Source organism: Allobosea sp. FW305-C-101, from assembly GCF_058783685.1.
This window is the reverse complement of sequence record NZ_JBYSYT010000004.1, coordinates 163,713-277,521: the sequence shown is the minus strand read 5'-3', so window position 1 is coordinate 277,521 and position 113,809 is coordinate 163,713. Positions and strand designations below refer to the sequence as shown.

The 113,809-nt window shown below is 67.7% G+C and carries 98 protein-coding genes and 1 tRNA gene (2 of these 99 only partly in view); 47 read left to right on the top strand and 52 right to left on the bottom strand.

The window, feature by feature from the left end:
* Positions 1-233 carry the 3' end of a copper chaperone PCu(A)C gene (locus tag AC3WMA_RS18825; protein ID WP_492286877.1) on the top strand. The gene continues 247 nt to the left of window position 1, outside the view, so the window shows 233 of its 480 coding nt (coding positions 248-480); the start codon falls outside the window, past its left edge; its stop codon occupies positions 231-233.
* Between the two features lie 102 nt (positions 234-335).
* Here the strand turns inward: AC3WMA_RS18825 and AC3WMA_RS18820 are convergent, their stop codons facing one another.
* Positions 336-1,265 (bottom strand): dihydrodipicolinate synthase family protein, encoded by a 930-nt coding sequence (locus AC3WMA_RS18820; RefSeq protein WP_492286876.1) that lies wholly within the window; start codon positions 1,263-1,265, stop codon positions 336-338.
* Positions 1,266-1,432: 167 nt separating this feature from the next.
* Positions 1,433-2,119 (bottom strand): fumarylacetoacetate hydrolase family protein, encoded by a 687-nt coding sequence (locus AC3WMA_RS18815; protein WP_492286875.1) that lies wholly within the window; start codon positions 2,117-2,119, stop codon positions 1,433-1,435.
* A 215-nt stretch (positions 2,120-2,334) separates the two neighbouring features.
* Here AC3WMA_RS18815 and AC3WMA_RS18810 point away from each other — a divergent pair, with 215 nt between their 5' ends.
* Entirely contained in the window at positions 2,335-2,544 is a 210-nt protein-coding gene (locus AC3WMA_RS18810) for a cold-shock protein (RefSeq protein ID WP_492286874.1), read from the top strand.
* A 141-nt stretch (positions 2,545-2,685) separates the two neighbouring features.
* Here AC3WMA_RS18810 and AC3WMA_RS18805 read toward each other — a convergent pair whose 3' ends face one another.
* Together AC3WMA_RS18805 and AC3WMA_RS18800 are read right to left on the bottom strand one after the other, a co-directional pair.
* The gene (locus AC3WMA_RS18805; protein ID WP_492286873.1) at positions 2,686-3,924 is read right to left on the bottom strand and encodes a multidrug effflux MFS transporter; all 1,239 of its coding nucleotides are present in this window, start codon (positions 3,922-3,924) and stop codon (positions 2,686-2,688) included.
* A 163-nt stretch (positions 3,925-4,087) separates the two neighbouring features.
* On the bottom strand, positions 4,088-4,723 hold the full coding sequence (locus tag AC3WMA_RS18800) for a glutathione S-transferase family protein (protein ID WP_492286872.1): 636 nt from the start codon (positions 4,721-4,723) through the stop codon (positions 4,088-4,090).
* 128 nt (positions 4,724-4,851) lie between these two features.
* Here AC3WMA_RS18800 and AC3WMA_RS18795 point away from each other — a divergent pair, with 128 nt between their 5' ends.
* A complete protein-coding gene (locus AC3WMA_RS18795; RefSeq protein WP_492286871.1) occupies positions 4,852-5,601 on the top strand; it encodes a hypothetical protein in 750 nt (249 codons plus the stop codon).
* A 10-nt stretch (positions 5,602-5,611) separates the two neighbouring features.
* Here AC3WMA_RS18795 and AC3WMA_RS18790 read toward each other — a convergent pair whose 3' ends face one another.
* From AC3WMA_RS18790 to AC3WMA_RS18780, 3 genes are all read right to left on the bottom strand, one after another.
* Entirely contained in the window at positions 5,612-6,586 is a 975-nt protein-coding gene (locus AC3WMA_RS18790; protein ID WP_492286870.1) for a lysylphosphatidylglycerol synthase domain-containing protein, read from the bottom strand.
* A 163-nt stretch (positions 6,587-6,749) separates the two neighbouring features.
* Positions 6,750-7,316: a hypothetical protein gene (locus AC3WMA_RS18785; RefSeq protein ID WP_492286869.1), complete on the bottom strand. Its 567-nt coding sequence runs from the start codon at positions 7,314-7,316 to the stop codon at positions 6,750-6,752.
* Positions 7,317-7,360: 44 nt separating this feature from the next.
* Complete coding sequence (locus AC3WMA_RS18780) at positions 7,361-9,079, bottom strand: ABC transporter ATP-binding protein/permease (protein ID WP_492286868.1); 1,719 nt, start codon at positions 9,077-9,079, stop codon at positions 7,361-7,363.
* A gap of 240 nt (positions 9,080-9,319) precedes the next feature.
* Between AC3WMA_RS18780 and AC3WMA_RS18775 the strand changes: the two genes are divergently transcribed.
* Positions 9,320-9,622, top strand: coding sequence for a plasmid stabilization protein (locus AC3WMA_RS18775; RefSeq protein ID WP_492286867.1), 303 nt, complete (start codon positions 9,320-9,322; stop codon positions 9,620-9,622).
* Between the two features lie 36 nt (positions 9,623-9,658).
* Here AC3WMA_RS18775 and AC3WMA_RS18770 read toward each other — a convergent pair whose 3' ends face one another.
* Both AC3WMA_RS18770 and AC3WMA_RS18765 read right to left on the bottom strand, forming a co-directional pair.
* Positions 9,659-11,944, bottom strand: coding sequence for an NADP-dependent malic enzyme (locus AC3WMA_RS18770; protein ID WP_492286866.1), 2,286 nt, complete (start codon positions 11,942-11,944; stop codon positions 9,659-9,661).
* A gap of 121 nt (positions 11,945-12,065) precedes the next feature.
* Entirely contained in the window at positions 12,066-13,898 is a 1,833-nt protein-coding gene (locus AC3WMA_RS18765) for a methyl-accepting chemotaxis protein (RefSeq protein WP_492286865.1), read from the bottom strand.
* Between the two features lie 104 nt (positions 13,899-14,002).
* Between AC3WMA_RS18765 and mutS the strand changes: the two genes are divergently transcribed.
* A complete protein-coding gene (gene mutS / locus AC3WMA_RS18760) occupies positions 14,003-16,729 on the top strand; it encodes a DNA mismatch repair protein MutS (protein WP_492286864.1) in 2,727 nt (908 codons plus the stop codon).
* Between the two features lies 1 nt (position 16,730).
* On the opposite strand, the gene AC3WMA_RS18755 is transcribed toward mutS, so the two are convergent.
* The 3 genes from AC3WMA_RS18755 to AC3WMA_RS18745 form a co-directional block, all read right to left on the bottom strand.
* A complete protein-coding gene (locus AC3WMA_RS18755) occupies positions 16,731-17,588 on the bottom strand; it encodes a C40 family peptidase (RefSeq protein WP_492286863.1) in 858 nt (285 codons plus the stop codon).
* Positions 17,589-17,735: 147 nt separating this feature from the next.
* On the bottom strand, positions 17,736-18,089 hold the full coding sequence (locus AC3WMA_RS18750) for a MarR family winged helix-turn-helix transcriptional regulator (protein WP_293808478.1): 354 nt from the start codon (positions 18,087-18,089) through the stop codon (positions 17,736-17,738).
* Between the two features lie 80 nt (positions 18,090-18,169).
* The gene (locus AC3WMA_RS18745) at positions 18,170-19,552 is read right to left on the bottom strand and encodes a leucyl aminopeptidase family protein (RefSeq protein WP_492286862.1); all 1,383 of its coding nucleotides are present in this window, start codon (positions 19,550-19,552) and stop codon (positions 18,170-18,172) included.
* A gap of 130 nt (positions 19,553-19,682) precedes the next feature.
* On the opposite strand from AC3WMA_RS18745, the gene AC3WMA_RS18740 reads away from it, so the two are divergent.
* Positions 19,683-20,579, top strand: a complete 897-nt coding sequence (locus AC3WMA_RS18740) for a tetratricopeptide repeat protein (RefSeq protein WP_492286861.1) — start codon at positions 19,683-19,685, stop codon at positions 20,577-20,579.
* A gap of 149 nt (positions 20,580-20,728) precedes the next feature.
* On the opposite strand, the gene AC3WMA_RS18735 is transcribed toward AC3WMA_RS18740, so the two are convergent.
* The 9 genes from AC3WMA_RS18735 to AC3WMA_RS18695 all read right to left on the bottom strand — a co-directional run bounded on the left by AC3WMA_RS18735 (position 20,729) and on the right by AC3WMA_RS18695 (position 29,447).
* Entirely contained in the window at positions 20,729-21,706 is a 978-nt protein-coding gene (locus AC3WMA_RS18735) for a type II secretion system F family protein (RefSeq protein ID WP_492286860.1), read from the bottom strand.
* Positions 21,707-21,713: 7 nt separating this feature from the next.
* Entirely contained in the window at positions 21,714-22,691 is a 978-nt protein-coding gene (locus AC3WMA_RS18730; protein WP_492286859.1) for a type II secretion system F family protein, read from the bottom strand.
* 27 nt (positions 22,692-22,718) lie between these two features.
* The gene (locus AC3WMA_RS18725) at positions 22,719-24,167 is read right to left on the bottom strand and encodes a TadA family conjugal transfer-associated ATPase (RefSeq protein WP_492286858.1); all 1,449 of its coding nucleotides are present in this window, start codon (positions 24,165-24,167) and stop codon (positions 22,719-22,721) included.
* An 80-nt stretch (positions 24,168-24,247) separates the two neighbouring features.
* Positions 24,248-25,513: a CpaE/TadZ family protein gene (locus tag AC3WMA_RS18720; RefSeq protein ID WP_492286857.1), complete on the bottom strand. Its 1,266-nt coding sequence runs from the start codon at positions 25,511-25,513 to the stop codon at positions 24,248-24,250.
* On the bottom strand, positions 25,513-26,259 hold the full coding sequence (locus AC3WMA_RS18715; RefSeq protein ID WP_492286856.1) for a CpaD family pilus assembly protein: 747 nt from the start codon (positions 26,257-26,259) through the stop codon (positions 25,513-25,515). Before AC3WMA_RS18715 ends, AC3WMA_RS18720 begins: the two co-directional genes overlap by 1 nt.
* Before the next feature lie 34 nt (positions 26,260-26,293).
* Complete coding sequence (locus tag AC3WMA_RS18710) at positions 26,294-27,739, bottom strand: type II and III secretion system protein family protein (RefSeq protein ID WP_492286855.1); 1,446 nt, start codon at positions 27,737-27,739, stop codon at positions 26,294-26,296.
* A complete protein-coding gene (gene cpaB / locus AC3WMA_RS18705; RefSeq protein ID WP_492286854.1) occupies positions 27,736-28,515 on the bottom strand; it encodes a Flp pilus assembly protein CpaB in 780 nt (259 codons plus the stop codon). The genes AC3WMA_RS18710 and cpaB overlap by 4 nt, the downstream gene beginning before the upstream one ends.
* Before the next feature lie 122 nt (positions 28,516-28,637).
* Positions 28,638-29,150 (bottom strand): A24 family peptidase, encoded by a 513-nt coding sequence (locus AC3WMA_RS18700; protein ID WP_492286853.1) that lies wholly within the window; start codon positions 29,148-29,150, stop codon positions 28,638-28,640.
* Between the two features lie 132 nt (positions 29,151-29,282).
* Positions 29,283-29,447 (bottom strand): Flp family type IVb pilin, encoded by a 165-nt coding sequence (locus AC3WMA_RS18695; RefSeq protein ID WP_492286852.1) that lies wholly within the window; start codon positions 29,445-29,447, stop codon positions 29,283-29,285.
* A 414-nt stretch (positions 29,448-29,861) separates the two neighbouring features.
* Here AC3WMA_RS18695 and AC3WMA_RS18690 point away from each other — a divergent pair, with 414 nt between their 5' ends.
* From AC3WMA_RS18690 to AC3WMA_RS18680, 3 genes are all read left to right on the top strand, one after another.
* A complete protein-coding gene (locus tag AC3WMA_RS18690) occupies positions 29,862-30,362 on the top strand; it encodes a pilus assembly protein N-terminal domain-containing protein (protein ID WP_492286851.1) in 501 nt (166 codons plus the stop codon).
* 286 nt (positions 30,363-30,648) lie between these two features.
* On the top strand, positions 30,649-31,146 hold the full coding sequence (locus AC3WMA_RS18685) for a TadE/TadG family type IV pilus assembly protein (protein ID WP_492286850.1): 498 nt from the start codon (positions 30,649-30,651) through the stop codon (positions 31,144-31,146).
* Positions 31,147-31,169: 23 nt separating this feature from the next.
* Positions 31,170-31,763, top strand: a complete 594-nt coding sequence (locus AC3WMA_RS18680) for a TadE/TadG family type IV pilus assembly protein (RefSeq protein ID WP_492286849.1) — start codon at positions 31,170-31,172, stop codon at positions 31,761-31,763.
* Between the two features lie 141 nt (positions 31,764-31,904).
* Here the strand turns inward: AC3WMA_RS18680 and AC3WMA_RS18675 are convergent, their stop codons facing one another.
* The 3 genes from AC3WMA_RS18675 to AC3WMA_RS18665 all read right to left on the bottom strand — a co-directional run bounded on the left by AC3WMA_RS18675 (position 31,905) and on the right by AC3WMA_RS18665 (position 34,378).
* Entirely contained in the window at positions 31,905-32,432 is a 528-nt protein-coding gene (locus AC3WMA_RS18675) for a retropepsin-like aspartic protease family protein (protein WP_492286848.1), read from the bottom strand.
* 132 nt (positions 32,433-32,564) lie between these two features.
* The gene (locus AC3WMA_RS18670; protein ID WP_492286847.1) at positions 32,565-33,485 is read right to left on the bottom strand and encodes a ribokinase; all 921 of its coding nucleotides are present in this window, start codon (positions 33,483-33,485) and stop codon (positions 32,565-32,567) included.
* Positions 33,482-34,378: a 2-dehydro-3-deoxygalactonokinase gene (locus AC3WMA_RS18665; protein ID WP_492286846.1), complete on the bottom strand. Its 897-nt coding sequence runs from the start codon at positions 34,376-34,378 to the stop codon at positions 33,482-33,484. Before AC3WMA_RS18665 ends, AC3WMA_RS18670 begins: the two co-directional genes overlap by 4 nt.
* A gap of 139 nt (positions 34,379-34,517) precedes the next feature.
* Between AC3WMA_RS18665 and AC3WMA_RS18660 the strand changes: the two genes are divergently transcribed.
* A complete protein-coding gene (locus AC3WMA_RS18660) occupies positions 34,518-35,402 on the top strand; it encodes an aldose epimerase family protein (RefSeq protein ID WP_492286845.1) in 885 nt (294 codons plus the stop codon).
* Between the two features lie 3 nt (positions 35,403-35,405).
* On the opposite strand, the gene AC3WMA_RS18655 is transcribed toward AC3WMA_RS18660, so the two are convergent.
* The 6 genes from AC3WMA_RS18655 to trpA all read right to left on the bottom strand — a co-directional run bounded on the left by AC3WMA_RS18655 (position 35,406) and on the right by trpA (position 40,731).
* On the bottom strand, positions 35,406-36,071 hold the full coding sequence (locus AC3WMA_RS18655) for a L,D-transpeptidase (protein WP_492286844.1): 666 nt from the start codon (positions 36,069-36,071) through the stop codon (positions 35,406-35,408).
* Positions 36,072-36,203: 132 nt separating this feature from the next.
* Complete coding sequence (locus AC3WMA_RS18650) at positions 36,204-37,046, bottom strand: aldo/keto reductase (RefSeq protein WP_492286843.1); 843 nt, start codon at positions 37,044-37,046, stop codon at positions 36,204-36,206.
* Between the two features lie 14 nt (positions 37,047-37,060).
* Complete coding sequence (locus AC3WMA_RS18645; RefSeq protein WP_492286842.1) at positions 37,061-37,483, bottom strand: hypothetical protein; 423 nt, start codon at positions 37,481-37,483, stop codon at positions 37,061-37,063.
* Between the two features lie 35 nt (positions 37,484-37,518).
* The gene (locus AC3WMA_RS18640) at positions 37,519-38,841 is read right to left on the bottom strand and encodes a bifunctional folylpolyglutamate synthase/dihydrofolate synthase (RefSeq protein WP_492286841.1); all 1,323 of its coding nucleotides are present in this window, start codon (positions 38,839-38,841) and stop codon (positions 37,519-37,521) included.
* 38 nt (positions 38,842-38,879) lie between these two features.
* Complete coding sequence (gene accD / locus AC3WMA_RS18635; RefSeq protein WP_492286840.1) at positions 38,880-39,779, bottom strand: acetyl-CoA carboxylase, carboxyltransferase subunit beta; 900 nt, start codon at positions 39,777-39,779, stop codon at positions 38,880-38,882.
* Between the two features lie 106 nt (positions 39,780-39,885).
* On the bottom strand, positions 39,886-40,731 hold the full coding sequence (gene trpA / locus AC3WMA_RS18630; RefSeq protein ID WP_492286839.1) for a tryptophan synthase subunit alpha: 846 nt from the start codon (positions 40,729-40,731) through the stop codon (positions 39,886-39,888).
* Positions 40,732-40,809: 78 nt separating this feature from the next.
* Between trpA and hrpB the strand changes: the two genes are divergently transcribed.
* Complete coding sequence (gene hrpB, locus AC3WMA_RS18625) at positions 40,810-43,314, top strand: ATP-dependent helicase HrpB (RefSeq protein WP_492286838.1); 2,505 nt, start codon at positions 40,810-40,812, stop codon at positions 43,312-43,314.
* 130 nt (positions 43,315-43,444) lie between these two features.
* Here the strand turns inward: hrpB and AC3WMA_RS18620 are convergent, their stop codons facing one another.
* The 3 genes from AC3WMA_RS18620 to aroA form a co-directional block, all read right to left on the bottom strand.
* Positions 43,445-44,245: a DUF1194 domain-containing protein gene (locus AC3WMA_RS18620; RefSeq protein ID WP_492286837.1), complete on the bottom strand. Its 801-nt coding sequence runs from the start codon at positions 44,243-44,245 to the stop codon at positions 43,445-43,447.
* A 115-nt stretch (positions 44,246-44,360) separates the two neighbouring features.
* Positions 44,361-45,011 carry a (d)CMP kinase gene (gene cmk / locus AC3WMA_RS18615; RefSeq protein WP_492286836.1) on the bottom strand — a complete coding sequence of 217 codons (651 nt, stop codon included), beginning with the start codon at positions 45,009-45,011 and terminating at the stop codon, positions 44,361-44,363.
* On the bottom strand, positions 45,008-46,351 hold the full coding sequence (aroA, locus tag AC3WMA_RS18610) for a 3-phosphoshikimate 1-carboxyvinyltransferase (RefSeq protein ID WP_492286835.1): 1,344 nt from the start codon (positions 46,349-46,351) through the stop codon (positions 45,008-45,010). The genes cmk and aroA overlap by 4 nt, the downstream gene beginning before the upstream one ends.
* Positions 46,352-46,565: 214 nt before the next feature.
* On the opposite strand from aroA, the gene AC3WMA_RS18605 reads away from it, so the two are divergent.
* The 4 genes from AC3WMA_RS18605 to AC3WMA_RS18590 all read left to right on the top strand — a co-directional run bounded on the left by AC3WMA_RS18605 (position 46,566) and on the right by AC3WMA_RS18590 (position 48,894).
* The gene (locus tag AC3WMA_RS18605) at positions 46,566-46,964 is read left to right on the top strand and encodes a TIGR02300 family protein (RefSeq protein WP_492286834.1); all 399 of its coding nucleotides are present in this window, start codon (positions 46,566-46,568) and stop codon (positions 46,962-46,964) included.
* A 165-nt stretch (positions 46,965-47,129) separates the two neighbouring features.
* Positions 47,130-47,205: transfer RNA gene (locus tag AC3WMA_RS18600), tRNA-Ala, on the top strand.
* A 308-nt stretch (positions 47,206-47,513) separates the two neighbouring features.
* On the top strand, positions 47,514-47,795 hold the full coding sequence (locus tag AC3WMA_RS18595) for a hypothetical protein (protein ID WP_492286833.1): 282 nt from the start codon (positions 47,514-47,516) through the stop codon (positions 47,793-47,795).
* 97 nt (positions 47,796-47,892) lie between these two features.
* Positions 47,893-48,894, top strand: coding sequence for a pyridoxal-phosphate dependent enzyme (locus AC3WMA_RS18590; protein ID WP_492286832.1), 1,002 nt, complete (start codon positions 47,893-47,895; stop codon positions 48,892-48,894).
* Positions 48,895-48,907: 13 nt separating this feature from the next.
* Here the strand turns inward: AC3WMA_RS18590 and AC3WMA_RS18585 are convergent, their stop codons facing one another.
* From AC3WMA_RS18585 to AC3WMA_RS18565, 5 genes are all read right to left on the bottom strand, one after another.
* Positions 48,908-50,053, bottom strand: a complete 1,146-nt coding sequence (locus AC3WMA_RS18585; RefSeq protein WP_492286831.1) for a Gfo/Idh/MocA family protein — start codon at positions 50,051-50,053, stop codon at positions 48,908-48,910.
* 150 nt (positions 50,054-50,203) lie between these two features.
* On the bottom strand, positions 50,204-51,184 hold the full coding sequence (gene rocF / locus AC3WMA_RS18580; protein WP_492286830.1) for an arginase: 981 nt from the start codon (positions 51,182-51,184) through the stop codon (positions 50,204-50,206).
* 89 nt (positions 51,185-51,273) lie between these two features.
* On the bottom strand, positions 51,274-52,656 hold the full coding sequence (locus AC3WMA_RS18575) for an aldehyde dehydrogenase family protein (protein WP_492286829.1): 1,383 nt from the start codon (positions 52,654-52,656) through the stop codon (positions 51,274-51,276).
* Positions 52,657-52,825: 169 nt separating this feature from the next.
* On the bottom strand, positions 52,826-54,481 hold the full coding sequence (locus AC3WMA_RS18570; RefSeq protein WP_492286828.1) for an acetolactate synthase large subunit: 1,656 nt from the start codon (positions 54,479-54,481) through the stop codon (positions 52,826-52,828).
* A gap of 143 nt (positions 54,482-54,624) precedes the next feature.
* Complete coding sequence (locus tag AC3WMA_RS18565) at positions 54,625-55,413, bottom strand: class II glutamine amidotransferase (protein WP_492286827.1); 789 nt, start codon at positions 55,411-55,413, stop codon at positions 54,625-54,627.
* Positions 55,414-55,699: 286 nt separating this feature from the next.
* Here AC3WMA_RS18565 and AC3WMA_RS18560 point away from each other — a divergent pair, with 286 nt between their 5' ends.
* The 3 genes from AC3WMA_RS18560 to AC3WMA_RS18550 all read left to right on the top strand — a co-directional run bounded on the left by AC3WMA_RS18560 (position 55,700) and on the right by AC3WMA_RS18550 (position 59,565).
* Positions 55,700-56,299 carry a TRAP transporter small permease subunit gene (locus tag AC3WMA_RS18560; protein WP_492286826.1) on the top strand — a complete coding sequence of 200 codons (600 nt, stop codon included), beginning with the start codon at positions 55,700-55,702 and terminating at the stop codon, positions 56,297-56,299.
* Positions 56,300-56,457: 158 nt separating this feature from the next.
* Positions 56,458-58,131 (top strand): TRAP transporter large permease, encoded by a 1,674-nt coding sequence (locus AC3WMA_RS18555; protein WP_492287101.1) that lies wholly within the window; start codon positions 56,458-56,460, stop codon positions 58,129-58,131.
* 30 nt (positions 58,132-58,161) lie between these two features.
* Positions 58,162-59,565: a sodium:proton antiporter gene (locus tag AC3WMA_RS18550; protein WP_492287100.1), complete on the top strand. Its 1,404-nt coding sequence runs from the start codon at positions 58,162-58,164 to the stop codon at positions 59,563-59,565.
* A 152-nt stretch (positions 59,566-59,717) separates the two neighbouring features.
* Here the strand turns inward: AC3WMA_RS18550 and AC3WMA_RS18545 are convergent, their stop codons facing one another.
* From AC3WMA_RS18545 to AC3WMA_RS18535, 3 genes are all read right to left on the bottom strand, one after another.
* Positions 59,718-60,728 (bottom strand): Lnb N-terminal periplasmic domain-containing protein, encoded by a 1,011-nt coding sequence (locus tag AC3WMA_RS18545; protein ID WP_492286825.1) that lies wholly within the window; start codon positions 60,726-60,728, stop codon positions 59,718-59,720.
* A gap of 36 nt (positions 60,729-60,764) precedes the next feature.
* Positions 60,765-62,375, bottom strand: coding sequence for a phosphoenolpyruvate carboxykinase (locus AC3WMA_RS18540; RefSeq protein ID WP_492286824.1), 1,611 nt, complete (start codon positions 62,373-62,375; stop codon positions 60,765-60,767).
* Between the two features lie 288 nt (positions 62,376-62,663).
* On the bottom strand, positions 62,664-63,425 hold the full coding sequence (locus AC3WMA_RS18535) for a HugZ family pyridoxamine 5'-phosphate oxidase (protein ID WP_492286823.1): 762 nt from the start codon (positions 63,423-63,425) through the stop codon (positions 62,664-62,666).
* 141 nt (positions 63,426-63,566) lie between these two features.
* Here AC3WMA_RS18535 and AC3WMA_RS18530 point away from each other — a divergent pair, with 141 nt between their 5' ends.
* The 14 genes from AC3WMA_RS18530 (at position 63,567) to trxA (ending at position 81,993) form a co-directional block, all read left to right on the top strand.
* A complete protein-coding gene (locus tag AC3WMA_RS18530; RefSeq protein ID WP_492286822.1) occupies positions 63,567-64,268 on the top strand; it encodes a response regulator in 702 nt (233 codons plus the stop codon).
* A 67-nt stretch (positions 64,269-64,335) separates the two neighbouring features.
* The gene (locus tag AC3WMA_RS18525) at positions 64,336-66,135 is read left to right on the top strand and encodes a stimulus-sensing domain-containing protein (protein ID WP_492286821.1); all 1,800 of its coding nucleotides are present in this window, start codon (positions 64,336-64,338) and stop codon (positions 66,133-66,135) included.
* Positions 66,125-66,610, top strand: coding sequence for an HPr kinase/phosphorylase (locus AC3WMA_RS18520; RefSeq protein ID WP_492286820.1), 486 nt, complete (start codon positions 66,125-66,127; stop codon positions 66,608-66,610). Before AC3WMA_RS18525 ends, AC3WMA_RS18520 begins: the two co-directional genes overlap by 11 nt.
* Positions 66,611-66,718: 108 nt before the next feature.
* Complete coding sequence (locus tag AC3WMA_RS18515) at positions 66,719-67,120, top strand: PTS sugar transporter subunit IIA (protein ID WP_492286819.1); 402 nt, start codon at positions 66,719-66,721, stop codon at positions 67,118-67,120.
* 21 nt (positions 67,121-67,141) lie between these two features.
* Positions 67,142-67,456 (top strand): HPr family phosphocarrier protein, encoded by a 315-nt coding sequence (locus AC3WMA_RS18510; protein WP_492286818.1) that lies wholly within the window; start codon positions 67,142-67,144, stop codon positions 67,454-67,456.
* Positions 67,457-67,462: 6 nt separating this feature from the next.
* Positions 67,463-67,594 carry a hypothetical protein gene (locus AC3WMA_RS18505; RefSeq protein ID WP_492286817.1) on the top strand — a complete coding sequence of 44 codons (132 nt, stop codon included), beginning with the start codon at positions 67,463-67,465 and terminating at the stop codon, positions 67,592-67,594.
* A gap of 106 nt (positions 67,595-67,700) precedes the next feature.
* Positions 67,701-69,107 carry an adenosylhomocysteinase gene (gene ahcY / locus AC3WMA_RS18500; protein ID WP_492286816.1) on the top strand — a complete coding sequence of 469 codons (1,407 nt, stop codon included), beginning with the start codon at positions 67,701-67,703 and terminating at the stop codon, positions 69,105-69,107.
* A 398-nt stretch (positions 69,108-69,505) separates the two neighbouring features.
* The gene (locus tag AC3WMA_RS18495) at positions 69,506-71,986 is read left to right on the top strand and encodes a sensor histidine kinase (RefSeq protein WP_492286815.1); all 2,481 of its coding nucleotides are present in this window, start codon (positions 69,506-69,508) and stop codon (positions 71,984-71,986) included.
* Entirely contained in the window at positions 71,983-73,539 is a 1,557-nt protein-coding gene (gene tsaE, locus AC3WMA_RS18490; RefSeq protein ID WP_492286814.1) for a tRNA (adenosine(37)-N6)-threonylcarbamoyltransferase complex ATPase subunit type 1 TsaE, read from the top strand. Before AC3WMA_RS18495 ends, tsaE begins: the two co-directional genes overlap by 4 nt.
* Positions 73,540-73,567: 28 nt before the next feature.
* Complete coding sequence (locus tag AC3WMA_RS18485; RefSeq protein WP_492286813.1) at positions 73,568-74,308, top strand: nucleotidyltransferase family protein; 741 nt, start codon at positions 73,568-73,570, stop codon at positions 74,306-74,308.
* Positions 74,301-77,408 carry a double-strand break repair protein AddB gene (gene addB / locus AC3WMA_RS18480; protein ID WP_492286812.1) on the top strand — a complete coding sequence of 1,036 codons (3,108 nt, stop codon included), beginning with the start codon at positions 74,301-74,303 and terminating at the stop codon, positions 77,406-77,408. The genes AC3WMA_RS18485 and addB overlap by 8 nt, the downstream gene beginning before the upstream one ends.
* On the top strand, positions 77,405-80,899 hold the full coding sequence (gene addA / locus AC3WMA_RS18475) for a double-strand break repair helicase AddA (RefSeq protein WP_492286811.1): 3,495 nt from the start codon (positions 77,405-77,407) through the stop codon (positions 80,897-80,899). Before addB ends, addA begins: the two co-directional genes overlap by 4 nt.
* Positions 80,896-81,555, top strand: a complete 660-nt coding sequence (locus AC3WMA_RS18470; protein ID WP_492286810.1) for a DUF1345 domain-containing protein — start codon at positions 80,896-80,898, stop codon at positions 81,553-81,555. The genes addA and AC3WMA_RS18470 overlap by 4 nt, the downstream gene beginning before the upstream one ends.
* A gap of 117 nt (positions 81,556-81,672) precedes the next feature.
* Positions 81,673-81,993, top strand: coding sequence for a thioredoxin (trxA, locus tag AC3WMA_RS18465; RefSeq protein WP_291656956.1), 321 nt, complete (start codon positions 81,673-81,675; stop codon positions 81,991-81,993).
* A 77-nt stretch (positions 81,994-82,070) separates the two neighbouring features.
* On the opposite strand, the gene AC3WMA_RS18460 is transcribed toward trxA, so the two are convergent.
* A complete protein-coding gene (locus tag AC3WMA_RS18460) occupies positions 82,071-82,457 on the bottom strand; it encodes a DoxX family protein (RefSeq protein ID WP_492286809.1) in 387 nt (128 codons plus the stop codon).
* 258 nt (positions 82,458-82,715) lie between these two features.
* Between AC3WMA_RS18460 and AC3WMA_RS18455 the strand changes: the two genes are divergently transcribed.
* Positions 82,716-84,875, top strand: a complete 2,160-nt coding sequence (locus AC3WMA_RS18455; RefSeq protein ID WP_492286808.1) for a transglycosylase domain-containing protein — start codon at positions 82,716-82,718, stop codon at positions 84,873-84,875.
* 4 nt (positions 84,876-84,879) lie between these two features.
* On the opposite strand, the gene AC3WMA_RS18450 is transcribed toward AC3WMA_RS18455, so the two are convergent.
* From AC3WMA_RS18450 to AC3WMA_RS18440, 3 genes are all read right to left on the bottom strand, one after another.
* Complete coding sequence (locus AC3WMA_RS18450; protein WP_492286807.1) at positions 84,880-86,076, bottom strand: multidrug effflux MFS transporter; 1,197 nt, start codon at positions 86,074-86,076, stop codon at positions 84,880-84,882.
* 62 nt (positions 86,077-86,138) lie between these two features.
* A complete protein-coding gene (locus AC3WMA_RS18445) occupies positions 86,139-86,807 on the bottom strand; it encodes a glutathione S-transferase family protein (protein ID WP_492286806.1) in 669 nt (222 codons plus the stop codon).
* Positions 86,804-87,988: a diaminopropionate ammonia-lyase gene (locus AC3WMA_RS18440; protein ID WP_492286805.1), complete on the bottom strand. Its 1,185-nt coding sequence runs from the start codon at positions 87,986-87,988 to the stop codon at positions 86,804-86,806. Before AC3WMA_RS18440 ends, AC3WMA_RS18445 begins: the two co-directional genes overlap by 4 nt.
* 104 nt (positions 87,989-88,092) lie before the next feature.
* Between AC3WMA_RS18440 and AC3WMA_RS18435 the strand changes: the two genes are divergently transcribed.
* Both AC3WMA_RS18435 and AC3WMA_RS18430 read left to right on the top strand, forming a co-directional pair.
* Positions 88,093-88,572, top strand: a complete 480-nt coding sequence (locus AC3WMA_RS18435; protein ID WP_492286804.1) for an Lrp/AsnC family transcriptional regulator — start codon at positions 88,093-88,095, stop codon at positions 88,570-88,572.
* Between the two features lie 107 nt (positions 88,573-88,679).
* Entirely contained in the window at positions 88,680-90,479 is a 1,800-nt protein-coding gene (locus tag AC3WMA_RS18430; RefSeq protein WP_492286803.1) for a chloride channel protein, read from the top strand.
* A 9-nt stretch (positions 90,480-90,488) separates the two neighbouring features.
* Here the strand turns inward: AC3WMA_RS18430 and AC3WMA_RS18425 are convergent, their stop codons facing one another.
* Complete coding sequence (locus tag AC3WMA_RS18425; protein WP_492286802.1) at positions 90,489-90,998, bottom strand: haloacid dehalogenase; 510 nt, start codon at positions 90,996-90,998, stop codon at positions 90,489-90,491.
* Between the two features lie 129 nt (positions 90,999-91,127).
* On the opposite strand from AC3WMA_RS18425, the gene AC3WMA_RS18420 reads away from it, so the two are divergent.
* From AC3WMA_RS18420 to AC3WMA_RS18400, 5 genes are all read left to right on the top strand, one after another.
* Entirely contained in the window at positions 91,128-92,243 is a 1,116-nt protein-coding gene (locus AC3WMA_RS18420) for an ABC transporter ATP-binding protein (RefSeq protein ID WP_492286801.1), read from the top strand.
* 15 nt (positions 92,244-92,258) lie between these two features.
* Positions 92,259-93,389 (top strand): ABC transporter substrate-binding protein, encoded by a 1,131-nt coding sequence (locus tag AC3WMA_RS18415; RefSeq protein ID WP_492286800.1) that lies wholly within the window; start codon positions 92,259-92,261, stop codon positions 93,387-93,389.
* A 149-nt stretch (positions 93,390-93,538) separates the two neighbouring features.
* A complete protein-coding gene (locus AC3WMA_RS18410) occupies positions 93,539-94,369 on the top strand; it encodes an ABC transporter permease (protein WP_492287099.1) in 831 nt (276 codons plus the stop codon).
* Positions 94,366-95,181 (top strand): ABC transporter permease, encoded by an 816-nt coding sequence (locus AC3WMA_RS18405; RefSeq protein ID WP_492286799.1) that lies wholly within the window; start codon positions 94,366-94,368, stop codon positions 95,179-95,181. Before AC3WMA_RS18410 ends, AC3WMA_RS18405 begins: the two co-directional genes overlap by 4 nt.
* Before the next feature lie 70 nt (positions 95,182-95,251).
* Positions 95,252-96,304: an aldo/keto reductase gene (locus AC3WMA_RS18400; RefSeq protein WP_492286798.1), complete on the top strand. Its 1,053-nt coding sequence runs from the start codon at positions 95,252-95,254 to the stop codon at positions 96,302-96,304.
* A gap of 3 nt (positions 96,305-96,307) precedes the next feature.
* Here AC3WMA_RS18400 and AC3WMA_RS18395 read toward each other — a convergent pair whose 3' ends face one another.
* The 6 genes from AC3WMA_RS18395 to AC3WMA_RS18370 all read right to left on the bottom strand — a co-directional run bounded on the left by AC3WMA_RS18395 (position 96,308) and on the right by AC3WMA_RS18370 (position 104,127).
* On the bottom strand, positions 96,308-97,582 hold the full coding sequence (locus AC3WMA_RS18395; RefSeq protein ID WP_492286797.1) for a M20/M25/M40 family metallo-hydrolase: 1,275 nt from the start codon (positions 97,580-97,582) through the stop codon (positions 96,308-96,310).
* Positions 97,583-97,626: 44 nt separating this feature from the next.
* Positions 97,627-98,559: an acetamidase/formamidase family protein gene (locus AC3WMA_RS18390; RefSeq protein ID WP_492286796.1), complete on the bottom strand. Its 933-nt coding sequence runs from the start codon at positions 98,557-98,559 to the stop codon at positions 97,627-97,629.
* A gap of 158 nt (positions 98,560-98,717) precedes the next feature.
* Complete coding sequence (locus AC3WMA_RS18385) at positions 98,718-100,268, bottom strand: ankyrin repeat domain-containing protein (protein WP_492286795.1); 1,551 nt, start codon at positions 100,266-100,268, stop codon at positions 98,718-98,720.
* Between the two features lie 192 nt (positions 100,269-100,460).
* The gene (locus AC3WMA_RS18380; RefSeq protein WP_492286794.1) at positions 100,461-102,215 is read right to left on the bottom strand and encodes an ABC transporter ATP-binding protein; all 1,755 of its coding nucleotides are present in this window, start codon (positions 102,213-102,215) and stop codon (positions 100,461-100,463) included.
* Positions 102,216-102,237: 22 nt separating this feature from the next.
* Positions 102,238-103,038, bottom strand: coding sequence for an ATP-binding cassette domain-containing protein (locus tag AC3WMA_RS18375; RefSeq protein ID WP_492287098.1), 801 nt, complete (start codon positions 103,036-103,038; stop codon positions 102,238-102,240).
* Between the two features lie 189 nt (positions 103,039-103,227).
* On the bottom strand, positions 103,228-104,127 hold the full coding sequence (locus tag AC3WMA_RS18370) for a helix-turn-helix transcriptional regulator (protein WP_492286793.1): 900 nt from the start codon (positions 104,125-104,127) through the stop codon (positions 103,228-103,230).
* A 228-nt stretch (positions 104,128-104,355) separates the two neighbouring features.
* On the opposite strand from AC3WMA_RS18370, the gene AC3WMA_RS18365 reads away from it, so the two are divergent.
* The 7 genes from AC3WMA_RS18365 to AC3WMA_RS18335 form a co-directional block, all read left to right on the top strand.
* Positions 104,356-106,572, top strand: coding sequence for a TonB-dependent siderophore receptor (locus AC3WMA_RS18365; protein WP_492286792.1), 2,217 nt, complete (start codon positions 104,356-104,358; stop codon positions 106,570-106,572).
* Between the two features lie 69 nt (positions 106,573-106,641).
* Complete coding sequence (locus AC3WMA_RS18360; RefSeq protein ID WP_492286791.1) at positions 106,642-107,532, top strand: ABC transporter substrate-binding protein; 891 nt, start codon at positions 106,642-106,644, stop codon at positions 107,530-107,532.
* A 13-nt stretch (positions 107,533-107,545) separates the two neighbouring features.
* Positions 107,546-109,522 carry a Fe(3+)-hydroxamate ABC transporter permease FhuB gene (gene fhuB, locus AC3WMA_RS18355; RefSeq protein ID WP_492287097.1) on the top strand — a complete coding sequence of 659 codons (1,977 nt, stop codon included), beginning with the start codon at positions 107,546-107,548 and terminating at the stop codon, positions 109,520-109,522.
* Positions 109,515-110,591 (top strand): DUF2218 domain-containing protein, encoded by a 1,077-nt coding sequence (locus AC3WMA_RS18350; protein ID WP_492286790.1) that lies wholly within the window; start codon positions 109,515-109,517, stop codon positions 110,589-110,591. Before fhuB ends, AC3WMA_RS18350 begins: the two co-directional genes overlap by 8 nt.
* 139 nt (positions 110,592-110,730) lie before the next feature.
* Entirely contained in the window at positions 110,731-111,240 is a 510-nt protein-coding gene (locus AC3WMA_RS18345) for an RNA polymerase sigma factor (RefSeq protein WP_492286789.1), read from the top strand.
* A 96-nt stretch (positions 111,241-111,336) separates the two neighbouring features.
* Positions 111,337-112,296, top strand: coding sequence for a FecR family protein (locus AC3WMA_RS18340; protein WP_492286788.1), 960 nt, complete (start codon positions 111,337-111,339; stop codon positions 112,294-112,296).
* 200 nt (positions 112,297-112,496) lie between these two features.
* A protein-coding gene (locus AC3WMA_RS18335) for a TonB-dependent receptor (RefSeq protein ID WP_492286787.1) crosses the window boundary here: on the top strand, positions 112,497-113,809 show its 5' portion. The gene runs 862 nt beyond the window's last position; 1,313 of the gene's 2,175 nt are visible here — the first part of the coding sequence; the start codon lies at positions 112,497-112,499; the stop codon falls past the right edge of the window.

Below are 113,809 nucleotides of genomic sequence, written 5' to 3'. Positions count from 1 at the left end.
GCATCATGACGATGCGCCCGCTCGACAAGGGCGTGGAGGTGCCGGCCGGCGCCAAGGTCGAGTTCAAGCCCGGCGGCTACCACATCATGTTCATGGAGCTGAAGCAGCCGCTGAAGCAGGGCGATTCGATGAAGGGCACGCTGACCTTCGAGAAGGCCGGGACCGTCGATGTCGAATTCAAGGTCGACTCGATCGCCGCTAAGGGCAGCACAGGCGAGCACAAGGGGCACTGAGCCCGGATGTTCAAGCGTCATGCTCGGGCTTGACCCGAGCATCTCTGGCTGGAGTTTCTCGGGTCGCCGCTGCGCGGCGCCCGAGAATGACGCGCTGATCGCTCAGATCTTCGCGCGCGCATCGTGCTTTGCGATGCGCGCCAGCAGGTAGTCGACCTCGGCCTTCGCGGCGGTGCTGAGGACGGATCCCGGCTTGCGCTGGGCGTCGTGGCTGAGGATGCCGCGCTTCATCATCGTGTACTTGCGCACGGCGAGGCCGACGCCCTGCTGCTGCTCGTAGCGCATCAGCGGCAGATGCGCGTCGAAGATGTCATGGGCCTCGTCGCGCTTTCCGGCCTTCTGCAGGCGGACGACGTCGATCAGCAGCTCCGGGAAGGCATAGCCGGTATTGGCGCCGTCGGCGCCGCGCTCCATCTCGAAATCGAGGAAGAGACCGCCATTGCCGGTCACGATCGAGATCGGGCGCAGCGAGCCTTCCGTCTGGAACTTGCGCAGCGTCGAGATCTTCTCAAGGCCCGGCCAGTCCTCGTGCTTCAGCATCACGCAGGACGGGTTGTCCATGACGATCTTGCGGATCACCGCCGGCGTCATCACGACCGAGAGCGTCAGCGGATAATCCTGGATGACGAAGGGGATGTCGCTGCCGATCGCCTCGACGGCCTGCGCGTAATAGCCGGTGATCTGGTCGTCGGTGCGCAACGAGGGCGGCGGGGCGATCATCACGCCGCCGGCACCGAGATCCATGACCTGCCGGGCGAGCGAGCGCATCGCGGCGAAGCCGGGCGCGGAGACGCCGACGATGATCGGCTTCCCACCCATCCGGGCGACGCAGCGCTTGACCAGCTCGACCGCTTCCTCGGGCTCCAGCTTGGGCGCCTCGCCCATGATGCCGAGAACGGTGACGCCGTCCGAGCCGATGTCGTGGTAGAACTGGAACAGCCGGTCGGCCGAGGCCCAGTCGATGCTGCCATCCGGATTGAACGGGGTCGGCGCGATCGGGAAGACGCCGGAAGCGTCGGGGGTCAAGCGCATGATGCGGTCCTTCAAGATGGCTGAAGATTGCGGTCCCACTCAGCCCTCATCCTGAGGAGCCGCGTCAGCGGCGTCTCGAAGGATACTCCAGATGGTTCCAGAGCCTCCTGGACCATCCTTCGAGACGCAAGCTCCGCTTGCTCCTCAGGATGAGGGCTGAGAAGGCTTCAGGCGATGCGGGTGCGGACGGTGCCGACCCCGGCGATGACGCCTTCGAGCACGTCGCCCTTGTTCACCGCGGCGACGCCTTCCGGCGTGCCGGTGAAGATCAGGTCGCCCGGCTTCAGTTCGACGAGGCCGGAGAGATAGGCGATCGTCTCCTCGACATTCCAGATCTGCTTGGCGAGGTCGGAGGTCTGGCGCACGACGCCGTTGACGGTGAGCTCGATCTTGCCGGCGCTGGGATGGCCGGCATGGCTCGCCGGCACGATCTCGCCGATCGGCCCGGAGAGGTCGAAGCCCTTGGCCATGTCCCAGGGGCGTCCGGCCTTCTTGGCGGCCGCCTGCAGGTCGCGGCGGGTCATGTCGAGCCCGGCGGCATAGCCGTAGACATGGGCCAGCGCCTCGGCTTCAGGGATGTCCTTGCCGCCGGTGCCGATGGCGACGACGAGCTCCATCTCGTGGTGGAGGTCGCTGGTCTTGGTCGGATAGGGCATGTCGGCGCCGTTGATCAGCAGCGCGTCGGCCGGCTTGGTGAAGAAGAACGGGTCCTCGCGGTCCGGGTCATGGCCCATCTCGCGGGCATGTTCGGCATAGTTGCGGCCGACGCAGAAGATCCGCCTGACCGGGAAGGAGCCGCCGCCTGCGACCGGAACGGCCGTCACGGCCGGCGGGTCGATCACATAATTGCTCATTCTGCTGCTCCCTCGATCTAGCCTTGCGCCGTTCATGGGCGAGCGGCGCCCGGACCGCAAGCGGCTTGCGTCGGCGGCGGGCCTGCGCGGGAGGCATTGCGGCACGCATTTCGCAGGCGCGGCACGGGTTGTGCGGCGCGTCGTTGCAAGTGAGACGATTTGCTCCTTACACTACCCCGCCGGGGGAACCGGCGAGCCTATGGAAGGAATGGAATGTGAGTACGGGAACCGTGAAATGGTTCAATGAGACCAAGGGTTACGGCTTCATCACCCCGGATGGCGGCGGCAGCGACGTCTTCGTCCATGTCAGCGCGGTGACGCGGGCTGGCCTGCGCGGCCTGAACGAGGGGCAGAAGGTCAGCTACGATCTCGAGCCGGATCGCAAGACCGGCAAGAACTCGGCGGTGAACCTGCAGACGACCTGAGCGTTTTCATGCGTTCTACGGGAAGGCGATGGCGGCGCCTGTCCCGAGCCTAGGGCGGATCGCGTTCGGTCCAGGTCGGACCGAAGCGGATTCCAGGCATTCCCGTCGCAGCAGGCGGCGGTGCGAAGATGAAGTGCCCCTTCAGGCCCGGCCCGGCGCCGGGTGGAACAGTCGGCCCCTCTCCACGATCAGCACGACGACGAGCGCCGCGATGCCGCAGAGCGCGAAGCCCAGCGTCAGCGGCACGACCGTGCCGTTGAAATGCTGGCCGATATAGAAGCCGAGCAGCGCGCCGATCACCGTGGTCACGAAGCCCTGCACCGAGGAGGCCGTACCGGCGACATGGCCGAGCGGCTCCATCGCCATCGCCCCGAAATTCGGGCCAATCAGCCCGAAGCAGAACATCGCCCCGCCCTGCAGGATCGCGAAGCTCCAGAGTGATTCATGACCGGCCAGCGCCACCAATGCGTGGAGGCTTGTCAGCGCGATATAGCCGAGCAGCGCGCCATGCGAGACGCGGCGCATGCCGAGCCGCCCGACGATGCGCGAGTTCAGCAGCGAGGACGCCGCCATGAACATCGCGATCAGCGCGAAGATCGTGGTGAACAGCTCCGGCGCATGGAAGACGTCGACGAAGACCTGCTGCGCCGAGTTGATGAAGCCGAACAGGCCGCCGAGCACGAAGGCCATGGCCAGCATGTAGCCGACGCCGATGCGGCTGGTCAGCGTCGTCCGGAAGGAAGCCAGTACGCTTGCCGGCTCGATCGGCTTGCGATCCTCGGGATGCTGGGTCTCGGGCAGCTTCAACAGGACCCAGATCATCACGATGGCGCCGAAACCGGTCAGCACGCCGAAAATCCAGCGCCAGGGCGCGACCCAGAGGATCGCCTGACCGATCGAGGGCGCCAGGATCGGCACGGCCAGGAAGACGATCATGGCGAGCGACATGACACGCGCCATCTCGCGGCCGGCATAGCAGTCGCGCACGATCGAAACGACGAGCACGCGGGTGGCGGCGGCACCGATGCCCTGCACCACGCGCGCCGCCATCATCGCCTCGAAGGAGCCTGCGAAGGCCGCGGCGATGCTGGCGATGACATAGATCGTCAAGCCCACGAGCAGGACCGGACGCCGGCCATAGCGATCCGAGATCGTGCCGTAGAAGATCTGCGAGACCCCGAAGCCGAGCAGATAGGCGGTGATGATCCATTGCCGCTGGTTGGCCTCGGCGATGCCGAGTGACTCGGCCATCTGCGGCAGGGCCGGCAGCATCGAATCGATGGCGAGCGCATTCGTCGCCATCAGCGCGGCGGTGAGGCCCACGAAGGGGTAGAAGCCCATGCCGTGGCGCGGCCGGACTGGAGCGGACATGTCGTTCATGGCGATCGCGAAACTGGCTGGCGAGACCCGGCGGCTGCGGTCATGCGGCAGCGGCGGGCAAGATTCTGCCTGTAGGATTAGCCCTGCCGGTTGCGCGCGGCAACCGGTCCAGCCGGCCATGGGCCATGCGCCGGGCGCGTTTCCCGGCGCTTCGGGCGCGCTCCTAGCCCTGCTTCTGCATCGCGGCCATCAGGGCGTCGTCGATCTCGACGGCGCGCTTAGCCGCCGGTCGTGCGGAGATGCGGGCGCCATAGGCCTCGAAGGCCGGCCGCTTCTCGATCGTGCCGAACTGCATCCCCCACAGGACCTGTGAGCCGACATAGACATCCGCCGCGCTGAAACGGTCGCCGGTCAGGTAGTCGCTGCGGGTCACCGCGTATTCGAGCGTGTCCATCGCATCGGCATAGGTGCCGTAGCCGATGGAGCGCGCCCGATCAGGCGGCACTTCCAGGCCGAAGGCCTTGCTGGCGACGGCAGCCTCGATCGGTCCGGCCGCGAAGAACAGCCAGCGGTAATACGGACCGCGCAGCCGGCTGCCCGGCTCGGGCGCGAGCCCGGCTTGCGGGAAGGCATCGGCCATATAGGCGCAGATCGCGGCGCATTCGGTGACGACCGTGTCGCCATGGACCAGCGCCGGCACCTTGCCCATCGGGTTGATCGCCTTGTAGGCGGCGCTCTTCATCGGCTCGCCGAAGCCGATGATCTCGGCGCGGTAGGGCTGGCCGATCTCCTCCATCATCCAGCGCGCGATGCGACCGCGCGACATCGGGTTTGTATAGAGCACGAGTTCATCTGCCATCGTCTTTTGCCTCCTTGATCGGCCGAGGGTGTCTCTACCCTGCTGCATCGGCGTGACGGTGTCAGGAGCCTGCTTGCCTGACGCGCGCGGCCCAAGCTGCTATCGTCGCCGCGAAACAGGACGAGGATATGGACGAATCACGCATGGCGCGCAGCGTATCCGTCAATGACGGACGGATGGCGATCGAGGGCCTGTCGACCTGTTACGTGCAGGGCGCTGCCCGGCGCTTCCGGCTCTCGGCCTCGGGATTGCGCTTCGTCGGCGGCTTCGAGAGTCGCGATGGCCGGCTGGAGGAGAGCCGGCGCTTCCTCGCCGAGGCGACCGTGGTCGATGGCGGCTTGCGCCGTGCGGGCTTCGAGGGCGATGCCGGCACGGTCGGTTTGACCTTGCGCCCGCTGTCGCAGGCTGGCGACCAGCCGCGCCTCCTCCTGATGCTCGGCTACCGCGACGAGAATGGCGAGGCGCTGCCTTTCGCCGAGGCCTTTCTGGCGCCGGCCGTGTTCGAGGCATTGAAGGCGGACCTGCTTTCCGGCCTGGCGCAGGAGCTTTCGCTCGGTGCCACGACCAGTCTCTGGATTCGCGAGGAGGACCGCGCGCGCCCGCATGGCGAGCCGCTCGACTGGTATCTCGGCCTTGATGCCGATGGACGCTCGACCCAGCCCGCGCGCGGATTCATCGAGACCATCGAATGGCGGCCTCGGCCGCTTCAGGTCGCCGTCGCGGCTGACCGGGAACCTGAGCCCGTGCCTCAGGCTGTCCATCAGGCCGAAGAGGATTGGGAGGACAGCACTGCCGATGAATTGCGTCGGATCAACTGGAGCTTCCGCCTGCTCCTGCTCATGCTGGCCTTCATGCTGATCGTCGTCGCGATGAAGTAGGGGCCGGCCCTTAAGTCTCGTGGCGGCGGATGCGGCGGATCATCTCGTTCAGCGCCAGCAGCACCAGCGCCAGGATGAAGGGCAGGATGTAGTAGACCACCCGGAAGATCAGGAGCGCGCCCAGCACCTGCTCGTAGGGAAAGCGGTTGAGCGCGACCAGCATCGTCGCCTCGAACACGCCGAGCCCGCCGGGCGCATGGCTCGCGATGCCGATCAGGCAGGCGAAGATATAGGCGGCAAGGAAGGTCGGGTATTCCAGGCCGTAGCCGCCGGGCAGCAGCACGAAGAGCACAGCCGCGGCCGCGCAGACCTCGCAGGCGCCGAGCGCCATCTGGCCGAGCGTGGTGCCGAGGCCGGGCAGATGCAGGTTCCAGCCACGCACGCGGATCGTGCGCTCGTCCGTCGCGATCCAGGCGAGATAGCCGAGGATGCCGATGCCGACGAGCCCGCCGACGACCTGGACGATGAGCGGTGAGGTCCGCGCCAGCACCGCGACCGCCTCAGAAGCATAGAACAGGCTGGCGCAGAGGATGGCGCCGAGCCCGAGCCAGAAGGTGATGCCGGCGATCACGGTCAGGCTCGCGACCTCGGAGGCGCGGACCCCCTTCGGCGAATAGATCCAGTAGCGCACCGTGCCGCCGGTCACGATCGGGAAGCCGAGCGTGAACGAGACGGAATAGCTGGTGAAGGAGCCGAGCGCCGTGGTGCGATAGGGGATCGACAGGCCGAGCCGGCGCAATGCCAGCGCGTCGTAGCCGGTCAGCAGCAGGTAGCTCAGCGCGGTGAAGGCGACGGCGAGGCCGAGCTGGCGCAGGCTCGCATTCTCGAAGGCCCCGGCGAGCTGGCCAGGCTCCATCCCGCTGATGATGTGCCAGAGCACGACCAGCGAGGCACCGAAGATGACGACGCTCGCCAGCGGGCCGAGCCACCACCAGCGGCTGCGCTTGCGCGGGAGGATTCCGGGCTCATGCGGGCCGAAGGACATGCGCTCTCGGGGTTGCGCGCCGCTGCGGGATGCGGCGGCGCGGTGGCGGGCAGGGCTCGGGCGAGCCCCGTCCGACAGATAGCGCCTCGGCGGCAATTCACAAGCCGCTGCGGCGAATGGGCCGCATGAGGGAGCCCGGTTTCGGGCAAGGCTGGAGCGGGGCTCAGGCCGTCTTGCGGAAGATGCGCAGCGTCTTGAAGCCCTCGACCTCCTCGACCGGCATCGCCTTCATCCAGTCCGGGATCAGCCGCTCTGCCACGTCATAGGCATAGGAGCCCCTGTAGAACAGGATATAGCCGCCCTTGTCGGTCTGCGCGGTGAAGAGATCCATCACCTCACGGTCGGTCAAGGCGCCATAGGCGTCGTTGGCCTCGCCGCGGAACTCGCCGCTGTGGAACAGCGTCACGATGTCGAAGCGCGGCAGCAGGCGGGCATTGCTGGTGTAGATGTCGCCGAAATAGGCGCTGTAGGTCTTGGTGACGTTCGGGTTGTCGGTCGCGAGCTTGATGAAGGACTCGTATTCCTGCGGCGAGGCGGTGATGCCGAGAACCGTGTTGTCGAGATGCGGCTCGGCGCAGCGCAGGCCGACATAGTGGTGCCCGCCGGTGCCGAAATGGTAGATGCGCTTGCCGCTGAGCTTCTCCTGCTCCAGCCATTCGACGAAATGCACGTCGCAGGGGCATTGCTCGATCTCGAGGCCCCAGAACGCATCCCAGATATTCATCTTCACGGTGTTTCTCCTCTCTGAAGGTCGTTTTCTGGTGGCGAAGCCGCTCAGCGGGCTTCGCTGGTCGCGGTGATGCGGGGCTCGGCGAAGCCCTCGCGCTCGACGATTTCGGCGACGCCCCTGATCCGGCGCAGCACGATCCGATGGCTGGCGCTTTCCGCCAGGCCCGCGCTTTGCCCGAAGGCGATGATGATTGCGCGGGGCAGGGCGGCGCGCAGCTCGGTCAGGATCTCCAGCGCCGCGTCGGTCTCCAGCGCGCTGGTCGCCTCGTCGAGCAGGACGATTGCGGGATCGGCCAGCTCGGTCCGCGCGAGTGCGAGCCGCTGCCGCTCGGCCCGGGTCAGGCTCTTGTTCCAGTCGTCCTCGCCATCGAGCCGCGAGGTCAGGGTCGACAGCCCGTAGCGGCGCAAGGTCGCGGCGACTTCCGGCGCCGGGCGCGGTCGGTCGCCCTGGAGGAGATGGCGCAAACCGATTCCCGGCAATTGCAGGTGCTGCGGCACGATCGCGACGCGCGCCCCACGCGGCAGCACGATCGTGCCGTCGCCCTGCTGCCAGAGCCCGGCGATGGCCTGCATCAGCGCGTTCTTGGCGAAGCCGGCATCGCCGGTGACATGGAGTACGGCTCCCGCAGGCAGCACGAAGCCGATACCGGCGGCGAGCGCGTGGCCTGCGCCGTCATGCAGCGTCACCGCCTCCAGCCGCAGGCTGTCATGCGGGCCGTCCTCGACGGTGAGGCCCTGTGCCGGCGGCTCCTGCTCGACCTCTTCCAGCGCATCGGCGAGCTCGTTGACGCGCCTCGCGGCGGCGAGCCATTCGGCGATGCGCATGAAATTGTCGAACAGCCAGTTGCAGGCGTTCTGCACCGCGACGAAGGCGGCGGCGACCTGCACGACGCCGCCCAGCGTCATCTCCCCGGCGAGGTATTTCGGGGCTGCCAGCAGCAGCGGCACGACCGGCACCAGCGCGCTGCTGCCATTGGTGATCCAGGTCAGGCGCGCCCGCTGCGTGATCACGGAAAGCCAGCGCAGCACCAGCACGCCATGGCTCTGCGCCACGGCATGGCGCTCGCCGGCCTCGGTGCGGGCGAGTGCGATCGCCTCGCCATGGTCGCGGATGCGCATCAGCGCGAAGCGCAGGCCAGCCTCGCTCTCCGTGCGCAGGGCGATGAGCCCGGCGAGGCGCCGTCCGACGGCCGTCACCAGCAGGGTGACGATCACGGCATAGAGGATCGCGGCGAGCACGAGATAGGCGGGAATGGTGATCTCGCTCTCGCCCCAGCTCAGGCTCAGGCTGCCGCCGATCTCCCAGAGGATCTCGATGAACATCACGATGGTGATGACGGAGGAGAGCAGGCCCATCGCGAAATCGACGATCGGCTCGGTCGCCCAGCGGACATCGTCGGCGATCCGGTATTCGGGGTTGGCCGGCTCCTTGCCGGAGAGGCTCAGGCGAAAGAAGCGCCGATCGCCGACCCAGCCATCGACCAGCTTGGCGGTGAGCCAGCGCCGCCAGTGAACCTGGAAGGTCTCGCGCGATTTCAGGATGAGGACGCCGAGCCCGGCGACCACCAGCACGATCACCGGGAATACGGCCATGGCGACGAGGGCGCTGTGCCCGTCCTTGCGCTCCAGCGCGTCGAAGAACCAGCCGTTCCAGCGGTTCACCGTGACATTGGCGAAGACGGTGAGGATCACGCCGGCCGCCAGCAGCAGCGTCCAGAGCCAGGCGCAGCGCGCGGTCTCGCCGCGCCAGAAATCACGGGTCAAACGCGCGAATCGTAGCGCAACCTGGCGATCTCCAGGCACGTCCGATTTCGCGCCTGTCGTCTCGTCGGGCGTCAGCACGGTTGCGATTAGTCCCCCAGGGCCGGTTTTCCGGTCTCCTCTGGCTCGAACCTGATCGGGCGAAAATGAACTCGACATGAACGGAGCGGCCGCGCGGCCCGCTCCGGAACAGCGCTGAGGCGCTTCGCGTTCCCCGCTCAGGTCCGTGCAGGGAGGTTCGCCATGCCGCGTGGAGACAAATCCGCCTATACCGACAAGCAGAAGCGCAAGGCCGAGCATATCGAGGAGAGCTACGAGGAGCGGGGCGTTCCGCATGAGGAGGCGCAAGCGCGCGCCTGGGCAACCGTGAACAAGGATAGCGGTGGCGGCAACAAGTCCGGCTCCGGCCGGGGCAAGCCGGACACGAACGTTTCGGCAAGGCGCGGTGGCAAGCTCGGCGGCGAGGCTTCGGCCGCGCGCCCGAAGGCCGAGCGCTCGGCTTCGGCGAAGAAGGCGGCCGCAACGCGGAAGAAGAACGCGTCCTGAGCCGGACGATCCGCCCGGCTCAGGCGCGGCCGGCGGCTAGCCGCCGATATTGAAGGCGGCGAGCGCAGCCATGTTGACGATATCGGAATCCTTCGCGCCGAGCGGCACGATCTGGATCGGCTTGTCGAGGCCGACGATCAGCGGGCCGATCACGGTCGCGCCGCCGAGTTCCTGCAGCAGCTTGGTCGAGATCGAGGCCGAGTGGAAGGCCGGCATGATCAGCACGTTCGCCGGCCCGGAGAGGCGGCAGAACGGATACTGGCTCATCACCTCGCGATTGAGCGCGACATCGGCCGCCATCTCGCCGTCATACTCGAAATCGACCCGCTGGGCGTCGAGCAGCGCCACCGCCTCGCGCACCTTTTCGGAACGCTCGCCGGCCGGATGCCCGAAGGTCGAGAAGGCCAGCATGGCGACCTTGGGTTCGTAGCCGAGCCTGCGGCCGACGCCGGCGGCCTCGATCGCGATCTCCGAGAGCTGCCGCGCCGTCGGCATCTCGGTGATCGCGGTATCCGCCACCAGCACCGTGCGGTCGCGCGAGATCACGATCGAGACGCCGATCACGCGATGTCCCGGCTTCTCGTCGATGACGCGGCGGACCTCTTCCAGAGCGATCGAGTAATTGCGGGTGACGCCGGTCACCATCGCGTCGGCATCGCCGAGCGCCACCATCGCCGCGGCGAAATGGTTGCGGTCCTGGTTGATCAGGCGCTGGCAGTCGCGGAACAGATAGCCCTGCCTTTGCAGCCGCTCGTAGAGATACTGCGCATAGGCGCTGTTGCGGTGGGAGAGGCGGGCGTTCTGGATCGAGATGCCCTTGGCTTCGAGATCGACGCCGAGGAAGGTCGCGGCCTCCGAAATGCGGTCCTCGCGGCCGACGAGGATGGCCTGACCGAGCCCCTGCGCCACGAAGGAAGCGGCGGCGCGGATGACCTGCTCCTCCTCGCCCTCGGCGAAGACGACGCGCTTGGGATAGCGCCGGACGCGCTCGAAGATGCGGTTGAGCGTTCCCGCGATCGGGTCGCGCCGGGCCGAGAGCTGCGCCTTGTAGGCGGCCGTGTCGACGATCGGCTTGCCGGCGACGCCGGTATCCATCGCGGCCTTGGCGACCGCCATCGGCACGACATGGATCAGGCGCGGGTCGAACGGCACCGGGATGATGTAGTCCTTGCCGTAGCGCGGCCGCGAACCCTGATAGGCGGCGGCGACCTCGTCCGGCACGTCCTCGCGCGCCAGCATCGCCAGCGACTCGGCCGCGGCGATCTTCATCTCCATGTTGATCGTGGTGGCGCGCACGTCGAGCGCGCCGCGGAAGATGAAGGGGAAGCCCAGCACGTTGTTGACCTGGTTCGGATAGTCCGAACGGCCGGTCGCCATGATCGCGTCGTCGCGGATGGCGTGGACCTCCTCCGGCGTGATCTCCGGATCGGGATTGGCCATCGCGAAGATGATCGGGTTCGGCGCCATCGAGGCGACCATCTCCGGCGTCACCGCGCCCTTCTGCGACAGGCCGAAGAAGGCGTCGGCCCCGTCCAGCGCCTGGGCCAGCGTGCGCCGGTCGGTGACCGCCGCATGGGCCGATTTCCACTGGTTCATGCCCTCGGTGCGGCCCTGGTAGATCACGCCCTTGGTGTCGCAGAGGATGACGTTGTCGGGCTTGAAGCCCATCGCCTTCAGAAGCTCGATGCAGGCGATGGCCGCCGCGCCCGCGCCATTGATGACGAGCTTGGTCGACTTGATGTCGCGCCCGGTCAGGTCGAGTGCGTTGACCAGGCCGGCGGCGGCGATGATCGCGGTGCCATGCTGGTCGTCATGGAAGACGGGGATGTCCATCAATTCGCGCAGACGCTGCTCGATGATGAAGCATTCCGGCGCCTTGATGTCCTCGAGATTGATGCCGCCGAAGGACGGGCCGAGATAGCGCACGGCCTCGATGAACTTGTCCGGGTCTTCGGTATCGACTTCGAGATCGATCGAGTCGACATCGGCGAAGCGCTTGAACAGGACCGATTTGCCTTCCATCACCGGCTTCGAGGCGAGCGCGCCGAGATTGCCGAGGCCGAGGATGGCGGTGCCGTTGGTGATCACGGCGACGAGGTTCGAGCGCGTCGTATAGTCATAAGCGCGCGACGGGTCCTCCGCGATCGCCAGCACCGGCACGGCGACACCGGGCGAATAGGCGAGCGAGAGATCGCGCTGCGTTGCCATCGGCTTGGTCGGGACGATCTCCAGCTTGCCGGGCCGTCCCTGCGAATGGAACAGCAAGGCTTCCTGGTCGGTGAAGGTCGGGCGGGCTCTCTTGGTCGTCGGACGGTCGTTCATCGAAGCGTCTTTTCTTGTGCGTTTCCTCGAGGGGTACCGACCATACGGCGGCGGCGCCTGAGATCACAAGCGGCGAGTGCTTCACAGAACTCTTGACGGAGCGGAGCGGTGTCGCGGGCGGTCAGGCCCGCGAGGCGCTGCGCACGCTGCGCACGAAATCCGCGACATAGCGGTCGAGTGCCTCGGCCTGCTCGTCGACCTTGCGGGCGGCGTCCGCGACCTGGATCGCGGCATCGCCGGTGACGCGCGCCTCCGCGCCGACGGCCCCGACATTGACGGTGACGGCATCAGCGCTCAGCGCCACCGCCTGCGCGTCGGCGGCGATGGTCGAGGCGATGCCGGCCTGGCGGCTGACGACATCGGCGATGGCGCCCGAGGTCTGCTCGATCGTCGTCATCGTGCCCTCGATATGGGCCACGGCCTCGAAGGCGGTCGCGGCGGCGCCGCGGATGTCGGCGAGCGTCTCCGCGATGTCGCGGGTCGCCTTCTGCGTCTGTTCGGCCAGCGTCTTGACCTCGCCCGCCACCACGGCGAAGCCGCGGCCGGCCGCTCCGGCGCGGGCCGCCTCGATCGTCGCGTTGAGGGCGAGCAGGTTGGTGCGGGCCGCGATCTCCTCGATGAAGTCGAGCACGGCGCGGACCTTGTCGGCCGCCTCCGTCAGCCCGGCGACGTCGCTGCGCGTGCTGCGGATATAGCTGGCGGCGGCGCGCACCGTATCGTCGGCATGGCTGGTCTGACGGGTGAGTTCGCGGATCGAGGCCTCGATCTCCTCGGCGGCGACGGCGACGCTGCTGATCCGGCGCGAGGCGCTGCCGGCCTCCTGTGTTACGCTTTCGGCGCGCAGCGTCGTCTTGTTGGCGTTCTCGACCATCTGGCCGGCCGCGGTATGCATGCCGTGCAGCGAGGCGCCGACATCGCCGAGCGCCTTGCCGACGGTGCGTTCGAGATCGCTCGCGAGTGCGTCGAGCGTCGTCTTGCGCAATGTCTCGATCTCGGCGCGGCGGGTTTCCAGCGTCTTCTCGGCGGTGATGTCGAGCAGGATGCCGTCCCAGACCATCGTTCCGTCGCGCAGGCGCCGCTTGGTCGATTCGCTGCGAAGCCAGACGATGCCGCCATCGGCGCCGTGATAGCGTCCCTCGAAGCGCCAGAGCGTCTCGGTTTCCTGCTGGTCGCGCCGCTGCCGCTCGAAACGCTCCCGGTCTTCCGGCAGGAGCTTGCCGAGCCAGGCCTCGGGATCGCGCTCGACCTCTTCCTTGGTGATCCCCAGCAGCTTGTCGATGGCGAAGGAGGCGAACTGGTAGGTCATCGTGCCGTTCGGCTGCACGAGCCGCTGGTAGAGCGTGCCCGGCGCGCGGTCGATCAGCGTGCGCAGCCGGTAGGCCGTCTCCCGCCTTTCGGTGTCGTTGATCACGATGATGCCGGTCAGGAAGATGCCGATCGTCCCGACCAGGATCATCACCGGCACCGCCTCGCGCAGGAAGCGTTCACCGGCCGCGCCGGGGATGAATCCGGCTGAGGCTAAAAGGATGGCTGCGTCGATGGCGCTGAGCGCGGCGAGGTCGCCGAGGCCGAACGGACGCCGGCGCCGCGCCAGCCACAGCGCATAGGCGAGGCCGATCACGGCGCGCGCGAGGATGCCGGTGATGCCGGTCACCATGCCGACGCCGCCGCTGAGATAGCGCATCACGACCAGCGGCGCGGCGGTCAGCACGGAGGCGATCGGGCCGCCGACGGGCCCGGCGAGGATCGCGAAGCTGTTGCGGGAATCGACGACGAGGCCGGGCATGATCTCGAAGGGATTGCCCATGCTGACCAGGGCGCCGGCTGCGAACAGGATGCCGACGATCAGCTGGCGCAGCCAGGCCCGGTTACCGATCCGGGGGGTTGCGACGGTCAGCAGCAATCCCGCCAGCAGCAGGAAGAACAGGCTCTCGGCGAGGTTGATCAGCAGCAATGTGGAGATCCTGGCCCGAATCGGCTGCTGAACAGTGCTTTGAATTGTTGAAAGCCGTCCTAACGGATGGCCTTGGCCGGACATTTTGCTAGCGTGCCGGCGCAATGCGCCAGAGCTCCTCCTCCGAATCCGCCCGCCCCGCGCCTCCGGCCGCCGCCGCGCCTGAGCGCGTCACGCCGATGATGGCGCAGTACGTCGAGATCAAGGCCGCCAATCCGGACTGCCTGCTGTTCTACCGGATGGGCGATTTCTACGAATTGTTCTTCCGGGATGCCGAGATCGCCTCGCGCACGCTCGGCATCGTTCTGACCAAGCGCGGCAAGCACCAGGGCGACGACATCCCGATGTGCGGCGTGCCGGTCGAGCGTGCCGATGACTATCTCCAGCGCCTGATCGCCGCCGGCCATCGCGTCGCCGTCTGCGAGCAGACCGAGGACCCGGCCGAGGCCAAGAAGCGCGGCAACAAGTCGGTGGTGAAGCGCGATGTCGTGCGCCTCGTCACGCCCGGAACCATCACCGAGGAGCGCCTGCTCGAACCCGGCCGCGCCAGCCTGTTCGTCGCGGTGGCGCGTCGCAAGACCGGCGAATCTGCCTCGCTCTACGGCATCGCGGCGATCGACATCTCGACAGGCCGCTTCACCGTGATGGAGACGCCGCAGGAGCGGCTCGGAATCGAGTTCTCGCGGCTGGAGCCGCGCGAGATCGTCTGCCCGGATGCGATCCATGACGATCCCGAGCTCAAGGAATTCTGGCGCGAGATCACGATTCCCGTGACGCCGTTGGCCCGTGACGGGCTCGACGCGGCCTCGGCCGAGCGGCGCCTGAAGGAATTCTTCGGCGTCGCCACGCTCGATGCCTTCGGCGCCTTCACGCGCGCCGAGATCGCTGCGGCCGGCGCCGCGCTCGCCTATGTCGAGCGCACCCAGCTCGGTGCCCGTCCGCCGCTCTCGGCCCCGGTGCGCGATGCCGGCTCGGCGACGATGCTGATCGACGCCGCGACCCGCGCCAATCTGGAGCTGACCCGTACCCTCGGCGGCGAGCGGCAGGGCAGCCTGCTCGCCACGATCGACCGCACGGTGACGCCGGGCGGCGCGCGCCTGCTGGCCGAGCGCCTTGCCGGCCCGCTGACTGATCCTGCCGCCATCGCTGCCCGCCATGACGCGGTCGAGCTGCTCGTCACGGATGCAGGCTTGCGCGAGGACCTGCGCCTGGCCCTGGAGAAGGTGCCGGATGTCGCCCGTGCCTTGGCGCGTCTCTCGCTCGACCGTGGCGGCCCGCGCGACCTCGCGGCGCTCGGCGCCGGGCTCGATGCCGCCCGCGCGATCGCGGCCTTGCTGGTCCGGCGCGGTGAACTGCCGGTCGAGCTTTCCCGCGCCATGCGGGCTCTCGGCGAGAGCGATCCCGATCTGCCGGTGCGCCTCAACGCGACGCTGGCCGATGAATTGCCACTCAACCGTCGCGACGGCCGCTTCGTGCGCGAAGGCTTCGATCCGGCGCTCGACGAGTTGCGCCTGCTCCAGATCGACTCGCGCAAGGTCATCGCCCAATTGCAGGCGCGCTATGCGGCCGAGACCGGCTGCCGCACGTTGCGCATCAAGCACAACGCGATGCTCGGCTATTTCGTCGAGGTGCCCCAGGCAGCCGGCGAGGAATTCCTGCGCGATCCCTGGCGCGCGACCTTCGTGCATCGCCAGACCATGTCGGATGCGATGCGCTTCTCCTCGGTCGAGCTCGGCGAGCTCGAAGCCAAGATCGCCTCCGCCGCCGACCGGGCGCTGAAGCTCGAATTCGCCATCTTCGCCGCGCTCAGCGAAGCCGTGCTGGCCCAGGCCGAGCCGATCAAGGCCGCCGCTCTGGCATTGGCCGAACTCGATGTCGCAGCGGCACTGGCCGATCTCGCTGGCCGCGAGGGCTGGAGCCGCCCGCAGGTCGATGACGGCGTCGCCTTCACCATCGAGCGCGGCCGCCACCCCGTGGTCGAGGCCGCCCTGAAGCGCGACGGCAAGCCCTTCGTCGCCAACGACACCGAACTGTCGCCACCGGGCACGGAGGCCAAGGGCGGGCGCATCTGCCTGATCACCGGCCCGAACATGGCGGGTAAATCGACCTTCCTGCGCCAGAACGCGCTGATCGCGGTGCTCGCCCAGATGGGCTCCTTCGTGCCGGCGACCGTTGCGCATATCGGCATCGTCGACCGATTGTTCTCGCGCGTCGGCGCGGCTGACGATCTCGCGCGCGGCCGTTCGACCTTCATGGTCGAGATGGTCGAGACGGCGGCGATCCTGAACCAGGCCGGCCCGCGCGCGCTCGTCATCCTCGACGAGATCGGCCGTGGCACCGCGACCTTCGACGGCCTCTCGATCGCCTGGGCGGCGATCGAGCATCTCCACGAGATCAATCGCTGCCGCAGCCTGTTCGCGACCCACTATCACGAGCTGACGGCGCTCGGAGACCGGCTCGACCGCGTCGCCAACGCGACCGTGCGCGTCACCGAATGGAAGGGCGAGGTCGTCTTCCTGCACGAGGTCGTGCCGGGCGCGGCTGACCGCTCCTACGGCATCCAGGTCGCCAAGCTCGCAGGCCTGCCGCCAGCCGTGGTCGAGCGCGCCCGCGCCATCCTCGGCGAACTCGAGAAGACCGAGCGCGAGAAGCCCGTCGCCTCACTGGTCGACGACCTCCCGCTCTTCGCCGTGCCGCAGCGCAAGCCTACGCCGGTCGTTGCCGAGGGCGAGCCGGACGGTTTGCGCGAGGCACTCGCCGGGATCGACCCGGACGAGATGACCCCGCGCGAGGCGTTGGAAGCGCTCTATCGCCTGAAAGGGATTGGCTAGGCTAGCCCAGCCGCTTGATGCTGGTGATCTCGCCGAAGCTCTTGGCGCGGATGCGGTCGCGCGCCTCGCGCAGCGGCTCGCGATAGACGCTCATCACATGCCCGCTGGCATGAAGCAGCGTGTCGGGATCGGTCAGGATGCCGACATGCCCCTTCCAGAAGACGAGATCGCCGCGCTGGAGTCCCGACAGATCCTCGCGCAACGCGACCGGCCGGCCGAGCGTCGCTTCCATCATGTCGGAATCGCGCGGCGCGGCGATGCCGGCGGCGGCGAGGGAAAGCTGCGTCAGCCCCGAGCAGTCGAGCCCGAGGCTGGTCTTGCCGCCCCAGAGATAGGGCACGCCGACGAAACGCTCGGCCACCCCGACGAAATCCGCCTCATGCCGGTCGATTGGCGCAAGATGGGCGGCGAAGACATGGCCGCCATCGCTTAGAACCGCGAAATCGCCCTTGCTCTCGACGACGGCGACGTTGGCACCGAGCGACAGCGCAGTGAGCGGCGGCAGTTTGATCGAGGGACCGGGATAGACGAAGGTCCGCAAGCCCGCGACGCGGTGCGTCGGCGCCGGTTGGTCCGGCCGCAAGGCATCGTCGGGGATGTAGCCGACATAGCCGTCGCGAGCGAGCTGCGCCCAAGCCCAGCCCTCCTCGCGCTCATAGACCTGCACCAGCTCGCCGGCCAGCGCCTCGGTATCGAGCGCGGCGTCCGGGCGTGGCTCGCGCCGCACGGGAGCGGAAGCCGCGACGATGCGCATCGGCTGCGGGTCGACGAAGCGGGCGGCCTCGACTTGGCCTGCCAGCGTGCGCGCAGCGAGGTCGGGGCGGAAGGCATGGATGCGGCGGTCGAGAATCGCGGTCATGGCGGCAATCTAGAGCGCTGCCCCTCCTCAGGGAACCACGTCATTCTCGGGCGGAGCGCAGCGGAGACCCGAGAATTTCAGGACGAGAAGGAACTGGTTTCCGAGATGCTCAGGGCTCAAGCCCGGGCATGACGAGGAGCAAAGGCGTCAGCTGCCGCCAATCTCCTTGGCATGCTCCGTCACGAGATCGGCCAACCGCTCGACGGCCAGCGCCCCCGCGACGGTGCGCTGGATCACGACATTGCGGCGATCGGCCTCGTCGCGCTTGCGGGTCAGCAGGCCGAGCTTGCCGAGCGTGTCGAGCGCGCGCGTGATCACCGGCTTGGTCACGCCGAGCTGCCTGGCGAGGCCCCGCACCGTATGCGGCGGCAATTCGAGATAGACGGTTAGCAGAATCGCGGTCTGGCGCGCCGAGAGATCGGCGTCATGGTCCCGCACCAGATCGAGATGCACCTGCCGCCACAGCTTGAGCGCCTGCGAAGGCTTGATCTCCAGGGGCATAAAGGCACGGATCCCGATCGTTACGGACCCGTATCATTATCGCGGTGGCGGCGGCGCGCAATCGGCTTCGCCGAACAGCCTTAACCGCGCGGGTAGAGCTGCTTGACGAGGGCGTGGATCAGCCGCGCTCCCTGGCATTCGCCGCCTTCCGGCCGCCCCGGCTTGGCGGAGGGGTTCCAGGCGTAGATGTCGAAATGCACGTAGGATTTCGTCTTCTCGACGAAGCGGTTGAGGAACAGCGCCGCCGTGACCGAGCCGGCCATGCCGCCGCCGGAGACGTGGTTGACGTCGGCGATCTTGGAATCGAGCAGGCCGTCATAGGGCGGCCAGAGCGGCAGCCGCCAGACCGGGTCGTTCATGGCCATGCCGAGCCGGGCGATCTCGGACGCAAGGTCCTCGTCATGCGTGTAGAATGGCGGCAGATCCGGGCCGAGCGCGGTGCGAGCCGCACCGGTCAGTGTCGCGAAATCGACGAGCAGCTCCGGCGCCTCTTCGTCCGCCAGCGTCAGCGCATCGGCGAGGATCAGGCGGCCTTCCGCATCGGTATTGCCGATCTCGACCGAGAGGCCCTTGCGGCTCGCCAGCACGTCGCCGGGCCGGAAGGCGTTGCCCGAAACGGAATTCTCGACGGCCGGGACCAGCAGGCGCAAACGCACCGGCAGCTTCGCCAGCATGATCATCCGCGCTGCGGCGATCGCGGCAGCTGCCCCGCCCATGTCCTTCTTCATCAGCAGCATCGAGGCGTCGGGCTTGAGATTGAGCCCGCCGGTGTCGAAGGCGACGCCCTTGCCGACCAGCGTGACCCTGGGATGGGCGGGGTCGCCCCAGACGAGGTCGATCAGCCGCGGTGCGCGCGTCGAGGCGCGGCCGACCGCATGGATCATCGGGAAGTTGCGGGCGATCAGGTCGTCGCCGACGATGCTGGTGACGGTCGCGCCGCATTCGGTGGCGAGCCCGCGGATCGCCGCTTCGATCTCGCCCGGCCCGAGTTCATTGGCCGGCGTGTTGACGAGGTCGCGCGCCAGCATGGCGGATTCGGCGATCTGGCTGATCTCCTCGCCGTCGACGCCGCCGGGGATGACCAGCCGGGCGCGTGCCGGGCTCGGCTTGCGGTAGCGATCGAAGCGATAGCCCTGCAGAAGCCAGCTCAGCGCCGCCAGCGTGGGATCGCCGAACTCGCCCGACAAGGCGTAATCGCCGGCGGGCAGCAGCGCGGCGAGGCGTCCGGCCGCGAAGGGATCAGGCCGGCGCGCGGCGGCGTCGATGCCGAGCAGGACCGCCGCCAGCGCCCCTTGCGCGTCGGGCAGCAGGCAATGCTGGCCGGCGCGGGCCGCGAAACCCTGCGCAAGGGCGAAACTGCGATTGGCCGGGGATAGCCGGTCCTGAAGCGCGGGCCAGGTGCCGGCCGAGACGACGTGAACGGGAATGGCTGCGGCGGAGGAGGAGGTCAGGAGGCTGTGCACGGAGCGATGTTTCGGTTTCGGGCAGGAGCGTCAGGGAGGCGATTAAGAATGCATTAGGGTTAACGCTTTATCACCGGATCGACCAGTCGAACCCATCCAGACGACCCGTTTTCGGGAGGCGATCCGGCCCATGTCTTCAGCCCGGCCCCATTCTTCCGCTCGCGAATCCCTGCGGGGTTCCCGCCCCGCGCTCGGTCTGGCCGTTTGCCTAGCTGCGCTCGTTCTCGCGGGCTGCCAGGGCCGTGGCGGCCCCGGCGACATCACCGGTTCGATCGGCCGCAGCAGCCAGGCGAGCCAGCCGCGAACCTCGTCGGACTGGCAGGCCGACCGTGAAAACTGGGCGAAGCGCTACGACGCCAATCCCAAGGACCGCGACGCCGCCTTCTACTACGCGCGGGCCCTGCGCAGCCTCGACCAGAATGCCCAGGCCCTGGCCGTGCTGCAGAATGCGGTCCTGATCCATCAGGACGACCGCGAGCTTCTTGGCGCCTATGGCCGTTCGCTTGCCGATAATGGCCGGCTGCGCGAGGCGGACGAGGTCCTGTCGCGGGCGCATTCGCCCGAGCGGCCGGACTGGCGGATATTGTCGGCCCAGGGCACCGTCGCCGACCAGATGGGTGAGCATGCCCGTGCCCAGCAGATTTACCAGACGGCGCTGAAGCTCGCCCCGAACGAGCCGACGATCATGTCGAATTACGGGTTGTCGCTCGCCCTGTCGCGCAACCTGCCCGAGGCCGAGCGCGTGCTCGCCGAGGCTGCTGCCTCGGACCGGGCGGATGCCCGCGTCCGTCAGAATCTCGTCTTCGTCCTTGGCCTGCAAGGCCGCTTCGGCGAAGCCGAGACGCTGGCCCGTCGCGACCAGAGCCCCGCCGAGGCGGCGGCGACGATCGCCTATCTCAAGCGCAGCGTCAGCCAGCAGAACAGCTGGGAATTGCTGAAGGGCGGCAAGGGCCGGGCTCCGTCGCAGGCCAGGCCGCCAGTGGCGAACGGAGCGGCCAGCGCGCCTGCCGCCGCGCCGCCGGTCTGAGACGAGGGGCGCTCCCCCGATCCGCGCTTTCGCGCCGGCAACCGGACACAATCAAAGAAGGCCGGAGCTTTGGGGCTCCGGCCTTTCTGCTTTATTCGATGGGTTGCGCCTTTGCGGCTCTCAAGTCGAGCGGCCGCCCATTGGGGGCCTCACTCCCATTTGAAGACCTGTACCAGGGCCGGCGTCAGGATGATCACGAACAGCACCGGCAGGAAGAACAGGATCATCGGCACGGTGAGCTTCGGCGGCAGGGAGGCGGCCTTCATCTCGGCGGCCGACATGCGCTGGTCGCGGCTTTCCTGAGCGAGCGTGCGAAGTGCCGTGCCGAGCGGCGTGCCGTAGCGCTCGGCCTGGATCAGCGCCGTCGAGACCGACTTCACGCTCTCGAGGCCGGTGCGGATCGCAAGGTTCTCATAGGCGATGCGGCGGTCGCTCAGATAGGAGAGCTCGGCCGTGCACAGCGCGAACTCCTCCGCCAGCGGCACCGACTGATTGCCGATCTCGCCCGCGACCTTGCGGAATCCATTTTCGATGGACATGCCGGATTCGACGCAGATCAGCAGGAGGTCGAGCGCATCCGGAAAGGCCAGCCGCATCGACGCCTGCCGCTTGGTGATCTGGTTCGACAGGAAGATCTCGGGTGCCTTGATGCCGAGATAGGCGCCTGCGATGCCGATGGCGATCTTGATCGTGAAGCTCTGGCCGAAATCATTGATCACGAAGAGGTAGAAAAGCACGAACAGGAACAGGCCGACGGGGGCTGCGAGGCGGAAGAACAGGAAGGCGATCTCCGCCTGCGGGCCGCGATGGCCGGCCATCGCGAGCTGCTTCTTGGCGCTCTCGGTGCCGAGCCAGTCGCCCAGCTTGAACCGCTCCACGACGCGTCGCATGTAAGCTTTGGGCTCCTGGCGCAGCGAGACCTTCTCGTTTTGCCGGTTGAGCCGCTCGCGCTCGCGGGCACGGATCTTGTCGCGCTCCGTCGCGACGTTCTTCATGCGTTTCTGGAGATTGTTGCCCTCGGTCAGCGGAATCGCGATCGTGATCACGGTGGCCGCCGCCGCGATGGCGGCCAGCAGCGCCAGCATGAACTGCGGGTTGGTGACGCTGTTGACGATCTGGGAAATCATTGCCGCCTCAGATGTCGAAATTGATCATCTTGCGCATGACCAGGATGCCCATCAGCATCCAGATCGCGCTCGCGACCAGCGCGAATTTGCCGGCCTGGGTCAGCCACAGGATCTCGATATATTTCGGTGTGGTGACCCAGACGAGCACGCCCACGGTCGGGGGCAGCGCGCCGATGATCGCCGCGGAGGTCTTGGCTTCCGTCGAGACGGCCCGGATCTTGTCGCGCATCTTGCGCCGTTCGCGCAGCACCCGCGAGAGGTTGCCGAGCGTCTCGGAAAGATTGCCGCCGGTCTTCTGCTGGATGGCGATGACGATACCGAAGAAATTGGCCTCGGCGCAGGGCATGCGCTCATAGAGCTTGGTGGCGGCCTCCGCCAGCGGCAGACCCAGCGCCTGCGCTTCGATCATCAGCCGGAACTCGGTCTTCACCGGCTCCTGCGCCTCGCTGGCGATGATGCGAAGGCAATCATTGACGGGCAGGCCGGCCTTGATGCCGCGCACGACCACGTCGAGCGCGTTCGGGAACTCGACGCCGAACGACTTCAGCCGCCGGTCCTTGCAACGCTTCAGGAACCAGGCAGGCATGCCGAAGCCGCCGATGAAGAGGCCGCCCAGTGCCAGGATCCAGCTGCCGCTCACGATCCAGAGCGCAAGCCCCATGATGATCGCGATTGTCGCGCTGATCACGTAGTATTTCTTGGCTGTCCAGGACAGGCCCGCCTGGGCGATGCGCTGCTCGAGCGAGACCTTGTTGCGCGCGTTCTCGCGGTTCTCGATCTCCTTGAGGCTCTGTGCGATCTGGCCACGCTTGTTGCGCGCCTGCGCTTCCCGGTCGATGCCGCGGATCGCGCTCGGGCCGGCGAATTCCTTGCGGCGCTTCTCGGCGCGCTTCTCGCCGCTGAGCGTCGGGTAGAGCAGGGCGTAGACCGCGCCGCCGACGGCGAGCATGGCCAGGAGCGCGATTGCGAGCGTGCTCGTGCTCATGACTGGAACCCCGGTGAGACCCTGCGCTCAGATGGCATTGCTGACACCCGCCTCCTCGAGCTGGTCGAGGGCGGCCGCCAGGCGCTGCTCCTCGCCGAAATAGCGCGCGCGCTCCCAGAGGCGCGGGCGCCCGACACCGGTGGAGCGGTGGCGGCCGATCAGCTTGCCGGCAGCGTCCTCGCCGACGATGTCGTAGAGCATCAGGTCCTGGGTCGTGATCACCTCGCCTTCCATGCCCATCACCTCCGTGATGTGGGTGATCCGGCGCGAGCCGTCGCGCAGGCGCTGGGCCTGGATGATGACGTCGACCGAGGAGCACAGCATCTCGCGCAGGGTCTTCGAGGGCAGCGAGAAGCCGCCCATCGTGATCATCGATTCGACACGGCTCAGGCATTCGCGCGGCGAGTTGGCGTGCAGCGTGCCCATCGAGCCGTCATGGCCGGTGTTCATCGCCTGGAGCAGGTCGAAGGCTTCCGGTCCGCGCACCTCGCCGACGATGATGCGTTCGGGGCGCATGCGCAGGCAGTTCTTGACGAGGTCGCGCATCGTCACCGCGCCCGTGCCCTCGAGATTGGGCGGGCGGGTTTCGAGGCGCACCACATGGGGCTGCTGAAGCTGGAGCTCGGCGGCGTCCTCGCAGGTGATGACGCGCTCGTCATGGTCGATATAGTTGGTCAGGCAGTTCAATAGCGTCGTCTTGCCCGAGCCCGTGCCGCCCGAGATGACGATGTTGCAGCGGACGCGGCCGATGATCTTCAGGAGTTCGGCGCCCGGCGGCGAGATCGCCCCGAACTTGACGAGCTGGTCGAGCGTCAGCTTGTCCTTCTTGAACTTGCGGATGGTCAGCGCCGGGCCGTCGATCGCCAGCGGCGGGGCGATGACATTGACGCGCGAGCCGTCGGCGAGGCGCGCGTCGCAGATCGGCGAGCTCTCGTCGACGCGGCGACCGACCTGGCTGACGATGCGCTGGCAGATGTTCATCAGCTGCGCGTTGTCGCGGAAGCGGATGTTGGTGAGCTGGATCTTGCCGGCGGTTTCGATGAAGGTCCGGCCGGCGCCGTTGACCATGATGTCGGCGATGTCGTCGCGGGCCAGCAGCGGTTCGAGCGGCCCGTAGCCGAGCACGTCGTTGCAGATGTCGTCGAGCAGTTCCTCCTGCTCGGCGATCGAGAGGACGACGTTCTTCAGCGAGATGATCTCGTTGATGATGTCGCGGATTTCCTCGCGCGCCGATTCCGAGTCGAGCTTCGCGAGCTGCGACAGATCGATGGCCTCGATCAGCGCCCCGAAGATCATGCTCTTCATCTGGTAGTAGTCTTCGGAGCGTGGCGCCGTCTCGGCGACCTGCGCGACCTTGCGCTCCTCCACGGCGGCAGGCGCAGCTTCGGGCTTGCGCGGCGCGGCCGGTGCGGCCGCGGGCATCCTTGCGTTCAGGTTGGGCGCGGTACCTGCGCCTGCGGATCGCTTGCCGAACATCTCAACACTCTCCCGCCCGCTCCGGGCCGGTCTCCCGCCTGGCGTCCGGGCGTATCCCCGTCATCGTTCGTCTCCGCCGGTCACGAGGCCTTGCGGCGCTTCAGCTTCGCGACGAACGGTTCGAGCAGGCTGCGCCGGCTCCGCTTGGCTTCGCCGCGCCCGGTCAGGGCACTGGCGATCTGGGTAAAGGCTTCGGTCGCCTTGCTGCCGGCCTGCACCTCGGCGATCATCTGGCCGTTATTGGCGGCCGTTCCGAAGAGCTGGGCGTCGAAGGGAACCGTGCTGAGCACATCGATGCCGAGCGCCTTGGAGAACTCGGCGGCGCTGATCTCGGGCCGCTTGGGCACGCCGACGCGGTTGAGGACGAGCCGCGCGACCCCGTCATTCGGCCGGGTCGCGCGCGACAGGTCGACCATGTTCTTGGCGTTGCGCAGCGAGGCGAGCTCCGGCTCGGCCACGATGACGATCTCGTCGGCGCCGAGCACCGTCCGCTTCACCCAGGCATTCCACTGGTGCGGCACGTCGAGGATGATGCAGGGCACGCTGGCGCGCAGCAATTCGAGGAGCTGTTCGAGCGCGTCCTCGTCGAGATCGACCGTCCGGTCGAGGATCGCGGGGGCGGCGAGCAGCGCGAGATTGTCGCTGCAGCGCGACAGGAGCCTGTCCAGCAGGTTGGAATCGAGGCGCTCCGGCGCGAACACCGCTTCCGCGATGCCTTGCGGCGGGTCCTGGTTGAAGTTGAGGCCGGCCGTGCCGAAGGCGATGTCGAGGTCGACGATCACGGTCGAGGCGTCGAGATTGCGCGCGATCGCCCAGGAGACGTTATGCGCGACCGTCGAGGCGCCGACGCCGCCCTTGGCGCCCATGACCGCGATCACGCGGCCGAGGTTGCGGGCTTCCGGGGTGATATAGAGCTCCGAAAGCGTGCGCAGGACGTCGAGAGGCTCCAGCGGCGCGATGAGATATTCGCTGACGCCGCGGCGGATCAGGTCGCGATAGAGTTGGACATCGTTGACATGGCCGATCACGACGACCTTGGTGCCGGCGTCGCAGCTTTCGGACAGGGCTTCGAGATGCGCCACGAGCGTCGCCGGGTCGGCCACCGCCTCGAGCACGATGATGTTCGGCGTCGGCGCCGCGCGGAAGGCTTCGACGGCGGCCGCGGGGCCGCCCATCTGGATGCGCGCATGGGCCTTGTCCATGCGCCTGTCGGCCACGGCCGCCTGCATGGTCGCGGCGACGGCCGGGGTTTCGCAGAAGGCCTGCAGCGTGATGCGCGGCAGCGGCGCGATGGTCTCGTCGCTCGGCAGCTCGCTGGTCTGGCTCTCGTGGGGATCGGCCTGCATCAGTTGCTGCCCCCGACGGTAGCGTTGATCTGCGGAGTCGCCTGCCGGTACTGGGTCGAGGGATCGCGACCCTCGCGGATCTTGGAGATGGCGCCCATGCGCTTGACCAGGTCGGGACGGCCTTCCTCGCGCGACCGGACGAGGTCGATCGGATCGGCCACCTGCGCCGCCAGTGTCGCCTGCGAGGCACAGCCGAGGTTCCAGTAGGGGGCGTTCGAGGACGAGTACCGGAAGTCGGAGCTGCCAAGATCGGTCGGCCACTGCCCGCAGTTATGCGGGACGCTCGCCTGGAGCGAGGCGAAGGTCAGGCGGATCGGCGAGGCGAGCCCCGGGTCCTGGATCGGGTAGCTGCGCACGCTGAGGATGCCGGGCGAGACGCCGCCGCGCGACAGAGCCGTCCGGATGCCGTGCAGCGTGTCCTGGGTGGCGTGATCGCGGCGGGCTCCGGTCGGGACCTCCGCGACGAGGCCGCCCTTGCCGGAACGGCGGAACTCGCGGGCGAAGTTCGCGACATCCTCCGCCTGCCGGGCGTCGAGCGTGCCGCCGCTGCGCCCGACGAAGACGTCGAGCGAGCGTGGCGCGTCGCGGAGCACGATCGGGTGCCGCTCGCGGATGTCGTCCGGCCCGAAGGCGAGCGTGTCGGATTCGGCCGTGCGCTTGGCGCAGCCGCCGAGGATGGCGCCGAGTGCCAGCACGGCAACGATCAGACGCGGTCCTGTCGAGTCGATCCGGGAGGAAACCGTCATGGTCGGGCCATCCATCATCGTTGTCATCGGGCGCTCAGTCGGCGATGAAGCCGACGCGACCCTTGTAGGCCTGGGGAACCGGGCCGCCGCCGCTGCCATAGATCTTGTTGAGCCGCCCGAGCAGGATCGCCTGGGAATCGTGCGCCTCGACGAAGCCGTCATCCGGCCTCTGGATCTGGTTCGGCTGCATCGGCTTGGCGATGTAGGGCGTGACCATGATCATCAGCTCGGTCTCCTCGCGCTGGTAGTCGCGCGAGCGGAACAGCGTGCCGATGATCGGCAGGTTCATCAGCCCGGGCAGGCCGTTGATCGATTGCTTCGAGACGCGCTGGATCAGGCCGGCCGTGGCCAGAGTGCCGCCCGAGGGCAGTTCGACCGTGGTATCGGACTTGCGGACGCGGAAGGCCGGCGTGTTGAGCGCCTCCTCGTTGGCGCCGCTCATGCGCAGCTGGTTCTCGAAGTCGAGCTCGGTGACCTCGGTGGCGATGCGCATGCTGATCTTGGTGTCGGACATCACGATCGGCGTGAAGTTGAGGGCGACGCCGATCGGCTTGTACTCGATCTGGACCTGGCAGGTGCGGCGGTTGAAGATGTCGTAGGAGCAGTTCTGGCCCTTCGGAACCGGCACCTCGCCGCCCGCGGTGAATTTCGCGCTCTCGCCGGAGATCGCGGTGACCGTGGGCTCGGCCAGGACGCGCGCCATGCCGGCGCGCTCGAGCGCCCGCAGCGTGAAGTTCTGGGTGTTGCCGAGGCCGGCGCCGATCGCGGTGGCGGAGAGCTGCTGCGGCTGGAGGGGGAAGGGATTCTCGATCGACGGCGTTATCGAGAACTTGCCGAGCTTCCATTCGCCGGTCGAGTTGATGCCGAGCTGCTTGATCGCCTTCCGCGAGATCTCCGACACCGTGACCTTCACCATCACCTGGTCGCGGTCGCGCAGCGTCAGCGAGTTGATCACCGTCCCGGTCCGCCACGAGGAGGCGCCACCGACGAAGGCCTTGGCGATGTCGACCGCCTGGGTCGCTTCCGAGGCGTTCGGCACCACTCCGACGAGCAGGATCGAATCGCCCGCCGGCTTGATGTCGATCTGCGAGTTCGGCAGGGCCGTGCGCAGCGTCTGCCTGAGCACGTTGAGGTCGCGTCCGACATTGATGTCGAGCGCGGTGATCTGCTGACCGTCGCCGTCCATCACGAACATCGAGGTCGAGCCGTCGGCGATGCCGATGATGAAGAGCTTGCGCGCCGTCCGGACCACCGCGTTGGCGACCTTCGGATTGGCGACGAAAACCTCCTTGGCGTCGCGCGGCAGCTCGACGATGAGCGAGCGGCCGATCGAGAGGTCGAGCCGGCGCGAGATCGCATATTCGCTCGATCCGACATTGAGAACCGGGGCCGGGCCGCTTCCGGTAGTCTGGGCGCCGGCGCCGCCGGCGGCCAGGACGAGCGCGAGGGTGGTCGCGATGCGGAGAGAGGATCTGATCATGGCTTCACGCTCTTCGAGGTGACACCGTAGCGCACGAGCGTCATGGAGTTTTCGGCCTGGGTCGGCGGCGTTGTTTCGCCGGCATCCTTGAGGCTGCGCAGGGCCAGCGAGAGGGAGCCCGTCTTCTGGGCCTGGGCCAGGCTCTCGACCTGTCCGGGATCGACTTCAAGCGTGGCGGTCTCGCCGACCACGACCTTCTCGCCATTGCGCTCCTGGACGTTCTGGCCGATGGCGAGCACGCGGATGTTGCGCAGGATCACTTCGCTGGCATAGCTCTCGCCGCTGCTGCCTGACGCTTCGCTGCGGATCGTGGAGACCACGTCGACGCGGTCGTTCGGAAGGATGAAGCCGCCGGCGGTGTTGGCGCCGCGGCTGTCGGTGCTGATCGCGACGGCGCGCTTGCCGGAGGGAAGAACGGCTGAAAGGAAGCCGGTTCCGTCGGTCTTGATCAGCTTTTCGCGGCGGATCGGCTCGGCGCCGAGGGTGGCGTAGCGCGCAACCTGGCCGATGATCTCTTTCTCCGCCTCGGGCGCTTCGTCCTTGCGGATGATGCCGTTGGGCACGCTGGCCAGGGGCCAGTCGAGCCAGCGCAGGTCATTGGCCGTCACCGTGTTGCCGACGGGGATATCGGTTGCTGCCACCAGGACCGGCACCGTCGGAGCGGCCTCGATCTTCGCGACGGGGTCAGGCTCCTTGGAAGGGCGCTGTGCCAGCAGCGCCGCGCCTAGCCCTGCCACGAGCGCGACCACGAGAATGATGATGCGTGCGGGACTCATGGACGAACGATCCTCGGCCAAGCGTGATTGGCTCTCGTTCCGGATCGTCGTTCGGAAACGTCAACTTATGGTTAATCGGTCGTATATTTTTTTAGGACGCTGACGTTCCGGCCGGTGGCCCGTCAGACTCCGATCCCGGCATGCCAGATCGCGGTCTCCGGCAGGATGAGGAGCGCGGCGAAGGCGAGCGCGATACCGTAGGGCACGCCCTCGTTGGCGGCATGCAGGCGGCGCAGCCAGGACCACTTCTCCATGCGCGCCGGCAGCGGGCGCGAGCGCAGCATCAAAATGAGCATGGTCAGGAGACCGCCGAAGAGGCCGGAGATCATCAGATAAGGCATGAGCTGGTCAAAGCCGAACCAGAGCGCCGTCGCAGCAGCAAGCTTGGCATCGCCGCCGCCGATCCAGCCCGCGGCGAACAGGCCGAACGCGATAACGAGGACGAGACCGCCGGCCGCGAGATGCCAGCCGATCTCGGACAGGCTCAGGCCGAGCAGGGCGGCGCAGAGCGCGAAGGATCCGACCAGGAGGAGGCAGAGCCGGTTCGAGATCGTCATGGAAACGAGGTCGCTCGCGGCTGCATAGGCCATAGCGAACGGAAAAACCCCCAGCAGGACGATCAACGACAGCGACATGGCATGATCCGATCAGGAACCCGGCTGATACTGGCACCGATCCATCACCAAAGCCTTACGGCTGCGGCGAGGGGGCGTTGAAAGCAGAAAGCCCCGGCAGGCCGGGGCTTTCCAAGGCATAGCGAAGTGATCTTACTTCAGCTTGCTGGAAACTTCTTCGAACGTCGAGACCAGCTTGGTGCCGATCGTGCTCATCGCGGTGATCGCGGCGACGGCGATCAGGGCGGCGATCAGGCCGTACTCGATGGCGGTGGCGCCCGACTCATCCTTGACGAAGCGCTTGAAAACGTTGGTCATGCTGAAACTCCTTTACACCACGGTTTGACGGCTGCCTGTGCTCTGAGTGGCTTCGGTCAGCGACAGGAGTGACATTAGCCCGCTCCTCTTTCTGATCGGTTAAGCCGATTGAAGAATTGGCCGCTTTCTTGCGGCGTTATTTCTGTAGTTAACGCTCGATTTAACAGATGCAAATTGGAAGGCGACCTATGAATAGAGTTTTAGTAGTGAGAAATTGTCGGTAAACAGGGTGTTTAACGAACCCGACGACGTCGATTTAGTTTCAGAAGGCTCGGCTGTGAACGATGGTTGGCAGCGCTGTTCCGTTGCGACAAGCTGCGGTCGCCGCTGGGAAATCGCTGATCTCCGCGCGCTTAGGATTTGATTCATCATTTTGGGCTTCACTGGCGAGGTCGCAAAGCTTGAGGCGCCGCCATGTTGATCATCCGTGCTCCTGAAGGGCGGCGCTGGCTTACCCGCTGGGCGGCAGCGACAGCCCTCGCATTCGCTGCTTGCGGTGGCACTGAAGCTGCGCCACAGCGCGCGCAATCCGACGCCGTCATCGTCACGGTCGACCACGCGAAGATCGTGCGCCTGCCCGAGAACGCGCAGACGGTCGTCGTCGGCAATCCCGCCATCGCGGATGTCTCCGTTCAGCGAAACGGCGTCATGATCGTCACCGGCAAGAGCTTCGGGGTCACCAACCTGATCGCGCTCGATGCCAATGGGGTGCTTCTTGCGGAATCGCTGGTGCGGGTCGGCAAGGCGTCCGATGAGGTTCTGACGGTGCAGCGGGGCATGGATCGCGAAAGCTACTCCTGCAATCCGGATTGCCAGCCTTCCGTCCAGATGGGCGACGAGAGCAAATTCTTCGCGAGCACGTCGGGACAGGCGACGGCCCGCAATGCGCTTGCGACCGCGGCGGGGCGGAACTAGCGGCCGGCGTTTATCAGGTACGCGCGCGTAGGCGCCCACGCATGGCTGAGGCCGGTGGGCCATGGTTAGCGAAAGCTTCACGCCGCTTCCGGCTGGCCGACGCCGCCCCTAACCGATCTGAAATTCTTTTGCCGTAGAGATTCTGGCCAGAGCCGAAGCTCGACGGGGCAAACGGATGTTCGAACGATTGCAAGACGCACCTTCGCCGGATGGCGGATCAAGGCGCCGCGGCGCCGGCCGTTTGCTGTTCCGGCGCTTCCGTCGCTCCCAGGATGGGGCGGCGGCGGTGGAGTTCGCCTTCGTCGCCATTCCATTCTTCGCGCTTCTCTTCGCGATTTTCGAGACCGCCCTGATGTTCTGGACCAACCAGGTCCTGGAAGAATCGGTCTCGCAGGTCTCGCGCACCCTGGTTACCGGACAGTCGCGCAGCATCTACACGGCCTCGACCGGTGCGGCGAACGCCGCGAAGTTCCGCGACAACATCTGCGCGATTGCGCCGATGGGGCTGATCGACTGCTCGAAGCTGGCTGTCGATGTCCGGGTCTATAGCAGTTTCGCCGATGCCAGTGCGGGAAGCGCAGCGACCAATCCCCTGGCGGGCGGCAATCTCAATACGAGCAGCTTCTCCTATGTGCAGCCGCAGAAGAGCGACATCGTCGTGGTGCGCGCAGTGCTGGACTACAAGCTCTTCCTGACGAGCTGGGCCTCGACGTCCCTGGCTAATATCGGGTCCGGCCGGCGCGGCATCGTCGCAAGCGCCGCCTTCCGGGCTGAGCCGTTCTAGCGTCGAGGGCAGGGATGAGGGACATGCAGAGAAAGACGACCCTGCCGCTCTGGCGCAGGTTCATCCGCAATCGCGAAGGCGTGGCGCTCGTCGAGTTCGCCATGGCGCTGCCGGTCATGCTCGTCGCCTATATCGGGATGGTGGAGGTGGCGCAGCTCGTGATGGTCAACCGCAAGGTCGCGCAATTGACCTTCGCCCTCTCCGATCTCACTGCACGCGCTCAATCCCTCGCGCCTGCGGATGTCGAGAGCATCTTCGATGCCGGGCAGTCGATCCTGATGCCCTATGCTCCTGGCAATGCCAGCATGATCATCAGCAATGTCGTGATCGACGGGTCTGGCGTGGCGCGCGTCTGCTGGAGCAACCAGCGCAATGGCACGGCGCTGGCCCGGGGTTCCACCGTCACGGTCCCCGACAGCGTCCGGATCGCCAACTCCTCCATCATCATGTCGCGCGCGAATTATCGTTACACGCCGGCCATCGGCTACGTCCTGACCGGGGTGCTCACGCTCGGCGGCACTCCGATCTATGCACGTCCGCGTAACGGCCTGGCCGGCGGCACATTGAACATCGAACAGGTCGTGAGGACCGGGACCAGCCCCTGCCCGACCTTCTGAGCGGTCTTGCGGGAGGCTCGGCTGTGACGAGCCCCCGGGTTCGGCGGCTGGGCCAGCCCCGCCGAAGCGCTTCTCTTGGCATGACGCGGAACTCGTCCGGGCGCCCGCGGAGGAAACAGTCCTCCGGCAAGCAGGGGCGCTTCAGCCGCGCAGCACCATGCGCCCGGTCTGGACCTCGTAGCCCTGGAGCTTGCTGAGGAAGGAATTGCCGAGGAGGCTCATCGAGAGCGCCCGCTCGGGCAGGACGACGGCGTCGACATTGCGCACGACGATATCGCCGAGCCGAATCTCCCGCAGGGTCGTCCGGAAGCCCGCGACCATTCCGTTGGCGGTGCTGAGCATCATCTTGCGCGTAGAGGCATCGCTCTTGATCCCAAGCGCGCGGGCATCTGCGGCGGTCAGCGCCACGATGCTGGCGCCGGTATCGACCATCATCTTGATGCGGTAATTGTCGACGGAAGGGTGCACGATGTAGTGCCCGCGATAATCAGCCGCGACAGCCAGCGTCGAGGGGATGCGCGGCCCTGGAACCCTCTGCTCCGTCGTGGCGGCCGCGACGGCAGGCTCCTGGCTTGCCGCGCGCGGCGCGACCAGCTGTGTATAGGACAACGCCCCGACAGCCGCGGCGCCGGCTACGCTCAACGCCCAGGTCAATGGTGATGTCGTCACGGGCCCTCCGGACCTTCTGCCGGTGCTGCCACGATGCGGGAGCGAGCCCTGACGAAAGGTGAAGAGGTTGCGCGCATTTGCGTGCAACCGGGGCGTGAAGCGAGGGCGATTGCGGGCAGGCTTAACCCGGACTTACCGGTCCGCTGCGTCCGCGAGCGTGACGGCCAGCGCCGCGATCTCGGCGGCCCGGGGAATGCTCGGCTGGGCGCCGCGTCGCGTGCAGGCGAGCGAGCCGGCAGCAAGCCCGTCGCGCAGCGCAGCACGCGTGTCCTTGCCGGCTGCGAGCGCGGCGGCGAAAGCGCCGGTGAAGCTGTCGCCCGCCGCGACCGTATCGACGACCGCGACCTGCGGAGCGGCAAGGCGATGGCGCGTGCCGCTTGTCCAGGCGACCACCCCGGCCGCGCCCAGCGTCGCTATCGTGGCGATGCGCCGCTCGCCATCCAGCCGGCGGGCGATCAGGTCGGGGTCCTGCTCCGGCCACCCGAGCGCCTGTGCCAGAACTGCGGCCTCGTGCTCGTTGACGATCAGCATGTCGAGATGGTCCAGCAGAGCGGCAGAGGGCGCCTCGGCCGGGGCGAGATTGAGGATCACGCGTCCGCCGGCCTGCTTCATCGCGCGGGCGGCCTCCAGGCAGGCCTCCTCGGGAACCTCGCGCTGCAGGAGCAGGATATCCTCCGCCGCGAGCTCGAGCTGCCGCAAGGCATCCGGACGGACGGCAGCATTGGCGCCGGCTGCGACGATGATCTGGTTGGCGCCCTCCCGGTCCGTCGCGATGAAGGCGGCGCCCGTCGGCTCGTCGACCTGTGCGACATGATCGAGATCGACGCCCTCAGTGGTGAGCAGCGCCAGCGCGGCATCGCTGAATCTGTCCCGCCCGGTCGCGCCGACGAGCACGACATCCGCGCCGGCGCGGCGGGCGGCGAGCGCCTGGTTGGCGCCCTTGCCGCCGGGATGCAGGGCATAGCCGGGTCCGAGCACGGTCTCGCCCGGCCCCGGCAGGCGTTCGACCGGTGTCACGAGATCGATATTGATCGAGCCGAAGACGACGATCATGCCGGGAGATCCGCCGCGAGCCGCCTGACGCCAGCGACGAAGGCCGCCTCGGGCGAGATGAGCTGGAGGCCGTGACCCCTCGCTCGCAAACCGGCACCATAGCTTTCGGCCAGGGCTCCGTCCGCGACGAGATGGATCGTTTGGCCCTTGCCGAATAAGGCCTCGGCGCCGGCGATCTCCTGCCCGACCAGCAGCGCCGAGAGATAGGGCCCGACCGCGCCGCCTGCCATCCGGCCGGCGAGGACTTCGGTACGCGCCGCAAAGGCGGTGTTGAGCAACCCGCCGGCCCGGCCCGCTGCGGCGCGGCCGCGCGCAGCGCCCTCAGCCGTGTCCGCTTCAGACGATGCCTCCGCGAGCCGAGCCAGGATCGAATCGTTGCGCAAGAGCCCGTAGATCTCGCCGGTCATGAAGCTCGCGAAGCGGGTGATGCGACCCTGCTTGATCTCGGCCCATTTCGAATGGGTGCCGGGCAGGCAGGCGATGCCGTCGCTCAGGCCGAGGCCGACGATCAGCGTCTCCTCGCCGCGCATCACGTCGAAGGCGCCGTCGTCGCAGCTCAGGCCGGGCAGGATGGTCGCTGTCGTTCCGGCATCGAGCTCGGCCCTGATCGCGGCGGCGGCGATCTCAGCTGATGAAGCCGGGCAGGCGACATAGTGTGCCTCGATCCAGCCATTGCGGCTGCCGACCATGCCGGCGAGCACGATCGCGGCATCGGGCGCGGCTTGCCGGAAATCGCCGGCAAGCTCGGCGAATGCTTCGGGATAGCCGCCGGCCGGAACCGACTGGATGCCGCGATCGGCGATGCGCCGCTCCAGCACCTCACCCGTCTCCGAGATCAGGAAGGCGCGCGCGCGGGTCGTGCCCCAGTCGAGCGCGATCAGAGGTTTCGGCATGGCAGGCTCCGGCAATGGGGCGCGACTGTCTCCGCCGCGCCCGGCCCGGTCAAGGGCCGGCGGTTGGAAGCCTTGTGCAAGGTTCGACTTCCCGGCAACCCTGCGATCTGGGATCACGCGGACGAATCGGACAAGCCGGATGCTCGAACTGCAAGCGGGCGGCCTCGACGCCGTCATCCATCCCGAGATGGGCGGCATCGTCTCCTCCCTGAATTGGCGCGGGCCGGACGGGCGCCGCCATGACGTGCTCTATCCGCCCGCCGGGCGGCAGCCGGGCACGGACTCGCCGAATTTCTTCGGGACCTGGGCATTGCTGCCCTTCGCCAACCGTGCCTTCGATTGCGTCGTCGACGACGGCGAGCAGCGCTTCCTCGTCCCGCAGAACGATCCCGGCGGTGCCATTCACGGCTTCGGCTGGCAGGCGGCCTGGGATGTTCTCCGGTATGACCGCGGTCATACCGTCCTCGAACATCGCCGCACGGAGGGGGCTGACCCCTATCGCTACCGGGCGCGGCAGGAGGTCATACTCGACGAAGCCGGTATGACCATCCGGATGGCGATCACCAACGAGGCGCAGACGGCACTACCGTTCGGCATGGGACACCATCCCTGGTTTCCCTGCGCCGCCGACACCCGTCTCCTCATGCGTAGCACCGGCGCGCTGGTCTTCGGGGAGGCCTTCCGTGCGACGGGCCAGCAGGCCTTCGCGGATGGCGGGCCCTATGCCGAGGCGCATCCCTTCCGCGCCGAGACCGTGACGGCCTGGAGCTTCCTCGGCTGGGACGTCACGGCCCGGATCGAGACGCCCTCGACCGGCCTTGCCATCACCCTGACCGCGAGCGGCAATCTCGACTGCCCCGTGGTCTGGGCGCCGGCGGGCGCGGACTTCCTCTGCGTCGAGCCGCAGAGCCACGCCATCGGCGCGCCGAGCGAGCCGGCGGCGCGAGTGGCCGCACCGCTCCAGCGTCTGGCGCCGGGCGAGACGCTGGAAGGCTGGCTCAGGATCGTGCCTGAGGCGATCTAGCTTTTAGCGCCAGCCGTAGCCGCTCGGGTAATAGGGCTGGTAGCCATAGGCGCCGGCCGGTAGGGCGGGCCGCAGCAGGATCTGGCCGCGCGCCGCTTCCCAATCGCCGCCGCGACGCTGCTGGGCGACGCTGGTCGCCTGATGGCGCTGCTTGGCCTTGGCGATCTTGTGCTTGGACGGAGCGGCCTTCGCGAGCTTGGCCTTGGACGGCGAGGAGGCCTTGGCGAAACGCGAGAGATTGTCGGGCGCCGCGCCGTTGAGCGCGATCTTGGTCTGGCTGGAGCCATGCTTCTTCACCAGCGCGAAGAGCTTGGCGGCATTGGCGGGGTGCAGGCGGATGCAGCCATGCGAGGCCGGGCGGCCGAGCGCGCCCACCGCCGTCGTGCCATGGATCGCATAGCCGCCGCGGAAGAACACGGAATGGGGCATCGCGCCGCCATATTTGCGCGAGTACCAGTTCTTTTCGAGCCGGGTCGGGCGGTAGACCCCGTTGGGCGAGCGGAAGCCCTTGCGGCCGGATGAAATCTTCCAGTCGTAGACCTCGCCGTCGGTGGTGGTCACCGACATGCGCTGGGCGACGATATCGACCCTGACATCGACGCCGGCATGGGCGGCGCCGGCGAAAGCCGACAGGATGAGGGCGGCCAGGATGCCGAGAACGCGACGCATCACACTCACTCCGAAAGACGCTACTGCTGGATGAGGCGTTGTCGAGCTCTGGTGGCCGCCGCCCTTGACTCTAGGAAAGCGCCGACGCCCCCGGCTTGTAAAGCCGGAAGGCGGAACGTGGTTTCCAGCCGATCAGATCATCGGCAGCGAGGCGGGCTTGCGGCCACGCGGGAAGGCGGCGTCGATCCGGGCGATCTCGGCTTCGGAGAGCGCGAGGTTCAACGCACCGGCATTGTCCTCGACATGGGCGACCCGGCCGGCCTTGGGGATCGCGAAGACGCTTTCGCGCCGCGTCAGGAAGGCGAGCGCGACCTGTCGGGGCGTCGCGCCATGGCTTGCGGCGATCTCGGCCAGGACCTTGCCCGACGCGCTGTCGGCGGCCGGAAAATCGTCATGGCCGAAGGGGCTGTAGGCGACGACGGCGACGCCGTTCTCTTCGCACCACGGGATCACCGCATGCTCGATCGCGCGCTCGCGCAGATGGTAGAGCACTTGGTTGCAGGCGATCCGGCCCTTGCCCGCCGCAGCGAGCGCCTCGTCGAGATCGTCCTCGTCGAAATTGCTGACACCCCAGGACAGGATCTTGCCTTGCTGCTTCAGAGCCTCGAAGGCGGCGAAGGTCTCTTCAAGGGGGTGCGGGCCGCGCCAGTGCAGCAGGTAGCAGTCGAGCCGGTCGGTCCTGAGATGCTTCAGCGAACGTTCGCAGGCGGCCTGCACGTCGCGCCGCGAGGCGTTATGCGGCAGCACCTTCGAGACGAGGAAGGCCTCGTCGCGCCGGCCTGCGATGGCTTCGCCGATCAGCGCCTCGGCGCGGCCGTCGCCATACATCTCGGCCGTGTCGATATGGCTCAGCCCGAGATCGAGCCCGCGCCGGAAGGCGGCGATTGCCTCGCGCCGGTCGCCCTGCTCGCTATACCAGCTGCCTTGCCCGATCGACGAGGCGAGCGGGCCCGAGGCCCCGAAGCTGCGCTGCATGACGCTTTCTCCAGCTAGTCGACCGTGATCTCGAAACGCTCGTAGCGGATCTCGCCGTCATCGTAGCGGATGCGCACGAGGAAGCTGTCGGCGCCGCGATAGCCGCGTTTCGAGGTATATTCGAAGGCGAGCGACGGCCCGACCTTGCCGTTGCAGTGCTGGAACGGACCCGGGCCATATTCGGCCGCGGCCTTGCGGGTCGCCAGCCGGACCTTGCCATGCCGGGGCGGCTCGGTCAGCACGCCCTTGGGGCGCGGGATCGGCCGGCAGCGCTCGTCCATCGTCATGAAGGTCTTCTGCAGGAAGGTCCGCTTGCCGGATGTCACCCGTTCCGGGCTCTCGGCCGCTCCGGACGCGCTGCCCTCTGTCGTGACGCAGCCGCCGAGCAGGCTGCAAAGCAGCGTGGCGCCGAGGATGGTCAGTCCGGGAACGGGCATGGCTTCCCCCAAGGCATGTCGAAATGCGGAAAGACTTAGGTCGGCGGCGTGCCGTTATCCGACAGCACCTCGCCCGCAAGATAGAGCGAGCCGCAGATCAGGATGCGCGGCGGCGCCGGCCAGTCGCGCGCCGCGATCGCCCGTAGCGCCTGCTCGACCGAGCTGGCGACTTCGGCGACGAGCCCGGCACTGCGGGCGGCCTCCGCCACTTCCTCGGCCGGGCGCGCGGCCAGCGAATTATGGATCGGCACGGCGTAGAGCGCCTGGGCCAGCCCCTTGAAATGACCGAGCGTGGCGGCTGCGTCCTTGGTCGAGAGCAGGCCGGCGATCATCACGAGCGGCGCCGGATTGCGGTCGGCGAGATCGGCCATGGCTTGCGCGAGAACGCGCCCGCCATCGGGATTATGGCCGCCGTCGAGCCAGAGCTCGGCACGGTCCGGCACGAGCTCGGCCAGCGCCCCGCGCGACAGGCGCTGCAGCCGCGCCGGCCAATCGGCCTGGCGCATCCCGTCCTCGAAGGCGCGCGTCGGCAGGGCGCCATAGCCGGCGGCCCGCAGCGCGGCGATCGCCGTGCCGGCATTGATGTGCTGGTGCCGGCCGGAGAGGCGCGGCAGCGGCAAGTCGAGCAAGCCGTCCTGGTCCTCGTAGACCAGCCGCCCGCCGGCTTCGTGGACGTTGAAATCCTGCGCGCCGATCAGGATCTTGGAGGCGCCGGCGCGCTCGGCCGCGGCTTCCAGCACCGCGGTCGGCTCCGGCTCCTGCGGCGCGATCACGGCCGGGGCGCCGCGCTTGAAGATGCCGGCCTTCTCGCCGGCGATCTTGGTGACGGTGTCGCCGAGATATTCGGAATGGTCGAGCGAGACCGGCGTCACCACCGTGCAGGCGGGGTGCGGGATGACATTGGTCGCATCGAAGCGCCCGCCGAGCCCGACTTCGAGCAGCAGCACATCGGCCGGATGCTCGGAGAAGAGCAGCAGGCCGGCGGCCGTCGTCATCTCGAAGAAGGTGATGGGGTCGCCGGCATTGATCGCCTCGCAGCGCTCCAGCGCCTCGACCAGCTTGTCCTCGGCGACGAAGCGCCCGCCGCCGGGCGCGCCCAGCCGGATGCGCTCATGGAAGCGCACCAGATGCGGCGAGATATAGACATGGACGGAGAGGCCGGCCGCTTCGAGGATCGCCCGCATGAAGGCGATGGTCGAGCCCTTGCCGTTGGTGCCGGCGACATGGATCACCGGCGGCAGCTTCTTCTGGGGGTCGCCGAGCCGCTCCAGCAGGGTCAGGATGCGGCCGAGCGAGAGGTCGATCAGCTTGGGATGCAGCGCCATGAAGCGCGCGAGCAAGGCGTCGGAAGACCCCATGGCGTGACGGCCCCCAGCCGTGAACTCTTTCGGACCGCTCAGACCGCCTCGGCCACCGGGCGCGCGGGCGCAGCAACCTCTTCCTTCACGGCCGGCTGCTTGGTCAGCAGGCGTCCGAGCCGGGCGAGCGTCTCCGGCAGGTCGCGGCGATGCACGACCATGTCGACCATGCCGTGATCCTTGAGGTACTCCGAGCGCTGGAAGCCGTCCGGCAGCTTCTCGCGGATCGTCTGCTCGATCACGCGCGGGCCGGCGAAGCCGATCAGCGCACCGGGCTCGGCGATGTGGACGTCGCCCAGCATCGCGTAGGAGGCGGTGACGCCGCCGGTCGTCGGGTTGGTCAAGACCACGAAATAGGGCAGGCCGGCCGCGCGCAGGCGCCTGACCGCGACGGTCGTGCGGGGCAACTGCATCAGCGAGAGGATGCCCTCCTGCATGCGCGCGCCGCCCGACGCCGCGAAGACGACATAGGGCGTCTTCTTGTCGAGCGCGGTCTCGGCGCCCTTCACGAAGGCCTCGCCTGCGGCCATGCCGAGCGAGCCGCCCATGAAGTGGAAATCCTGCACGGCCAGCGTCATCGGCAGGCCCTTGACCCGGCCATAGCCGATCTTGAAGGCGTCCTGCATGCCGGTCTTGGCACGGGCGTCCTTCAGCCGGTCGACATAGCGCTTTTCGTCGCGGAACTTCAGCGGATCGACCGCGACCTCCGGCAGCGCGACATCGAGCCACTTGCCGTCGTCGAAGGTCAGGCGCAGGCGCTCCGGCGCGGTGACGCGCATATGGTGCTCGGAGCCGGGGATGACGTGAGCATTGGCCTCGACATCCTTGTGGAACACCATCTGCCCGGAATCGGGGCACTTGATCCAGAGGTTCTCCGGGCTCTCGCGCTTGAACAGCGTCTTGATGCGCGGCCGGACGACTTCGGAAATCCAGTTCATCGGATGAATCCCTGATGGGGTTGTCAGCACTTGCGCGCCGTCACGCCGAAAATGGGGTCGCGCCTGCCGGTGGGCAAGCGACGCGACCATGAAGGAAACTTGGGCCTCAGGCCGCCTTGGCGACGGAGCGGATGCCCTGGGCGAGCTCGCTGACCAGCGAGGTGACAGCCGAAACCGTCTTTTCCGTGGCCTTGCCCTCGCTGTCGAGCGAAAGGCGGACGCGCTCGACCAGCGCCGAACCGACGACGACGCCGTCCGCCCGCTTGGCGATGGTGGCCGCATCCTCGGCGGTCTTGACGCCGAAGCCGACAGCGACGGGCAGGTCGGTATGGCGCTTGATCCGGGCGACGGCATCGCCGACCGCGCCGTAATCGGCGATGGCGCCGCCGGTCACGCCGGTGACCGAGACGTAATAGACGAAGCCGGAGGTGTTCTGCAGCACCTTGGGCAGGCGCTTGTCGTCGGTCGTCGGCGTCGCCAGCCGGATGAAGGAGACGCCGGCCTTCAGCGCCGGCAGGCAGAGTTCCTCGTCCTCTTCCGGCGGCAGGTCGACGACGATCAGCCCGTCGATGCCGACGCGACGGGCATCGGTCAGGAAGGCTTCGACGCCATAGGCCCAGATCGGGTTGTAATAGCCCATCAGCACGATCGGCGTGTCATGGCCGGCCTTGCGGAAGCTCTCGACCATGGCCAGCGTCTTGCGCAGCGTCTGCCCGGCCTTGAGGGCGCGCTGCCCGGCGAGCTGGACCGGCACGCCGTCCGCCATCGGGTCGGTGAAGGGTACGCCGAGCTCGATCACGTCCGCGCCCGCGCCGGGGAGGGCTGCGAGGATCGCGCTGGAGGTCTCGAAATCCGGGTCGCCGGCGGTGACGAAGGTCACGAGCGCCGCCCGGCCCTCGCGGGCGCAGGCCTGGAAACGGTTCTGGATGCGGGTGTGGCCGGTCTCAGTCATGCCGCAGCGGTTAGCATGACGCGCGCCGGCTGGCGAGTGGCTTGCGTGCGGCACGCGCCTGCGCCACATCGGCCGGGCATGCGCGCCTTCGACACGCCCCTTCCGATCGACGTTGTTCTCAACGATCTCGCCGCCGCCCTGCAGGCACGACCGAACGCCGTTCTGGTCGCCCCGCCCGGCGCCGGCAAGACGACGCGCGTGCCGCTCGCGCTGCTCGACGAGCCCTGGACGCTAGCGCGCAAGCTGATCGTGCTCGAACCGCGCCGCCTCGCAGCCCGCGGCGCGGCGAACCGGATGGCGCAGACGCTGGGCGAGCGCGTCGGCGAGACCGTCGGCCTGCGCGTCCGCCTCGGCTCGAAGATCGGCCCGAAAACGCGCATCGAGGTCGTGACCGAAGGCGTCTTCGCCCGCATGATCCTCGACGACCCAGCGCTGGACGGCGTCGCCGCCGTGCTCTTCGACGAATTCCACGAGCGCTCGCTCGATGCCGATTTCGGCCTCGCGCTGGCGCTCGACGCCCAAGGCGGCCTGCGCGAGGACCTGCGTATCCTCGTGATGTCCGCGACCTTGGATGGCGCTCGCGTCGCAAGACTGCTCGGCGATGCCGCGGTGATCGAAAGCAAGGGCCGCGCCTATCCGATCGAGACGCGCTATCGCAGCCGCGACCCGCTGAAGCGCATCGAGGATCAGGTCACCGAGACGGTCCTGCTGGCGCTGGGCGAGCAGCCGGGCTCGCAGCTCGTCTTCCTGCCCGGTCAGGGCGAGATTCGTCGCGTCGAGGAGCGCCTGCGCGAGAAATTGCGCGATCCGGCCGTCGAGATCGCGCCGCTCTACGGCGCGCTCGACCAACGCGAGCAGGATCGTGCCGTGCTGCCGGCGCCGGCGGGCAGGCGCAAGGTCGTGCTGGCCACAGCCATCGCCGAGACCTCGCTGACCATCGAGGGCGTGCGCGTCGTCATCGATTCCGGCCTCGCCCGTATTCCCGTCTACGAACCCGATATCGGCGTGACCCGGCTGGAGACCCGTCGTGTCAGCCGCGCCGCCGCCGACCAGCGCCGGGGTCGTGCTGGCCGCACCGAGCCCGGTGTCTGCTACCGGCTCTGGGAGGAGGCCGCGACCGGCGCGCTCGAAGCTTTTGCCCGCCCGGAAATCCTCTCGGCCGATCTCAGCCCGCTCCTGCTCGATTGCGCTGCCTGGGGCCTCAGTGATCCCACGACGCTTTCCTTCCTCGATGCGCCGCCCGCGCCCGCCCTCAAGGAAGCCCGCGCGCTCCTGAGCAATATCGGCGCGCTCGATGCCGATGGACGCATCACGCCGGATGGCCGCGCCCTGCAGGCCCTGCCGCTGCCGCCGCGTCTCGCCCGCATGGTCGTGGCCGCCGCGCGCTTCGGACAGGCGGACGCTGCCGCCGATCTCGCCGCCGTGCTGGTCGAACGCGGCCTCGGCGGCGATGCCATCGATCTCGCCGAACGGCTGGAGCGCTTCAATCGCGAGCGCGGCGGCCGGGCCGGCGACATGCGCCGCCTCGCCGAGGGCTGGGCACGAACGGCCGAGCGCAGCGTCGGCAAGGATCAGGCTCCGGCCGGCGAAACCCTGTCACCCGGCCTCCTTCTCGCCTTCGCCTACCCCGACCGCATCGCCAAGGCGCGTGCGCCGGGCTCCGGCCAATACCTCCTCGCCAATGGTCGCGGCGGGGTGCTGGAGCCGTCGCAGCGTCTGGCGCGCGAGCCCTATATCGTCGTCGCGGAGATGACCGGCGCGGCCCAGCAAGCCCGCATCATAGCCGCCGCTGCGATCAGCGAAGCGGAGATCGCGACGCTCGTCACGCATGGCCTCGCCCCCTTCGCCATCGCGGAGCGCGAGGAGGCGAGCTTCGACCGCACGGCGCGGGCCCTCCGTGTCCGGGCCGTGCGCCGCTACGGCGCGCTTTCGCTGTCGGAACGACCGCTTTCGGTTGCGGATACGCCCGAGAATTCCGAGGCACTGGCCAAAGGCATCGCAGCGCTCGGCATCGGGCTCCTGCCCTGGAGCAAGGGGCAGAACCAGTTGAGGGAACGCGCCGCCTTCCTGCGCAAGGCCGAGCCGGAGGCCGGTTGGCCCGACCTTTCCGACGAAGGTCTGGCGCTGGACCCGGAACTCTGGCTGGCGCCGCATCTCCTTGGTCGTGCCTCGCTCGCCGCGATTCAAGCGTCCGATCTCGATTCGGCGTTGACGATCCTGCTGCCCTGGGAGATGAAGCGCCGGCTCGATCAGGAGGCGCCGACCCATTTCACAGCCCCGACCGGCTCCTCGCTCGCGGTCGACTACGCCGCCGAGGCCGGTCCGACCATCTCGGTGCGCGTGCAGGAACTCTATGGCCTCGCGATCCATCCGGCGCTGGCCGGCGGGCGTGTACCGCTGGTGCTGGAATTGCTCTCCCCGGCGCATCGGCCGATCCAGGTCACACGCGACCTGCCGGGCTTCTGGCGCGGCTCATGGGCAGCCGTGAAGTCCGAGATGAAAGGGCGCTACCCCCGACACCTCTGGCCGGATGACCCGGCCGCAGCGCTGCCGACGACGCGGGCCAAGCCGCGCGGGACGTAATCCAAGGGCGTCATTCTCGGGCGGAGCGAAGCGCAGACCCGGGAATCTCATGACGAGAAGGCTCTGGTTTACGAGATGCCCGGGTCAAGCCCGGGCATGACGGCAAGCCTTGGCGACGATGCGTTGTCCTTCAATTCCCCATCCGGTCGCGCCATTGCCGCTCGCCGGCGAGGCAGGTCGCGATATTGCCTGATTGCGCCTTGTGGACCGTCGCATCGGCCGGGGCCTCGGCGATCTCGCGCAGCAGCTTCGTCTTCGTCGCCTCGACGAACTGATGCTTCTCGCGGATCGGGATGACGAAGGCGCCGATGCCGGTGATGACGCAGTCGGTGTAGTAGGTGTCGAGATTGTCGATGTCGAAATAGCCGGCCTGCTTCAGCATCACCGGCAAGCCGTTGATGGCGATGCCCTTGGCCCCGGCCTCGTCGCGCGCCACGGTGACCGGGCGCCCGTCATTGTTGGCGCCGTCGCCGGAGATGTCGATGACGCGACGCATCGCGCTGACATTCGACTGCTCCAGCAATTGCACCCCGAGATCGATTGCGCCTGAGATCGAGGTTCGCCGGCCGCGCCGCGTTGGCGCCTCGCCCAGCTCCTCGGCGAAGGCCATCGCCGCGGCCGGGCCGTCGATCACCTTCCACGGCCGGACGACGTATTGGAAGTTGCCGCCGGCCCATTCGAAATAGGTCACGGCGATCTTGCCGATCGCGCCCTTGTTGATGGCGTCGTGCAGCTGCTTCGAGCGGAACGCCTCGATATAGCCGTTGCGTTGCAGGGCGAGCTCGTCGAGATCCATCGAGTAGGAGACGTCGACCGCGAGCACGAGCGCGACATCGACCTCCTCGGGCGGCGGCGCCGTCTGGGCTCTGGGCAGGGCGGGCTGCCAGAGCGCCGCCGCCAGACATGAGAGACCGTACAGCCAACGCCGCATCGCCACCTCCGTCGCCGATTTGCGAGGGGAAGTGTGCGCTTGGTCGACGCGTGCGCCAAGCCGGAAAATCCGGCTAAGGGCGCCTGTTTCGATAGCAAATTCGCGAGCGGCAGCCTCAGGCGGCGCGGCGGCCCTCGACGATGCCGATCGCGGCGGCAGCCGCCTCCTCGACGGTGAGCGCCGAGGTGTCGAGCACGACCGCATCCTCAGCCGCCTTGAGCGGCGCGTCGCTGCGGCCGGAATCGCGGGCATCGCGCCGGCGGATATCGGCGAGGATGCCGTCGAAGGTCACGGTTTCGCCGCGTCCGACCAATTCCTTGTGGCGCCGTGCGGCGCGCACTTCCGGCGTCGCGGTGACGAAGAGCTTGGCCGGTGCCTCCGGGCAGATCACCGTGCCGATATCGCGCCCGTCGAGCACGGCGCCGCCGGCTTGCGCCGCGAAGCGCCGTTGCCGGGTCAGCAGGCCGGCACGCACGGCCGGCATCGCCGCGACCACGGAAGCCGCCTCGCCGATCTCGCGGCCGCGCAGCCGCTCCTCGGGGAAGGCGGTTTCGTCGAAGCTGCCGACGATAGCCTCGGCCGCGACCGCGTCATGGATGTCGTGGCCGGCATCGAGCATGGCGCGCGCCACCATCCGGTAGAGCAGGCCGGTATCGAGATAAGGCAGGCCGTAATGCGCGGCGAGCCGGCGCGCCAGCGTGCCCTTGCCGGAGGCGGCAGGGCCGTCGACGGCGATGACGAAGCGGGCGGCCTGAGCCGCGCTCATCCGATCTGGCCTCCAAGCCCGTTCATCAACGAAACGAAGCTCGGGAAGCTCGTCGCGATCATCAGCCCGTCATCGACCACGACCGGCTGCTCTGTCGCCAGCCCCATGACGAGGAAGCTCATCGCGATGCGGTGGTCGAGATGGGTCGCGATCGGCCCGCCACCGCGCACCGGTCCGCCACCCGAGCCCTCGACGACGAGGTCGTCGCCCTCGATCCAGCAGGTCACGCCGGCCGCTTTCAGCCCGGCCTCGACCGCCGCAAGGCGGTCGGATTCCTTGACGCGCAGTTCCTGCAGGCCTCGCATCCGCGTCGTGCCCGTCGCGAAGGAGGCGGCCACCGCCAGCACCGGGTATTCGTCGATCATCGCCGGCGCCCGCTCCGGCGGCACCGTCACGCCCGTGAGGCTAGAGGCGCGCACGCGCAGGTCGCAGACCGTCTCGCCGCCCTCGTTGGCCTCGCGCTCGACGGTGATGTCGGCGCCCATCTCGCGCAGCGTGGTGAGCAGCCCCGAGCGCAGCGGATTGGTCATCACGCTCTCGATCAGGATGTCCGAGCCCGGCACGATCAGCCCGGCGACCAACGGGAAGGCGGCCGAGGACGGGTCCGCCGGCACGACGATCGGCGCCGCCTTCAATTCCGGCTGGCCCTTCAGCACGATGCGCCGGCCATGTTCGCCCTCGGGCGTCACCGTGATCTCGGCGCCGAAATGCGCGAGCATCTTTTCGGTATGGTCGCGGGTCGCTTCCGCCTCGATCACCGTGGTCTCGCCGGGGGCGGCAAGCGCGGCCAGCAGCACGGCCGACTTGATCTGCGCCGAGGCGACCGGCGGGCGATAGGTGATCGGAATAGCCTCTTTCGGCCCGCGCAGGGTCAACGGCACGCGGCCGCCCTCCTGCTGCGAGACGACGACCGTGCCCATCTGCTCGAGCGGATCGAGGATGCGCCGCATCGGGCGCTTGCGCAGCGAGGCGTCGCCGTCGAAGGTCGTGGTGATCGGATGCGAGCCGCAGACGCCCATCATCAGGCGCGAGCCGGTGCCGGCATTGCCGAAATCCAGTACGCCGGCCGGCTCGCGCAGGCCTCCGACGCCGACGCCTTGCACGCGCCAGGCGCCCGGCCCGTCATGATGGACGATCGCGCCGAGCGCGCGCGCAGCGGCGGCGGTGCGCATCACGTCCTCGCCTTCGAGCAGGCCGGTGACCTTGGTTTCGCCGATCGCCAGCAGGCCGAAGATCATCGCCCGGTGCGAGATCGACTTGTCGCCGGGCACGCGGACGCGGCCCTTGAGCGGGCCCCCAGTGCGGGCGGTGACGGGAACGGGGTCATGGTCGTGGGACACGGGGCGCGGTCTCTGCAAGCGGGCCGTAAGGAATGCAGAAAGGGCCGTAGCATGCCCGCGCGCGATGCGCCAAGGCGCGGCGCGGCGGCGCGGCGAATCGACGTTCCGGGCGTCCGCAGGGCCGCTTCGCGCAAATCAACATTTGACAGAGCGGCTTACCCCGACTAACGGACGCGCCTGCTTTTCAAAACATGATAGTTGAAGGTCCGACGCAGTGGCGAAACCGGAACTCGGAACGAAGCGCGTTTGCCCGGTCACGGGCCGCAAATTCTATGACCTGAACAAGGACCCGATCGTCTCGCCCTATACGGGCCAGGCTTATCCGCGGGCGATGTTCGAGCCGCAGGCCAAGGCAGCCCCCGTGCCGAAGCCGGAAGCCGACGAGGAAGACGAGACCGAGGCCGCCGATGGCGCCGTCGAGCTCGTCTCGCTCGACGAGGCCGATGCCGAGGCGTCCGAGAAGGAAGCCGTCGTCACCAGCGAGGACGATATCGAGGTCGAGGACGTCGGCGGCGATGACGAGGACGACACCTTCCTCGAAGAGGATGAGGAAGGCGACGACGACGTCTCCGACCTGATCGACGGCGACATCGAAGCCGACGAGGACAACTGATCCACAGCCTCGAAAAAAGATGACGACACGGCGACATTAAGCGCTTGTGTCTTCCGTCCGAGCCGCCTATAGAGCGCTTCGTCGCCGCCAGGGCGGCCCGGACGGAACCGCCGAGGCGGTACCAAATCCGGTTGATGATCGATCCCCAAATCGGTCGTCGCGTGTGGGGCCATAGCTCAGTTGGGAGAGCGCTTGAATGGCATTCAAGAGGTCGGCGGTTCGATTCCGCCTGGCTCCACCAAATTTCTTCCGAGAGCGCTGAACAGCCTGGTGTTCCGGATCACGCTTCGGCGTTCTCCCGACATCTCGCATGTTTCCCGCCGATCTGAAGCCTGACGGGATAGCTGTTCGTCGCGCCTCGCGTGATTCGGGTCGGCCCTCTCGATATGGTGGAACCCGGCAGGCGCTCCTTCGCTCTCGCGTCATTCCGCTGACGCTGCCGTCTTGCTCCGCGGAGGCCGCGAATCACCCGGCGGCTCGCCGCGCAGGCTAACGCGGCATAGCGGCGTGAAAGCCGCCGCGTCGCACGCTCCATAGAAGGAGGCAGGAATGGCCAAACGCACGAAATCCAAAGCCCTCGATACCGAGTTCACCATGTTCGATGTTGTCTACGAAGACGGCTCGCGGACCTCGAACCGGCGCGTTCTGACGTCGTTGCTCGGCGGCCTGGACGGAGATGAGCCCGCCCGGACGGCCATCGAGGAGCAGGACCAGATCATCTCGGAGAGGTCGGGCAAGCCGCCTTTGGCGATTGCGACGATCGCCCGGTCGTCCAAGGCGGCAGCCGAGCCGGATCAGCGCAAGGACGACCGGAAGAAGCGGTCGGCGTAAAGCCGGCATCGAGGGGGCTTGTCTTTCCTGACGCGATGAGCGAGCACGCGGCCATGCCGCGCCGCTCGCAGGCGCGATCTGGAGGGCGGTTGGCCTGATGTCGGACCTGCAGACCATCCTGCGCGAGCCGCGCTACGACCTCGTCAAGGCGCCGACGCCGCTGCAGCGCCTCTCCGGCTTCGAGCGCAAGCTCGGCCGTCCCGGCCTCTTCATGAAGCGCGACGACCTGATGGAGATCGGGCTCGGCGGCAACAAGCTGCGCAGCCTCGAATTCTGGCTGGGCGCTGCGCTTCGGGAGCGGGCGGACATCGTCCTCGTCGCGGGCGGGGCGACGTCCAATCTCTGCCGCCTCACCGCGGCCGCGGCCTCGATGGCGGGGCTGGATTGCCTGATCATCCACAATGCCGAGGACAGCCCGGCGAATCGCGAGCGCTCCTTCCTGAACCGGCTGTTCGGCGCGGAAACGCGTTTCATCGGCCCGGTCGGCGAAGACGAGCGCGGGGCGGCGATGAAGGCTGCCGCCGCGGAGCTGAAGCGGCAGGGGCGGACGCCTTACATCGTCGGCGACGCGGTGCTCGGTGCGCTCGGCTATGTCCTGGCCGCTTTCGAACTGCATGAGCAGTCGCAGCGCGAAGCAACACCGCTGCGCCATGTCTTCCTGGCGGGCTCGATGGGGCCGACCGAAGCGGGCTTCATCTTCGGCAACGCCATGCTCGGCCATCCCTTCCAGGTGCATCTGGTCAGCGTCGAATACGAGCAGGCCGAGCTGGAGGCCCGCATCCGCCGAATCTACGAAGGAATCGGCGAGCGGACCGGGCTCTCGGTCAGCGGGCTCGATGACGCGCCGCTACACTACCACATGGCCCATCTCGGTGGTGGCTGGGGTGTGCCCACGCCGGAATCGGAAGCGGCCATCCTCGCCTTCGCCCGCACCGAAGGCATCCTGGTCGAGCATGTCTATACGGCCAAGACCTGTGCCGGCTTCCTCGATCTGGTCGCGAACGGTGCAAGTCCCCCGGACGAGCCGGCCTGCATCCTCCATACCGGCGGCACGGCCTCGCTGTTCGCGCAGCGTGAGCAGTTCCGGACGGTGAATTGAGAGACCGGCGCGCTCAGAAGCGCGACCGTGGCCGATAGGGCTGGGCCAGGTCACGGGCATTGTTGAGGGCCAATGCCAGCTCGGTGATGTGCAGGGCGAGTGCGCCCGAGAAGCGCGGCGCCTCGCCGCGCCGGATCGCCTCGGCCTGATCCGCCACGCCGCGCATGAAATCGATCTGCGAGGGATAGCCGGGCAAGGCCTTGCTCGTGGGCTGGGCGGGATAGGCCAGCTTGCGCCCCGGCGCGGGCTTCCAGGGCAGCGCGCGCCCGAGCTTGGCTTCCGCCCGCGTCAGGATGCGGCCGAGAAGCGGCCGGGGCGCATCGGCCTCCTCGACATGAACCACCGAACGATTGTCCCAGAGGTCGCGCACCGTCAGCGAGCCCTTCTCGGCGAAGACCTGCAGTGAGCGGTCACGCGGCGCGACGAGCCCGTTGGTCAGCCTTGCGACGACGCCGGAGCGGAAGGTCAGGCAGCCCACGGAGAAATCCGGCGCCATCGCGATGTGCCCGGTGCCCGGCCCCTTGTCGGGGAAGGTCACGGCCGAGAAGGCGGTCAGGCTCTCGACCGGTCCGAACAGTGTTACCAGCCAGGACAGCGCGTAGCCGGCATGCTCCAGCGTGCAGCCGATCTCGAACTCGTGCAGCCCGGGCCAGGGCGCGCCCGAGCGCGAGCGCCAGCTAGCCCATTTGTCGCGGAAGACCGGACCGTCCTCCATCGCGGCATAGACCAGCCGTGGCGCACCGATCCGCCCGGAGCGCAAGGTATCCTCGACGAGGCGATGCGTGTCGCTGAGCCCGTTCGCGGGGGCAGTGGCCAAGGTCAGCCCGCAGCCTTGCGCCTGTGCGACCAGGGCTTCGGCTTGCGCCAACTCCATCGCCAGCGGCTTCTCGCAATAGACGTGCTTGCCGGCAGCCAGTGCGCGGCTGGTGATCTCGTAATGGCTTTCCGGCGTCGTCAGGTTGACGACGATCTGCACGTCTCGGTCGGCGAGCAGGGCATCGAGAGCGGGATAGGCGGGGACATTGTGGAAGGCGCGGAAGGTTTCGAGCCGCGCGGCGTCGCGATCCCAGACGCCCGCGAGAGCGAGCGCCGGATGGTTCGCCAGCGTCGTCATGTAATAGTCGGCGACGAAACCCGTGCCGACGAGCGCGATCTTCATGCTTGAACCCGTTCCACCGGCTGGCAAGCCGATGGAACGGCCTCTATCAGGCAAGAATGAAGATCGGCTTTCGCGAAGGCGTGACCAGAAGCATTTTCGAGCGAAGTGGGTACCGGTTCGCGTGAAGAAAATGCGGAAAATCTGGATACTTTACGCCGCGCCGATCGCGTTCGATGGCGTCTGCCGGTCGGTGATCTGCTGGCCGAACAGGCTGCCGGCGAGTTCGACCGCGAGTCGGGCGGTCTGGCCGCGATCGTCGAGGAACGGGTTGAGCTCGACGATGTCCATCGAGCGCACCAGCCCGGAATCGTGCAGGAGCTCCATCACCAGATGCGCCTCGCGATAGGTCGCGCCGCCCGGCACGGTGGTGCCCACGCCCGGCGCCAGCGGCGGATCGAGGAAATCGACATCGAAGGAGACATGCAGCACGCCATTCGCCGCGCGCACCTTCTCGATGACCTGGCGGATCAGGACGCCGACGCCGTGTTCGTCGATGGCGCGCATGTCGGCGATATCGACGCCGCGCGCCTTCACCGCCGCCTTCTCCAGCGGATCGATCGAGCGGATGCCGAACAGGCTGAGCTGTTCATACGGGATCGAGGCGCGCGGCTCGGAGCCGAGCAGGTCGTCGAGCCCAGCCTCGCCGCAGAGGAAGGCCGAGGACATGCCGTGCATGTTCCCGGAGGGCGAGATCGCCGGCATGTTGAAATCGGCATGAGCGTCGAGCCAGAGCACGAAGAGCTTGCGGCCCTGCTCCTGCCAGTGGCGGGCGACGCCGTTGACCGAGCCCATCGACAGGCTGTGGTCGCCGCCGAGGAAGATCGGCGTGTCGCCGGAGCGGGCGATCTCGTAGGCGCGGGCGCTCAGCGCGCGCATCCAGGCGGCGATCTCGTTGTAGAAGCGGGCATTGGCGGGGGCGGGACCATCGACCGGGGCGAGGTCGCGCGGCAGGATGTCGCCGTGGTCGCTGACGCTGTAGCCGAGGTCTTCCAGCACGCGGGCGAGGCCGGCGGTGCGCAGGCCGGCCGGGCCCATCAGCGCGCCGCGGCGCGAGGCGCCGACCTCGATGGGCGCACCGAGCAGGGCGATGCGGCCCTGGGAAGCGGGAGCGGTCGCGGAGGAGGCGGTCATTCCAGTGGTCCGTTCATGCGATATCGATGGGCGTCATGCGCCGACGCGCCGTCCATGGCGCATCGGCATGCCTCTGTCGAGTGCCGGCCTCAGCGGCGCTTCAGCAGGATCATCTTCTCCTGCGTCATGTCGCGCATCGTGTAGGGGATGCCGCCGGTGCCGTAGCCGGAGACGCGCCGCCCGGCGAAGGGCATCCAGTCGGTGCGGAAGGTCGTGGGATCGTTGACCATCACGGCAGAGGCGTCGAGCCGGTTCGCGGCGCGCAGCGCCACGTCGATATCCTGCGCGAAGATGCTGGCCTGGAAGGCCACGGGCAGGGAGTTCGCCCGCGCGATCGCATCGTCGAGCTTGCTGTAGCGGTAGACCGCGACGACCGGGCCGAACACCTCTTCGCTGGAGATGCGCGCTTCCGGATCGGGGTCGATCAGCACGGTCGGCTCCAGCGTCGTCTCCAACAGGCGCTTGCCGCCGGTGGCGAGCCGGGCGCCGCCTTTTACGGCCTCGTCGATCCAGGAGGCGACGCGATCGGCCTCCTTCGGGATGATCAGCGGCCCGACTTCGGTGTCGGCCAGCGTGGGATCGCCGGTGCGCAGCTTCTTGACGCGGGCGACGAGCCGCTCGGTGAAGTCGTTGATAACAGCGTCATGGACATAGATCCGCTGCGTCGACACGCAGACCTGTCCGGCATGGTAATAGCCGCCCTTCACGATCGGCTCGATGATCCCGTCGAGATCGGCGCTCCTGTCGACGATCGCCGGCGCGGCGCCGCCATGTTCCAGCGCCGAGCGGGCGCCATGGGCGAGCTTCGAATGCAGATGCCAGCCGACTTTGGCCGAGCCGATGAAGCTGAGGAAGGCGATGCGTGGATCGGTCGCGAATTTTTCCGCTAGCGCGGTCTCCAAGGGCACGAAGACCTGGCACCAGGCTTCCGGCAGCCCGGCCTCGTGCACCAGCTTGACGAAATCGATGCAGGAGAGCGGCGTCGTGCCGGCCGGCTTGACGATCACCGGGCAGCCGACAGCGATGGCCGGCGCGACCTGATGCACGATCAGGTTGAGCGGGTGGTTGAAGGCCGAGATCGCCGCGACGATGCCGATCGGCTCCTTGGTGGTGAAGGCCCAGCGATCGGCAGCCGCCGCCGAAAGCCCCATCGGGATCTCGCGCCCGGCGAAGTTCCGCAGCTCCTCGGCGGCATTGTAGACGCCATCGACCGCCCGGTTCGCCTCGACGATCGCGTCCGGCAGCGGCTTGCCGCCCTCGCGCGCGATCTGCATGGCGAAATGGTCGCGCCTTGCTTCGAGGAGGCCCGCGAGCTTGCGCAGGATCGCGATGCGCTGATGCGGCTTCAGCCAGTTGTCGCGGTCCTTGAAGACGGCCTGCGCCGCCTGCAGCTTGCGTTCGAGCGCAGCCGCGTCATCGGTCTCGATCTCGGTGATCGGGGCGCGGTCATAGGCCTGAACAACCTGGAGCATGATCTTGTCTCCTTTGGACATCGACATTTCCGAGCCCTCATCCTGAGGAGCCATTCCCTCGGGAATGGCGTCTCGAAGGATGTTTCAGAAGGCTCGGAGACATCTGGAGCATCCTTCGAGACGCCGCTTGCGCGGCTCCTCAGGATGAGGGCTTCGGTGATGGCGGCCGTTAAGCCAGATCGACGTCCGGCACCTTGTTGCGCAGTTCCTCGACGAGGACGCGGGTGTTCTCGGAATAGTCGATCGGGCAATCGACGAGATGGACCCCACCGCCCTTGAAGGCGGCTTCCAGCGTCGGCACCAGCGCCTCGGCCGAGGTCACGCGCGAGCCCTTGGCGCCATAGGCCTCGGCATAGCGCACGAAGTCCGGGTTGCCGAAGGTCATGCCGTAATCCGGGAATTGGTCGACGGCCTGCTTCCAGCGGATCATGCCATAGGCGCCGTCATTGAGGACGAGCACGACGAGGTTGAGGCCGAGCCGGACTGCCGTCTCCATCTCCTGCGAGTTCATCATGAAGCCGCCATCGCCGCAGACGGCCATGACGCGCCGCTCCGGATGGAGCATCGCCGCCATCATCGCCGAGGGGAGCCCTGCGCCCATCGTCGCCAGCGCATTGTCGAGCAAGAGCGTGTTGGCGACATGGGTGCGGTAGTTCCGCGCGAACCAGATCTTATACATGCCGTTGTCGAGGCAGACCATGCCGTCCTCCGGCATCACCGCCCGCACGTCATGGACGAGCCGCTGCGGCGTCACCGGGAAGCGGTCCTCCTCGGCGCGGGCATTGATCTTGGCCAGGATCTTCTGGCGCAATTCAAGCGTCTGCTTCTGCTCGGGCAGCTTGCTTTCTAGCCGGTCGGCGAGCCCCGTCATGGTGACGCCGATATCGCCGATCACCTCGGCATCGGGATGGTAGACCTGCTCGACATTGGCCGACTGGAAGCCGAGATGGATCACCTTCGGCCCGCCGGCATTGCGCATCAGGAAGGGCGGCTTCTCGATCGTATCGTGGCCGACCGCGATGATCAGGTCGGCCGCCGCGACGGCCTCATGGACATAGTCGCCCTCCGAGAGCGCGGCGGTGCCGAGATAGAGGTTGGAGCCGCCGGTGACGGCGCCCTTGCCCATCTGCGTGTTGAAGAAGGGCAGGCCGATGCGGCGCACCGCCGCCGAAAGCGGCTCGACCAGGCGCGGCCGGTTGCCGGCGGCGCCGATCATCACCAGCGGACGCTTGGCGGCGAGGATCATCGCGGCAGCGCGGTCGAGCGAGGCGGCCGGCGCGATCGGCCGGTCGAGCGCGTGGACGGGGATCAGCAGGGTGTCCTCGACCTCCTCGGCCGCTACGTCCTCGGGCAGTTCGAGATGGACCGGGCCCGGGCGCTCCTCCATCGCGACGCGGAAGGCATCGCGCACCACGGAGGGGATGCTGGCGGGGCTGACGATCTGGCGGGTCATCTTGGTCAGCGGGCGCATCGAGGCGACGACGTCGACGATCTGGAAGCGCGCCTGCTTGGCGGTCATGATCGCCTTCTGCCCGGTGAGCAGGATCATCGGCATCGCCCCGAGATGGGCATAGGCCGCGCCGGTCGAGAAGTTCAGCGCGCCGGGGCCCAGCGTCGCGATGCAGACGCCGGGGCGGCCGGTGAGGCGCCCATGCGTGGCGGCCATGAAGGCGGCAGCCTGCTCGTGCCGCGTCAGCACCAGCTCGATCTTCGACTTGCGCAGGGATTCGACGACGTCGAGATTTTCCTCGCCGGGAACGCCGAAGACGCGATCGACGCCCTCGTTCTCCAGTGCCTCGACCAGAAGATCGGAACCCTTCTTCATCGCCCGTGCCTTTCCCGGAGAGAGCCTTGTCGGACGGCAAGGCTAGGCCTTCGACATAGGAAGGCAACCGGGGGCGTGTCAGGGCGAGCGGCGCATGGCAGTCCTGCCCGGCCGCGACTTGAAGCGAATTCGCCGATACCGGCTCAGGCGGCCTGTTTCAGCGCGATCTCGAAGGGTGAGAAGGTCACCGCGCCGCCCTGCACCGTGACCAGCGTGTTGCAGGGCAGGGCCTGCCAGCATTCGCGGGCGGCATCGACCGGCTCGGAGGCGACGACGACGCTGTCCGGGCGCTCGCAGACATAGAGGCTCGGCGGCTTGGCGTCGGAGGACCAGCGGATCGCATGGATGCTGTCGCCATCGGCGAGCGCCGCCGCGCAGCGCAGGGGCTCGCGAATGCCGGCCTGCTGCATCAGCCCGAGCGCGTCCGACAAGGCTGCGGCGAGCGCATCGCCCGGCGCCATGCCCTCCGTCAGGTGGGCCAGCGCAAGCAGGAACAGCGCTTCCGAGTCGGTCGTGCCGGCGCGGGCGCCATAGAGGACATCCGGGATCAGCGCCTCCAGCCGCCGGCGGATCGTGCCGTAGCCGCCGATCTGGCCGTTATGCATGAAGAGATAGCGGCCATGGACGAAGGGGTGGCAGTTCGCCCGCGTCGTCGCGGTGCCGGTCGCGGCGCGGACATGGGCGAAGAACAGATGCGAGCGCACCTGCCGCGCGATCGAGAGCAGGTTCTCGTCGGACCAGGCGGGCCTGACCTCGCGATACTGGCCGGGCTCGGGCCGCTCGCCATACCAGCCGACGCCGAAGCCGTCGCCATTCGTGCCGGTCTTGGCCTCCTCGGCATGCAACGACTGGTGGATCAGCGAATGGCAGGGTGAGGCGACGAAGTCCTCAAGAAAGACGGGAATGCCGGAATAGGCGAGGAAGCGGCACATCGGCGCCTCGAATCGAGCGTGAACAGCGGGTCGGAGAATAATGTTCTCCGAAGATGAACGCGAACATAACGTTTCTTCGCCACGTCGGCGAGCCAATGCGTGCCGCCGCAATTTTCTGCCGCAAAAACAGGCAGCCGTAACCCTTCGCCTTTCGTCCAATGGATAAGGCCGGCACCGTCTTGCGTGGCGCGCATCCCTCCTATACCGATCCAGCGCATAAGTGGTGCATAAACCTGAGACCGGTCGGCATATCCGGTTCATGGCGCGCCTGGACGGGAGCGGAAGCGTGAAGGGTCTCCTCGGCATCAGCCGCGTCATTGACGCGGTCAACGGCCAGATCGGTAAGAAGATCGCTTGGCTGATTCTCGTCGCGGTGATCGTGGCGGCCGTCAACGCCATTATCCGCAAGGTCTTCAACGTCTCGTCGAATGCCTGGCTCGAACTGCAATGGATGCTGTTCGGCGCGGTCTTCCTGATGTGCGCCTCCTGGACGATGCAGGTGAAGGAGCACATCCGCATCGACATCGTGAACAGCATGCTGCCGAAGCGCGTCCGCCAGTGGATCGAGCTCATCGGCCATGTGTTCTTCCTGATGCCGTTCTGCCTGTTGATCGTCTATCATTCCTGGCCGTTCTTCTGGCGTTCCTACGCCATCAACGAGCAGTCGCTTTCGGCCGGCGGCCTGCCGCAATGGCCGGCCAAGGGGCTCGTCATCGTCGGCTTCGTGATGCTGACGGTCCAGGGCATCTCCGAGATCATCAAGACGATCGCGATCATGCGCGGCGATCTTGAGGATCAGGAAGCCGCACTCGGCCATGCCGCGGCGGCCGAGGCCGAAGCCCAGCGGCTGCTCGACCAAGCCAAGGAACAGGGCCTCGCCTCGTGAGCGGCCCGCAAGACGTCCGGAACCGTCCCATGCACGCTCATCGCCTTCCGCGCGTCGCCGGCCTGCTGCTCGCGCTGACCCTCCTCGCCTTCTTCGGCCTCCATACCGGCGACGCCTTCGCGGCGGGCGGCGGTATCGGCGACTTCCTGCGCGTCAACATGGCGCCGGTGATGTTCGCCGCCCTCGTCGTCTTCCTGCTGCTCGGCTATCCCGTCGCCTTCGCGCTGGCCGCCAACGGCCTGCTTTTCGCGCTGATCGGCATCGAGCTCGGCCTGTTCCAGGAGAACTTCCTGCAGGCGCTGCCGGAGCGCATCTACGGCACGATGAATAACGACGTGCTGCTGGCTGTGCCATTCTTCACCTTCATGGGCCTGATCCTCGAACGCTCCGGCATGGCCGAGGATCTGCTCGACACGATCGGCCAGCTCTTCGGGCCGATCCGCGGCGGCCTCGCCTATGCGGTGATCTTCGTCGGTGCGCTGCTCGCCGCCACCACCGGCGTCGTCGCGGCCTCGGTGATCTCGATGGGCCTGATCTCGCTGCCGATCATGCTGCGCTACGGCTATGACCGGCGCCTTGCGTCCGGCGTCATCGCGGCCTCGGGCACGCTCGCCCAGATCATCCCGCCCTCGCTCGTCCTGATCGTGCTCGCCGACCAGCTCGGCCGCTCGGTCGGCGACATGTACGAGGGCGCCTTCATCCCCGGCCTCGTGCTCTCGGCGATGTATGCCGGCTACGTCTTCCTCGTCACCATGGTCTATCCCAACCGTGCGCCCGGCCTGCCGCCGGAGGCGCAGACCCTGCGCGATGCCGACGGCAAGACGCGGCGCTTCTCGCTGCTGGTCGTGACGCTGATCTCGCTGGCGCTGGCCTATGGCTACATGAAGCTCTTCACCACGCTGAAGGCAGGCGCCGATTTCGTCATCCTGACGATGTCGCTGATGGTCGCGATCGCCTTCGTCATCGCGCTGATCAACAAGCTGCTCGGCCTCGGCCTGCTCTCGCGCATGACCGAGCAGGTCGTCTTCGTGATGGTGCCGCCGCTGGCGCTGATCTTCCTGGTGCTCGGCACGATCTTCATCGGCGTCGCCACCCCGACGGAAGGCGGCGCGATGGGCGCCGCAGGCGCGATCCTGCTCGCCCTCAGCAAGAAGCGCATGACCTTCGACCTGCTCCGCCAGGCGACGGAATCGACAGCCAAGCTCTCGGCCTTCGTGCTCTTCATCCTGGTCGGCGCCCGCGTGTTCTCGCTGACCTTCTACGGCGTCAACGGCCATCTCTGGGTCGAGCACCTGCTGGTCGGACTGCCGGGCGGCGCGACGGGCTTCCTGATCGTCGTCAACGTGATGGTCTTCCTGCTCGCCTTCTTCCTCGACTTCTTCGAGCTGGCCTTCATCATCGTGCCGCTGCTCGGCCCCGCCGCGGAGAAGCTCGGCATCGACCTGATCTGGTTCGGCGTCATCCTCGGCGTGAACATGCAGACCTCCTTCATGCACCCGCCCTTCGGCTTTGCCCTGTTCTTCCTGCGCTCGGTCGCGCCGAAGAACGCCTACCGGGACAAGGTCACCGGCCGGATGATGGAGCCGGTCACCACCGGCCAGATCTACTGGGGGGCGGTGCCCTTCGTGGTGATCCAGTGCATCATGGTCGCGCTCGTCGTGATCTTCCCGAGCATGGTGATGCATTACAAGGCCTCCGCGATTCAGCTCGACCAGAAGGCGATCGACAAGCAGTTCGACTCGATCCAGATCCCCGGCCTCGGCGGATCGGGGCTGCCAGGTGGCTTCGACCTCAACGCGCCGCCGGTCATCGGCACGCCGCCGAAGCCGTAAGGGCGCGCCGTGACGGGGGTGGTCGGCAGGCTGATCGGAGTGGCTACAGCCGCTCTGGCATTGACGCCCACTGCCGCCTGGGCGGCAGGCGATATCGGCGGCGCCAGCATGGGCGCCGGCTGGGCTCTGCCTTTCGCCGGCATGCTGCTCTCGATCGCGCTCGGACCCGTGCTGTTCCCGCATCTCTGGGAGCACCATTACGGCAAGTTCGCCGCCTTCTGGGCCGCGCTGACGCTGGTGCCGCTCGTCCTGCTGCGCGGCGTCGATCCGGCGCTCGGCGCGCTGCTGCATACCGCGCTGCTCGACTATATCCCCTTCATCATCCTGCTCTTCGCGCTTTTCACGATCGCGGGCGGCATCCTGATCTCAGGCAACCTGCACGGCACGCCGGCGACCAACACGGTGCTATTGGCGATCGGCACGGTGCTGGCGAGCTTCGTCGGCACGACCGGCGCCTCGATCATCATGATCCGGCCGGTGCTGCGGGCGAATGACGACCGGCGCTTCAACGTCCATGTCGTCGTCTTCTTCATCTTCCTGGTCTCGAATATCGGGGGATCGCTCACCCCGCTCGGCGACCCCCCGCTCTTCCTCGGCTTCCTGCGCGGCGTCGATTTCTTCTGGACCACGACGCACCTGTTGCCCGAGACGGTCTTCGCCGTCATCGTGCTACTCGCCTTGTTCTACGCGCTCGACAGCTGGTTCTTCCGCAAGGAGGAGGGCTTTCCCAGGCTCAAGGACCCGACGCCGGATCGCGCCATCAAGCTCTGGGGCAAGGTCAACATCCTGCTGCTGGCCGGCGTGATCGCCGCGATCCTGATGTCGGCGAACTGGAAGCCGGGTGTCGCCTTCACCGTCCACGGCGTTCCCGTCGAGGGCCAGAACCTGCTGCGCGACGTGATCCTGCTCGTCCTCGCCGGCCTGTCGCTCAAGCTGACGCCCGGCCCGGTCCGCGCCGGCAACGAATTCTCCTGGGGGCCGATCAAGGAAGTCGCCAAGCTCTTCGCCGGCATCTTCATCTGCATCATCCCGGTTCTGGCGATGTTGCAGGCCGGCAAGGCCGGCGCTTTCGCGCCGCTGGTCGGGCTCGTCACCAATGCCGATGGCAGCGCCAACACGGTCGCCTATTTCTGGCTGACCGGCGCGCTCTCCTCCTTCCTCGACAACGCGCCGACCTATCTCGTCTTCTTCGAGCTGGCGGGCGGCGATCCCAAGGCGCTGATGACGACGGGCGCGCTGACGCTGACGGCGATCTCGGCCGGCGCGGTCTTCATGGGTGCCAACAGCTATATCGGCAATGCCCCGAACTTCATGGTCTACGCCATCGCCAAGGACCGGAAGGTGAAGATGCCGAGCTTCTTCGGCTACATGCTCTGGTCGGGCGCCATCCTGATCCCGCTCTTCGTGGTGCAGACCTTCTTGTTCTTCCGCTAGCTGTCATCCCGTGCGCGCTGCGGCGCGTAGTGCCGCTGCGCAGACACGGGACCGTCCTACGGAAGGGGCGCCTTTTCTTGAGTACGATCCCGCATCTGCGCAGCAGCATTCTCATGCTGCAGCGCGTGCGGGATGACACCCTTCAGCGCGGCTCACGGCCGCCCGGTCGGCACGCCTTCCCTGATCTTCGCCGAGAACTGCGGATCGTCCAGCGACAGCGTGCGCGCGTGGTCGCCGATGCGGGCGGCCCGGACCAGCTCCTCCAGCGGGATATCCTGCCGGATGGCGCCGATCTGCTGGAGATAGGCCGGCAGATAGCCCGAGAGTAGCACCCGCGGATCGAGCGGCAGCGCGAATTTCCAGCCCGGCGCGACGCTGGAGACGAGGTGGTAGACCACCGTCGTGCAATTGGTCGTCAGCGTGTTGTACCAGCGCGGCTTGGCGGCGAGGTCGTTGATATCGACCATATACGCAAGCAGCAGATCGCGCGCCTGGGCGGCCGAGGCGCTAAGGCGGAACAGCCTTGCATCCTCGCGCCGCGCATGGGTGCGCAGGCCCACGATGTCGCGCTCGTCAGCGGCGACATAAGCCATCTCGTAGCTGCGGAAGAAGCCGGCCAGCGCTGACCAATCCTCGCCCTTCTCGCGCCGAACCTCGATCGAGAAGGTCAGCGGCACCGAATCCGAGAAGGTGAAGCTGACCAGCAGATGCGCGATCGCCTCGCCCGACCAATAGGTCAGGAAGACATCGGCGCCGGTGACGGCCGCGAGATTGTAGCGCCGCGTCTCCCAGCGCTGGTCGAAATCCTCTTCCGTGCGCCAGCGGAAATCCCGGAGATTGGACACGGTGATCGCATCGCCCTGGCGCGCGATGCTCGGCAGCTTCGCCAGCTCCGGAATCCAGTTCCGGTCGTGCGAGGGCTGGAAGCTGCTCCACCATCCCACCAGGCCGACGAAGACCATGGCGAAGCCCAGCGACAGGCGCGCGTCGCTCGTCCAGATGCCGACGAGCCCGGCCAGAGCCGCGATGCCGAAGCCGATCGCGGCGATGACCGCGGTCGCGCCCGAGAGGCGGAACAGCAGGAAGCCAGCGCCCCAGAGCGCGGCACCGATAATGACGAGGGTGAGGAGAAGTTTCAGCACAACGAAAAAGAGGCGGCCCATGGCCGCCTCTCGTAGCATAGCCAGTAGCGTTTGGCCTCAGGCAGCGAGCGAGCTCGTCGGCGCGGCCGCCTTCACGGCGTCGTCGACATGGTCCTCGAACTTGGCGAAGTTCTTGGCGAACATCTCGACGAGGTTCTTGGCCGTCTCGGCGAAGGCGGCCTTATCGGCCCAGGTCTTCACGGGATAGAGGATATGCGGCTCGACGCCCGGCACCGAAGTCGGCACCGCGAACCCGAAATAGGGATCCCGGCGGAAATCGGCGCGGTTGAGCGAGCCGTCGAGCGCCGAGGTGAGCAGGCGGCGGGTGACGCGGATCGGCATGCGCCGGCCGGTGCCGTACTTGCCGCCGGTCCAGCCGGTGTTCACCAGCCAGCAATCGACATGGTGCTTGGCGATGAAATCACGCAGCAGGTTGGCGTATTCCGACGGGTGACGCGGCAGGAAGGGCGAGCCGAAGCAGGTCGAGAATTCCGGCTCGACGCCGGTGAGGCCGCGCTCCGTGCCGGCGACCTTGGCGGTGTAGCCGGAGAGGAAGTGATACATCGCCTCGGCCGGGGTCAGCTTGGCGATCGGCGGCATCACGCCGAAGGCGTCTGCGGTCAGCATCACGATGTTCTTCGGGATGCCGGCGCGACCGGTACGCGAGGCGTTGGGGATGAAGTCGAGCGGATAGGCCGAGCGGGTGTTCTCGGTCTTCGACTGGTCGTCGAAATCGACCTCGCGGGTGATCGGGTCCATGACGATGTTCTCGAGCACGGTGCCGAAGCGCAGCGAAGCCGCATGGATCATCGGCTCGGCCTCGGCCGAGAGGCGGATCGTCTTGGCGTAGCAGCCACCCTCGAAATTGAAGATGCCGTCCTTCGACCAGCCATGCTCGTCATCGCCGATCAGCGTGCGCTCGGGATCGGCCGAGAGCGTGGTCTTGCCGGTGCCGGAGAGGCCGAAGAAGATCGCGGAATCGTCCTTCGCGCCGACATTGGCCGAGCAGTGCATCGGCACCACGCCCTTGGTCGGCAGCACGTAGTTCAGATAGGTGAAGACCGACTTCTTCATCTCGCCGGCATAGGCCGAGCCGCCGATCAGCACGATCTTGCGGGTGAAGTCGATGGCGACGACGGTCTCGCTGCGGCAGCCATGACGCTTCGGATCGGCCTTGAAGCTCGGCAGATCGACGATCGTCATCTCCGGCACATAGGCGTTGATCTCGTCGCGCGGCGGGCGGATCAGCAGGTTGCGGATGAACAGCGAGTGCCAGGCCATCTCGGTGAAGACGCGGGCCTTGACGCGATGCACGGGGTCGGCACCGCCATAGAGATCCTGCGCGAACAGCTCCTTGCCCTCGGCATGGGCCAGGAAGTCGGCCAGAAGCGTTTCGAAATGCTCAGGCGACATCGCCTGGTTGTTCTCCCACCAGACGGTGTTCTCGGTCAGCGCGTCGCGCACCGTGAACTTGTCCTTGGGCGAACGGCCGGTATGAGTGCCGGTATCGGCGCAGAGCGCGCCGCCACGGGCGAGCTGGGATTCACCCCGGTCCAGCGACTCCTCATAGAGCTGCGGCGCTTCCAGGTTCCAGTGCACGGCCTTCAGCTTGCGGAAGCCGAAGCCCTCGGCGCCTTGGGCGGCATTGAACTGACCGATATTGTCCACTGAATTCCTCCGGAGGCCGGCCAGCTGTCGGCGGCCCGTTGTCTTCACGAATGCGCACGGGCCGGTGGCAGGGCTCGGGCGTCGAAGGCGAGGCCTAAAGGCTGCAGGGTCCGATTGCCCCTAGCAGCCTCTGGAGGCCACGAAGGTCTTTAAGGCGATGCGGCCCTTCGCTCAAGTCATTGAAAAGGCCCGATGACCTTAGGTAGACCTCTAAATCGATTGAATTTTCGGCTGTGGTAAATGGCCGCGCGGGCCTGTCGCAGCCCCTCCCACCGGGATGTTTCGATGTCACGCGGCCTTGGCGCGTGCCTTCGTCGCAAGCTCCGCCAGGGCGCGCCTGAGCCCGCCGGGGCCGTCCACCGAAGCCGGGAAGGGCAGGCGCAGCGCCGCGCTGCCGAGCGCCATGTCGAGCCCGTCCGGATCGAGCCCGATGGCACGCCAGTCCCCGGGCTTCGCCCCGAGCAGCTGCGTGGCATAGAGGCCGATCGCGTCGGCATGGTCCTCGTTCATATGGGCGACGGCGCCGGCTTCCACCTCGGCGAGGGCGGCGGCATGGGCGGGATCGCTCAACAGGTCGGCCGGCGTCGGCGCGAAGGCGCGGGCGAAGCCGCCATTGAGGCTGGCGCCCTCGATATCGAGGGCGAAGAATGAGAAATCCGGGAAATCGGCATAGAGCGCCGATTTCGGCTGGCGCGCGAGATAGCGCCGGCGGATGCGAGCGCCGTCATCGCTCTCGCGCTCGACCTTGCGGGCGCGGACCTTCAGCGTGATCCGGGCATGGGCGAGCGGGTCGCCTTTGCCGCCGGGCGAGATCAGCAGCGAAGCGCGCGGGTCACCGGCGATGTTGGCGGTGTGCGCGGCCAGCCCCGAGATCAGGATGATGGGGGTGCCGTCGATGTCGGTGGCGAGCCCGACGAGGCTTGCCGAGGGGTGGCCATCCGGACCGAGCGTGGCGAGCGCGGCGGAGCGTGCCTCTCGCAGCAGGGCCTTGGCCTCCGCGCGGACCGCCTCGTCCATCGGCTGGATCACGTCTTTGGCAGCTTTGCTCATGGAACCTCACTGCGATTTCCGGCTTGTGATACGGGGTCATAGGCAAATCGCCACGCCCCGGCTAGATTGCCGCCATGCTTTGGCCCCTCTCGCGCGGGAGGGGAACCCTGTATTGCAACGAGAACAAGAGACGAAAGCCTTATGCCAACGATTGCGCTGGTCGACGACGACCGCAACATCCTGACATCGGTTTCGATCGCCCTCGAGGCCGAGGGCTATCGCATCATGACCTATACGGATGGCGCCTCGGCCCTTGACGGGCTGAAGCAGAACCCGCCCGACCTCGCGATCTTCGACATCAAGATGCCGCGCATGGACGGCATGGAGCTGCTGCGGCGGCTTCGCCAGAAATCCGATCTGCCCGTGATCTTCCTGACCTCGAAGGACGAGGAGATCGACGAGCTCTTCGGCCTGAAGATGGGCGCCGACGATTTCATCCGGAAGCCGTTCTCGCAGCGCCTGCTGGTCGAGCGCGTCAAGGCGATCCTGCGCCGGGCCGGCGCCAAGGACGCGACCGCCGCCCCTCGCACCGAGGACGCCAAGGCTCTGGAGCGCGGCCTGCTGCGCATGGATCCCGAGCGTCATACCTGCACCTGGAAGGGTGAGCCGGTGACGCTCACCGTCACCGAATTCCTGATCCTGCAGTCGCTGGCGCAGCGCCCGGGCGTGGTGAAGAGCCGAAACGCCCTGATGGACGCGGCCTATGACGACGAGGTCTATGTCGACGACCGCACCATCGACAGCCACATCAAGCGTCTGCGCAAGAAGTTCAATCAGGTCGATGCCGATTTCGACATGATCGAGACGCTCTACGGCGTGGGCTATCGCTTCAAGGAAACCTGAGGCAAGGAAGCCGGCGCGCGGCGGATTCGCTGCCACCTTCATCCCGAGCGGGAAGCAAGCCGCAGCCATGGCAACCGTCGACAATGAGGCTAGAACGCCCGCGCCGCCTGCCGGCTGGCGCGCCGTTCTGCGTCGCCGTATCGGGATCGGCTGGCGGCGCATGGCGCGCGCGATCTCGCTGCGCGCCGCTTCCAGCCTGACCCGGCGCATCCTCGTCCTCAACCTTGGCGGGCTCGTCGCGCTGCTGATCGGCTTTCTCTATCTCAACCAGTTCCGCGAGGGACTGATCGAGGCGCGCGTCCAGAGCCTTCTGACCCAGGGCGAGATCATCGCCGGTGCGATCGCCTCCTCGGCCACGGTCGAGATCGACACGATCACCATCGATCCCGACAAGCTGCTGCAGCTTCAGGCCGGCGAGAGCGCCGGCATCGCCGAGGACCCGCTCGATTTCTCGATCAATCCCGAGAAGGTCGCGCCGCTGCTGCGCCGTCTGGTGACGCCGACCAAGACCCGCGCGCGGGTCTACGACAAGGACGGCATGCTCACCATCGACTCGCGCAGCCTCTATTCGCGCGGCGACGTATTGCGCCTCGACCTGCCGCGCGTCGGCGAGCCCGACGAGCCGCCGCTGCTCGAGCGCACCTGGAACATGCTGCGCAACCGCCTGGGCAAGGCCGACGTCCCGACCTATGACGATTTCGAAAACGCCAACGGCAAGTCCTATCCGGAGGTCGCCCGCGCCCTGAACGGCGCGCCGGCGAGCGTGGTGCGCGTCAATACGCGCGGCCAGACCATCGTCTCGGTCGCCGTGCCCGTGCAGCGCTTCCGCACCGTGAAGGGCGCGCTGCTGCTCTCCACGCAAGGTGGCGACATCGATGCGGTGATCGCCTCCGAGCGCTTCGCGATCTTCCAGGTCTTCGCGGTCGCGGCCGGTGTGATGATCGTGCTCTCGATCCTGCTCGCCGGTACCATCGCCGAGCCGATCCGCAAGCTCTCGGAAGCAGCCCAGCGCGTGCGGCGCGGCGTGAAATCGCGCGAGCAGATCCCGGATTTCAGCAGCCGCCATGACGAGATCGGCCATTTGTCCGGCACGCTGCGCGACATGACCAAGGCGCTCTACAGCCGCATCGAGGCGATCGAGAGCTTCGCGGCCGATGTCGCCCACGAGCTCAAGAACCCATTGACCTCGCTGCGCAGCGCCGTCGAGACCTTGCCGCGCGCCAAGACCGACGATGCCCGCGGCCGGTTGATGGCGGTGATCCAGCACGATGTCCGCCGGCTCGACCGGTTGATCTCGGATATTTCCGACGCATCGCGGCTCGATGCCGAGCTTGCCCGCAACGATTCCGCGCCGGTCGACGTGGCGCAGGTGCTTGGCGCCGTCGTGACGATCCAGAACGAGACGCGGCGCGAGGGCCAGCCGAAGATCGAACTGAGCAGCGACCGGCGCAGCCAGCGCCTCGGCGATGACGCCTTCCTCGTGCTCGGCCACGATTCCCGCATCGGCCAGGTCCTGGTCAACCTGATCGACAACGCCCGCTCCTTCTCGCCGGCCGACAAGCCGGTGAAGGTCATGCTCTCGCGCGTCGCCAACGACGTGCTCGTCACGGTCGAGGATGAGGGCCCGGGTATCGAACCCCACGCTTTGGAGCGCATCTTCGAGCGCTTCTACACCGACCGGCCCAACGAGGGCTTCGGCCAGAATTCGGGCCTCGGCCTGTCGATCTCCCGCCAGATCGTCGAGGCGCATCGCGGCTCGATCCGGGCCGAGAACCGCTTGGGGCCGATCGGCCCGGACGGCGAGCCGCAGCGCCTCGGCGCCCGCTTCATCGTCTGCCTGCCGGCGGCCTATGCCCATGCGGCCTGACGCCGGGGCGGCTGCGAGGCCCGCGCACCAGCGAACCCGCATCCACGCGACCGTCATCGCTGTCGGTGAGGCCGGCATCCTGATCCGCGGCGCCTCCGGCAGCGGCAAGTCGACGCTCGCGCTCGCGCTGATCACGCTCGCCGCGCAGGCGGGCCGTTTCGCCCGGCTCGTCGCCGATGACCGGGTGGAGTTGGCGGCGACGGGCGGGCGGCTGGTGGCACGTCCGGTCGCTCCCCTGGAGGGGATCATCGAGCGTCGCGGGCTCGGCCTCACGCCCGAGCCGTATACGGGAGCGGTCGTGATCCGGCTCATCGTCGATCTCTCGGCCGATGAGCCGGCGCGCATGCCCGAGCCTGAGGATCTCGTCGACAGCCTCGCCGGCATCGATCTCCCGCGCCTGCGCATGACGGGCCGCGCGGGCGACGAGAGGCTTGCGTTGAACGCCTTGGACTTATTCACAGAGGCCGAGCGCTAACCACGATTTTGACAAGTTTGGCGGCTGACGGCTTGCGCATATCTCGCTCCTGCCGCATAAACCGCGACCTTGTCCGGGCGCTGACGGCGCTCTCCGGTGCTGGATTGAATGATCGGACTGGTCCTCGTGACGCATGGGCATCTGGCGACGGAGTTCCGCGCTGCGCTCGAACACGTCGTCGGCCCCCAAAAGAACCTCGCCACCATCGCCATCGCCCCCGATGACGACATGGAGAGCCGTCGGCGCGACATCATCGCGGCCGTCGAGCAGGTCGAGACCGACGGCGGCGTCATCATCCTCACCGACATGTTCGGCGGTACGCCCTCGAACCTGGCGATCTCGGTGATGGAGCCCGGCCGCATCGATGTCGTCGCCGGCGTCAACCTGCCGATGCTGATCAAGCTCGCCAGCGTGCGCGAGGAGAAGACCCTCGACGAAGCCGTGACCAGCGCGCAGGATGCGGGACGGAAATACATCACGGTCGCCAGCCGCGTGCTGGCCGGCAAGTAACCGCGCCGCGAGAGGGGCAGGATGGACGAAGACTGCGACTGCCCCGACGTCGAAATCCCCACCGGGGCCCTCTACGGCGAATTCCAGATCGTCAACAAGAAGGGCTTGCACGCCCGCGCCACCGCGAAATTCGTGCAATGCGCCGCTCGCTACGAGGCCGACATCACCGTGAGCCGCTGTGGCGAGACGGTTGGCGCCACCTCGATCATGGGTGTGTTGACGCTCGGCGCCGGCATCGGTTCGACCATCACCATCGTCGCCAAGGGGGCGGAGGCGAAGCCGGCGCTGGATGCCCTCGCGGCCCTGATCGCCGACAAGTTCGGCGAGGGGGAGTAGGCAGCCATGCCGGCGATCCTCGGCTGGGTTGAGGTTGCTGCCGGTCTTGTTTCGCTTTTGCTAGTCGGTTGGTTCTTCATCGAGCTTCTGCGCGGCCGGATATCATTGCGGCGCTTGCGTGGAAGCGGCTGGCTTTGACGCCTTCGATCCGGAGTCTATCAATCATATAAAGACATCTTTATATCTTTGATTGCCATTCGCTCTGCGCGCTGCTAGAGAGCGCGCCATCATTCAGGCTGAGCGATTGGAGCCACCCGTGTCGGATTACATCGTCAAGGACATCTCGCTTGCGGATTACGGCCGCAAGGAAATCAACATGGCCCAGGACGAGATGCCGGGCCTGATGGCGGTGCGCGCCGAGCATAAGGGCAAGAACCCGCTCAAGGGTGCCCGCATTGCCGGCTGCCTCCACATGACCATCCAGACCGCCGTGCTGATCGAGACCCTGAAGGATCTCGGCGCCGACGTGCGCTGGTCGTCCTGCAACATCTTCTCGACCCAGGACCATGCCGCTGCCGCGATCGCCGCGACCGGCACCCCCGTCTTCGCCATCAAGGGCGAGACGCTGGAGGAGTACTGGGAGTACGTGCTGAAGACCGCGACCTGGGGTGACGGCGGCACGCCGAACATGATCCTCGACGATGGCGGCGACCTGACCATGCTGATCATCCTCGGCGCCGAAGCCGAAGCCGGCAAGGCCGAATTCTTGGACAAGCCGGGCAATGAGGAAGAGACGATCTTCTTCGCGCTGATCAAGCGTCAGCTCAAGGCCAATCCGGGCTGGTTCACCAAGACCCGCGCCGCCATCAAGGGCGTCTCCGAGGAGACCACCACCGGCGTGCACCGCCTCTACGAACTGGCCAAGGCCAGCCGCCTGCCCTTCCCGGCGATCAACGTCAACGACAGCGTCACCAAGTCGAAGTTCGACAACCTCTATGGTTGCCGCGAGTCGCTGGTCGATGCCATCCGCCGCGGCACCGACGTCATGATGTCGGGCAAGGTCGCGGTCGTCGCCGGCTATGGCGACGTCGGCAAGGGCTCGGCCGCCTCGCTGCGCCAGGCCGGCTGCCGCGTGCTCGTCACCGAGATCGACCCGATCTGCGCCCTGCAGGCGGCGATGGAAGGTTATGAGGTCGTGACCATGGAAGACGCTGCCCCGCGCGGCGACATCTTCTGCACGGCGACCGGCAATCTCGACGTCATCACCGTCGACCACATGCGCGCGATGAAGCACCGCGCCATCGTCTGCAATATCGGCCATTTCGACTCGGAGATTCAGGTCGCCGGCCTGAAGAACTTCAAGTGGGACAACGTCAAGCCGCAGGTCGACGAGATCGAGTTCCCCGACGGCAAGCGCATCATCCTGCTCTCGGAAGGCCGCCTGGTGAACCTTGGCAACGCCACGGGCCATCCGTCCTTCGTGATGTCCTGCTCGTTCTCGAACCAGACGCTCGCCCAGATCGAGCTCTGGAACCACCACGCCAACTACCAGAATAACGTCTACACCCTGCCGAAGCATCTCGACGAGAAGGTCGCGGCGCTCCACCTCGCCAAGGTCGGTGCCAAGCTCACCAAGCTCAACGACGCTCAGGCCAAGTACATCGGCGTGCCGCAGGCCGGCCCGTTCAAGCCGGATCACTACCGCTACTGACAAGGCGCTCAGACGCTGCAATTGCAAGGCCCGGCATCCGCCGGGCCTTTTTTCATGGCTGTGCCTTCCGGGAATCACCTCTGTAGCCACTACAAATTGTGCCAACTGTTCTTGCCGCCTCTAGAACTTGATGTTCTTCGGTCGACTATGCGCCCGTCCGGAAAAACGGACGATTTACCGGTCATTAAGCACTTCCTGACGGACTCCACCGATGATTAGAGTGGGACTGATTCGGCCGCCGCGATGCGCGGGCCGGAACGCAGCTCTGATGTGATTGGCGTGGTGGCGAGCGTGGATCGGCCCCTCCGGAGATGGCAGCCCTGCCAGCTCCCTCGGTCGATTCCGACGAGCCCGATGGACAAGGCGGCTCCTGCCGCCGGAGAGACGACGGAAGCGGAATGGCACGGGCGAGGCGACAGGGGCGAGATGGCGGCTGGCGTCCGCGCGCGTTGCTGCCCGGGCTGGTGGCCGCTTCGGCGGCCACTCCGACCATCGCCCGCAGCGAATGGTTGGCTCCTGTATCCTTCGATGCCGTGAGCTCGGGTGGACTGTCGCTGATCCTGGCGGGTTTGACCGTCTTCGCCACGACGACATCGCTGATCTATGTCCGCGAGCGGACACGCTGGCAGAAGCGCGAAGCCAAGCTGGCGGCCGATCTCGAAGCGGCACGCAGCCATCAGGAGCGGCTGTCGATCCTGCTCGCGGCCGACCCGCAGGTCGTGGTGAGCTGGAAGGGCCGCAATGCCGAGCCCATCTTCGAGGGCGATAGCGGTTTCCTCGGCGCACCCGGCACGGCGCTCGCATTGGCTTATGGCAGCTGGGCGCCGCCGGCCGATGCCAAGCGCCTCGAACTGGCGACGGATGCGCTCAAGGAGCGTGGCGAGGCGTTCAATATCACGCTGCGCAGCAAGTCCGGTCCCTTCATCGATGTCGAGGGACGTCCCGTTGCCGGGCGCGCGGTGATCCGCTTCCGCGAGGTCACGGGCGAGCGGGCGCAGGTCATGACTTTGCGCGGCGAGCTCGAACGCGTCACGGCCGGCCATGCGGCGCTTTCCAGCCTGTTGGCCGGGTTGCCGCATCCGGCCTGGATGCGCAATGCCGATGGCCGCCTGACCTGGGTCAACGCTGCCTATGCCCGCGCCGTCGAGGCCGCTGACGCGACGACCGTCGTGAAGAGCGGGCTCGAATTGCTCGATCGCACCGAGCGCGACGCCGCCGGGCGGGCGCGGCGCGAAGGCGCGACCTTCGCCTTGCGGGCACCGGCCGTCGTCTCCGGACAGCGGCGCACGCTCGACATCATGGAATTGCCGACCGCCACCGGCTATGCCGGCTTCGCCATCGACATGAGCGAGCTGGAGGCGATCCGCGCCGATCTGCAGCGCCAGATGGACGCCCATGTCCGCACGCTCGACCGGCTCAAGACGGCGGTCGCCGTCTTCGACGGCGCGCAGCGGCTCGTCTATCGCAATTCCGGCTTCGACACGCTCTGGTCTCTGGAAGCAGGCTTCCTCGACGGCCAGCCGACCGATGGCGAAATCCTCGACAAGCTGCGCGCCGAACGGCGCCTGCCTGAGCTTGGCGACTATCGCAGCTGGAAGGCGGCGGCGCAGGCGGCCTATACCGCGACGCGGGCCAGCGAGGACTGGTGGTACCTGCCGGACGGGCGCACCATCCATGTCGTCGCAAGTCCCAATCCGCAGGGCGGCGTCACCTATCTCTACGACGACGTCACCGAACGCTTCACGCTGGAATCGCGCTTCAACGCGCTCTCCCGCACACAGCGGGAGACCCTGGACTCGCTGCGTGAGGGCGTGGCCGTGTTCGGTTCGGACGGGCGGCTCAAGCTGTCCAACCCCGCCTTCGCCCAGTCCTGGCGCATCCAGGGCGGCGATCTCGCGGCGAGCGCGCCGCATATCGACGAGGTCATCCGGCTCTGCAAGCCGCTCTTCCCGCAGGACGAGGTCTGGAGCGAGTTGCACAGCGTCGTCACCGGCGTGCGCGATGCCCGCGAGGATTACAGCAGCCGCATGGAACGGCGCGACGGCACGGTGCTCGACATGGCCGCTGCCCCGCTGCCGGATGGCGCGACGCTGATCTCCTTCGCCGATGTCACGGCCAGCGTGAATGTGGAGCGGGCGCTGACCGAGAAGAACGACGCGCTGGAAACGATCTCGCGGCTGCGCGAGGATTTCGTCCACCACGTCTCCTACGAATTGCGTTCGCCGCTCACCAACATCATCGGCTTCGCGCAATTGCTCGGCACCGAGACGGTCGGCGCGCTCAACGAGAAGCAGCGCGACTACACCTCCCATATCGTCCGTTCGTCGGGCGCGCTGCTCGCCATCATCAACGACATTCTCGACCTCGCCACGATCGATAACGGCGCCCTGACGCTGGAGATCCAGGATGTCGATGTCGCCGACACCATCGCCCAGGCCGCGGCTGGATTGAACGATCGGCTGACGGACACGAAGCTTGATCTCAAGGTTGAGATCGACCCGCGCACCGGCCCGCTGCGTGCCGACGGCAAGCGCCTGCGGCAGGTGCTGTTCAACCTGCTCTCCAACGCCATCGGCTTCTCCACCGCCGGCCAGACCGTCACGGTGAGCGCCACACGCACCGGCGGGGATATCCGGATCACTGTCGCCGATCAGGGCCGGGGTATCCCGGCCGAGGTCGTGGAAAAGGTGTTCGAGCGCTTCGAGAGCCATTCGCTCGGCTCCAGCCATCGCGGCGTCGGCCTGGGCCTCTCCATCGTCCGCTCCATCGTCGAACTGCATGGCGGCCATGTCGAACTCGATTCCGCGCCCGGCCGCGGCACGCGGGTGACGGCCGTTTTCCCGGCACAGGGCGTGCCGCTCTCGGATGCCGCTGAATGACGGAAGAAGCCCGCAAGGCCGGCACGCACCGGCTTCTGCTGGCGGACGAGGCGGCGACGCTGCGCCTCGCCGCCGATATCGCCGCGATCCTCAAGCCCGGCGACATCGTCGCGCTCTCCGGCCATCTCGGCTCCGGCAAGTCGCTGCTGGCCCGCGCCATCCTGCGCGAGCTCGCCCGCGATCCGGCGCTGGAGGCGCCGAGCCCGACCTTCACGCTGGTCCAGAGCTACGACACCGCGCATGGCACGGTCCTGCATGCCGATCTCTACCGCGTGCGCTCGCCGGACGAACTCGACGATATCGGGCTGGTCGAGGATATCGATCGCCTGATCCTGCTGGTCGAGTGGCCGGACCGGGCCGGCTCGCGCCTGCCGGCTGCCCGGCGTCTCGACATTGTGCTCGACGTCGATCCCGACAATCCCGAGACCGGCCGCATCGCCGATCTCTCGGGCGGCGTGCTCTGGAAGCAGCGCGTGGCCATTGCGGTCGCGTCGCGCCGATTGGTCGACGCTGCCGGCTGGGGCGAGGCCCGCCGCGACTTCATGCTCGGCGACGCCTCGACGCGCGCCTATGAGCGCCTGACCCGGCCGACCGGCGAAACCGCGGTGCTGATGATCTCGCCGCCGCGCCCGGACGGCCCGCCGATCCGCCTCGGCAAGCCCTATAGCGCGCTCGCCCATCTCGCCGAGAATGTCGAGGCCTTCGTCGCGATGGACCGAGGCCTGCGCTCGCTCGGCTACTCGGCGCCGGAGATCCTCGCCGAGGACCTGACGACCGGTCTGCTCGTCATCGAGAATCTCGGCAACGAGGGCGTGATCGACGCCGAGCGCCGGCCGATCGCCGAGCGCTACGAGGCGGCGGCCCGGCTGCTCGCCGATCTCCACCGCCACACCTTGCCGGCGATCCTGCCGGTGGCCGAGGGGCGCGATCACGCCATCCCGGAATACGACCGCCAGGCCATGGCGATCGAAGCCGAGTTGATCCTGGAATGGTATGCGCCGCATATCGCCGGGGTGACGCTGCCCGCCGTGACGCAGGCCGAGTTCGCGCGGATCTGGGGCAAGCTCTTCGACGAGATCCTCGCTCAGCCGGCAACCTGGACGATGCGCGACTATCATTCGCCGAACCTGATCTGGCTGGAAGGCCGCGAAGGCCATGCCAAGCTCGGCCTGATCGATTTCCAGGACGCGGTGCTCGGCCACCCCGCCTATGATCTCGCCTCGCTCGGGCAGGATGCGCGCGTCGATGTCCCGGCTTCGCTGGAACTCAGGCTGCTCGCCGCCTATGGCGCGGCGCGCCGGGCCGATACGCCGGATTTCGACCTCGCCGATTTCGCCCGCGCCTATGCGATCCTCGGCGCCCAGCGCAACACCAAGATCGCCGGCATCTTCGCGAGGCTCGACAAGCGCGACGGCAAGCCGGACTACCTGAAGCATCTGCCGCGCATCGAGGGCTATCTGCGCCGCAATCTCGATCACCCCGCCCTCGAAGAGCTGAAGGCCTGGTACCAGGCGCATATGCCGAAGCTGTTCGAGACCGAAGCGGCAGATTAAGCTCAGGCAGATCGACACGGAGATTCGCGTGACCACAACCGCTTCGCCGCCGATCCGCCGGGCGATCGTGCTGGCGGCCGGCCTCGGGCAGCGCATGCGCCCGATCACCGACACATTGCCCAAGCCGCTGGTGAAGATCGGCGGCAAGACCATGCTCGACCATGCGCTCGACCGATTGGCCGATGCCGGCGTCGAGGAGGCGGTCGTCAACGTTCATCACCTCGCCGGGCAGATCGAGGCGCATCTGGCCGGCCGGACACGCCCGCGCATCACCATTTCGGACGAGCGCGGCGAATTGCTGGAAACCGGTGGCGGCGCCAAGAAGGCCCTGCCGCTGCTTGGCGACGGACCGTTCTTCAGCGTCAATTCGGATTCGCTCTGGAGCGAGCGGGGCGTCTCCAATTTCGGCGCGATGGCCGCCGCCTGGAACGGCGAAACCATGGACATGCTGCTGCTGCTGGCGGAGCGCGAGAGCAGTGTCGGCTTCAACGGACCCGGCGATTTCTTCCGCGATGAGGCCGGCCGCCTGACGCGCCGGGGCGCGTCGGCGACCGCGCCTTACGTCTATGCCGGTATCGGGATCGTGACGCCGGAGTTCTTCGCGGATACCCCGGCATCCTTCTCGTTCAACCTGCTTTACGACCGCGCCATCGCGCGCGGGCGGCTCTTCGGCCATGTCCTTGAAGGCCGTTGGCTCCATGTCGACCGGCCGGAGGCGATCGCGCCGGCCGAGGCCGCCTTTGCCGCCGCCCAGCCGGTCGATGCCTGAGCTCAACCTGTTCAGCATCCCGGCCGGCGCGCCTTTCCTGGAGGTGCTGGCGCAGGCGATGCTGGATGGCCGGCTGGGGCCGGTCCACGACCCCGCCGATCCCGCCGCGATGGCGCGGACAACGCTCTACCTGCCGACGCGCCGCGCCGCCCGCGCCTTCGCCGCGATCCTCGCTGGAAAGCTCGGCGGCAAGCCGCTGCTCCTGCCGCGCATCGTGCCGCTCGGCGATGTCGACGAGGCCGAGACGGCCCTGATCGGCGCCGGCGCCTGGGCGGAGGAACGTGTCGCCCCGATCGCGCCGCTCGAACGCCGCATGCTGCTGACGCGCCTGGTCGATGCCTGGGGCCGCACGGCCAATCGCAAACACCTCCGGCTCGATCCGAGCGAACCCGCCCTGGTGCCGGCGACGCTGGCGGAAGCCTATGGGCTTGCCGGCGACCTCGCGGCCCTGCTCGACCAGATGCAGACGGAGGACGTCCCGGTCGAGCGATTGGCTTCGCTCGACGCTGCCCGCTTCGATAAGGTCTGGCAGCTCAATGCCGGTTTCCTCGCCATTCTCGGCGAAGCCTGGCCCGGAATCCTGGCCGAGCGCGGGGCCTGCGACCCCGCCACCTTCCGCAATCGCATGCTCGCCGCCGAACGTGACAGGCTGCTCGCAGGCGGCGCGACGGGGCCGATCATCGCCGCAGGTTCGACAGGCACGGTGCCCGCAACCGCGCGCCTGCTCGCGGCCATCGCGCGCCTGCCGAACGGCGCCGTCGTCCTGCCCGGCATCGATCTCGGGCTGGAGCAACGTGCCTGGGATGCGATTGCGAGAGAGCCTGCGCCTTCGCATCCGCAAGCGGCCCTGCACCATCTGATGGACACGCTTGAAGCCGTCCGCGACGACGTGCGCGAGCTGTCGCAGCCCGATATTGCGCTTGGAGCGCGGGCCGCGCTGCTGCGCGAGGCGATGCTGCCCGCCTCGGTCACCGAACTCTGGTCCGATATCGGCGCGCGTGTCCCGGAAGCGATGGCAGCCGAGGGTTTCGAGGGCCTGCGCGTCGTCGAGGCTGCCGATGAGCGCGAGGAGGCGCTGATCGTCGCCATTGCGCTTCGCGAGACATTGGAGCGACCCGGCGCCCATGCGGCCTTGGTGACGCCGGATCGCGGCCTGGCCGAGCGCGTCGCCGTCGAGCTCAAGCGCTGGGGAGTCGAGGTCGACGATTCCGCCGGCCTGCCGCTCGGACGCTGGCCGGCCGGCTCGCTGCTGCGCCTGATCCTGGAGGCGGTGCTGGCCGAGATGGCGCCGATCGCGCTGGTGCCGCTCCTCGCGCATCCGCTCTGCCGTCTGGGGTTGAGCCGAGAGGCACTGGTGCTGGGAGCCGCTGCGCTCGACATTGGGACATGGCGTGGCGAGGCCGTGGGCCGGGGCATGCCGGGCTTGGAAGCCGCGCTGGCGAACTGGGAGGCGATCCGCGAGAGCGGGCATGTTCCGCGGCCGCGCAAGCGGTTGACCGCTGACGATCAGGCCGCCGCCGCGAAGGTGCTGCATGCGCTAGGCTCAGCGAGTGCCGCCTTGCGCGAGGCGTTCGCCGCCGAGACGCCATCATTGGCCACCGTCGTCACGGCGGCGCGCGCGACTGTTACCGCCTTTAGCCTGAGCGAGGCCGGCACGCCGCTCGCCTTCGTCGGGCCGGATGGCGAGGCGCTGGCCGGGCTTTTCGACGAATTGGCCGGCGCCGAGGCCGTGATGCCGCCGAACGGCACGGCGCGGGATTTCGTCGCCATCCTCGATGGCCTGCTGGCGGAGACCGTGGTCAAGCGCGCGTCGCCGGGCTATCCGCGCGTCGCGATCTGGGGCCTGCTCGAAGCGCGCCTGCTTGAGGCCGACCATGTCGTGCTCGGCGGCCTGAACGAGACCATCTGGCCGCCGCAGACCACGACCGATTCCTTCATCAACCGCCCGATGCGGGCCGAGCTCGGCCTCTCCCCGCCCGAGCGGCGCGCCGGCCAGACCGCGCATGATTTCGTCATGGCGGCGTTGGCGCGTGAGGTCACGCTGACGCGCCCGCGCAAGGCCGGCGAGGCGGAGACCATCGCCTCGCGCTTCTGGCAGCGCTTGCAGGCAGTTGCGCGGCAAACGGTCTGGGCGAAGGCTGTGGAGGAAGGGGCAAAGCTGCGGGCTTTGGCCGGCGTCCTCAGCGCGCCCGCCGACGCGAAGCCGGTCGGCCGCCCGGCACCGTACCCTCCGCGCGACCTTCAGCCGCTGTCGCTCAGTGTCACCGAGGTCGAGACGCTCTATCGCGACCCCTACCAGATCCATGCCCGCAAGATCCTGAAGCTCGATGCGCTCGATGATCTCGTGGCGGACCCGACCGCGCAGGATCGCGGCAAGCTCTTGCACGGCATCGTCGAGGAGTTCACCACGACCTATCCCGAAGGCTTGCCGGCCGATGCGCTGGGCCAACTGATCGGCATCGGCGCCCGGCTCTTCCGCGCCTATGACGACGTGCCGGAGGTCAAGGCCTTCTGGTGGCCGCGCTTCCTGCTGACGGCCGGCCATTTCATCCGCTGGGAGGAAAACCGGCGCGCCGATATCGGCCGCATTGGCGTCGAGCTCTTCACGGCTGCAAGTTTCCCGCTTGCCGACGGCAGCGAATTCCGCCTGAGCGGCAAGGCCGACCGTATCGAACTGACGCGCACGCCTTCGTTGCGCATCGTCGATTTCAAGACGGGTGCGCCGCCCTCCAAGAAGCAGGTCGAAAAGGGCTTTGCCCCGCAATTGACGCTGGAAGCGGATCTGGCGGCGCGCGCCGGCTTCAAGGGGCTCGCCGGACCGCTGCCGGTCGACGACGTGCTCTATGTCAAGCTCCACCACGACCCGAAGGGCTGGGGAGCGAGCACGCCGCTCAAGTTCGGCGACGAGTCCTTGGCCGATGTCGCTGGGCGCCATCTCGAACGCCTGCTCGAATATCTCGACCGTTTGCGTTCCGGCCACGAGCCCTTCGTCTCGCGCCGCGCCCCCGACTATATCCGCTATGCCAGCCCCTATGATCACCTGGCCCGCGTCAAGGAATGGTCGGCCGCGCCCGGTGGGGACGAGGGGGGCGAGCCATGAAGCCGGGCTGGATCGTCCCGCCGCTGACCAACCAGCGCCAGGCGCAGGCCGCCGATCCCGGCCTCTCCGCCTGGGTCTCGGCCAATGCCGGCTCGGGCAAGACCCATGTGCTGGTCAATCGCGTGCTCAGGCTGCTGCTCGACGATGTCGCGCCCGGCCGCATGCTCTGCATCACCTATACCAAGGCCGCGGCCGCCAACATGGCGAACCGCATCTTCAAGGCGCTGAGTGCCTGGGCGACGCTCTCCGACGAGGCGCTTGGCCGTGCGTTGGCGAACCTCACCGGCCGCGCACCGGTCGCGGCCGAGCGCGCCAAGGCGCGCCGCCTCTTCGCACAGGCGCTGGAGACGCCGGGCGGCCTGCGCATCGAGACCATCCACGCCTTCTGCACCCGCGTTTTGCAGGCCGCGCCCTTCGAGGCCAATGTGCCGCCGCGTTTCGAGGTTGCCGACGATCTGGCCCAGGCTGAGATGCTGCGCGCCGCACGTCGCGAATTGCTCGCTCTCGTCGCGGCCGAACCGAACGGACCGGAGGCCCGGGCGCTCGACCTGCTCGCGAGGCTGGCCGCGCAGGACAGTTTCGAGACGATGTTCCAGGAGGCGCTGCGCCAGCGCGCCCTGTTCAGCGACGAGAACGGCCGGGCCCGCGATGCGGGCGCGGTGACCGCCGGCATCGCCGCCTTCCTCGGCATCGCGGCCGACCTGTCGGCTGAGGCGGTCAGGGCGCGCTTCCGCGCCGATCTCGCGACGCTGCCGGGATTGCACGCCCTGATCGAGGCACTGCATGCGGGCAGCCCCACGCGGCAAACCTTCGCGGCGAACCTGCGCACCCTGCTCGCCGGACAGGACGACGGCGATCCCGTCGGCTTCTGCCGGCGCGGCTTCATCACCGAGGCTGGCACGATCAACGCCAATATCCGCGGCAAGGGCAAATCCGAGTTCAACGGCGCCTTGCTGACGACGCTGGAGGAGCTCGCCGCCTGTCTGCTCGGTGCCGCCGAGCAATTGAACGCCGTCGCGATCCGTGACCGCAGCGCCGCGCTCGCCCTGCTGGTGACGCGGATGCTTGCTTCCTATCAGCGCCAGAAGAGCCTGCGCTCGCTCCTCGACTACGACGACCTGATCGCGCGCACGCGTTCGCTGCTGGAGCGGGTCGAGGCCGCCTGGGTGCTCTACAAGCTGGATGCCGGCATCGATCACATCCTGCTCGACGAGGCGCAGGACACCGGCGAGGCGCAATGGGCGATCCTGCGCAAGCTGGCGGAAGAGTTCACCAGCGGCGGCGATCTCCGGGCGAAGCCGCGCACCATCTTCGTCGTCGGCGACGAGAAGCAGTCGATCTACGGCTTCCAGGGTGCGGCGCCCGCCGCCTTCGGCGAGGAGCGCCGCGCGCTCGGCCAACGCATCCGGGCGGCGGAGCAGGATTTCGAGGCGATCAGCCTCAACACCTCCTTCCGCTCGGCGCCGGACATCATGCAGGCGGTTGATGCCGTCTTCGCCCTGCCGGACCATGCCCGCGGCCTCGTCTTCGACGGCGCGGCCCGGCCTGAAATCCACGACACCGTCCGTCGCAATGCGCCCGGCACCGTCGATATCTGGCCGCTTGCCGCCAATGACACGGGCGAACCGCCCGATGCCTGGACCACGCCGGTCGACGCGCCGGAGCGGCGCAGCGGCACGGTGAAGCTCGCCGAGCGCATCGCCCGCACCTTGCAGCGCTGGCATCGCGATCGCCGTGACGATCTCGGCCACCCCTTCGCGGCGGGCGACGTCATGATCCTGCTGCGCCAGCGCGGCGCGCTGTTCGAGGCGATCGTCAAGGCGCTGAAGGATGCCGATGTCCCCGTCGCCGGCCGCGATCGCCTGACACTGGCCGAACACCCGGCGGTCGAGGATCTCGTCGTGCTCGGCCGCGCCCTGCTCCTGCCCGATGACGACCTGACGCTCGCGACCGCGCTCAAGACGCCTCTGATCGATCTCGACGACGACGATCTCCTGCGCCTCGCGCCGAACCGCAAGGGCTCGCTGCGCGCCGCGTTGCAGGAGGCTGCGGCGGTTGAGCCGCGCTATGCTGCCGCCGAGGCGAAGCTGGTCCGCTGGATGCAGCAGGCCGGACGGCAGGGCCCCTTCCGCTTCTTCGCCGATCTGCTCGGCCCCGGCGGCGGGCGCAATCTCGCGCTCGCCCGGCTCGGTGCCGAGGCGGGCGATGCGCTCGACGCCTTCCTCAACGCCGCACTCGACCATGAGCGCCGCTATGGTCCCTCGCTCTCCGGCTTCCTCCAGCATGTCGCTGGCAGCGCCGCCGATGTGAAGCGCGATCTCTCGGCCAGTGCCGGCGAGGTCCGCGTCATGACCGTGCATGGATCGAAGGGATTGGAGGCGAAGATCGTCATCCTCGCCGATCTCGGCGTCGAACCCGGCGCGCGGCGCCTGCCGAAAATCCTGGCCGTGCCCACGCCATCAGGCGATCTCGTGCCGCTCTGGCCGCCGGCCTCTGCCGAGGACGTACGGGCGACCGAAGTCGCCAAGGCCGCGGTGGTCGCGCAGATGGTCGAGGAGCATCATCGCTTGCTCTACGTCGCGATGACCCGCGCCGAGGACCGCTTGATCGTCTGCGGCGCACAGGCGAAGGGCGAGGCCCCATCCGGAAGCTGGTACGCGATGATCGAGCAGGGACTGATGCGATCGGACGCAGGCCTGAAGCAGCTGGGCGAGGGCGACGAGGCAACGCTGCGCTTCATGGTCTCGGCGCCAACACTGGCCGAGCAGGAGACCGATCACAGGGACAAGGAGGCCGCTTCGGTCTCCGTTCCGCATTGGCTGGGCAAGCGCGTCCTGCGCGAGGCCGAACCCTTGCCGCCGCTGAAGCCGTCGAGCGCGCTGACGGCCGCCGACGGCGAGGAGCGGCCGGGCGATGGCCCCTTTCTCGCCGAAGCGGCGGCGGCAGGCCGGCTGGCGCATCTTCTTCTGCAAATCCTGCCGAGCGTTCCCGAGGCACGCCGCCTCATGACGGCGGAAGCTCTGGCGGAAGCGCGCGGCGGAGCCTTGCGGCCCGAGCGGCGCGCAACCATCGTCGCTGATGCCCTGCAATTGCTGGCAGCGCCCGCCTTGGCCGGGCTGTTCGCGCCGGACGCTCTCGCGGAGGTTCCCGTCGCCGGATCGATCCGTATGCCGGATGGCGAGTTGCGCGCCGTATCCGGGCGCATCGACCGGCTGGCGGTCACGCCGGAGAGCGTCGTCGTCGCCGATTTCAAGACCACGGCCCGGCCTCCGCAGGCGGTCGATGCGATCCCCGTCACGACGATCGCCCAGCTCGCCGCCTATGCCGCGCTGATGCGGGAGATCTATCCGGGCCGGCAGGTACGGGCTTTGGCGATCTACACGGCGAGCCTGGCCTGTTTCGAACTGGAGCCGGGCCGGCTCGACGCGGCGCTCGCCGCGCTGGCGGCCGATGAGGGCGCCGGCACCGTCGAGGAAGCGTCCACGCCATGAGATTCGTGCCGCATTCCCTGTCCCTGCGCCCGCGCCTGCTGATCGCCCTCGTCGCCGGGGCGGTGCTGACCCTGCTGCTGCCCAGCAACTGGCGCTGGGCGACGCGGTTGCTGGTCGCCTGGGATGCCGGCGCGATCCTTTATCTCGGCCTGCTGGCGACGACGATGTTCACCGAGACGGTCGACCAGATCCGGGCGCGGGCGGAGAAGCAGGATGAGGGCGCCGTCGCCATCCTCGTCATCTCCTGCCTCGCCGCGAGCGCGAGCCTTGCCGCCATCGTGGTCCAGCTCACCGGGATCGACGCCTTGCCGGCGGGCGAGCGCGGTATCCATCTCGCGCTCGGCGGCGTCACGATCCTGTGTTCCTGGACGCTGCTGCACGCCTTCTTCACGCTGCACTATGCCGGCATCTATTATCGCGGCGGCAAGGCCGAGCCCTGTCTCGACTTTCCCGGCGAGGCCGATCCCGACTATGTCGATTTCCTGTATTTCTCCTACACGATCGGCTGCACCTCGCAGACCTCCGATATCGGCGTCACCACCCGTCAGGCGCGCGGCATCGTGCTGGCGCATTCGGTGCTGACCTTCATCTTCAACACCTCGATCCTGGCGATGGCGATCAATGTCGGCGCCAGCCTGGTCTCGGGCGGGTCGTGACGCGCCGGCTTCACCTCAGCGTTGCAATGCACGCGCCTTGACCCGGGGGGCCGGCGTTCATAGCTTCGCTGGCGAAGGGTGGCATTGCCTCCCATTGAAACCGAAAGGCGGCCAGTCATGGCAACGAGCAAGGTAACCGACGCGAGCTTCGAGGCCGACGTCCTCAAGTCGTCCGAGCCGGTCGTGGTGGATTTCTGGGCGGAATGGTGCGGCCCCTGCCGCATGATCGGCCCGGCGCTCGAGGAAATCGCGACCGAGCTCAACGGCAAGGTCAAGATCGTCAAGATGAACGTCGACGAGAATCAGCAGATCCCGGCCCAGTTCGGCATCCGCTCGATCCCGACGCTGATGCTCTTCAAGGACGGCAAGCTCGCCTCCCAGAAGGTCGGCGCTGCCCCCAAGAGCGATCTTTCGCGCTGGATCTCCGCGGCCGTCTGATTCGCTTAGGCTCGGATAAGAAAAAGGCCCGCTTCCGATGAGGAAGCGGGCCTTTCGTCTTTATGCGCCGTCGAAGGTCAGTTCTTGCGGGAATCGAGCGCGAAGGCGCCCGGGCCGGCGGTCGCGATGTAGAGGAAGATGAAGCAGAACAGCATCGCCGCCTCGCCGCCGTTCAGCAGCGGGTAGAAGCCCTTCGAGCCATGGGCCATCCAGTAAGCCACGGCCATCAGGCCGGAGAGGACGAAGGCGGCCGGGCGGGTGAAGAAGCCGACGAGGACGAGCGCGCCGCCGACGATCTCCAGCACGCCGGCGGTCCAGGGCAGGCTCATGGCGGAGGGCAGGCCCCAGGACGGAGCAGCCGGGAAGCCGAACAGCTTCTGCGTGCCGTGCGAGATGAAGCTCAGCGCCGCGAAGATGCGAAGCAGGCCGAGAGCATAGGGCTGGAAGCGCGACAGAAACTGCATGCGGTGGTCCTTGGTTGCGGATAGCTGCGGAGGGCTCGGGTGTTCCAGCTTCGGGTTCTAGGCGAGCCCCCCGATTTTGCGCAATATCCCGTTTGATGACGTTTGCGTTTGCGTGTTTGCAAGTTCGATCACGTTTGCGCGACGGCTGTGATCGCTGTGCCGCATTGCACGCTTTACGAACCCTTAAAAGCGCCATGTTTGAATCCTGTGTGACCTGACCGCATCGCGAGGCGGCTTGGCGGCCGAAAACGGGGCAGGATGAACGACCGGATTGCACGAGGCGAGCGGCGCGAGCCCTCCTTTGGTTATGAACGTGACGAGCGTCACGTGGACGGTGACATGCGCCTTTCTCCAGACGATCGCCCGACCCGCTTCCGCAACGCTCCGGCCCAGCCCGAGCCGAGCCGGCAGCTCCGCAATCCGCCGAAGCGCGACAAGCGCGGCGGCGGCGGTGGTGGCGGCAAGCGCCGCGGCCGGCGTGGCCGCCGCTCATTCCTGGGCGGCCTGTTCTACTGGTCGATGGTGCTCGGCCTCTGGTGCCTCATCGGCGTCGGCGGTGTCGTCGCCTATCACGCCTCGCAACTGCCGCCGATCGACCAGCTCACCGTGCCGAAGCGGCCGCCGAATATCGCGATCCTCGCCGCCGACGGCTCGCTGCTCGCCAATCGCGGCGAGACCGGCGGACGCACCATCACGATCGGCGAAGTGCCGCCCTATCTGCCGCGCGCCTTCGTCGCGATCGAGGACAAGCGCTTCTACGATCATTTCGGCATCGATCCGATCGGCATCACCCGCGCGCTCGTCACCAACCTGCGTGGGCGCGGCGTGGCGCAGGGCGGCTCGACGCTGACCCAGCAGCTCGCCAAGAACCTCTTCCTGACGCAGGAGCGCACGGCAGCCCGCAAGATCCAGGAGGCGATCCTGGCGCTCTGGCTGGAGCGCACCTACACGAAGGACCAGATCCTCGAGCTCTATCTCAACCGCGTCTATTTCGGCTCCGGCGCCTATGGCGTCGAGGCGGCCGCGCAGCGCTATTTCAACAAATCGGCGCGTTCCGTGACGATTGCGGAGGCCGCCATGCTGGCCGGCCTAGTCCAGGCTCCGTCGCGGCTCGCGCCCAACCGCAACCCCGATCTGGCGGAGAAGCGTGCCCAGCTCGTCGTCGCCGCGATGGCCGATCAGGGCTTCATCACGCAGGCTGCGGCCAAGAGCGCGCTGACGACGCCGGCCGAGGTGCCCGAGCGTGTCGGTGCCGGCTCGGTGAACTACGCCGCCGACTATGTCATGGACGTGCTCGATGATTTCATCGGCGCGGTCGAAGGCGATGTCACCGTCCTGACCTCGATCGACTCGAAGCTGCAGTCCGCGGCCGAGACGACGCTGGTCGATGCGCTCTCCGCGCAGGGCGCCAAGCTGAACGCGTCGCAGGGCGCGGTCGTCTCGCTCGCGCCGGATGGCGCGATCCGCGCGCTGATCGGTGGCCGCGACTACACCAAGAGCCAGTTCAACCGCGCCACGGCGGCGCGCCGCCAGCCGGGCTCCTCGTTCAAGCCCTTCGTCTATCTGACCGCGCTCGAGAAGGGCATGACGCCCGACACCATCCGCGACGACGCCCCGGTCTCGATCAAGGGCTGGGAGCCGGAGAACTATTCGCGCAACTATCGCGGCCCGGTGACGCTGGCGACCGCGATGCAGCACTCGCTCAATACGGTGGCCGCCCGGCTGATCCAGGAGGTGACGCCCAAGGAGGTCATCCGCACCGCCCAGCGCCTCGGCATTACCTCGGCCCTGCAGCCGAACCTGTCGCTGGCGCTCGGCACCTCGGAGGTGACGCCGCTGGAGATGACGGCCGCCTATGCGACTTTCGCCAATGGCGGCCAGTCGGTGCTGCCTTATGTCATCCGCGAGGTGCGCCAGACCAATGGCAAGGTCGTCTATGCCCGCAAGGCCGCGAATCTCGGCCCGGTCATCCAGCCGCAGAACCTCGCCATGATCAACACCATGTTCAACGGCGTCATGAACGGCGGCACCGGCAGCAAGTTCAACATCCCGGGTTGGCAGGTCGGCGGCAAGTCCGGCACGACGCAGGATTACGGCGACGCCTGGTTCGTCGGCTTCACCGCCAAGCTCGTCACGGCCGTCTGGGTCGGCAACGACGACAATTCGAAGATGAAGCGCGTCACCGGCGCCGGCCTGCCCGGCGAAATCTGGGGCAAGTACATGAAGGCGGCCCATGCGGGAGCACAGCCCTTGCCGTTGCCGGGCGGCCTCTGGCAGGGCGCGCCGAAGACGATCAGCGACGGTGCGCCGGTGGCGGATGCCCGTCAGCCAGAGGCGCCGCCGCCGACCAGCGATCGCGCCTGGGTGCCTCCGCGGCCGCAGGAGAAGAACTTCTTCGAGCGGCTCTTCGGCGGCTGAGGCTCTAAACCTTCGCCGACCGGATACCGCGCGTCGCGCGGAACAGGACGAGCGCGGTCACGCCCAGCGCCGACATCACCAGCGGCAGGGGCAGCGCGGCGTTCTTGAGCAGGTGTCCGACGAGCAACCCGACGCAGGCCGAGAGCAACATCTGGCAGAGCCCGTTGAAGGAGGAGGCCGCGCCCGCCCGGTCCGGGAAGGGCATCATCGCCGAGGCCTGGGCCTGCGGCATGGTCAGCCCGACGCCGCAGGCATAGAGCGCCATCGGCACGACGACGCCGGCCGCGCCGCCGAAGCCGGTGAGCACGCCGACCAGCATCGCAAGTCCGCCGCCGGCCAGGCAGGCGACGCCGATGGCGATGACCCCGTCCATGCCGCGCCGCCCGACGAGGCGCTGCGCGATGATCGTGCCTAAGATGTAGCCGAGCACGCCGAAGCCGAAGGAGAAGCCGTACGCGATCGGCGTCAGCCCGTAGACGCCGATCAGCACGAAGGACGAGCCCGAGATGAAGGCGAAGAGCCCGGCATAGGCGAGGGCCGTCAGCGCGACATAAACGCGGAAGGCGCGGTTATGCAGCAGGGTGCCGAAACCCCGGAAGATGCTGGCGAGGGAGAGCGGCTGCGGCGAGCGCGCCCGCAATGTCTCCGGCATCACGGTGATGATGACGATGGCAAGCGCCAGCCCGAAGGCGAGCGAAGCCAGGAAGGTCGAGCGCCAGCCGAAGGCGACCTGAAGCACGCCGCCGATCACCGGCGCGATCGCCGGGACCAGCCCCATGATCATGCCCATGCGCGCGAGTTCGCGCCCGGCGCGCACCCCGTCATAGAGGTCGCGCACCATGGCGCGGCCGAGCACGATCGGCCCGGAGGCGCCGAGCGCCTGGAAGGCCCGTGCCAGCGTCAGGGCCTCGATCGAGGGCGCGAAGGCGCAGGCCAGCGTCGCAAGCCCGAACAGGGCGAGCCCGGCGAGCAGGACGGGCTTGCGCCCCAGCCGGTCCGAGAGCGGCCCCCAGAAGATCTGCCCGGCCGCGAACCCGAACAGGAAGGAGGAGAGTGTCGCCTGTGCACCCGCGACATCCGTCTGCATCACCCGCGCGATCTCGGGCAGGGAAGGCAGGTAGAAATCGGTCGAGAGCGGCCCGAGCGCCGTCAGCATGGCGAGCACGGCGGTCATCGCCAGCGTATCGGGACGAAGCGTCATGCAGGGCCTCCGGCGCGGCCGGAGTGGGTCGCGCTGTCGGGTCCTGCTACGACGTCAGTCGGTCATCCGGCAATGGCCAGCGCCGCCGGGCGGTCCTGCGTCTCGCCGTGATAGGCGGTTGCCCGCATCGAGGCGCGCGCCGAAAACGCTTCGTACCAGTGCGCCAGCCTTGGCCGCCCGGAGCGGAAATCCGGCAGGTTGCGGAACTCCAGCCAGGCGAGCGCGGTCGCCAGTCCGATATGGCCGATATGGACGGGTTCGTCGAAGGCCTCGCTGCGCTCCAGCACGTCGAAGCTCTCGACGAGCTTCGCCGCTTGCCCCTCCTGGAGCGGCGGGTAGCGCAGATGCTCCGGCCGGCGCAGCGTTTCCCAGCGCAAGGCGATGCCGGCATCGCAGAGCCCTTGTGCGATCGCATGCAGGCGCAGGGCCTGCCAGCGTGCTTTGCCCTCAGTCGGGATCAAGCGGCGGCCGGCATGGCGCCCGTCGAGATAGTCGCAGATCACCAGCGAATCGAAGATCGCGCCGGCTTCCGGCGTGATCAGAACCGGCACCTTGCCGAGCGGATTGACGGCGAACACGTCCGGGTTGCGGTTGGTCGGGCTCGTCTCTTGATCGATGATGTCGAGGCGGTCCACGATCCCCGTTTCATGCGCGAAGGCGATGGTCTTGCGCGCATAGGGCGAATGGCTCTGTGAGTGGAGCGTCAGGCGTTCGCCGGGCTGTGCGCTCACGCCACGTCCTCCGGCTTCAGGCCGACGAGTTCGGCATAACGCGCCGGATCGGTCGCGCCTTCGGTGTTGACGAGGAAGACGCGCGAGTTGCCGTCGAGCTTCAGCGCCGCGCGCGCCTGCGGGTCGCGCAGGGCAGCCAGCAATCCGGCGAGCCCGGCCGCCCCGCTCTCGCCGGCAACGATGGCCGGGTCGCCCGCGGCCGGCCGTGCGAGCCGGTTCATCGCCTCGACCGCGTCGGAATCCTCGGCCGTCATGAAGGCGTCGGCGGCGCGGTAAAGCACGCGCAGCGCCAGCGGCGAGGGGTCGTAGCATTCGAGCATCGCCATCACGGTCGGTGCGCCATGCGAGATCTTGCCCGGCTTACCGCTCTTGGCCGCCTCGAAGATGCAAGCCGCGCGCGACGGCTCGACAACCGTGAAGAACGGCCGTTCCGCACCAAAGCTGGTCTGCATCTGCGCGGCGAGCGCAGCGGCGATGCCACCGACGCCGGCCTGTACGAAGACATGGCTCGGCCGCGCCGGCATTTGCGCCAGCCCCTCGCGGGCGATGGCGGTATAGCCCTGCATGACCAGGCCGGGGATGCGCTCATAGCCTTCCCAGGAGGTGTCGGAGACGATGGTCCAGCCGCGCTCGGTCGCGACGCGGGCGGCCTCGACTACGGAATCGTCGTAAGTGCCGTCGACACGCACCATCTCGGCGCCGAAGCGGGCGATCGCCGCGACGCGCTCGTCGCTGACGCCGCCATGCACGAAGATCACCGCCTTGGCGCCGAGCAGTTGCGCGCCCTGTGCCACCGAGCGCCCATGATTGCCGTCGGTCGCGCAGGCGAAGGTCATGCCGGCCGCCGCCGCGCGGACGGCGGGGTCGTTCATATCTGCATCTTTGAGTTGCCGCCCGAGTTTCTCGGAAGCGGCTTCCAGCGCCAGCCGGATCACCGCATAGGCCCCGCCGAGCGCCTTGAAGCTGCCGAGCCCGAGGCGCTGGCCCTCGTCCTTGATGAAGAGCGCGCCGATCCCGAGCGCGGCGGCCAGAGCCGGCAGGCTGTGCAGCGGCGTCGGCACATGGTTCGGCCGCGCGGCCAGATGGGCCGTGATCGCGTCCGCCCCGGCCGGCCCGAGCGTCGCGACATCCTCGGGATGCAGGGCGGAACGATAATCCGGGTGATGATTGAGCAGGAACATGGCGCCCTCGTCTGGCTGGGTTGTTTGAATGGATATTGCATCCCAGGTGAAAAAGGCGCTGGATTTACCTATTGCCCGTGCAAGTTTGTTTCACAGGATGAGGCATGGCCGAGCCGACCGCTCATGATCTCGACGCTTTCGACCGGGCGATCCTCGCGATCCTCCAGCAGGACAACACCACGCCGCAGCGCGTGATCGGCGAGCGCGTCAACCTGTCGGCACCGGCCGTGCAGCGACGCATCCGCCGGATGGAGGCGAGCGGCGTGATCCGCGCCAATGTCGCGGTGGTCGACCCCGCCGCGCTCGGCCATCCGATCACGCTGTTCGTCGAGATCGAATTGGTCAGCGAGACCGCGCCCGATATCGACGCGGCCAAGAGCGCCTTCCTGGCGGCGCCGGAGGTTCAGCAATGCTATTACGTCACCGGCGAGGTCGATTTCATGCTGGTCGTGCTGGTGCCGAGCATGGCGGCCTATGAGGCGCTGACGCGGCGGCTCTTCTTCGCCAATCCCAATATCCGCAAGTTCCGCTCCTTCGTCGCGATGGACCGGGTCAAGACGGGGCTCACTGTCCCCATCTCCTAAGCTGCCCCGCGACGAGAGCAGGGCGGCTATCGCCGGGTCGTCTTGTTCCGGCCGCTTCGATATGCGACCGCGGGCGGACGTGACGAACGAGCCTGGCGGGCCTTGCCGTGATCACCGTGAAAGCCTCGGACATGCCGGCCGGAGAGGGCGACGCCCCGCAAGGCTGGCGCGCGTTTGTCCGCTCCAGCGAGATCGGCATCGTGGTGCTGGCCGCCCTAGTCGGCGTGCTCGCCGGGCTGATCGTGCTGGCGATGTCCTTCACCACCCAGCTCCTGCACGAGCTGATCTTCGGTCTCGCGCCTGGCCAGCGGCTCTCGATCACCACCACGATTCCGGCCTGGCGGGCGATCGCCGGGCCGGTCCTCGGCGGCCTCGCCATCGGCTTCGCCTCCTGGCTGTTTTTCCGTCGCCGCAAGCAGCCGATCGATCCGATCGAGGCCAATGCCTTGCATGGCGGGCGCATGTCGTTTCGCGACAGCGTCTTCGTCGCGCTCCAGACCATGGGCTCCAGCGGCGCAGGCGCTTCGGTCGGTCTTGAAGCCGGCTATACGCAGGCCGCGAGCGGGCTCGCCTCGCATATCGGCCGCCGCCTGCGGCTGCGCCGGGCGGATATGCGCCTCATGGTCGGATGTGCCGCCGGTGGCGCCATCGGTGCGGCCTTCGATGCGCCGCTGACCGGCGCCTTCTATGCTTTCGAACTGATCCTCGGCAGCTACTCGATCGCCGCCTTCGTGCCTGTGATGGCCGCGACCTTCATGGCGACGGTGACGCATAGCGTGCTCGCGCCTTCGCTGCTTGCGGTCGAGGTTCCGCCGATCGGGCTGATCACGATGGCGAACCTGCCTCTGGTGGTGATGCTGGGCGCCACCTGCGGTCTCGTCGGCATCGTCGTGATGCGCGCTGCCGCCTTTGTCGAGGCGGGCTTCCGACGCTCGCGGATTCCGACCTGGCTCAGGCCGGCTTTCGGCGGCCTCCTCGTCGGCGCGCTCGCGGTCTGGAACCCCTCGGTCTTCTCGGCCGGCCATGGCGCGATCAATCTCTATCTCGGCATCGATGCCAGCCTGGGGCTGTTCGCGCTGGTGCTCGTCGCCAAGGCGCTGGCCTCCTCGGTCTCGATCGGCTCGGGCTTTCGCGGCGGCCTGTTCTTCGCCTCGCTCCTGCTTGGCGTGCTGACCGGGCGCCTTTTCATCGGCCTGCTGACGCTCGCCTTCCCCAATCTGGCTGGCCACGAGACGCTGTTCGCGCTGGTCGGCATGAGCTCGCTCGCGGTCTCGATCGTCGGCGGGCCGATGACGATGACCCTGCTCGCGCTCGAGATGACCGGCGATCTCAAACTGACGCTGGCCGTGGTCGGCGCAGCCGGCGCGGCCTCGCTGGTGACACGCCGCCTCTTCGGCTTCTCCTTCGCGACCTGGCGCTTCCACCTGCGCGGCGAGAGCATCCGCGGCGCCCATGATGTCGGCTGGATGCGCGATCTCACCGCCGGCAGCATGATGCGCCTGGAGGTGCCGAAGATCGCGGCGGATGCCACCATCGCCGAGGCGCGGCTGAAATACCCGCCGGGCTCGACCAGCTATCTCGTCGCGATCGGCCCCGGCGACGCCTATGCCGGCATGGTGCCGCCGGGCGCGCTCTACGAGCCGGACCCGGCTCTGGGCGAAGAGGCGGCGGCCGAGCCCGCGCCGCGTACCGTGCGCCATCTCCTGCGCAATCCGGACCGGATGCTGCTCGCCGACATGACGGTGCGCGACACGCTGAAGCTGTTCGAGGAGGCCGAGAGCGAGGCTCTGCCCGTGGTCGCCGACCGCGACGGCCGCCGCATCGTCGGCATCCTCAGCGAGGCGCACGCGATCAAACGCTATAGCGACGAGGTCAGCCGCCGCAATCGCGAGCTGACCGGGGAATAGCCGGAAGGCTCAGGCCGAACGCAGCGCGACGCTCGTGACGACGCGCCAGTCCGCGATCGGCACATCCTGGCCCGACGTCACGATGCCGATCCGGTCGAAGCGGATAGGGCGGCCGGCGAGGCGGGCATTGATCTCGGCGATCGCCGCAGCCTTCGCGGCAGCCTCGACCGGCCCGTAGAGCAGCGAGACATGCGGCATGAAGCTGGCGAAGCCCTCGGGGTCGAGCCCCTGCTTCAGCTTTGCCAAGGCCGGCGAGACGGCGAAGCGGGCATAGAACGAGCGGAAATAGGCGTCGCTTCCCTCGACGACGGAGACGGGTTCCGAGAAGGCCTCGACCGCCTCGGCAGCCGCCGCGATCGCGCGCTCCAGCGTATCCGGCGTCGTCTCCGTGTCGCCCTGCAATGTCAGATGCGGGGCGAAGAGCGGGGTGCCGAAACGGCCGGACAACTCGCCGACGATCCCGGTCAGCAGCGCTTCGTCGGAAGGCGCCGGCATCAGCCAGAGAGAATGAATCCGCACTGTCATCTGCCTTTCACAAAGCTCTTGCATAGACTGCGCCCCGTGCGTAACGTTTATTTCAACTGAGCCGATTGTGGAAGAAATATTCCATTGTCAGGCGATAAGAGCAGAACCGGGGGAGTAGGCGCCTTGCAGCCGGAAACGCAAGCGAGAGCGGGTAGCGGCGCGGCCATCGGCGTGCGCGGCCTCAAGGTCGCCTATGGCGGCACGCGCGTGCTGCATGGCATCGATCTGGACTTCACGCCCGGCAGCTTCACCGCGCTTCTCGGCTCGTCCGGCTGCGGCAAGACCACGCTGCTGCGTTCGCTTTCTGGTTTCGTCCCGGTCGAGGACGGTTCAATCGTCGTCGGCGGTCGCGATGTCGCCGGCCTGCCGCCGGAAAAGCGCGGCATGGCGATGGTCTTCCAGTCCTATGCGCTCTGGCCGCATATGACCGTGCTCCAGAATATCGGCTACGGCCTCAAGCTGCGCGGCAAGTCAAAGGCCGAGATCGCGGCAAAGGTCGGCGAGATGCTGAATTTCCTCGGCCTCTCCGGCTATGAGGACCGCAAGGTCACGGCGCTCTCCGGCGGCCAGCGCCAGCGCGTCGCGCTCGGCCGAGCGCTCGCCATCGATCCCGGCATCCTGCTGCTCGACGAGCCGTTGTCCAATCTCGACGCCAAGATCCGCATGGTGATGCGCCACGAGATCCGTGCCATCCAGCAGCGGCTCGGATTGACGGCTGTCCACGTCACCCATGACCGCGAGGAGGCCATGACCATGGCCGACCGGCTGGTCATCATGCAGGCCGGTCGCGTCGCCCAGGTCGGCACGCCCGAGGAGGTCTATGACCGCCCGGCCAGCGCCTTCGTCGCCAATTTCATGGGCGCCGAGAACGTCCTGCCGCTGACGATCGCGCGCAGCGAAGGCCAGGCGTCCGTCACCTCCGGCACAGCCCGCGCGACGCTTGCCGGCGAAGCCGCTGCAGCCCTGCCGGCCGGCGAGGCGCTCGCCTATTTCCGCGACGACGTCGCGAGCCTCGACGCGCATGATGCGGCGACCGCGGACGGCGATCTCGTCGTCCCCGGCACCATCGCCGCGCGCGCCTATCCCGGTGGCATCTACCGCTACAAGGTCGAAGCCGCCGGCCGCCAGATCACGGTCGACGATGTCGCCCGTCACGAACTCGGAACGAAGGTTGGACTGCGCATTCCGCTGCAGCGCCTTCACATCTTCCCGGCGACCGAGGCCGGGATCGCCGCCTGACAAGGAGTCAGACACATGCGCATCCTCACGCTTGCCTGCTCGCTCGCCGCGCTGATCGTGGCATCGCCGCTATCCGCGCAGACCCTCAACGTCGCCTCCGCCGGCGACCAGAACATGGTCGACTACGTCAAGGACTATCTCGGGCCGATGTTCGAGAAGGCCAATCCCGGCGTGAAGGTCGTCTCGGTCGGCACCGGCCCGGGCGATTCCGGCTCGCAGAAGATCTACGAGAAGCTCGACGCCCAGAAGGGCGCCGCCACCACCGATTTCGACGTGGTCGTCATCCACCAGAAGGCCGCCGGCCAGATGGTCAAGGAAGGCCTGCTGAACAAGTACACGGGCAATGTCGAGACGGCGAAGCTCGCCACCGGCGATGCCGCGAAGAACGCGCTCGGCACCGATGTCGGCGGCTTCGTCATCCCGATGTTCCAGTCGCAGACCGCGCTCGCCTACAATGCCGACATGGTCAAGGCGCCGCCGGCGACCTTCGCCGAGCTCGCCGACTGGGCCAAGAAGAACCCCAAGCAGTTCGGCTATAACGGCATCAAGGGCGGCATGTCCGGTGTCTCCTTCGTCGCCGGCTGGGTCTATGCCTTCGGCGGCGACGCCGACAAGCTGATCAAGGGCCCCTATGACGCGGCGACCAAGACCAGCTGGGACAAGGCCTTCGCCGACCTGAAGGAGTTCAACAAGAACGCCGTGATCACCCCCGGCAATGCCGGCACGCTCGACATGCTGAACCGCGGCGAGATCGCGATCGGCCCGGTCTGGGTCGACATGTTCTATTCCTGGCAGGCCGACGGCAAGCTGCCGCCGAACATGAAGCTGAAGCTCGTCTCGCCCGGCATGCCCGGCCAGCCGATGTACTATGCCGTGCCGGAGAAGTCGGCCCAGAAGAAGCTGGCCGAGGCCTTCATCGCGCTCGCGACCTCGCCGCAGGTGCAGGCGGACGGCATCGTCAAGAAATTCAACTGGTATCCGGGCATCGACGCCAAGAACCTCGAAGGCAAGCTCGACAAGGCCGCCTGGGACAAGCTCTTCACCGACGTCACGCCGGCCGAGCTCGCCAAGAACGGCAAGCCCTTCCCGATCGCGCCCTACTTCAACGACATCCTCGAGGGCTACGAGAAGAAGGTCGCGAACTGAGGTTCGCCCTGGGCCAGGGTCGTCATGGTCGGGCTTGACCCGACCATCTCTTCGACCAGTGCGAGCTGGTCATGAGATCCTCGGGTCAAGCCCGAGGATGACGGCCTTCCCCGCCTGTCGTGATTGGTTAGCCGGAACCGAGAATGTCCCTGTCCCAACGCAACCTCGCATTGCTGCTGATCGCGCCCGGCCTCGCGCTCGTCGCGGCACTGTTCCTCTACCCGCTCTGCTTTTCGCTGATCTCGGCCTTCACCGGACCGCAGGGCGGCTTCTCGCTGCAGGCCTTCGGCAAGGCCTGGGAGCTCTATTCCGGCGACGTCGTCTTCACCGTCGTCATCGTGCTCGCCTCCTGCTTCTTCACCGGGCTCGCCGCCATCATCATCGCCGGCACCCTGACGCTCGGCGAGAACCGTTACATCGTTGGCACGCTGAAGGCGCTCTATCGCTGGCCGCTCTTCATCCCCTTCATCGTCGCGGCGCAGTGCATGCGCACCTTCCTCGCCAAGAACGGGCTGATGAACAACACGTTCGTCTCCATGGGCCTGATGGAGCCATTGCAGGCGGTGAGCTTCCTCGACTGGCGCGGCATCATCGCGACCTTCGTCTGGAAGCAGACGCCCTTCGTCGCGCTCCTGCTGGCCGGCGCGCTCGCCTCGCTAGACCGCGCCACGCTTGAGGCCGGTCGCAATCTCGGCGCCTCGCGGATGCGCGTGCTGGTCGAACTCGCTTTGCCGCAGGTTATGCCGCAGCTCCTCGTCGCGCTCGTCCTCTCCTTCGTGACGATGCTTTCGGTGCTCTCGGTGCCGATGATGGTGGCGGGCTCGCAGCCGACCATGCTGACCGTCGACATGGCCTTCCGCATCAACGCCTATGGCGACTACGCCACGGCCAATGCGCTCGGCGTCATCACCTATCTGATCTCGGCCGGCGCGGCGATCATCTACCTCAAGCGCGGCATGGCGAAGGAGGGCACGCCATGATCCGGGTCGCCTCCGGCCTGCGCATGGTCCTTGCGGCCTTCGCGCTTGCGGCCTTCGCCTTCTTCCTGATCGGCCCGCTGGTCAACCTCGCGCTCTGGTCCGTCGCCGAGCGCTGGTACACGCCCTACAAGCTGCCGGTCGTCTACGGCACGCGCTACTGGGAGCAGGTCTTCCGCCCGACCGGCGACGCCATGGCCTCGCTCGCGACCTCGGTCTGGATCGCGGTGCTGACGGTGCTCGTCGCCCTCGCGCTCTCGATTCCCGCCGGCTATGCGCTGGCACGGCTCAAGCTGCCGGCGCGCGCCTTCTTCATGGTGCTCTTCCTGCTGCCGCAGGCTTTCCCCTCCGTCGCGATCTACATCAACGTCGCCCGCGTCTTCTACAATATCGGCATCAACGGCACGGTCTTCGCCGTGGTGCTCGTCCATGCCGCGCATGGCCTCGTCTATTCCGTCTGGATCGCGGCTGCGGCCTTCGCCGCCGTCGACAAGGACCTGGAGCTCGCCGCGCGCAATATCGGGGCGTCGCCGCTCAAGACCTTCTTCACGGTGACGCTGCCCTTGGCCGCGCCTGGCATCATCGCCAGCGGCATCTTCGTCTTCCTGGAATCGCTCGACGAGTTCACCGGCACCTTCTTCGTCGGCGTGCCGCAGGTCACGACGCTGCCGCTCCTGCTCTACAACGCGGCGATGGGCGGCAACTACCAAGTCGCCTCGATCACGGCGCTGATCCTGCTCGTGCCCTCCGTGCTGTTCATGCTGTTCATCGAGCGCTTCCTGCGGGCCGATGTGCTCGCCAAGGTCGGGGCCTGAGGCGAGGGCGGGCTTGCGCGCCCTCGGGCGATCCGCAACTCTGCCGCTCCCCCTGCCTTGCGGACCCGCGATGACGAACGCTGCTGAACTCCCCGGATCCGGGACGAATCCGGATCCGGTTCCGCGTGGCCGCCCCTTTGCGGGGCTTGTCCCCAGCCTGATCGGCTTCGGCGGCGCGCCGCTCGGCGATCTCTATGGGCATCTCGACGAGGTCACGGCGCAGGACACGGTCCGCGCCGCACTCGCGGCCGGGATCAATCTCGTCGACACCGCGCCGCTCTATGGCCACGGCCTCTCCGAGCATCGCATCGGCGCTGCCTTGCGTGGCGTGCCACGCGAGAGTGCCATCATCTCGACCAAGGTCGGGCGCTGGATGCAGGCCGGCGAGCCGAAGCGCGACGGCTCGGGCTATGCCGGCGGCCTGCCGCATCCGGCGGTGATCGACTATTCCTATGACGGAGCGATGCGTTCGTTCGAGCAGTCGCTGCTCCGGCTCGGCACCGACCATATCGACATCCTGCTGATCCACGATGTCGATGTCTGGACCCATGGCGAGCGGATGGAGCAGCGCTTCTCCGAGGCCATGGACGGCGCCTATCGCGCGCTGGAAAAGCTGCGCGCGTCAGGCGCGGTCAAGGCGATCGGCGTCGGCGTCAACGAAGCCGAGATGTGCGTCCGCTTCGCCCATGCGGGCGATTTCGACGTGATGATGCTGGCCGGCCGCTATTCGCTGCTGGAACAGGGCGCCCTGCCGGAATTCCTGCCTCTGGCGCTGGAGAAGAAGATCGCGGTCATGCTCGCCGGCGTCTTCAATTCCGGCATTCTCGCCACTGGGGCCAAGCCCGGTGCCTTCTACAACTACAAGCCGGCCCCGCCCGAGGTGCTGGCGCGCGTCGCCCGGATCGAAGCCGTCTGCGCCAGCCATGGCGTCGCCTTGCCTCAAGCGGCGCTCGCCTTCTGCGCCGCCCATCCGGCGGTCGCGACGATCGTGCTCGGCGCGGTGACGCCGCAGGAGGTCTCGCGCAATCTCGACCTCGTCGCGCGGCCGGTTCCGGCCGCGCTCTGGCGTGATCTCAAGCGCGAGGGACTGCTCGCCGAAGCGGCGCCGGTCCCCGAGGCCTGAGCCTTACTGGGCCGCCGGGCCGGTCGAGCCGAGATAGTCCACCGCGCAGGCGACATGCAGCTTCATCACCGCGATCGCCTCGTCGATGGTGACATGCTCCTCGTCGGTGCCCATGCTGATCGGCGATGGCCCGCAGATCAGCGCGGGCACGCCGCGCCAGCGCCAGTAGCGCGTATCGGTGCCGCCGAGGCTCGACACCGGCGGCGCGTCATGGCCGAGCAGGTCGCGGATATTGCCGCGCAGGATATTGGCCATCTCGCTGAACGGATCGGTCAGGCTCGCGGGGTAGCTGTGGTCCTCGTTGACGACCATCTCGCAACCGGCCTCGCGGGCGAGCGCTTCGAGATCGGCGCGGATCGCGTCGCGGTCGGAGCCGATCGGGATGCGCATGTCCAGATGGGCGATGCAATGCGTCGGGATCTGCGTCGCCTTCTGTCCGCCCTGCAGGATGCCGACATTGACGGTGATGCGCCTTGCGACATCGCCAGCGCCCTTGCCGAGGTTGAGGTCGGCCGCCGCGATCGTCTCGGGCGAGGTCAATACCGCGTCGATCTCGGGCGGCAGCTCCGCGAGCTTGAGATGGTAGCGGTCATAGATCGCGGTCACGAGCCGGCTAATATCTGCGATCGGGTTGCGCGCGCGGTGGGCATAGCCGCCATGGCCGCCGATGCTACTGGCCGAGAGAGAGAAACGCAGCGTGCCCTTCTCGGTGAAGCGCAGGTTGGCGAGGCCGCTCGGCTCGCCGTTGAGGCAGCAATCGGCCTCCATCTCGTCGCCGAACGCATCGAACAGGAACTTGGTGCCGTAGCGCCCGCCGGACTGCTCGTCCGAGACCACCGTCAGCGACAGCGCGCCGTTGAGTTTCTCGCGGTGAGGGTAGAGCTGACAGAAGGCGAGGATCGAGGCGAGGGTCCCGGTCTTCATGTCGGATGCGCCGCGGCCCATGATCTTGCCGTCGATGATCTCGGCCTCCCAGAGCCTCTCGTTGGTGACCGGGAAGATGTCCATATGGCCGTTGAGCATGAGGTGGCGGCCGGGTTTTCCGGCCTCCCAACGGCTGATGATGTTCGGCATCTCCGGCACGAAAGCCTCGGTGCGGTGCGAGACGCCGGCGGCATCGAGCAATTCGCGCACGAAGGCGGCGGCCTCGCGCGTGTCGCCCGGCGGGTTGACGCTCTTGATGCGCAGGAAGCGGCGCAGCAACGCGACGATCTCGTCGCGGCGCTGATCGATCGCCTGAAGCAGTTCTGCTTTCAGGGCGGCTTTATCCGTGGACATGGTCGGTCTTCTTGGTCGGCGTTTCGAAGGACGATGAAAGACGCTCAGCCGCGATTGCGGAACGACATCGCGCGCGTCAGTTCGGTCTTTTCCAGCCGGGCGGCGACGCAATAGGCGGGGTTGAAGACATTGGCGATGTCGTAGCGTACCGCCTGCCCGAGCAGATGGCTCGCCTCGACGGAATCGACCCCGAGAGCCTCGCCGACCCAGCGCAGCAGTTCCGTCGTGGCGAATTGCAGGGGCTGGTCGAGCGGACGCCCGCTCGCGATCACCAGCAGGTCGGTCTCGGTCTCGCAGCGCGGCCAGCGCAGGCCCTGTTTCTTGAGGAGCTCCACGGTGAATTCGACCTCGAACGAGGTCTCGACGCCGGTGCCGGCAATCTCGCCATCGCCCTGGCAGGCATGGCCGTCGCCGAGGAAGAACAATGCGCCGTCGACGAAGACCGGGAAGGCGATGGTCGCGCCCGGGCCGAACAGCCGGTAGTCCATATTGCCGCCATTGGCGCCGCTGGTCGCGGTCGAGATCGCCTGGCCGCGCTCGGGTGCGACGCCGAAGCAGCCCATCATCGGCGCGAGCGGGAAGCTCCAGGCCTTGATGCGAGCGGAAGGCTCCAGCAGCTTCACTGTGCCGGCCTGCGCATCGATTGCCCATTCATGGCGTTCGCGCTTCGGCAGGTCGGCCAGGACCGAAGGATCGAGCACGCCGGGCGCCAGGGGCGAGTAGGTCCAGCCGGTCTTCCGGTTCGGCGTCATCCGCTCGATCGTGACCAGCAATGCGTCGCCGGGCTCGGCGCCGGTGACGAAGAACGGGCCGGTCATCGGGTTGCCGCGCGGGGCATGCTGCGCACCATCGCCGCCGAAGCCGGCCGCATCGAGCGTGGTGGTGACGACGCTGTCGCCGCTGGCGATCTCCAGCACCGGTGGCAAGGTGGCGAGCACGTTCGAGTAGCGGGTCGGAACGAAATTGTGGCGCGCCATGGAAGCCTTCCTGAGCCGGGTTCGCGTCGGTGTCGGACGGCGACCGTAGGAGCAAGCTCACGGCTTGAGAAGCACTCGCAGGCGAGGGGGCGCCCTGCATGCGCGGCGACCGGCCGCTGCAGGGCGCCCCCCACTCTAGGTCAGGCAGGAGGTCGCGGCTATGCCTCGTCTTCCGCCGCCTCCCCATCCAGCAGGTCCTGAACATCGTCGGAGAAGCCGTAAGGCTTGAACCGCTCCAGCGGGACGCCGTGGTCGAGCAGGGCCCGCGCGCAGCCGGCATGGTCGCCCGGCGCGGGCTCGCCGAGATCGTCAGCCTGCGACGCGAAGGACAGCGTGCCCAGCGCATTGTCGCCATAGCCATGGCGCGTCTGCCAGTCGGCCCCGTGTTCGAGCAGCAGGCGTGTCATGACGGCGTCGCCGGCGAAGATGGCGAGGTTGAGCGCCGTCGCCTGCCAGGCCGTCTTGACCTCGCGGGGCCAGCCGAGCGCGAGCATCGTTCGCACGGCTTCCGTCCGGCCGATGGCGGCGAGCTGCGGCATGATCGTCAGCAGGCTCTCGTCCAATCCGGCGATCAGGCCGGGATCGTCCAGCAGGAAGGCGCGCGCGGCGGCCTCATCCGCTCGGCTGCAGGCCGCGACGAAAGCTTCCGCCGTCGACAGCGGCTCTTCGGCTCCGGCCTGCGCCAGCAGCTCGGCGATATCGTCCCGCCCGAAAAGACGGGCGAGCTTGTGGGCGCTGCGGCCGCGCCGGTCGGCGTTTCCGTCGTCGATGCCGGCCGCGATCAGCGCCGCGATATGCGCCTTCGACCGTCCGCGCCGGATCGCATGATGGAGCCAATGCTCTTTTTCGCTGTCGGAGCCGTGCGTGAGCAGCAGTTGCAAGACGTCGATCCGGTCGTAGTCGAGCGCGCGCCCGATCGCGTTCGTCCCGGCGACCTTCGCACCGGCGTCGAGCAGCAGGCGCGCGCAGGTCGGATCGGGGCTCTCCATCGCATGATAGAGCGACTCGTTGTCGTCGGGGTCGGCTCCGGCTTCGAGCAGGAGCTGTGTCATGCCGGGGTGATGGGTGCGCCCGGCGGCGCAATAGAGCACCGAGAGCGGATCGCCCGGATAGCGCGGATCGGTCCAGCGGCCGTTGACATCGGCGCCGCGGCTGATGAGCAGGCGCGCGCTTGCGAGCAGGCCGGGCGCGAAGGCCGGCTCCCAGATCAACTGGGAATTAGCGACGAGGGCGAGCGGCGGCATCGTGTAGGGCCCGACCGGCCGGTTGGCGAAATCGGCGTCGGCGTCGAGCGCGGCTTCCAGCCTGCCGGTATCGCCGGTCAGGCAGGCGAGCCAGGGGGCGCCGAGGGCGAGCCCCGGTTCCGCCTCCAGCATGCGCCGCGAGAGCGCCCGCTCGCGCGCCCGTTCCGAGAACACGAGTTCGAGCCAGCGCGTGCGCCGTTCGGCCTCGGAGCTGCGGCACCAGTCGACATGGCGCTTGAGCTCCAGCCAGGAGCGGAAGCCGTGCTCGCGGGCGATCACGGACTGGGCGTCGTGCAAGCGATAGGGCTGGGCGGCGACGAGGGCTGTGGGGCGGTCCTGCGCAGCCGGCAGGCTGCTCCGGAAGCGGGCGATGGCCTCGCCGTCACCGGAGCGGAAGGCGCGCAGCAGCCGCTTGGCCTGCTTGCGCAGATGGTCGAGATCGGGGGATGCGGGAAGTCTGGACATGAATCCTCCTGTGCATCAGGCCGAGAACCCGCAATCGGCTGCACGGAGGGCAGACAGGACAGTCAATCATCGATCGAGCAGGTTAGACCTTTTCCGCGGGTCCGGAGGCGTCTCGTTCCGCCTGCGCCTTGGATAGAGCCTGTCGCTTCCGCGCTCAAGCCCCCCTGAAGCGATTCCGACGCCGTCGCCTGGTCAGGCGACGGCGTTGCCCGAGGCCGCTCCGGTCAGGCCGGACTGCGCCGCATGGAGGCTGCGATAGCGCCCGCCCTGCCGGGCGAGCAGCTGGACATGGCTGCCCTGCTCGACGACATCGCCATTCTCGACGACCACGATCCGGTCGGCATTGGCGATGGTCGCGAGCCTGTGCGCGATGACGAGCGTCGTGCGCCCGCGCGACAGTTCCGCCAGCGAGAGCTGGATCGCCTTCTCGGTCTCGGTGTCGAGCGCCGAGGTCGCCTCGTCGAGGATCAGGATCGGTGGGTTCTTCAGGAAGATGCGGGCGATGGCGAGGCGCTGCTTCTGGCCGCCCGAGAGCTTGACGCCGCGCTCGCCGATCACCGTGTCGAGCCCGTCCGGCAGCGCCGCGATGACGGCGTCGAGCCGGGCCTGCCGGGCGGCCTCGACGATCTCGTCTTCGCTCGCGCCGAGGCGGCCATATGCGATGTTGTCGCGGATCGTGCCGGCGAAGAGGAACACGTCCTGCTGCACGATGCCGATATTGGAGCGCAGCGATTTCAGCGTCATGTCGCGGATGTCGATGCCGTCGATGGTGATCGCGCCGCCCGTGACCTCGTAGAAGCGCGGCAGCAGCGAGCAGATCGTGGTCTTGCCGGCGCCGGAGGGGCCGACGAAGGCGATCGTCTCGCCCGCGCTGATCTCCAGGTTCAGCCCGTCGAAGATCGGCCGCGCCGCGCTGTAGCCGAAATGCATGTCGCGATAGGCGATGTCGCCGCGCAGGCGCTCGACCTCGCGGGCGCCGGGCCGGTCGGCGACATCGGGGCGCGTCGCCAGGAAGGCGAGATAGCGCTGGAAGCCGGCGATGCCCTTCGGATAGCTCTCGATCACCGCGTTGATCTTGTCGACCGGGCGGAAGAAGACACCGACGAGCAGCAGGAAGCCGACGAAGCCGCCGGCCGACAACTCGCCGCGCACGACGAACCAGCCGCCGGCCAGCATCACGACGACCTGCACGAAGCGCATCGAGAGATAGGACAGCGAGGTCGAAGCGGCCATCAGCTTGTAGGCGGCGAGCTTGGTGTCGCGGTAATGCCGGTTGCTCTCGGCGAAGAGCCGGCGCTCATGGTCCTCGTTGGCGAAGGCCTGGACGACGCGGATACCGCCGACATTCTCCTCGATGCGGGCGTTGAAATCGCCGACCCGGCCATAGAGCGCATGCCAGTTCGTGGTCATGCGGCTGCCGTAGCGGATGGTGACGAAGGCGGTGAGCGGCACGACCAGCGCGGTGATGATCGCGAGCTGGGGATGGACCCAGAGCATCAGCATGAAGGCGCCGATCAGCGTCATGATCGCGATGAACAGGTCCTCGGGGCCGTGATGGGCGACCTCGCCGATCTCCTCGAGGTCCTTGGTCAGGCGCGCCACGAGATGGCCGGTCTTCTGGTTGTCGAAGAAGCCGAAGGACAGCTTCTGGAGATGGTCGAAGGCTTTTGCGCGCATCTCGGTCTCGATGCCAATGCCGAGCATGTGGCCCCAATAGGTCACGATGACCTGCAGGCCCGCGCTGATCAGATAGGCGACGAAGAGGCCGGCGGCCGCGAGCCCGATCATCCCGAGCTCGCCGGTCGGCAGCAGCCGGTCGATGAACAGCGTCACCGCGACGGGGAAGGCGAGTTCGAGCAGGCCGGCCGCGACCGCGCTGCAGAAATCCAGCAGGAAGAGGCCGCGATGCGGCCGGTAATAGGCGGTGAACCGCTTGATCAGGTCCATGTCGGTCTCCGCGGGATCGCTCTCAGGCAGGGAGGGCGATCGGGCGCTGTGTCTGCGGATGGGCGATGACGCTCATCTCGACGCCGTAGATACGGGCAAGCTGCTGCGGCGTCATCACCGCGTCCGGCGTTCCCCTGACGATCAGCTTGCCGGAATGCAGCGCGATGATCTCGTCGCAGAACCGTGCGGCCATATTCACGTCGTGCAGCACGACGATGACACCGAGCCCCTTTTTCGCCGAGAGATCGTGCACCAGCGAGAGCACCTCGATCTGGTGGGCAATGTCGAGCGCCGAGGTCGGCTCGTCCAGCAGCAGGCATTCGGCGTCCTGCGCGATCAGCATTGCGATCCAGACGCGCTGGCGCTCGCCGCCCGATAGCGTATCGACCAGCCGGTCGGCAAAGGCCTCGACGCCGGTCAGCGCCATGGCTTCGGCCACCTTTTCGCGGTCCTTGGTGCCAAAGCGGCCGAGCGCGCCATGCCAGGGATAGCGGCCGAGCGCGACGAGTTCCTTGACCAGCATGCCGGAGGAGGCCGGCGTCTGCTGCGGCAGATAGGCGACCTTGCGCGCGAAGCCGCGGCTGCTCCAGCCGTCGAGCGCCGTGCCCTCGAAACGGACCGTTCCGGCTGTCGTGGCCTGCTGGCGGGCGAGCAGCTTGAGCAGCGTCGACTTGCCAGAGCCGTTATGGCCGATCAGGCCGATGACCTGTCGCGTGGGGAGCGAGAGCGTCAGCGGCTCCAGCAGCACCCGGCCCGGCACGGCGAAGGAGACGCTGTCGAGATCGAACAGGTTGCCATCGCCAAGCGGGGTACCGGCGGCCATCGACAAGGCCCTTTCAGCCAGCAGGCCATCGGCCCGGGCGGGTGTGGAAAGCATGTTGTCCATGGTCCGGTTCGCCTTGGGAAGACATTCGGCTGCTGGAAGTCGCCTTGCCCTACACCGCAGCCGTCGACGGGGAAAGATGGGCGCAGGCATCGAGGCTCTGCTGGAAGCTTTGGGCGCTTGCGCGCTTCAATCCAACATCAGCGCTTTTTCCAGCGTGCCGCGCCGCCAGGCGGCCGGCGTCTCGCCGACCATGCGGCGGAAGACGCGGGTGAAATGCGCCTGGTCCGAGAAGCCGGCCTCGACCGCGACCTCGGTCAGCGACCGGTCGCCGGCCGCCAGCAGCCGCTGGCCCTGCTCGATCCTGGCCTTGAGCTGCCATTGATGCGGCGGCAATCCGGTCGAGGCCTTGAAGGCGTGGCTGAAATGGGATTGCGACAGGCCGACGAGCCCGGCGAGATCCTGCAGGCGGATCGTGCCGGCCGCATGCTCGGCGATATAGTCCGTGACAGTCCTGAGCTGTCGGCTGGTCAATGGCGTCCGGCGGCGCGGCGCCTCGCGCCTGACGCCGAACAGGTCGATCAGCACGGCCATGACGAGCCCGTCGCCATAGAGGTCGTGCCGGGCATCGGGCTCGGCGCATTCGCCGGCGATGAGCCGGGCCAGCGTCTGGATGCGCTCGTTCGAGAACATGATGCGCGGCTGGCGCAGCAGTTCAGGCGACAGGGCTTCGCCGAGGCGCTCGCTGACGCTGGCCGGATCGAAATGCAGATCGAGATGGCGGATGCGCATGCGCTGCTGCGTGCGGCCCCAGACGGGCACGCCGGCCGGCATGAAGCTGATCGAATGCGCACCACCTCGGGGCGAGACACCCGGTTCAGACGGGTCGAGCCGCGTCTCGAAACTGCCGCCGACCTTGTCGAGCACGATGAACAGCCGCGGATGGTCCGAGACGTACTCGCCCGTGGCCCCGGCCTGGCACTCGGCCTGCCAGAGATCCGCGATGACGCCGTTCCAGCTGCGGCATTTGAGCGAGCCGATCACGCTGATGCCTTCGCGGACGGATCGCATGCCTGGCTGGAAACCCATCCTGACCCTCCTGCGGCCGGATCATCGCGCCGATGCGCGTGTTCAAAATGCAACGCAAAGAACGCAATTGTGCCTGCCTGCCCAGGAACGTTCAATGCATGACAGGAACGATCAATCCCCTATTACTTAGCAGTGATACGTCGCCATGCAAAGCAGTGCCCATATTTTGAATGGTTCTAAGTTTGAGCAATTCTCATAAGGCACACAATATTGGGGCTTGGTCTGGCCATGTGCTATAAGCGAGACATGAATAAGAACTTTGTTCTTCGTTCGACTGTTTCTTTGGGTGCGATGCTATACGGAGCGATCGCCTTCGCGCAGACCGCGCCCGGCCCGACTGTCCAGCTCGATACGATCACCGTCGAAGGCCAGGGCGAAAAGGCGGCGGGGCCCGTCACCGGCTACGTCGCGACGCGCTCGGCCACCGGCTCGAAGAGCAACACGCCGATCACCGCAATCCCGCAATCCGTCTCGGTCATCGGCCGCGACGAGCTCGACGACCGCAAGGCCCTGAAGGTCGACGAGGCGCTGCGCTACACCGCCGGCGTCCAGGCGCAGCCCTTCGGCTCCGATCCCGACACGGACTGGTTCTTCGTGCGCGGTTTCCAGGCTACCCAGACCGGCGTCTATCTCGACGGCCTGCAGCTCTATTCCTATGGCTTCGGCGGTTTCCAGATCGACCCGTTCATGCTGGAGCGGGTCGAGGTGCTCAAGGGGCCGGCTTCCGTACTCTATGGCGGCTCCAATCCCGGCGGCATCGTCAGCCTCGTCAGCAAGCGGCCGAACGGCAAGAATTTCGGCTATGTCGAGACCGGCATCAATAATTTCGGCAACGCCTATCTCGGCATCGATGTCGGCATGAGCGACAAGCAGGGCGTCTGGAGCACGCGCCTCACCGGCAAGCTCTCGGGCGGCGACCAGTACACCGACTATTCCAAGGATTTCCGCGGCACGATCATGCCGCAGATCACCTACCAGCCGAACGGCGCCACCCGCATCACCGCTTATGGCGCCTACAGTTATCTCGACCAGGTCCATTCCGGCGGCGGCTTCCTGCCTTATGTCGGCACGGTGGTGAACGCGCCCTTCGGCAAGATCCGGCGCGACGCCTTCTTCGGCGAGCCGTCGATCGACAGCCAGAAGCGCGTCACGTCGATGCTAGGCTACGAGTTCCAGCATGATTTCGGCGGCATGACCTTCTCGCAGAACGCGCGCTACGGCCAGATGCGCGGCTCCCAGCTCGGCCCCTACGGCTATGGCTATGCCGGACCCGACGCGCCCTTCGGCAACCGCTTCCAGCCGCTGGCGCCGGACTACCGGCTCTATCGCATCGGCTTCCAGGAAAACACGAAGGTCAACACCTTCACCATCGACAACCGCCTCGAAGGCAAGTTCGATACCGGGCCGCTGCAGCATTCCTGGATGGTTGGCCTCGATTACAAGTATTTCGAGATCGACCATGTCCAGGCGTCGGGCGGCGCGACGACGATCAGCGTCACCAACCCGGTCTATGGCGCGCCGCAGGGGGCGAGCTTCGTTTATCTCGACCAGAAGCTGAAGCACCATCAGGTCGGCGTCTACCTGCAGGACCAGATTCGCTTCGGCGGCGGCTGGCTGGCGACCTTCAACGGGCGCTACGACTATGCCGAGAAGAAGTCGGTCAGCCCGGCCACGCTCGCCTTCTCGCCGAGCTATGACGACCGGGAGGGCGCCTTCAGCGGGCGCGCCGGCCTCGCCTACGAGTTCGCGAACGGCATGACGCCCTATGCCAGCGTCGCGTCCTTCTTCAACCCGGTCTTCGACGGTACCTCGACCGGAACGCCCGGCGTCTTCCTGCCCTTCAAGCCCGAGAAGGGCTGGCAGGTCGAGGCCGGCCTCAAGTACAAGCCGACCTTCGCCGATGCGCTCTTCACCGCCTCGGTCTTCCACATCGTCAAGGACAACGTCCTCGTTCCCGCGCCGACCTTCTTCAACGCCTTCGCCCAGCAGCAGCTCGGGCAGGTGACGTCGAGCGGCGTCGAGTTCGAGGCGAAGGCCAATCTCACCGAGAACCTGAAGGTGCTGGCCTCGCTGACGGCGTTCAACCTGGAGATCAGCAAGCACACCGATCCGTCGCTGGTCGGCAAGACGCCCTTCATCGTGCCGGAGATCACCGCATCGGGCTGGGCCGACTACACCTTCACCGAAGGCGCGTTCAAGGGGCTGAGCCTCGGCGCGGGCGTCCGCTATGTCGGCAAGTCCTGGGCCGACAATGCCAACACCCTGAAGGTGCCCGGCGCGACGCTGGTCGATGCCGCGATCCGCTACAAGCTCGGCAACTGGGGTCTGGCGGTCAACGTCACCAACCTCTTCGACAAGGCCTACGTGAAGAGCTGCCAGGACTTTTCGAGCTGCAGCTATGGCGATGCCCGCACCGTCACCGTCTCCGCGAACTATCGCTGGTGAGGCTCGCTGGCGACGCATTGGAGGCCGCAGCCCTGCGCTGCGGCTTTCCGTTGTGGTAGTTCCGCACGCATGACCGGTTTCACGGCATATCCGACGCGCCGCGCCGCGCTGGCGCTGATCGCGGCAGCGGGAGCATCACGGTCGGCCCGCGCGGCTGGGATGCGCGTCGCGACCGTCGACTGGTCGGTGCTGGAGACCCTGCTCGCGCTCGGCCTTCCGCCCGTCGCCGCTCCGGAATTGCGCCAGTTCCGCGAGATCGCCGTCGAGCCTGCGGTGCCCGAAACTGTCGCCGATCTCGGCCTGCGCGGCACGGTCAATTTCGAGCTGCTTCTGCTGTCGCGGCCGGACCTGATCCTGTCATCGAGCTTCTATATCGGCTCCGAGCCGCGCCTGCGCCGGATCGCGCCGGTCGAAAGCTTCTCGGTCTACGCGCCGGGCCGTCCGCCCTATGAGCCGGCGGTCGCGATGACGCGGGCCATCGGCGAGCGCCTCGGCGTCGTTGCGGTTGCCGAACGCTACATTGCCAAGACCGAGGCTGAGTTCGCCGGCCTGCGCGACAGGCTGAAGCCGCTGGCGACGCGCTCGGTCATCCCGGTCAATCTCGGCGACGCCAGGCATTTCCGTGTCTTTGGCGACGACAGTATGTTCGGCGAGGTGCTGAAACGGCTCGGGCTCGCCAATGCCTGGGCGGACCACACCAGCTATTCCGCGATGGCGCCGATCGGGCTGGAAGCGCTGGCCCGCGTGCCGGAAGCCCATATCGCCCTGATCCCGCCGGTAGCGCCCGGTGCCATGGAGACCCTCGCCCGTAGCGCCTTCTGGAATGCGCTGCCCAATCTGCGCGAAGGCCGGCTCCTGAAGATTGGCTCGATCAATCCCTATGGCGGCCTGCCGGCGGCGCGGCGTTTCGCGCGGCTCCTGACCGAGGCCCTGATCGCGGCGGAGACGGCGCGTGGCTGAGGCTGCCGCTCCCATGCGCCGCCAGTTGGGCGGGCGACCCGGCATCTGGGCTCTCGCTGCACTGACGGCAGCCGTATTGCTCGCGGCGGTGGTTGCGACGCGACCATCCCTGCCGGCTTCGCCGGAGCTGGCGCGAACGCTCGACAGCATCCTGCTCTGGCACAGCCTGATGCCGCGGGCTGTGACCGCGCTGATATCAGGCGCGGCGCTCGGGCTCGCGGGCATGCTGCTGCAGCGCGTGCTGCGCAATCCGATCGCCGATGCCTCAACGCTCGGCATCGCCTCGGGCGCGCAGCTCGCGCTCACCATCGCCTCGGCCTATGCGCCGGTCCTGATCGCCTTCTCGCGGGAGGGCGTGGCGCTGGCCGGCGCTCTTGCAGCGGTCGCGCTCGTGCTCGGCCTGAGCTGGCGGCGCGGGCTCGATCCGATGACCGTGGTCCTGTCCGGCATGGTCGTCTCGCTCGTCGCGGCGGCCGCGAGCGCGACGGTCATTCTCGCCAAGGGCGAATATGTGCTGTCGCTCTTCATCTGGGGCGCCGGATCGCTGAACCAGCAGAGCTGGGACGCCGTCCTCGCGCTGGCACCGCGCCTGGCCCTGAGCGCCGTCGCCGCGGCGCTGCTGTTGCGCCCGCTCGCCCTTCTCGGCCTCGACGAGGACGTCGCGCGCGGCTTGGGGTTGACCTTGCACGCGGCGCGCCTCGCCGTGCTCGGCATCGCGATTTGGCTGGCGGCGAGCGTCACCGCAGAGGTCGGGGTGCTCGGTTTCGTCGGCCTTGCCGCTCCGGCGCTCGCGCGTGAGCTCGGCGCCCGCACCCCGCGCCAGATGCTGCTGGCGGCACCGGCGCTCGGCGCCTTGCTGCTCTCGATCACCGATAGCGCTGTGCAGCTCCTCGGCTCGGGCTTCAACGACTTCGCGCCGACGGGCGCGGCGACGGCCCTGTTCGGTGGGCCGCTCCTGCTCTGGCTGATGCGGCGGGTCCCGCCCACCCAGCCGCCACAGGCCAGTGATGTCCCGTGGCGATCGGATCGGCAGGCGCGATCGCTTCACTCCCTCGTTCCGCTCGCCGTCCTGATTGCGATGGTGGCAACGCTTGGCCTCGTGCTCGGACGTGGACCCCAGGGCTGGGGCTGGGCGACAGGTACGCTGTTCTGGGACCTGCTGCCGTTTCGTGGGCCTCGCCTTGCTGCTGCGGGCGCAGCCGGCGCGCTCCTCGGCGCGGCCGGCTGCCTGATGCAGCGCCTGACCGCGAACCCACTCGCCGGCCCCGAGGTGCTCGGCGTCAGCGCCGCCGGCGGTGTCGGATTGCTGCTCGCGCTCACCCTGATGCCGGCCAATCCCTTCGCGATGCTCGCCGGTATCGCCGGTGGCTCGCTTACGGTGCTCGTCGTCATGCTGCTCTTCGCCGCGCGCCCCGGCATCGGCCCGCAACGCCTGCTGCTCGCCGGCATCGCCATGGGCGCGCTCTGCATGGCCGTGGTCTCGACGGCGATGGCCCAGGGCGACCTGCGCGCCTACATGCTGCTGGTCTGGCTCTCCGGCTCGACCAATCGCGCCGGCCCGTTCGAGGCCTGGACCGGCCTGATCGCCTGCATCGCCCTGATCCTGCCGCTCCTGCTCGCGATCCGCTGGCTCGACCTGTTGCCGCTCGGCGAGGCGACGAGCCGCAGCCTCGGTCTGTCGGTCGAGCGCAGCCGTCTCTGCTTGGCTGCCATGGCCGCGCTTGCGACGGCCGTGGCCTCTCTGCTTGTTGGTCCGCTCAGCCTGATCGGGCTGATCGCGCCGCATCTCGCCCGCCTCGCCGGCTTCGCCCGCAGCCGCGACCAGTTGCTCGCCGCCATGCTGATCGGCTGCGGCGTGATGATCCTCGCCGATTGGCTCGCCCGGCTCGTCGTCTTTCCCTATCAGGTCCCGGTCGGGCTCTTCGCCGCGCTGATCGGCGGGCCTTACCTGATCTGGCTCTTGAACCGTGGAGGCAGCCGCCATGGCTGAGCCCGAGCTGCGTGCCGATGCGCGCGTTGCGATGTCTGATCCGGCCGCGATGCTGGAACGGCTCTGCGCGCATTTCGTCGAGCACGGCACGGTGACGCGTCGCGACAGCGGTGTCCGCCTCGAAGGTCGGTTCGGCGCCGTGGAGCTCTGCGCCGCCGACGGTGCCCTCGACATCGCCGTGTTGAGCCCGAACGAGACCTATCTCTTCGTCGTCACCTCCTCGGTCGCCGAGCACCTCCATGAATTCGCCGAGGGCGAGACGCTCCAAGTGGGTTGGCGCGGCAGCCTGCCCGAGCAGCCGCGGATTCCGTACTTTCGCGAGGCGGTGGTGCGCGATGCCTATGACATCACACCGGCGATGCGGCGCGTCATCCTGGTTTGCGAGGACACCGACCATTTCGAGAGCGGCGGCCTGCATGTCAGCGTGCTGATTCCGCCGTCGGGGCGCGAGCCTATCTGGCCGGGCGTCGGGCCGGACAATCGCGTGATCTGGCCATCGGGCGAGGACGAGCTGATCAGGCGCATCTACACGATCCGCTCCATCGACCATCAGCGTCAGGAACTCGCCATCGACGTGGTGCTGCATGATTCCTCGCCCGGATCGACCTGGGCTCGCAATGCGATGCCCGGCGATCGCGTCGGCCTGCTCGGGCCGGGCGGCGGCGATGTCGTTGCGGCCGACTGGTATCTGCTCTGCGGCGACGAAACCGCATTGCCTGCGATCGCCCGGATCACTGCCGAATTGCCCGCCACGGCCCGCGCCAGCATAGTCATCGAGGTCGCCGATCGCGCCGAGCAGCAGGAGTTGTCCTCGCACGCCGCGCTCGACGTCACCTGGCTCCATCGCGGCGATGCGCCGGCCGGGACCACCGAGCTTCTGCCGCGGGCCGTCATGGACGTCACCCCGCCGGAGGGTGGCAACCCCTTCGTCTTCGTCGGTTGCGAGCAGACCGCGGCACGGGCGATCCGCAAGCATCTGCGCAGCGCATGGAAGCTGCCGAAAGACCGGCATCTCGTCGCCGCCTATTGGCGCCGCGGCCATGCCGACGCTCACGATCACGGCGAGTAGTCGCGGTGGTGTATGAAGCCCCGAAGGTTCTCAGTCTTAAATTAGGATCGATCTAATCTATTGATCTTGCAGCATTTTTGCTTGTTATTCTGTTACTCTTGCCAGCATAAGCGCGGTTACAGCCACGAGCCGCGCGGGTATGAGCGACAAGACAGCCGGAATCGCTGCGATCTATGCCGCCGAGCAGCACAATCTGCAGCTACGGCTGATCCGGCGCGGGCTCGATGCGCAGCAGGCTTACGACGCGGTGCAGGACATTTTCCTGCGCCTGCTCCGGTCGCCGCCCGCCGAATTGCGCGATCCCGGCGCCTATCTGCGCCGCTCGGCCGACACGATGGCGGTCGATCACTGGCGCCGCCAGCAGCGCCATACCGCCCTGTTCGAGCCCTTGCCGCCCGAGGCTCCGGCGGTGAGCGACGACACGGCCTCCCTCGAAGGGCAGCTGCTTGCAAGCGAGCGTGACAGGCGCTTGCGCCGGGCGATCGAGGATTTGCCGCCCCGCAGCCGCGAGGTTCTGCTGCTGCACAAGTATGAGGGGCTGAGCTATGTCGAGATCGGCCTGCGGCTCGGCATCGCCCGCAACACCGTCATGGTCCATCTCGCGAATGCCATGCGAAGCCTGCGCGCCGCGCTCCGCAGTTCCGACTAATGCATCCGGCGGCGCGGATCGTCTATTGAGAAAGGCTTCGTCCGGTTGCCAGAGCGGCCCTCGGCCGCAAGGGTGGATTCGGCTCGGGATAGGGCGATGGCAGATCAGGCTGAGGAAACACTGGACGAGCAGGCCTTGCAGTGGTTCGTGCGGCTGCGCGATGGCGAGGTCGATGCCGCCGCGCGTCGGGATTTCGATGCCTGGCTGACGGCGAGCCCCGATCATGCGCGGGCCTGGACGGAGCTCGAAATGCTCTGGTCCGATCTCGACCATCTCAGGCCCTTGAAGACGGTTGAGGCCGCGCGCCCCGTTCACGCGGCCATCCCGGTAAGGCCGGGGCGCTGGCGGCAGGTCGCTATGGCTCTGGCGGCGTCGCTGGTGCTGGCAGCGGGGATCATGAGCGTTCTGCTCCAGTCCGCCCGGTTCGCGGATTTCCGGACGGCGGCGGGCGAGCGCCGTATCATCGCGCTCGCCGACGGTTCGCAGGTCGAGCTCGCGCCGGCCTCCGCGATCGATGTCGACCTGACCGGCTCGCGCCGGACGATCAGGCTCGTCTCCGGCCAGGCCTTCTTCACCGTCGCGAAAGACCCGGCTCGGCCGTTCTCGGTGGCGGCGCGGGGCGGCACTGTGACGGCGCTCGGCACGGCCTTCGACGTCAAGCTCGGGCTCGGCGCGGCGGTCGCGGTGGCTGTCGATGAAAGCCGGGTCAAGGTCGAGGTGCCTGGTGCGGCCGGCGTCGTCGTCGGCCAGGGCCAGGGCGTCGGCTACGAGGGCGAGACCATCTCGCCGCCGGGGCCGCTCGATCCCGGCGAGATCGGTGACTGGCGCCGGGGCCGGCTGGTCTTCCATGACGTCCGGCTGGCGGAGGCTGTCGCCGATCTCGAGCGCTATGGCGGCGGCCGCATCGGCATCCTGTCACGGGAAGCGGGCCAGCGCCGCGTGACGGCCGTGCTCGATGCGCGCGACCCGTCAGGCGGGCTGGATATGCTCGCCGGCGGCCTGGGTTTGCGCGTGGTCCGCCCCTTCGCCTGGCTCACCCTGCTTCTTCCCGCCTGAAAATTTTTCCGCAGTGCACTAATGAGTCCGGCCGCCAACGGCGTCTTACCCTTGCGAGGGCCGGAATCGTCTCGACCCTCGCAATGTTCTGGGGATCGACAATGGGTATTCGGGTCGGAGCGCGGCTTGTCCGCCAGGCGAGACTGGCTGCGGCGCTGTGTGGAACCGCTCTGGCGGCGGGAATCGTTACGATGCCGGCGATGGCGCAATCCGCCCGGACGCTCGACATCCCCGCCCAGCCCGTATCCTCCGCATTGATCGCCTTCTCGCGCCAGACCGGCGTCGCGGTCGTCGCCCCGGCCTCCGCTACCGCCGGCAAGCGCTCCGCCGCGGTCAATGGTGCCCTGTCGTCGGAAGCGGCCCTGTCCCGGCTGCTGGCCGGAACCGGCCTCAATTTCCGCTTCACCAGCGCGACCAGCGTGACGGTCAGCGCCGCTGGATCGGCCGGTGCTGCCGGCGGAGTGGTTCCGGAAGGCGCCATCGCGCTCGACACGATCGACGTCGCGGGCAACCCGCTGGCGCGTGGCGGCGTCGCCGAGATCCTGATCGGCCCGCGCGAGCTCGAGCGCCGCAACCCGACCGATATCCGCGATGTCTTCGGCGGCGAGCCGCGCGTGAAGGTCGGTGGCTCCACGCTGATGTCGCAGAAGGTCTATGTCAACGGCGTCGAGGAGACCAATCTCGCCGTCACCATCGACGGCAGCCGGCAGAACAACAAGGTCTTCCACCATAACGGCACGACGCTGATCGATCCCTCCTTCCTCAAGGCGGCGCGGATCGATGCCGGCGTGGCCCCGGCCGATGCCGGCCCCGGCGCACTGGCCGGTGCCATCGCCTACGAGACCAAGGACGCGCGCGACTTTCTCAGTGGCAACGGCGTCGGCGCCTTCGCCAAGACGCAGTTCAACACCAACGGCTCGGTCTTCACCAACAGCCTGTCCGGCTATGGCCGCTACGAGGGCTTCGACTTTCTGGCCTATGGCACGATCGGCAAGGGCGACAACTACAAGGCCGGCGACGGGCGCGAGGTGCTCGGCACCAAGACGGACCTGCTGAGCGGGCTCTTCAAGCTCGGCTGGGAAGCCCCCACCGGCGACCGTTTCCAGATCAGCCATGAGCGCGTCCGCGACGACGCGATCCGGCCCTTCCGCGGCAATATCGGCTTCATCACCGGCCGCCCGGCCTGGGAGCCGCGCGTCCGCCGCTACGAGATCGACCGGCAGAACACGGTCTTCACCTATAGCCGCACCTCGCCGATCGGCCTGTGGGACCCCAAGGCCGTCATCGCCTATAGCCGCACCGACGTGGACACGCCGATCTTCGAGCGGCCGGTGGGCGCGAGCCCGCTGCCCGTCACCTATCCCGGCACCGGCGTCACCGACAGCTTCAACGGCAAGTTCGAGAACCGCTTCGGCTTCGGCGAGTTCGGCAACGTCGTCGCCGGCGTCGACTTCTACAAGGACAAGGCGCTCTACAAGGACCGCAACTTCCGCGCCAGCGAGAAGGCCAGCAA

Excerpts from the sequence above, each read along its gene's own strand:
- AC3WMA_RS18820 (WP_492286876.1), bottom strand. The coding sequence starts at position 1,265 with ATGCGCTTGACCCCCGACGCTTCCGGCGTCTTCCCGATCGCGCCGACC.
- AC3WMA_RS18815 (WP_492286875.1), bottom strand. The coding sequence starts at position 2,119 with ATGAGCAATTATGTGATCGACCCGCCGGCCGTGACGGCCGTTCCGGTC.
- AC3WMA_RS18805 (WP_492286873.1), bottom strand. The coding sequence starts at position 3,924 with ATGAACGACATGTCCGCTCCAGTCCGGCCGCGCCACGGCATGGGCTTC.
- AC3WMA_RS18800 (WP_492286872.1), bottom strand. The coding sequence starts at position 4,723 with ATGGCAGATGAACTCGTGCTCTATACAAACCCGATGTCGCGCGGTCGC.
- AC3WMA_RS18795 (WP_492286871.1), top strand. The coding sequence starts at position 4,852 with ATGGACGAATCACGCATGGCGCGCAGCGTATCCGTCAATGACGGACGG.
- AC3WMA_RS18790 (WP_492286870.1), bottom strand. The coding sequence starts at position 6,586 with ATGTCCTTCGGCCCGCATGAGCCCGGAATCCTCCCGCGCAAGCGCAGC.
- AC3WMA_RS18775 (WP_492286867.1), top strand. The coding sequence starts at position 9,320 with ATGCCGCGTGGAGACAAATCCGCCTATACCGACAAGCAGAAGCGCAAG.
- AC3WMA_RS18770 (WP_492286866.1), bottom strand. The coding sequence starts at position 11,944 with ATGAACGACCGTCCGACGACCAAGAGAGCCCGCCCGACCTTCACCGAC.
- mutS (WP_492286864.1), top strand. The coding sequence starts at position 14,003 with ATGCGCCAGAGCTCCTCCTCCGAATCCGCCCGCCCCGCGCCTCCGGCC.
- AC3WMA_RS18755 (WP_492286863.1), bottom strand. The coding sequence starts at position 17,588 with ATGACCGCGATTCTCGACCGCCGCATCCATGCCTTCCGCCCCGACCTC.
- AC3WMA_RS18750 (WP_293808478.1), bottom strand. The coding sequence starts at position 18,089 with ATGCCCCTGGAGATCAAGCCTTCGCAGGCGCTCAAGCTGTGGCGGCAG.
- AC3WMA_RS18740 (WP_492286861.1), top strand. The coding sequence starts at position 19,683 with ATGTCTTCAGCCCGGCCCCATTCTTCCGCTCGCGAATCCCTGCGGGGT.
- AC3WMA_RS18735 (WP_492286860.1), bottom strand. The coding sequence starts at position 21,706 with ATGATTTCCCAGATCGTCAACAGCGTCACCAACCCGCAGTTCATGCTG.
- AC3WMA_RS18730 (WP_492286859.1), bottom strand. The coding sequence starts at position 22,691 with ATGAGCACGAGCACGCTCGCAATCGCGCTCCTGGCCATGCTCGCCGTC.
- AC3WMA_RS18725 (WP_492286858.1), bottom strand. The coding sequence starts at position 24,167 with ATGTTCGGCAAGCGATCCGCAGGCGCAGGTACCGCGCCCAACCTGAAC.
- AC3WMA_RS18720 (WP_492286857.1), bottom strand. The coding sequence starts at position 25,513 with ATGCAGGCCGATCCCCACGAGAGCCAGACCAGCGAGCTGCCGAGCGAC.
- AC3WMA_RS18715 (WP_492286856.1), bottom strand. The coding sequence starts at position 26,259 with ATGACGGTTTCCTCCCGGATCGACTCGACAGGACCGCGTCTGATCGTT.
- AC3WMA_RS18710 (WP_492286855.1), bottom strand. The coding sequence starts at position 27,739 with ATGATCAGATCCTCTCTCCGCATCGCGACCACCCTCGCGCTCGTCCTG.
- cpaB (WP_492286854.1), bottom strand. The coding sequence starts at position 28,515 with ATGAGTCCCGCACGCATCATCATTCTCGTGGTCGCGCTCGTGGCAGGG.
- AC3WMA_RS18700 (WP_492286853.1), bottom strand. The coding sequence starts at position 29,150 with ATGTCGCTGTCGTTGATCGTCCTGCTGGGGGTTTTTCCGTTCGCTATG.
- AC3WMA_RS18695 (WP_492286852.1), bottom strand. The coding sequence starts at position 29,447 with ATGACCAACGTTTTCAAGCGCTTCGTCAAGGATGAGTCGGGCGCCACC.
- AC3WMA_RS18690 (WP_492286851.1), top strand. The coding sequence starts at position 29,862 with ATGTTGATCATCCGTGCTCCTGAAGGGCGGCGCTGGCTTACCCGCTGG.
- AC3WMA_RS18680 (WP_492286849.1), top strand. The coding sequence starts at position 31,170 with ATGCAGAGAAAGACGACCCTGCCGCTCTGGCGCAGGTTCATCCGCAAT.
- AC3WMA_RS18670 (WP_492286847.1), bottom strand. The coding sequence starts at position 33,485 with ATGATCGTCGTCTTCGGCTCGATCAATATCGATCTCGTGACACCGGTC.
- AC3WMA_RS18665 (WP_492286846.1), bottom strand. The coding sequence starts at position 34,378 with ATGCCGAAACCTCTGATCGCGCTCGACTGGGGCACGACCCGCGCGCGC.
- AC3WMA_RS18660 (WP_492286845.1), top strand. The coding sequence starts at position 34,518 with ATGCTCGAACTGCAAGCGGGCGGCCTCGACGCCGTCATCCATCCCGAG.
- AC3WMA_RS18655 (WP_492286844.1), bottom strand. The coding sequence starts at position 36,071 with ATGCGTCGCGTTCTCGGCATCCTGGCCGCCCTCATCCTGTCGGCTTTC.
- AC3WMA_RS18650 (WP_492286843.1), bottom strand. The coding sequence starts at position 37,046 with ATGCAGCGCAGCTTCGGGGCCTCGGGCCCGCTCGCCTCGTCGATCGGG.
- AC3WMA_RS18645 (WP_492286842.1), bottom strand. The coding sequence starts at position 37,483 with ATGCCCGTTCCCGGACTGACCATCCTCGGCGCCACGCTGCTTTGCAGC.
- AC3WMA_RS18640 (WP_492286841.1), bottom strand. The coding sequence starts at position 38,841 with ATGGGGTCTTCCGACGCCTTGCTCGCGCGCTTCATGGCGCTGCATCCC.
- accD (WP_492286840.1), bottom strand. The coding sequence starts at position 39,779 with ATGAACTGGATTTCCGAAGTCGTCCGGCCGCGCATCAAGACGCTGTTC.
- trpA (WP_492286839.1), bottom strand. The coding sequence starts at position 40,731 with ATGACTGAGACCGGCCACACCCGCATCCAGAACCGTTTCCAGGCCTGC.
- hrpB (WP_492286838.1), top strand. The coding sequence starts at position 40,810 with ATGCGCGCCTTCGACACGCCCCTTCCGATCGACGTTGTTCTCAACGAT.
- AC3WMA_RS18620 (WP_492286837.1), bottom strand. The coding sequence starts at position 44,245 with ATGCGGCGTTGGCTGTACGGTCTCTCATGTCTGGCGGCGGCGCTCTGG.
- cmk (WP_492286836.1), bottom strand. The coding sequence starts at position 45,011 with ATGAGCGCGGCTCAGGCCGCCCGCTTCGTCATCGCCGTCGACGGCCCT.
- AC3WMA_RS18595 (WP_492286833.1), top strand. The coding sequence starts at position 47,514 with ATGGCCAAACGCACGAAATCCAAAGCCCTCGATACCGAGTTCACCATG.
- AC3WMA_RS18590 (WP_492286832.1), top strand. The coding sequence starts at position 47,893 with ATGTCGGACCTGCAGACCATCCTGCGCGAGCCGCGCTACGACCTCGTC.
- AC3WMA_RS18585 (WP_492286831.1), bottom strand. The coding sequence starts at position 50,053 with ATGAAGATCGCGCTCGTCGGCACGGGTTTCGTCGCCGACTATTACATG.
- rocF (WP_492286830.1), bottom strand. The coding sequence starts at position 51,184 with ATGACCGCCTCCTCCGCGACCGCTCCCGCTTCCCAGGGCCGCATCGCC.
- AC3WMA_RS18575 (WP_492286829.1), bottom strand. The coding sequence starts at position 52,656 with ATGCTCCAGGTTGTTCAGGCCTATGACCGCGCCCCGATCACCGAGATC.
- AC3WMA_RS18570 (WP_492286828.1), bottom strand. The coding sequence starts at position 54,481 with ATGAAGAAGGGTTCCGATCTTCTGGTCGAGGCACTGGAGAACGAGGGC.
- AC3WMA_RS18565 (WP_492286827.1), bottom strand. The coding sequence starts at position 55,413 with ATGTGCCGCTTCCTCGCCTATTCCGGCATTCCCGTCTTTCTTGAGGAC.
- AC3WMA_RS18555 (WP_492287101.1), top strand. The coding sequence starts at position 56,458 with ATGGCGCCGGTGATGTTCGCCGCCCTCGTCGTCTTCCTGCTGCTCGGC.
- AC3WMA_RS18545 (WP_492286825.1), bottom strand. The coding sequence starts at position 60,728 with ATGGGCCGCCTCTTTTTCGTTGTGCTGAAACTTCTCCTCACCCTCGTC.
- AC3WMA_RS18535 (WP_492286823.1), bottom strand. The coding sequence starts at position 63,425 with ATGAGCAAAGCTGCCAAAGACGTGATCCAGCCGATGGACGAGGCGGTC.
- AC3WMA_RS18530 (WP_492286822.1), top strand. The coding sequence starts at position 63,567 with ATGCCAACGATTGCGCTGGTCGACGACGACCGCAACATCCTGACATCG.
- AC3WMA_RS18525 (WP_492286821.1), top strand. The coding sequence starts at position 64,336 with ATGGCAACCGTCGACAATGAGGCTAGAACGCCCGCGCCGCCTGCCGGC.
- AC3WMA_RS18520 (WP_492286820.1), top strand. The coding sequence starts at position 66,125 with ATGCGGCCTGACGCCGGGGCGGCTGCGAGGCCCGCGCACCAGCGAACC.
- AC3WMA_RS18515 (WP_492286819.1), top strand. The coding sequence starts at position 66,719 with ATGATCGGACTGGTCCTCGTGACGCATGGGCATCTGGCGACGGAGTTC.
- AC3WMA_RS18510 (WP_492286818.1), top strand. The coding sequence starts at position 67,142 with ATGGACGAAGACTGCGACTGCCCCGACGTCGAAATCCCCACCGGGGCC.
- AC3WMA_RS18505 (WP_492286817.1), top strand. The coding sequence starts at position 67,463 with ATGCCGGCGATCCTCGGCTGGGTTGAGGTTGCTGCCGGTCTTGTTTCG.
- AC3WMA_RS18495 (WP_492286815.1), top strand. The coding sequence starts at position 69,506 with ATGGCACGGGCGAGGCGACAGGGGCGAGATGGCGGCTGGCGTCCGCGC.
- tsaE (WP_492286814.1), top strand. The coding sequence starts at position 71,983 with ATGACGGAAGAAGCCCGCAAGGCCGGCACGCACCGGCTTCTGCTGGCG.
- addB (WP_492286812.1), top strand. The coding sequence starts at position 74,301 with ATGCCTGAGCTCAACCTGTTCAGCATCCCGGCCGGCGCGCCTTTCCTG.
- addA (WP_492286811.1), top strand. The coding sequence starts at position 77,405 with ATGAAGCCGGGCTGGATCGTCCCGCCGCTGACCAACCAGCGCCAGGCG.
- AC3WMA_RS18470 (WP_492286810.1), top strand. The coding sequence starts at position 80,896 with ATGAGATTCGTGCCGCATTCCCTGTCCCTGCGCCCGCGCCTGCTGATC.
- trxA (WP_291656956.1), top strand. The coding sequence starts at position 81,673 with ATGGCAACGAGCAAGGTAACCGACGCGAGCTTCGAGGCCGACGTCCTC.
- AC3WMA_RS18460 (WP_492286809.1), bottom strand. The coding sequence starts at position 82,457 with ATGCAGTTTCTGTCGCGCTTCCAGCCCTATGCTCTCGGCCTGCTTCGC.
- AC3WMA_RS18455 (WP_492286808.1), top strand. The coding sequence starts at position 82,716 with ATGAACGACCGGATTGCACGAGGCGAGCGGCGCGAGCCCTCCTTTGGT.
- AC3WMA_RS18450 (WP_492286807.1), bottom strand. The coding sequence starts at position 86,076 with ATGACGCTTCGTCCCGATACGCTGGCGATGACCGCCGTGCTCGCCATG.
- AC3WMA_RS18440 (WP_492286805.1), bottom strand. The coding sequence starts at position 87,988 with ATGTTCCTGCTCAATCATCACCCGGATTATCGTTCCGCCCTGCATCCC.
- AC3WMA_RS18435 (WP_492286804.1), top strand. The coding sequence starts at position 88,093 with ATGGCCGAGCCGACCGCTCATGATCTCGACGCTTTCGACCGGGCGATC.
- AC3WMA_RS18415 (WP_492286800.1), top strand. The coding sequence starts at position 92,259 with ATGCGCATCCTCACGCTTGCCTGCTCGCTCGCCGCGCTGATCGTGGCA.
- AC3WMA_RS18405 (WP_492286799.1), top strand. The coding sequence starts at position 94,366 with ATGATCCGGGTCGCCTCCGGCCTGCGCATGGTCCTTGCGGCCTTCGCG.
- AC3WMA_RS18400 (WP_492286798.1), top strand. The coding sequence starts at position 95,252 with ATGACGAACGCTGCTGAACTCCCCGGATCCGGGACGAATCCGGATCCG.
- AC3WMA_RS18395 (WP_492286797.1), bottom strand. The coding sequence starts at position 97,582 with ATGTCCACGGATAAAGCCGCCCTGAAAGCAGAACTGCTTCAGGCGATC.
- AC3WMA_RS18390 (WP_492286796.1), bottom strand. The coding sequence starts at position 98,559 with ATGGCGCGCCACAATTTCGTTCCGACCCGCTACTCGAACGTGCTCGCC.
- AC3WMA_RS18385 (WP_492286795.1), bottom strand. The coding sequence starts at position 100,268 with ATGTCCAGACTTCCCGCATCCCCCGATCTCGACCATCTGCGCAAGCAG.
- AC3WMA_RS18380 (WP_492286794.1), bottom strand. The coding sequence starts at position 102,215 with ATGGACCTGATCAAGCGGTTCACCGCCTATTACCGGCCGCATCGCGGC.
- AC3WMA_RS18375 (WP_492287098.1), bottom strand. The coding sequence starts at position 103,038 with ATGGCCGCCGGTACCCCGCTTGGCGATGGCAACCTGTTCGATCTCGAC.
- AC3WMA_RS18370 (WP_492286793.1), bottom strand. The coding sequence starts at position 104,127 with ATGGGTTTCCAGCCAGGCATGCGATCCGTCCGCGAAGGCATCAGCGTG.
- AC3WMA_RS18365 (WP_492286792.1), top strand. The coding sequence starts at position 104,356 with ATGTGCTATAAGCGAGACATGAATAAGAACTTTGTTCTTCGTTCGACT.
- AC3WMA_RS18360 (WP_492286791.1), top strand. The coding sequence starts at position 106,642 with ATGACCGGTTTCACGGCATATCCGACGCGCCGCGCCGCGCTGGCGCTG.
- fhuB (WP_492287097.1), top strand. The coding sequence starts at position 107,546 with ATGCGCCGCCAGTTGGGCGGGCGACCCGGCATCTGGGCTCTCGCTGCA.
- AC3WMA_RS18350 (WP_492286790.1), top strand. The coding sequence starts at position 109,515 with ATGGCTGAGCCCGAGCTGCGTGCCGATGCGCGCGTTGCGATGTCTGAT.
- AC3WMA_RS18345 (WP_492286789.1), top strand. The coding sequence starts at position 110,731 with ATGAGCGACAAGACAGCCGGAATCGCTGCGATCTATGCCGCCGAGCAG.
- AC3WMA_RS18340 (WP_492286788.1), top strand. The coding sequence starts at position 111,337 with ATGGCAGATCAGGCTGAGGAAACACTGGACGAGCAGGCCTTGCAGTGG.